The 112,936-nt window shown below is 47.7% G+C and carries 121 protein-coding genes, 1 pseudogene, 2 riboswitches and 1 other annotated feature (2 of these 125 cut by a window edge); of the genes and pseudogenes, 45 read left to right on the top strand and 77 right to left on the bottom strand.

Annotation, left to right across the window (positions count from 1 at the left end):
• On the bottom strand, positions 1-386 hold the 5' portion of the coding sequence (gene bla, locus BR62_RS0113665; protein WP_032871210.1) for a subclass B1 metallo-beta-lactamase. Its footprint begins 364 nt before the window's first position; the window shows 386 of its 750 coding nt (coding positions 1-386); the start codon lies at positions 384-386; the stop codon falls past the left edge of the window.
• 68 nt (positions 387-454) lie between these two features.
• Positions 455-709 carry a hypothetical protein gene (locus BR62_RS0113660; protein WP_007409082.1) on the bottom strand — a complete coding sequence of 85 codons (255 nt, stop codon included), beginning with the start codon at positions 707-709 and terminating at the stop codon, positions 455-457.
• 120 nt (positions 710-829) lie between these two features.
• Here BR62_RS0113660 and BR62_RS0113655 point away from each other — a divergent pair, with 120 nt between their 5' ends.
• Positions 830-3,115: an ATP-dependent helicase gene (locus tag BR62_RS0113655; RefSeq protein ID WP_032871208.1), complete on the top strand. Its 2,286-nt coding sequence runs from the start codon at positions 830-832 to the stop codon at positions 3,113-3,115.
• A 68-nt stretch (positions 3,116-3,183) separates the two neighbouring features.
• Here BR62_RS0113655 and BR62_RS0113650 read toward each other — a convergent pair whose 3' ends face one another.
• From BR62_RS0113650 to BR62_RS0113635, 4 genes are all read right to left on the bottom strand, one after another.
• Positions 3,184-3,438: a sporulation-specific transcription regulator SpoVIF gene (locus BR62_RS0113650; protein WP_003154986.1), complete on the bottom strand. Its 255-nt coding sequence runs from the start codon at positions 3,436-3,438 to the stop codon at positions 3,184-3,186.
• Between the two features lie 166 nt (positions 3,439-3,604).
• Positions 3,605-3,766, bottom strand: a complete 162-nt coding sequence (locus BR62_RS0113645; protein WP_007610678.1) for a YjcZ family sporulation protein — start codon at positions 3,764-3,766, stop codon at positions 3,605-3,607.
• Positions 3,767-3,857: 91 nt separating this feature from the next.
• Positions 3,858-4,055, bottom strand: a complete 198-nt coding sequence (locus tag BR62_RS0113640) for a hypothetical protein (RefSeq protein ID WP_032871206.1) — start codon at positions 4,053-4,055, stop codon at positions 3,858-3,860.
• A gap of 286 nt (positions 4,056-4,341) precedes the next feature.
• Positions 4,342-4,698 carry a DUF1360 domain-containing protein gene (locus BR62_RS0113635; RefSeq protein ID WP_023356825.1) on the bottom strand — a complete coding sequence of 119 codons (357 nt, stop codon included), beginning with the start codon at positions 4,696-4,698 and terminating at the stop codon, positions 4,342-4,344.
• Between the two features lie 170 nt (positions 4,699-4,868).
• Between BR62_RS0113635 and BR62_RS0113630 the strand changes: the two genes are divergently transcribed.
• The 5 genes from BR62_RS0113630 to cotZ all read left to right on the top strand — a co-directional run bounded on the left by BR62_RS0113630 (position 4,869) and on the right by cotZ (position 7,423).
• Complete coding sequence (locus BR62_RS0113630) at positions 4,869-5,255, top strand: spore coat protein (RefSeq protein ID WP_007409087.1); 387 nt, start codon at positions 4,869-4,871, stop codon at positions 5,253-5,255.
• 39 nt (positions 5,256-5,294) lie between these two features.
• On the top strand, positions 5,295-5,606 hold the full coding sequence (locus BR62_RS0113625) for a hypothetical protein (RefSeq protein WP_007409088.1): 312 nt from the start codon (positions 5,295-5,297) through the stop codon (positions 5,604-5,606).
• A 91-nt stretch (positions 5,607-5,697) separates the two neighbouring features.
• Positions 5,698-6,198: a spore coat protein CotX gene (gene cotX, locus BR62_RS0113620; protein ID WP_007409089.1), complete on the top strand. Its 501-nt coding sequence runs from the start codon at positions 5,698-5,700 to the stop codon at positions 6,196-6,198.
• A 150-nt stretch (positions 6,199-6,348) separates the two neighbouring features.
• A complete protein-coding gene (gene cotY, locus BR62_RS0113615; RefSeq protein WP_007409090.1) occupies positions 6,349-6,831 on the top strand; it encodes a spore coat protein CotY in 483 nt (160 codons plus the stop codon).
• Between the two features lie 148 nt (positions 6,832-6,979).
• Positions 6,980-7,423, top strand: coding sequence for a spore coat protein CotZ (gene cotZ, locus BR62_RS0113610; protein WP_007409091.1), 444 nt, complete (start codon positions 6,980-6,982; stop codon positions 7,421-7,423).
• Positions 7,424-7,481: 58 nt separating this feature from the next.
• Here cotZ and BR62_RS0113605 read toward each other — a convergent pair whose 3' ends face one another.
• From BR62_RS0113605 to BR62_RS0113560, 10 genes are all read right to left on the bottom strand, one after another.
• The gene (locus BR62_RS0113605; protein ID WP_032871204.1) at positions 7,482-8,111 is read right to left on the bottom strand and encodes a CotO family spore coat protein; all 630 of its coding nucleotides are present in this window, start codon (positions 8,109-8,111) and stop codon (positions 7,482-7,484) included.
• Positions 8,112-8,208: 97 nt separating this feature from the next.
• Positions 8,209-8,985, bottom strand: coding sequence for an enoyl-ACP reductase FabI (fabI, locus tag BR62_RS0113600; protein ID WP_003155001.1), 777 nt, complete (start codon positions 8,983-8,985; stop codon positions 8,209-8,211).
• A 130-nt stretch (positions 8,986-9,115) separates the two neighbouring features.
• Entirely contained in the window at positions 9,116-9,928 is an 813-nt protein-coding gene (gene thiD, locus BR62_RS0113595; RefSeq protein ID WP_020955643.1) for a bifunctional hydroxymethylpyrimidine kinase/phosphomethylpyrimidine kinase, read from the bottom strand.
• 22 nt (positions 9,929-9,950) lie between these two features.
• Positions 9,951-10,961 carry a thiazole biosynthesis adenylyltransferase ThiF gene (gene thiF, locus BR62_RS0113590; RefSeq protein ID WP_032871202.1) on the bottom strand — a complete coding sequence of 337 codons (1,011 nt, stop codon included), beginning with the start codon at positions 10,959-10,961 and terminating at the stop codon, positions 9,951-9,953.
• Positions 10,958-11,728, bottom strand: coding sequence for a thiazole synthase (thiG, locus tag BR62_RS0113585; protein ID WP_156097786.1), 771 nt, complete (start codon positions 11,726-11,728; stop codon positions 10,958-10,960). The genes thiF and thiG overlap by 4 nt, the downstream gene beginning before the upstream one ends.
• A complete protein-coding gene (gene thiS / locus BR62_RS0113580; protein WP_007409096.1) occupies positions 11,725-11,928 on the bottom strand; it encodes a sulfur carrier protein ThiS in 204 nt (67 codons plus the stop codon). Before thiS ends, thiG begins: the two co-directional genes overlap by 4 nt.
• Complete coding sequence (thiO, locus tag BR62_RS0113575; protein WP_015239577.1) at positions 11,925-13,034, bottom strand: glycine oxidase ThiO; 1,110 nt, start codon at positions 13,032-13,034, stop codon at positions 11,925-11,927. Before thiO ends, thiS begins: the two co-directional genes overlap by 4 nt.
• A complete protein-coding gene (gene tenI, locus BR62_RS0113570) occupies positions 13,018-13,635 on the bottom strand; it encodes a thiazole tautomerase TenI (protein ID WP_015239576.1) in 618 nt (205 codons plus the stop codon). The genes thiO and tenI overlap by 17 nt, the downstream gene beginning before the upstream one ends.
• The gene (tenA, locus tag BR62_RS0113565) at positions 13,613-14,320 is read right to left on the bottom strand and encodes a thiaminase II (RefSeq protein ID WP_007409099.1); all 708 of its coding nucleotides are present in this window, start codon (positions 14,318-14,320) and stop codon (positions 13,613-13,615) included. The genes tenI and tenA overlap by 23 nt, the downstream gene beginning before the upstream one ends.
• A gap of 87 nt (positions 14,321-14,407) precedes the next feature.
• Positions 14,408-14,516, bottom strand: a riboswitch (TPP riboswitch).
• Between the two features lie 53 nt (positions 14,517-14,569).
• Positions 14,570-16,414: a monovalent cation:proton antiporter family protein gene (locus tag BR62_RS0113560; protein WP_032871197.1), complete on the bottom strand. Its 1,845-nt coding sequence runs from the start codon at positions 16,412-16,414 to the stop codon at positions 14,570-14,572.
• A 227-nt stretch (positions 16,415-16,641) separates the two neighbouring features.
• Here BR62_RS0113560 and prpE point away from each other — a divergent pair, with 227 nt between their 5' ends.
• Positions 16,642-17,391, top strand: coding sequence for a bis(5'-nucleosyl)-tetraphosphatase PrpE (prpE, locus tag BR62_RS0113555; RefSeq protein WP_032871194.1), 750 nt, complete (start codon positions 16,642-16,644; stop codon positions 17,389-17,391).
• Between the two features lie 33 nt (positions 17,392-17,424).
• Here prpE and BR62_RS0113550 read toward each other — a convergent pair whose 3' ends face one another.
• The 4 genes from BR62_RS0113550 to BR62_RS0113535 are packed head-to-tail and all read right to left on the bottom strand — an operon-like array spanning position 17,425 to position 20,179.
• Positions 17,425-18,318, bottom strand: coding sequence for an RluA family pseudouridine synthase (locus tag BR62_RS0113550; RefSeq protein WP_032871192.1), 894 nt, complete (start codon positions 18,316-18,318; stop codon positions 17,425-17,427).
• 14 nt (positions 18,319-18,332) lie between these two features.
• A complete protein-coding gene (locus tag BR62_RS0113545) occupies positions 18,333-19,133 on the bottom strand; it encodes an NAD kinase (protein ID WP_003155018.1) in 801 nt (266 codons plus the stop codon).
• 17 nt (positions 19,134-19,150) lie between these two features.
• Complete coding sequence (gene yjbM / locus BR62_RS0113540; protein WP_007610625.1) at positions 19,151-19,786, bottom strand: GTP diphosphokinase; 636 nt, start codon at positions 19,784-19,786, stop codon at positions 19,151-19,153.
• Positions 19,787-19,813: 27 nt separating this feature from the next.
• Positions 19,814-20,179, bottom strand: a complete 366-nt coding sequence (locus BR62_RS0113535; RefSeq protein ID WP_003155020.1) for a UPF0738 family protein — start codon at positions 20,177-20,179, stop codon at positions 19,814-19,816.
• Between the two features lie 124 nt (positions 20,180-20,303).
• On the opposite strand from BR62_RS0113535, the gene BR62_RS0113530 reads away from it, so the two are divergent.
• The 5 genes from BR62_RS0113530 to BR62_RS19730 all read left to right on the top strand — a co-directional run bounded on the left by BR62_RS0113530 (position 20,304) and on the right by BR62_RS19730 (position 23,546).
• Positions 20,304-20,876: a CYTH domain-containing protein gene (locus BR62_RS0113530; protein ID WP_014417426.1), complete on the top strand. Its 573-nt coding sequence runs from the start codon at positions 20,304-20,306 to the stop codon at positions 20,874-20,876.
• Between the two features lie 4 nt (positions 20,877-20,880).
• Positions 20,881-21,567, top strand: coding sequence for a lytic transglycosylase domain-containing protein (locus BR62_RS0113525; protein ID WP_032871189.1), 687 nt, complete (start codon positions 20,881-20,883; stop codon positions 21,565-21,567).
• A gap of 228 nt (positions 21,568-21,795) precedes the next feature.
• Entirely contained in the window at positions 21,796-22,194 is a 399-nt protein-coding gene (locus tag BR62_RS0113520; RefSeq protein WP_003155023.1) for a globin domain-containing protein, read from the top strand.
• Positions 22,191-23,093: a protease adaptor protein SpxH gene (spxH, locus tag BR62_RS0113515; RefSeq protein WP_032871187.1), complete on the top strand. Its 903-nt coding sequence runs from the start codon at positions 22,191-22,193 to the stop codon at positions 23,091-23,093. The genes BR62_RS0113520 and spxH overlap by 4 nt, the downstream gene beginning before the upstream one ends.
• A 285-nt stretch (positions 23,094-23,378) precedes the next feature.
• Entirely contained in the window at positions 23,379-23,546 is a 168-nt protein-coding gene (locus BR62_RS19730; protein ID WP_003155026.1) for a hypothetical protein, read from the top strand.
• Between the two features lie 37 nt (positions 23,547-23,583).
• Here the strand turns inward: BR62_RS19730 and pepF are convergent, their stop codons facing one another.
• From pepF to mecA, 3 genes are all read right to left on the bottom strand, one after another.
• Positions 23,584-25,413, bottom strand: a complete 1,830-nt coding sequence (gene pepF, locus BR62_RS0113505; RefSeq protein WP_094031915.1) for an oligoendopeptidase F — start codon at positions 25,411-25,413, stop codon at positions 23,584-23,586.
• Positions 25,414-25,640: 227 nt separating this feature from the next.
• Positions 25,641-26,801, bottom strand: coding sequence for a competence protein CoiA family protein (locus BR62_RS0113500; RefSeq protein WP_032871184.1), 1,161 nt, complete (start codon positions 26,799-26,801; stop codon positions 25,641-25,643).
• A 150-nt stretch (positions 26,802-26,951) separates the two neighbouring features.
• A complete protein-coding gene (gene mecA / locus BR62_RS0113495) occupies positions 26,952-27,608 on the bottom strand; it encodes an adaptor protein MecA (RefSeq protein ID WP_003155032.1) in 657 nt (218 codons plus the stop codon).
• A gap of 275 nt (positions 27,609-27,883) precedes the next feature.
• Between mecA and BR62_RS0113490 the strand changes: the two genes are divergently transcribed.
• Positions 27,884-28,540, top strand: a complete 657-nt coding sequence (locus BR62_RS0113490; protein ID WP_007409109.1) for a TerC family protein — start codon at positions 27,884-27,886, stop codon at positions 28,538-28,540.
• Positions 28,541-28,597: 57 nt separating this feature from the next.
• Here the strand turns inward: BR62_RS0113490 and spx are convergent, their stop codons facing one another.
• The 8 genes from spx to BR62_RS0113450 all read right to left on the bottom strand — a co-directional run bounded on the left by spx (position 28,598) and on the right by BR62_RS0113450 (position 36,758).
• Positions 28,598-28,993 carry a transcriptional regulator Spx gene (gene spx, locus BR62_RS0113485; RefSeq protein WP_003155034.1) on the bottom strand — a complete coding sequence of 132 codons (396 nt, stop codon included), beginning with the start codon at positions 28,991-28,993 and terminating at the stop codon, positions 28,598-28,600.
• Between the two features lie 178 nt (positions 28,994-29,171).
• Positions 29,172-29,750 (bottom strand): GNAT family N-acetyltransferase, encoded by a 579-nt coding sequence (locus BR62_RS0113480; protein ID WP_007409110.1) that lies wholly within the window; start codon positions 29,748-29,750, stop codon positions 29,172-29,174.
• A 117-nt stretch (positions 29,751-29,867) separates the two neighbouring features.
• Complete coding sequence (locus BR62_RS0113475) at positions 29,868-31,055, bottom strand: putative glycoside hydrolase (RefSeq protein WP_015239569.1); 1,188 nt, start codon at positions 31,053-31,055, stop codon at positions 29,868-29,870.
• A gap of 106 nt (positions 31,056-31,161) precedes the next feature.
• Complete coding sequence (gene oppF, locus BR62_RS0113470) at positions 31,162-32,079, bottom strand: oligopeptide ABC transporter ATP-binding protein OppF (RefSeq protein WP_015239568.1); 918 nt, start codon at positions 32,077-32,079, stop codon at positions 31,162-31,164.
• Positions 32,072-33,148, bottom strand: a complete 1,077-nt coding sequence (locus BR62_RS0113465) for an ABC transporter ATP-binding protein (protein ID WP_003155039.1) — start codon at positions 33,146-33,148, stop codon at positions 32,072-32,074. Before BR62_RS0113465 ends, oppF begins: the two co-directional genes overlap by 8 nt.
• 12 nt (positions 33,149-33,160) lie before the next feature.
• Positions 33,161-34,078 (bottom strand): oligopeptide ABC transporter permease OppC, encoded by a 918-nt coding sequence (oppC, locus tag BR62_RS0113460; RefSeq protein ID WP_007409113.1) that lies wholly within the window; start codon positions 34,076-34,078, stop codon positions 33,161-33,163.
• A 3-nt stretch (positions 34,079-34,081) separates the two neighbouring features.
• Positions 34,082-35,017, bottom strand: coding sequence for an ABC transporter permease (locus tag BR62_RS0113455; RefSeq protein WP_015239567.1), 936 nt, complete (start codon positions 35,015-35,017; stop codon positions 34,082-34,084).
• Positions 35,018-35,123: 106 nt separating this feature from the next.
• A complete protein-coding gene (locus BR62_RS0113450; protein ID WP_012117282.1) occupies positions 35,124-36,758 on the bottom strand; it encodes a peptide ABC transporter substrate-binding protein in 1,635 nt (544 codons plus the stop codon).
• A gap of 476 nt (positions 36,759-37,234) precedes the next feature.
• Positions 37,235-37,446 (top strand) — a binding site (T-box leader).
• Between the two features lie 55 nt (positions 37,447-37,501).
• Between BR62_RS0113450 and trpS the strand changes: the two genes are divergently transcribed.
• A complete protein-coding gene (gene trpS, locus BR62_RS0113445) occupies positions 37,502-38,494 on the top strand; it encodes a tryptophan--tRNA ligase (RefSeq protein WP_014304785.1) in 993 nt (330 codons plus the stop codon).
• Positions 38,495-38,526: 32 nt separating this feature from the next.
• Here the strand turns inward: trpS and BR62_RS0113440 are convergent, their stop codons facing one another.
• From BR62_RS0113440 to BR62_RS0113400, 9 genes are all read right to left on the bottom strand, one after another.
• Positions 38,527-39,279: a YjbA family protein gene (locus tag BR62_RS0113440; protein WP_014304784.1), complete on the bottom strand. Its 753-nt coding sequence runs from the start codon at positions 39,277-39,279 to the stop codon at positions 38,527-38,529.
• Between the two features lie 147 nt (positions 39,280-39,426).
• Positions 39,427-40,341: an oligopeptide ABC transporter permease gene (gene opp4C / locus BR62_RS0113435; protein ID WP_007409117.1), complete on the bottom strand. Its 915-nt coding sequence runs from the start codon at positions 40,339-40,341 to the stop codon at positions 39,427-39,429.
• Between the two features lie 21 nt (positions 40,342-40,362).
• Positions 40,363-41,313 carry an ABC transporter permease gene (locus BR62_RS0113430; RefSeq protein WP_003155051.1) on the bottom strand — a complete coding sequence of 317 codons (951 nt, stop codon included), beginning with the start codon at positions 41,311-41,313 and terminating at the stop codon, positions 40,363-40,365.
• Between the two features lie 66 nt (positions 41,314-41,379).
• Positions 41,380-43,008, bottom strand: coding sequence for a peptide-binding protein (locus BR62_RS0113425; RefSeq protein ID WP_012117280.1), 1,629 nt, complete (start codon positions 43,006-43,008; stop codon positions 41,380-41,382).
• Between the two features lie 77 nt (positions 43,009-43,085).
• A complete protein-coding gene (locus BR62_RS0113420) occupies positions 43,086-44,075 on the bottom strand; it encodes an ABC transporter ATP-binding protein (RefSeq protein WP_003155053.1) in 990 nt (329 codons plus the stop codon).
• Positions 44,072-45,058 carry an ABC transporter ATP-binding protein gene (locus BR62_RS0113415; protein ID WP_012117279.1) on the bottom strand — a complete coding sequence of 329 codons (987 nt, stop codon included), beginning with the start codon at positions 45,056-45,058 and terminating at the stop codon, positions 44,072-44,074. Before BR62_RS0113415 ends, BR62_RS0113420 begins: the two co-directional genes overlap by 4 nt.
• 173 nt (positions 45,059-45,231) lie before the next feature.
• Complete coding sequence (locus BR62_RS0113410; protein ID WP_012117278.1) at positions 45,232-46,017, bottom strand: DUF2268 domain-containing putative Zn-dependent protease; 786 nt, start codon at positions 46,015-46,017, stop codon at positions 45,232-45,234.
• A gap of 83 nt (positions 46,018-46,100) precedes the next feature.
• Positions 46,101-47,339 carry a beta-ketoacyl-ACP synthase II gene (gene fabF / locus BR62_RS0113405; RefSeq protein ID WP_003155056.1) on the bottom strand — a complete coding sequence of 413 codons (1,239 nt, stop codon included), beginning with the start codon at positions 47,337-47,339 and terminating at the stop codon, positions 46,101-46,103.
• Between the two features lie 22 nt (positions 47,340-47,361).
• A complete protein-coding gene (locus BR62_RS0113400; RefSeq protein WP_007409122.1) occupies positions 47,362-48,300 on the bottom strand; it encodes a beta-ketoacyl-ACP synthase III in 939 nt (312 codons plus the stop codon).
• A 166-nt stretch (positions 48,301-48,466) separates the two neighbouring features.
• Between BR62_RS0113400 and BR62_RS0113395 the strand changes: the two genes are divergently transcribed.
• Positions 48,467-48,685: a hypothetical protein gene (locus BR62_RS0113395; protein ID WP_007409123.1), complete on the top strand. Its 219-nt coding sequence runs from the start codon at positions 48,467-48,469 to the stop codon at positions 48,683-48,685.
• A 28-nt stretch (positions 48,686-48,713) separates the two neighbouring features.
• On the opposite strand, the gene BR62_RS0113390 is transcribed toward BR62_RS0113395, so the two are convergent.
• From BR62_RS0113390 to BR62_RS0113375, 4 genes are all read right to left on the bottom strand, one after another.
• Complete coding sequence (locus tag BR62_RS0113390; protein WP_003155061.1) at positions 48,714-48,905, bottom strand: ComZ family protein; 192 nt, start codon at positions 48,903-48,905, stop codon at positions 48,714-48,716.
• Between the two features lie 12 nt (positions 48,906-48,917).
• Complete coding sequence (locus BR62_RS0113385; RefSeq protein WP_007409125.1) at positions 48,918-49,871, bottom strand: BMP family ABC transporter substrate-binding protein; 954 nt, start codon at positions 49,869-49,871, stop codon at positions 48,918-48,920.
• An 89-nt stretch (positions 49,872-49,960) separates the two neighbouring features.
• A complete protein-coding gene (locus BR62_RS0113380) occupies positions 49,961-50,527 on the bottom strand; it encodes a Rossmann-fold NAD(P)-binding domain-containing protein (protein WP_007409126.1) in 567 nt (188 codons plus the stop codon).
• 82 nt (positions 50,528-50,609) lie between these two features.
• Entirely contained in the window at positions 50,610-51,344 is a 735-nt protein-coding gene (locus BR62_RS0113375; protein ID WP_007409127.1) for a hypothetical protein, read from the bottom strand.
• 260 nt (positions 51,345-51,604) lie between these two features.
• Between BR62_RS0113375 and BR62_RS0113365 the strand changes: the two genes are divergently transcribed.
• Complete coding sequence (locus tag BR62_RS0113365) at positions 51,605-51,790, top strand: YjzD family protein (protein WP_007409129.1); 186 nt, start codon at positions 51,605-51,607, stop codon at positions 51,788-51,790.
• A gap of 36 nt (positions 51,791-51,826) precedes the next feature.
• Here the strand turns inward: BR62_RS0113365 and BR62_RS0113360 are convergent, their stop codons facing one another.
• From BR62_RS0113360 to BR62_RS0113315, 10 genes are all read right to left on the bottom strand, one after another.
• The gene (locus BR62_RS0113360) at positions 51,827-52,006 is read right to left on the bottom strand and encodes a YjzC family protein (RefSeq protein WP_003155070.1); all 180 of its coding nucleotides are present in this window, start codon (positions 52,004-52,006) and stop codon (positions 51,827-51,829) included.
• 75 nt (positions 52,007-52,081) lie between these two features.
• Positions 52,082-53,053, bottom strand: coding sequence for an ornithine carbamoyltransferase (gene argF, locus BR62_RS0113355; protein WP_032871181.1), 972 nt, complete (start codon positions 53,051-53,053; stop codon positions 52,082-52,084).
• Complete coding sequence (locus BR62_RS0113350; RefSeq protein WP_032871180.1) at positions 53,041-56,136, bottom strand: carbamoyl phosphate synthase large subunit; 3,096 nt, start codon at positions 56,134-56,136, stop codon at positions 53,041-53,043. Before BR62_RS0113350 ends, argF begins: the two co-directional genes overlap by 13 nt.
• The gene (locus BR62_RS0113345) at positions 56,129-57,187 is read right to left on the bottom strand and encodes a carbamoyl phosphate synthase small subunit (protein WP_032871179.1); all 1,059 of its coding nucleotides are present in this window, start codon (positions 57,185-57,187) and stop codon (positions 56,129-56,131) included. Before BR62_RS0113345 ends, BR62_RS0113350 begins: the two co-directional genes overlap by 8 nt.
• Positions 57,188-57,256: 69 nt before the next feature.
• Positions 57,257-58,414, bottom strand: coding sequence for an acetylornithine transaminase (locus tag BR62_RS0113340; RefSeq protein ID WP_025284550.1), 1,158 nt, complete (start codon positions 58,412-58,414; stop codon positions 57,257-57,259).
• Entirely contained in the window at positions 58,411-59,187 is a 777-nt protein-coding gene (gene argB, locus BR62_RS0113335; protein WP_032871177.1) for an acetylglutamate kinase, read from the bottom strand. The genes BR62_RS0113340 and argB overlap by 4 nt, the downstream gene beginning before the upstream one ends.
• A gap of 14 nt (positions 59,188-59,201) precedes the next feature.
• A complete protein-coding gene (gene argJ, locus BR62_RS0113330) occupies positions 59,202-60,419 on the bottom strand; it encodes a bifunctional ornithine acetyltransferase/N-acetylglutamate synthase (protein WP_032871174.1) in 1,218 nt (405 codons plus the stop codon).
• A gap of 22 nt (positions 60,420-60,441) precedes the next feature.
• Positions 60,442-61,479 carry an N-acetyl-gamma-glutamyl-phosphate reductase gene (argC, locus tag BR62_RS0113325; RefSeq protein WP_032871172.1) on the bottom strand — a complete coding sequence of 346 codons (1,038 nt, stop codon included), beginning with the start codon at positions 61,477-61,479 and terminating at the stop codon, positions 60,442-60,444.
• A gap of 165 nt (positions 61,480-61,644) precedes the next feature.
• Complete coding sequence (locus BR62_RS0113320; RefSeq protein ID WP_012117271.1) at positions 61,645-62,187, bottom strand: MFS transporter; 543 nt, start codon at positions 62,185-62,187, stop codon at positions 61,645-61,647.
• Positions 62,184-63,620, bottom strand: a complete 1,437-nt coding sequence (locus BR62_RS0113315) for an FAD-binding oxidoreductase (RefSeq protein WP_012117270.1) — start codon at positions 63,618-63,620, stop codon at positions 62,184-62,186. The genes BR62_RS0113320 and BR62_RS0113315 overlap by 4 nt, the downstream gene beginning before the upstream one ends.
• A 321-nt stretch (positions 63,621-63,941) precedes the next feature.
• On the opposite strand from BR62_RS0113315, the pseudogene fosB reads away from it, so the two are divergent.
• Positions 63,942-64,387 (top strand): annotated as a pseudogene (gene fosB / locus BR62_RS0113310) (metallothiol transferase FosB).
• Positions 64,388-64,518: 131 nt separating this feature from the next.
• On the opposite strand, the gene BR62_RS0113305 reads toward fosB, so the two are convergent.
• Both BR62_RS0113305 and BR62_RS0113300 read right to left on the bottom strand, forming a co-directional pair.
• Entirely contained in the window at positions 64,519-64,827 is a 309-nt protein-coding gene (locus tag BR62_RS0113305) for a metal-sulfur cluster assembly factor (protein WP_003155088.1), read from the bottom strand.
• Positions 64,828-64,889: 62 nt separating this feature from the next.
• On the bottom strand, positions 64,890-65,657 hold the full coding sequence (locus BR62_RS0113300; protein WP_007409140.1) for a prolyl oligopeptidase family serine peptidase: 768 nt from the start codon (positions 65,655-65,657) through the stop codon (positions 64,890-64,892).
• Positions 65,658-65,777: 120 nt separating this feature from the next.
• On the opposite strand from BR62_RS0113300, the gene BR62_RS0113295 reads away from it, so the two are divergent.
• The 3 genes from BR62_RS0113295 to BR62_RS0113290 all read left to right on the top strand — a co-directional run bounded on the left by BR62_RS0113295 (position 65,778) and on the right by BR62_RS0113290 (position 67,022).
• On the top strand, positions 65,778-66,590 hold the full coding sequence (locus tag BR62_RS0113295; RefSeq protein ID WP_007409141.1) for a Cof-type HAD-IIB family hydrolase: 813 nt from the start codon (positions 65,778-65,780) through the stop codon (positions 66,588-66,590).
• 85 nt (positions 66,591-66,675) lie between these two features.
• The gene (locus BR62_RS19720; RefSeq protein WP_003155094.1) at positions 66,676-66,825 is read left to right on the top strand and encodes a hypothetical protein; all 150 of its coding nucleotides are present in this window, start codon (positions 66,676-66,678) and stop codon (positions 66,823-66,825) included.
• Positions 66,825-67,022 carry a DUF3813 domain-containing protein gene (locus BR62_RS0113290; RefSeq protein ID WP_003155097.1) on the top strand — a complete coding sequence of 66 codons (198 nt, stop codon included), beginning with the start codon at positions 66,825-66,827 and terminating at the stop codon, positions 67,020-67,022. The genes BR62_RS19720 and BR62_RS0113290 overlap by 1 nt, the downstream gene beginning before the upstream one ends.
• 36 nt (positions 67,023-67,058) lie before the next feature.
• Here BR62_RS0113290 and BR62_RS0113285 read toward each other — a convergent pair whose 3' ends face one another.
• Both BR62_RS0113285 and BR62_RS0113280 read right to left on the bottom strand, forming a co-directional pair.
• Complete coding sequence (locus BR62_RS0113285) at positions 67,059-67,520, bottom strand: BsuPI-related putative proteinase inhibitor (RefSeq protein WP_032871168.1); 462 nt, start codon at positions 67,518-67,520, stop codon at positions 67,059-67,061.
• Between the two features lie 14 nt (positions 67,521-67,534).
• Complete coding sequence (locus tag BR62_RS0113280; protein WP_007409143.1) at positions 67,535-68,377, bottom strand: YitT family protein; 843 nt, start codon at positions 68,375-68,377, stop codon at positions 67,535-67,537.
• A gap of 125 nt (positions 68,378-68,502) precedes the next feature.
• On the opposite strand from BR62_RS0113280, the gene BR62_RS0113275 reads away from it, so the two are divergent.
• A complete protein-coding gene (locus tag BR62_RS0113275; protein WP_032871166.1) occupies positions 68,503-69,354 on the top strand; it encodes a DegV family protein in 852 nt (283 codons plus the stop codon).
• Positions 69,355-69,402: 48 nt separating this feature from the next.
• On the top strand, positions 69,403-69,525 hold the full coding sequence (locus tag BR62_RS19590; protein ID WP_139024026.1) for a DUF3941 domain-containing protein: 123 nt from the start codon (positions 69,403-69,405) through the stop codon (positions 69,523-69,525).
• A 48-nt stretch (positions 69,526-69,573) separates the two neighbouring features.
• Here BR62_RS19590 and BR62_RS0113270 read toward each other — a convergent pair whose 3' ends face one another.
• The 4 genes from BR62_RS0113270 to BR62_RS0113255 form a co-directional block, all read right to left on the bottom strand.
• Positions 69,574-70,824 (bottom strand): CYP152 family fatty-acid peroxygenase CypC, encoded by a 1,251-nt coding sequence (locus BR62_RS0113270; protein WP_023842861.1) that lies wholly within the window; start codon positions 70,822-70,824, stop codon positions 69,574-69,576.
• Between the two features lie 131 nt (positions 70,825-70,955).
• Positions 70,956-72,605: a methyl-accepting chemotaxis protein gene (locus BR62_RS0113265; RefSeq protein ID WP_032871164.1), complete on the bottom strand. Its 1,650-nt coding sequence runs from the start codon at positions 72,603-72,605 to the stop codon at positions 70,956-70,958.
• Positions 72,602-73,579, bottom strand: a complete 978-nt coding sequence (locus BR62_RS0113260; protein WP_032871161.1) for a BMP family lipoprotein — start codon at positions 73,577-73,579, stop codon at positions 72,602-72,604. The genes BR62_RS0113265 and BR62_RS0113260 overlap by 4 nt, the downstream gene beginning before the upstream one ends.
• Positions 73,580-73,749: 170 nt before the next feature.
• Positions 73,750-74,646 carry a CvfB family protein gene (locus BR62_RS0113255; RefSeq protein WP_172615145.1) on the bottom strand — a complete coding sequence of 299 codons (897 nt, stop codon included), beginning with the start codon at positions 74,644-74,646 and terminating at the stop codon, positions 73,750-73,752.
• 99 nt (positions 74,647-74,745) lie between these two features.
• Here BR62_RS0113255 and BR62_RS0113250 point away from each other — a divergent pair, with 99 nt between their 5' ends.
• The 4 genes from BR62_RS0113250 (at position 74,746) to BR62_RS0113235 (ending at position 78,735) form a co-directional block, all read left to right on the top strand.
• A complete protein-coding gene (locus tag BR62_RS0113250; protein ID WP_003155112.1) occupies positions 74,746-75,237 on the top strand; it encodes a YajQ family cyclic di-GMP-binding protein in 492 nt (163 codons plus the stop codon).
• Positions 75,238-75,337: 100 nt separating this feature from the next.
• Positions 75,338-75,459, top strand: a riboswitch (SAM riboswitch).
• Positions 75,460-75,548: 89 nt separating this feature from the next.
• Positions 75,549-77,390 carry a bifunctional homocysteine S-methyltransferase/methylenetetrahydrofolate reductase gene (locus tag BR62_RS0113245; protein ID WP_007409150.1) on the top strand — a complete coding sequence of 614 codons (1,842 nt, stop codon included), beginning with the start codon at positions 75,549-75,551 and terminating at the stop codon, positions 77,388-77,390.
• Positions 77,391-77,472: 82 nt separating this feature from the next.
• Positions 77,473-77,913 carry a GNAT family N-acetyltransferase gene (locus tag BR62_RS0113240; RefSeq protein ID WP_007409151.1) on the top strand — a complete coding sequence of 147 codons (441 nt, stop codon included), beginning with the start codon at positions 77,473-77,475 and terminating at the stop codon, positions 77,911-77,913.
• A 195-nt stretch (positions 77,914-78,108) separates the two neighbouring features.
• Entirely contained in the window at positions 78,109-78,735 is a 627-nt protein-coding gene (locus tag BR62_RS0113235; RefSeq protein WP_032871159.1) for a pentapeptide repeat-containing protein, read from the top strand.
• A gap of 7 nt (positions 78,736-78,742) precedes the next feature.
• Here the strand turns inward: BR62_RS0113235 and pdxR are convergent, their stop codons facing one another.
• Entirely contained in the window at positions 78,743-80,185 is a 1,443-nt protein-coding gene (pdxR, locus tag BR62_RS0113230) for a MocR-like pyridoxine biosynthesis transcription factor PdxR (protein WP_032871156.1), read from the bottom strand.
• Between the two features lie 125 nt (positions 80,186-80,310).
• Here pdxR and BR62_RS0113225 point away from each other — a divergent pair, with 125 nt between their 5' ends.
• Together BR62_RS0113225 and BR62_RS0113220 are read left to right on the top strand one after the other, a co-directional pair.
• On the top strand, positions 80,311-80,919 hold the full coding sequence (locus BR62_RS0113225) for a LysE/ArgO family amino acid transporter (RefSeq protein WP_020955613.1): 609 nt from the start codon (positions 80,311-80,313) through the stop codon (positions 80,917-80,919).
• Positions 80,920-80,972: 53 nt separating this feature from the next.
• Positions 80,973-81,467 (top strand): DinB family protein, encoded by a 495-nt coding sequence (locus tag BR62_RS0113220; protein ID WP_015239546.1) that lies wholly within the window; start codon positions 80,973-80,975, stop codon positions 81,465-81,467.
• Between the two features lie 143 nt (positions 81,468-81,610).
• Here the strand turns inward: BR62_RS0113220 and BR62_RS0113215 are convergent, their stop codons facing one another.
• Positions 81,611-82,474, bottom strand: coding sequence for an AraC family transcriptional regulator (locus BR62_RS0113215; protein ID WP_007409155.1), 864 nt, complete (start codon positions 82,472-82,474; stop codon positions 81,611-81,613).
• Positions 82,475-82,596: 122 nt separating this feature from the next.
• On the opposite strand from BR62_RS0113215, the gene BR62_RS0113210 reads away from it, so the two are divergent.
• A complete protein-coding gene (locus tag BR62_RS0113210; RefSeq protein ID WP_003155121.1) occupies positions 82,597-83,964 on the top strand; it encodes an MATE family efflux transporter in 1,368 nt (455 codons plus the stop codon).
• Positions 83,965-83,999: 35 nt separating this feature from the next.
• Here BR62_RS0113210 and BR62_RS0113205 read toward each other — a convergent pair whose 3' ends face one another.
• Positions 84,000-84,740, bottom strand: coding sequence for a squalene/phytoene synthase family protein (locus tag BR62_RS0113205; RefSeq protein ID WP_032871153.1), 741 nt, complete (start codon positions 84,738-84,740; stop codon positions 84,000-84,002).
• An 85-nt stretch (positions 84,741-84,825) separates the two neighbouring features.
• Entirely contained in the window at positions 84,826-86,667 is a 1,842-nt protein-coding gene (gene asnB, locus BR62_RS0113200; RefSeq protein WP_032871151.1) for an asparagine synthase (glutamine-hydrolyzing), read from the bottom strand.
• 175 nt (positions 86,668-86,842) lie between these two features.
• Here asnB and BR62_RS0113195 point away from each other — a divergent pair, with 175 nt between their 5' ends.
• Entirely contained in the window at positions 86,843-87,385 is a 543-nt protein-coding gene (locus BR62_RS0113195) for a DUF2777 family protein (protein ID WP_032871620.1), read from the top strand.
• A 264-nt stretch (positions 87,386-87,649) separates the two neighbouring features.
• Here BR62_RS0113195 and BR62_RS0113185 read toward each other — a convergent pair whose 3' ends face one another.
• The gene (locus BR62_RS0113185; protein WP_007409161.1) at positions 87,650-88,006 is read right to left on the bottom strand and encodes a YisL family protein; all 357 of its coding nucleotides are present in this window, start codon (positions 88,004-88,006) and stop codon (positions 87,650-87,652) included.
• Positions 88,007-88,099: 93 nt separating this feature from the next.
• A complete protein-coding gene (locus BR62_RS0113180; RefSeq protein WP_007409162.1) occupies positions 88,100-89,005 on the bottom strand; it encodes a fumarylacetoacetate hydrolase family protein in 906 nt (301 codons plus the stop codon).
• A gap of 217 nt (positions 89,006-89,222) precedes the next feature.
• Between BR62_RS0113180 and BR62_RS0113175 the strand changes: the two genes are divergently transcribed.
• The 7 genes from BR62_RS0113175 (at position 89,223) to BR62_RS0113145 (ending at position 91,577) form a co-directional block, all read left to right on the top strand.
• Positions 89,223-89,438, top strand: a complete 216-nt coding sequence (locus BR62_RS0113175) for an aspartyl-phosphate phosphatase Spo0E family protein (protein ID WP_007409163.1) — start codon at positions 89,223-89,225, stop codon at positions 89,436-89,438.
• A 189-nt stretch (positions 89,439-89,627) separates the two neighbouring features.
• Positions 89,628-89,849, top strand: a complete 222-nt coding sequence (locus BR62_RS0113170; protein WP_003155135.1) for a spore germination protein — start codon at positions 89,628-89,630, stop codon at positions 89,847-89,849.
• Between the two features lie 12 nt (positions 89,850-89,861).
• Complete coding sequence (locus BR62_RS0113165) at positions 89,862-90,098, top strand: spore germination protein GerPB (RefSeq protein WP_007409164.1); 237 nt, start codon at positions 89,862-89,864, stop codon at positions 90,096-90,098.
• Between the two features lie 35 nt (positions 90,099-90,133).
• Positions 90,134-90,751, top strand: coding sequence for a spore germination protein GerPC (locus BR62_RS0113160; RefSeq protein WP_007409165.1), 618 nt, complete (start codon positions 90,134-90,136; stop codon positions 90,749-90,751).
• Positions 90,748-90,924 carry a hypothetical protein gene (locus BR62_RS0113155; RefSeq protein ID WP_003155141.1) on the top strand — a complete coding sequence of 59 codons (177 nt, stop codon included), beginning with the start codon at positions 90,748-90,750 and terminating at the stop codon, positions 90,922-90,924. Before BR62_RS0113160 ends, BR62_RS0113155 begins: the two co-directional genes overlap by 4 nt.
• Positions 90,924-91,319 carry a spore germination protein GerPE gene (locus BR62_RS0113150; RefSeq protein ID WP_007409166.1) on the top strand — a complete coding sequence of 132 codons (396 nt, stop codon included), beginning with the start codon at positions 90,924-90,926 and terminating at the stop codon, positions 91,317-91,319. The genes BR62_RS0113155 and BR62_RS0113150 overlap by 1 nt, the downstream gene beginning before the upstream one ends.
• Positions 91,320-91,358: 39 nt before the next feature.
• Positions 91,359-91,577 carry a spore germination protein gene (locus tag BR62_RS0113145; RefSeq protein ID WP_003155143.1) on the top strand — a complete coding sequence of 73 codons (219 nt, stop codon included), beginning with the start codon at positions 91,359-91,361 and terminating at the stop codon, positions 91,575-91,577.
• A gap of 43 nt (positions 91,578-91,620) precedes the next feature.
• Here BR62_RS0113145 and BR62_RS0113140 read toward each other — a convergent pair whose 3' ends face one another.
• From BR62_RS0113140 to addB, 5 genes are all read right to left on the bottom strand, one after another.
• Entirely contained in the window at positions 91,621-91,914 is a 294-nt protein-coding gene (locus BR62_RS0113140; RefSeq protein WP_032871148.1) for a hypothetical protein, read from the bottom strand.
• 15 nt (positions 91,915-91,929) lie between these two features.
• Entirely contained in the window at positions 91,930-95,322 is a 3,393-nt protein-coding gene (gene sbcC, locus BR62_RS0113135; protein ID WP_032871146.1) for an exonuclease subunit SbcC, read from the bottom strand.
• Complete coding sequence (gene sbcD / locus BR62_RS0113130; protein WP_032871144.1) at positions 95,319-96,491, bottom strand: exonuclease subunit SbcD; 1,173 nt, start codon at positions 96,489-96,491, stop codon at positions 95,319-95,321. The genes sbcC and sbcD overlap by 4 nt, the downstream gene beginning before the upstream one ends.
• A gap of 64 nt (positions 96,492-96,555) precedes the next feature.
• Positions 96,556-100,260 (bottom strand): helicase-exonuclease AddAB subunit AddA, encoded by a 3,705-nt coding sequence (gene addA, locus BR62_RS0113125; protein ID WP_020955607.1) that lies wholly within the window; start codon positions 100,258-100,260, stop codon positions 96,556-96,558.
• Complete coding sequence (gene addB / locus BR62_RS0113120) at positions 100,247-103,747, bottom strand: helicase-exonuclease AddAB subunit AddB (protein ID WP_032871142.1); 3,501 nt, start codon at positions 103,745-103,747, stop codon at positions 100,247-100,249. The genes addA and addB overlap by 14 nt, the downstream gene beginning before the upstream one ends.
• Before the next feature lie 140 nt (positions 103,748-103,887).
• Between addB and BR62_RS0113115 the strand changes: the two genes are divergently transcribed.
• The 5 genes from BR62_RS0113115 to BR62_RS0113095 all read left to right on the top strand — a co-directional run bounded on the left by BR62_RS0113115 (position 103,888) and on the right by BR62_RS0113095 (position 108,587).
• The gene (locus tag BR62_RS0113115; protein WP_020955605.1) at positions 103,888-104,601 is read left to right on the top strand and encodes a DUF421 domain-containing protein; all 714 of its coding nucleotides are present in this window, start codon (positions 103,888-103,890) and stop codon (positions 104,599-104,601) included.
• Positions 104,602-104,669: 68 nt separating this feature from the next.
• Positions 104,670-105,179 carry a ferritin-like domain-containing protein gene (locus BR62_RS0113110; protein ID WP_025284528.1) on the top strand — a complete coding sequence of 170 codons (510 nt, stop codon included), beginning with the start codon at positions 104,670-104,672 and terminating at the stop codon, positions 105,177-105,179.
• A 250-nt stretch (positions 105,180-105,429) separates the two neighbouring features.
• Positions 105,430-106,050 (top strand): TetR/AcrR family transcriptional regulator, encoded by a 621-nt coding sequence (locus BR62_RS0113105; protein WP_012117247.1) that lies wholly within the window; start codon positions 105,430-105,432, stop codon positions 106,048-106,050.
• Between the two features lie 15 nt (positions 106,051-106,065).
• Entirely contained in the window at positions 106,066-107,262 is a 1,197-nt protein-coding gene (locus BR62_RS0113100; RefSeq protein WP_007409175.1) for an MFS transporter, read from the top strand.
• A gap of 167 nt (positions 107,263-107,429) precedes the next feature.
• The gene (locus BR62_RS0113095; protein WP_032871136.1) at positions 107,430-108,587 is read left to right on the top strand and encodes an AbrB family transcriptional regulator; all 1,158 of its coding nucleotides are present in this window, start codon (positions 107,430-107,432) and stop codon (positions 108,585-108,587) included.
• A 36-nt stretch (positions 108,588-108,623) separates the two neighbouring features.
• Here BR62_RS0113095 and BR62_RS0113090 read toward each other — a convergent pair whose 3' ends face one another.
• The 4 genes from BR62_RS0113090 to BR62_RS0113075 form a co-directional block, all read right to left on the bottom strand.
• Positions 108,624-109,145 carry a MarR family transcriptional regulator gene (locus tag BR62_RS0113090; RefSeq protein ID WP_012117244.1) on the bottom strand — a complete coding sequence of 174 codons (522 nt, stop codon included), beginning with the start codon at positions 109,143-109,145 and terminating at the stop codon, positions 108,624-108,626.
• A gap of 88 nt (positions 109,146-109,233) precedes the next feature.
• Positions 109,234-110,712, bottom strand: a complete 1,479-nt coding sequence (locus tag BR62_RS0113085; protein WP_032871134.1) for a monooxygenase — start codon at positions 110,710-110,712, stop codon at positions 109,234-109,236.
• A 146-nt stretch (positions 110,713-110,858) separates the two neighbouring features.
• Positions 110,859-111,374 carry a signal peptidase I gene (gene lepB, locus BR62_RS0113080; RefSeq protein WP_003155158.1) on the bottom strand — a complete coding sequence of 172 codons (516 nt, stop codon included), beginning with the start codon at positions 111,372-111,374 and terminating at the stop codon, positions 110,859-110,861.
• The gene (locus BR62_RS0113075) at positions 111,371-111,997 is read right to left on the bottom strand and encodes a TVP38/TMEM64 family protein (RefSeq protein ID WP_007409179.1); all 627 of its coding nucleotides are present in this window, start codon (positions 111,995-111,997) and stop codon (positions 111,371-111,373) included. Before BR62_RS0113075 ends, lepB begins: the two co-directional genes overlap by 4 nt.
• Before the next feature lie 152 nt (positions 111,998-112,149).
• Here BR62_RS0113075 and BR62_RS0113070 point away from each other — a divergent pair, with 152 nt between their 5' ends.
• The 3 genes from BR62_RS0113070 to BR62_RS0113060 all read left to right on the top strand — a co-directional run.
• The gene (locus BR62_RS0113070; RefSeq protein WP_012117241.1) at positions 112,150-112,509 is read left to right on the top strand and encodes a YhjD family protein; all 360 of its coding nucleotides are present in this window, start codon (positions 112,150-112,152) and stop codon (positions 112,507-112,509) included.
• A 120-nt stretch (positions 112,510-112,629) separates the two neighbouring features.
• Positions 112,630-112,830: a DUF3311 domain-containing protein gene (locus BR62_RS0113065; protein ID WP_007409181.1), complete on the top strand. Its 201-nt coding sequence runs from the start codon at positions 112,630-112,632 to the stop codon at positions 112,828-112,830.
• A protein-coding gene (locus tag BR62_RS0113060) for a sodium:solute symporter family protein (RefSeq protein WP_015239531.1) crosses the window boundary here: on the top strand, positions 112,827-112,936 show its beginning. Its footprint extends 1,360 nt past the window's final position; the window shows 110 of its 1,470 coding nt (coding positions 1-110); the start codon lies at positions 112,827-112,829; the stop codon falls past the right edge of the window. Before BR62_RS0113065 ends, BR62_RS0113060 begins: the two co-directional genes overlap by 4 nt.

The following is a 112,936-nucleotide window of genomic DNA, read 5'->3' as shown; positions in this document are numbered from 1 at the left end:
TTCGTGCTGTGCACCTTTACCCCGTATTTGTACAGGGTGTTCAGACCGCCGATACGATCATCATGGGCGTGTGTCACAATGGCATCGGTCATCCTTTTGCCGGGAAACCGCTTTTTTATTTGTGTCATTAATTGCTCTGTGAGACTGTCATTCCACGGAGTATCAATCAGTACGATTCCTTTGGAAGTCTCAAGAAGCAATCCGTTCGCAGGGACGGGATTTCCGTCTGCCGTACCGGTGCTTGTATGCATCCAAACATGCGGCGCCAGCTGTGTGAGAGTGACATCTTTTGCTGCGGAGCCCTCCGCCGCGTGTGCCGGTTTCATTCCGGCAGTAAAGAGGCCGAATAGAAATAACCCCGCAATTAATAATGAAAGCTTTCTCAAATTGAATCATTCCTTTCCGCCTCTTTCATATATACGACTCAAAAAAACCCGGATATTTCCGGGCTTTTTCACACGTATTGATTTATCAACCGGCCTTTTCCCATGATTTGCGGCAGACGGGAAAGAGAGCGCTTACGTTTTTCCTCATGTACTTTCTTTTCTGCGGCTGCGGTGTTTTCCTGGCGGCGCTCCACCTCTCTGTACACCCTGTCATTGGCAAGGGCGGCCGCTTTCGTGATGCCGGCATAATCAGACTTATAACCCGCTGCCCGGTTTGCGTATTGAGAATACTGCTGGTTTTGAATCCGTCCTGCATAAATCATATGTACCCCTCCCCTTCGCTTTTCATTTCCCTTAATCTTACTTTTTGAAACGCTGTTCTTTTGTTATGATATTCTTTGTCTATCAAATGGATGAACACCTTTTAATGGGAGGACCCCTTTTTGAATTGCGCCCGACTGAATAACCGAACGATACATTTACATACATATTCTAGAGAACATTACCAATTCCTTTTTGAAGAAGCTCAGAAAGGAAATATTTTTTGCGCACATTGTGAGCAGCCCGTCTTGATGCGGCTTTCGATTTTAGAGCAGCCGGCATTTTATCACCGGCAAAAGGGAGACTTCACCGCCTGTGAAAAAGCATGCGCGGCCGAGGAACCACAAGCGGAGAAAGAAAAAGAAGAGTATAAGGAAGCCGGCATGTTCCGCCTGCCGAAAGGAAAAGCGATTTCAGAGAATCCGAAACCGATCGTCTCAGAATGGAAAAGCCCGAAAAAAGTGCCTGCGGCCGAACCGTTTTCACCAACATCCGAGGCGGCTGATACATCTTTGTTCCCCGGCATCGGCCTGAACCGCGAACAGATGAAGGCAGTTACTGAAACGGACGGGCCTTTATTAGTGCTTGCCGGAGCGGGAAGCGGAAAAACAAGGGTGCTGACAGCACGCGCCGCCCATATGATTGAACACCTCGGCATTTCACCTGAGAATATGCTGCTTGTGACCTTTACGACAAAAGCCGTCGCCGAAATGAAAGAGCGGATGGCAAATGAGTACGGTCTGGCAGCCGGAAAAGTCTCCCGTCTCGTGACCGGAACATTCCACAGTTTTTTCTATAAAATACTCTGTCATTATGATTCTTCAAAATGGAACGGCAGCCAGCTTTTAAAAATGGAGTGGCAAAAAGAGCAATATGTGAAAAAGGCGCTCTATGAAGAAAACTTGGATGAAAAAGAGTTTCCCGTCGACCAGGCGCTTCAGCTTATCGGCTGCTGGAAAAACACGTATCTCCCCCATGAGACCATTCCGCTTGCGGACGACTGGGAGAAAAAAGTGTACAGGCTCTACGAACATTACGAACGGCAGAAGCAGGAAAAACGGCAATTTGATTTTGATGACATGGCCCAAGGCTGTTATGAACTGTTTCAAAGCCGGCCTGATATTCTCGCGCAGTACCAAAACAGATTTTCTCATATTTTGATTGATGAATTTCAAGATATCAATCCTGTCCAGTACAACATTATGCAAATGATCGCAAGCCCAGAGAATAACCTGTGCTGCGTGGGTGATGACGACCAATCCATTTATGCGTTCCGCGGCAGCAGCCCGTCTTTCATTTTAGATTTTCAGAAAGATTATCCGGCAGCAAAGACCATTTACTTAACGGCAAATTACCGATCGCCGCATCCGATCGTCTCAAGCGCTCATGCCGTCGTAAAGAAAAATAAAAAACGGTATGAAAAAACACTTTCTGCCGTCAAAGACGGCGTTCACAATCCCGTGATGTTTTATCCTTACGATGAAGAAGAAGAAGCGACCATGATTGTTTCGGATATGAAAGAGAAGATTCAAAACGGGGCGAGTCCTGACGATTTTGCCGTACTTTACCGGACAAACAGCGCCGGACGGGCCATTTATGAAAGACTGCATCAATCATCGATTCCTTACCATGCCGACAGGGGCGTTCAGACGTTCTACAGCCGCAGAATCGTACGCCAGATCCTCGCCTACTTATATGCGAGTCAGAATGAAGATGATCCGGATGCGGTGAAAGACCTGCTGCCCGCCTTATTTTTAAAGCAATCCGCCCTGCAAACGTTAAAGGCGCTGTCAATTACTGAAGATTGCACGATGATTAAGGCACTGACGAAACTGCCTGACCTGAAGCCTTTTCAAATAGGGAAGATCAAGCAGATCGTTCCGTTTTTCGCAAGCATCCGGACAATGAAGCCGATTGAAGCCATCACCTTTGCAGAAAGCAAAATGGGTTTTTCCGAGTATTTAAAAAAACGGGGCAATGAGGGAAACAAACTGGAAAAAGGCTCTGATGATCTCAGGGATGTCAAAGTGGCCGCCAAAAAATTCAAAACCATTCCCGATTTTCTTGCGCATGTCGATCATATGCGCGCCGCTGAGAATCTGAAAACCGATGAAAACGGCGTCGAACTGCTGACCATTCACCGCTCTAAAGGTCTTGAATTCAATACGGTCTATATTTTAGGCGCGGCTGACGGCTCGATCCCCCATGACTTCGCACTTGAGACGGCGAGACAGGGCGATCCCGCTCCGCTCGAAGAAGAAAGACGGCTTCTGTATGTCGCAATGACAAGGGCCATGCAGCATTTATATGTATCTTGTCCCGCGTACAGGCGGGGAAAAACAGCGCGCAGCTCAAGATTTCTCGAGCCCCTTCTTCGGACGGACAGACGGAGCGCACTCAGGATATAAAGAACCCGGCAGATCACTGCCGGGTTCTTCTCACATAAAAAGGCCTTTTTAGCAAGGCCGGCTGACGCCTATTTATTGTTCAGCATTTTAGAAATGGTGCCAAAATCAAGTTTCTCTTTACCGCTTGTAATAGATTGAACGATTTTGTCTTCCAATTCTTTCGGAACACGCTTGTTAGCCAGCTGGGACACCTTCTGAATGACGCCTCTCACCGTGTTTTCATCTTTGAAATTGGCATTTTGCAATGATCCTGCAAGGTTCATGACATCCTTCATGCTGACGCCTGTTTTCTTCTCAATATTTTTGAAAAATTGATTATCCATGGTGTGCCTCCTTTTGTGGAGTAATACGATATTGTATGAATAAAGAGCGGAACATGTGCCCGTAAGACAAGGAAAAAATTCCGAGTGCCCCGTCTCTATACTCCTTTATACATCAGGGAAGCACGGGACTGAACGGTCCCGCGCTTATCCAAGGTCTTGCTAAGGTTTAGCCAAAAAAGGATGCACCGACAATGATCAGAAGGATGAACAATACGACAACAAGAACAAATGTTGAGCCGTATCCGCCTCCGACATAGCCGCCTCCGTATCCGCCGCAGCCGCCATAACCGCCGTAGCCGCCGCCGAATCCGCCATATCCGAATCCCATATCTAAGCACCTCCTTTACTCTCTATACTCTATGTGAGCCGACTTGTTTGGCTTGGATAAATGCATAGGGCCGGTGCGGATTTCATTCATTTTAGTGAGAATGCTCATTTTTCTTCAGTTTTGCTTCTGTTTCGGCGGCAAACACATCTATCCATTCCTCAAAGCGCGATCCCGCTTCATCAAACTCAGACAGCTGCTTTTCAATAGCTAAGATATATTTGTCATGCTCCCGCTGGTTTTGATTGTGCCGGCGGTATTTACCGTTTATGAATGATTCAAATATATTCATAACATCCCCTCCTCCTATGATCTATGCCGAACAGAGGCCGGCGTTCGGCAAAAAACAAAAAAACCGGAAGCTCCGGTTTTTTAGAAAACGGCTATTTCGGTTTTTTCTTTTGGCCGCAGCCGCAGCCTTTTTTCTTAATTTTTTTTTCGTAAGGCTGATGCACAGTTGATTTGTATGGAGAATGTTGGGAAGGTTTGCTTGATTGATTCATGGTGATCCTTCCTTTCCTTATGTCATATATGCCAGTTTATGCCGAAGGTGACGGTAAGTTGCTGGTGGAACCGCCTTATTCCTGCAGAAGACGAGAAACCGCAGCTTCAATGATCCCGGCTGCGCCGGCTATGGCTAACAGTAAAATCAGCCATTGCGCGGTCTCGGGTATCACAATCTGCGCGGCAATTAAAAAGGCGGCGCACCATACGCCCGTACACCAGTAGCAGCTGAGAAGTTCACCGATAAATGCCCTGATCCCTTTGCCTTTTATGACAATGTAGGTTTCTGTCGTGCCGTCGGGTGCGGTTTCTGTTTTTTCCTCGTGAAAAAGGCTCCGAAGCGGCGCCATAATGGTGTCAAATACGAAAAGCCTGGCCAGCCGGAAAACGGCAAACGATAACAGAATAAATGAAAGCCAATTGATAACCACCTGTTCACTCCTTTTCAAAACTTGACCTCTTTATACATATGCGAAAACCCTGATCTTCATGAATCGCACCTTGTCCGGTAAAAAAATAGGTGCGGTTTAGTTGTTTTTCTTATTCCGCTCGGCGTTTCATTTGCATTATATAGAGTATGAATGAGAAAGGAGTGAAGGTTATGTCGTTTGAAGAAAAAGTCGAAACACTGCAACCGCAAATATTCGAACAATTATCCAACGAATTCGAGCAGAAGATCGAAGTGATTGATTGCGAAAATGTCACAATAGATACAACACATATAACGGCTGCTCTTTCTATACAAGCTTCAGTTACTGCGGCGATTATCCTCGCGACACAGCTCGTGATCGCAGATGAAGACACAGCCGATCAAATGGCAACCGAACTGCTGATCCTCGAGGATTGCCAAATAAAAAAGCGAACCCTCATTCAAGTCATTAACAGCCGCAATATTAAAATCACACTGACAGCAGACGATATCATGGCCTTTGTACAAACTTTGTTTCAGCTATTAAATATACTTTTTGCTGAACTAGACATCCTTTAACTCTTTCTTTTCAAATTTTTAAAATAGAGGTGAGAACAAATGGCAGATAACGAAAAATTCAAAGAAGAACTCGCAAATCTACCAGAAGTGGATCCGCTTTTAAAAGTGCTTGTCAGCAATGTCTTCAAAAAACACGGCGTGACAAAAGATAAAATGCGGGAAATACCTGATGAAGAAAAAGAAATGCTGATCGCATTAGTGAAAGACATGCAGGCGAAATCAGAAGCTTTTCTTGAAAGCCAGAAACAGAAAAAAGAGCAGAAAGCGCAAGAACAGCAGACAAAGCAGCAAACCCGCAGAGAACAATTAATCGAACAGCTCCGGCAAAGACGCCAAAATCCCGGTCAATAACTAAAAATAGTGATTTTTATCAGGATAGATGCCTGAGTCAAAGTAAGGGGCCGGCTCATTTAATATTAGTAAAAGAAAAGGAGGAATAGATATGGAAAGCAGACCATACTCTTGGGTTGCACTTGATCCTGAATGCGAACATCCGCGAGAAGAAAAAGAAGAAAAAGAAGGCAGAAGATGTAATGTTTGCTGTAACGGACACGGGTTCGGCGAAGATAATGCCTTCATCGACCAAGACCTGGCACAGGCGAATCTCAACAAACAAGTTTCTGAAGAAGCGATTATTATCAGAGATTCTTGTGATATTAACGTGACATCGACAGATATTCAGGCAGTCACTTCAGTCATGACAGCGATTAATGCAGCAGTCGTAACGGCCACTCTCACTTCAATCGCTGACGGAGTCATCGCTGAATTGGTCGCACAAGACTTATTGCAGCTAACAGCTAACAAACAAATCAACCGTCAAAAACTGCTCATCGAAAACTCCCGCGGCGTAAACGTGACAACAGTAGATGCCGATATCGCAACATTGATCTCAACAGCAACAAATACACTGATTGCCATCTTAGTCATCACCCTCGTCCTCTAAAAAGAAAAAGCAGAGCTAAAAATGCTCTGCTTTTTCTTATTTTCTCCGCATATGATGAATATATAGACGTTCACCCACACCAAGTGAGGCTCGCGTACATATGTTGTTAAAGACAAAAGTCAAATACCCTAAAAGAAGGAGCTGAAATCCATGAGCTGCGGAAAACACCATGGCCGAGATGAAAGTTGTGTATGCGATGCAGTCGAGAAGATTTTAGCAGAACAAGAGGCTGTTGAAGAACAATGCCCGACTGGATGCTATACGAATCTTTTGAGCCCGACGATTGCAGGTAAAGACACCATTCCGTTTCTCGTATTTGATAAAAAAGGCGGATTGTTCTCCACATTCGGGAACGTCGGAGGATTTGCGGATGACAGCCAGTGCTTTGAGTCCATTTTCTTTCGTGTAGAAAGACTATGCGATTGCTGCGCGACGCTTTCAGTATTGCGCCCCGTAGATGTGCACGGCGACACCCTCAGCGTCTGCCATCCTTGTGATCCTGATTTTTTCGGTTTAGAAAAAACAGAATTTTGCATTGAAGTTGATCTGAGCTGCTTCAGCGCCATTCAGTGCCTTTCACCCGAGCTTGTTAACCGGCCTGCGCCGCACAAAGAGAAAAAGCATCACGGATAGTCATTGATTCGCATCTTTCCTAAAGAAGAATCCCCTTCCAACCTTCTATTACAGATGCAATCATCAGCCCGCCCGGACTTCCGGGCGGCTGACTCTCCGCTATCGTTTAAACCGGTACCATTTAAAACGTGAAGTCAGGAGGGATATTATGAGCAAGCATACAACATACTGTGTGCGTGAAGCGGTAGAAAATATTGAAGACCTGCAAAATGCGGTTGAAGAAGATTGCCCGACAGGCTGTTATTCTAACCTTTTATCTCCGGCTTATACATTAGGCGATACAGTGCCGTTCGCCATCTTCACCTCAAAATCGAAACCGTTCACCGCATTCGGAAACGTCGGCGAGCTGGATAACGGTCCGTGCTTTAATACCGTTTTTTTCAGAGTTGAAAGGGTCTGTGACGGCTGTGCCACATTAAGCCTGCTTATTGCTTTTGACGAGCATAAGCACATTCTTGATTTTACAGATAAAGACTCTCTCTGCGATGTATTCCGTTTAGAAAAAACGAACTATTGCGTTGAAGTCGATCTCCATAGCTTCTGCGCCATCAATTGCCTGAACCCGAGACTGATCAACCGCACACATTCTTAAATCAAAAAGCATAAAAATAAGCTGCCGGATGAAAGAATTCAGGCAGCTTTTTGTATGGTTAAAATCCAAGCGGATGCAGCGAGGTAATATCGTCTATTGCGAGTTCTGCCGGCGCTCCGTTGCTTGTCGTCCGCAGGAAGATCGCATTATTTTTTCTGCCGACGATTACGCCTCTGTAGGTTTTCCCGTTGGCTTCTATCAGACAAAGGGTCCGCGGCATATTATGCGGCAGCTTCGTTAAGAAATCAATTTTTTCAAGAATGGACATTCTGCTCATCGGCTTTTTCACGCGCTTTGGCGGAACCTTTTCCTCTGGGGCGGCATTGTGAACCGCTTCAGGCTCTTTTTCAGCGGCATCAGGCTCTTTTTTAGCGGCGTCAGGCTCTTTTTTAGCGGCGTCAGGCTTGGCAGTGTCCTGCTCCGCTTGCGCCGGAACTTCTTGAACGGCTTCTTCTGCGCGGCTGTGCTGTTCAGGTACTTGCTTTTCTGGCTCGACAGCCACTGCTCCTTCAGGCTGAGTTTGACATTCTTCCTCCCGCTTTCCATGCATCGGCTCTTCTTCCGGCGGCTGAGGCGCTTTCCTTTTTTTGATTAATATGTCCTGCATTGATGATTGCGTGTCTGAATAATCCGCCTGAACAATATACATGAGCGGTTTTTTTTCCGCGTTTCTGTTTTGTTTTGACATCTTCATCCCTCCGATTCTGTCATGTTTTATTTATATGACGGAATGATTAAAATCAGAAGAAAGAAAAAAGCAATCCCTGAAAGGGACTGCTTGTTATTTAACGTGCGGTAATATGGAATCCTGAATCAACGTGAAGATTTTCGCCCGTGATGCCTCTTGACAGGTCACTGAACAAGAATGCAGCCGTGTCGCCCACTTCTTCAGGTGTTGTCGTGCGGCGCAGCGGCGCGCGCTCTTCAATTTCTTTCAGGATAGAGTTGAAATCACTGATTCCTTTTGCAGACAGCGTACGGATCGGTCCTGCTGAAATGCTGTTGACGCGGATGTTTTCTTTTCCTAAGTCAGCGGCTAAATATCTGACGCTCGCATCAAGAGACGCTTTTGCCACACCCATTACGTTATAGTTTGAAACGACGCGCTCTCCGCCGAGGTAAGTGAGTGTAACGATGCTTCCGCCTTCAGTCATAATCGGACGCGCCGCTTTTGCGACCGCTGTCAGAGAGTAAGAACTGATGTTATGCGCAAGCAGGAATCCTTCGCGGTTCGTATTTAAATATTCGCCGACAAGCTCTTCTTTGTTTGCGAACGCGATGCAGTGCGCGATGCCGTGAATCACGCCGACCTGCTCTTTAATGCTCGCAAAGCAAGTTTCGATCTCAGCGTCATTTGTCACATCACACGGAAGGATGATGGAATCATTTCTTTCTAATGTAGCCGCAAGGTCATGAACTGATTTTTCCAAGCGCTCTCCCGCGTAAGTGAAAATGAGGCGCGCTCCGGCTTCATGCAGCGAACGGGCGATTCCCCATGCGATACTGCGTTTATTGGCAACGCCCATCACAACGATGTTGCGGCCTTCAAGTGAGAAATTCATATGTATAAAGCCTCCTGTAATCGTCTTAAAGACATAGTTTTAGTACCTGATCTTAATTTTTATCATATCATAACCTTGTCCAGATTGAAAGCATGGGAAAAAGACCGCGGATGTTGAAGCGGTCTCTTTTTTATCTCGTCTGCAGACTGTTCCTTTTAAAGGCAAAATGATTGGTCGGGCCGTGTCCCTCTCCAATGCCAAGCGTATGTTCCACGGCTTCCCGCACAAAATTGACGGCTGTCTCAAACGCGGTCTGAATGGTTTTCCCCTTTGCCGTTTCCGCCGTCAGCGCGGCTGCGAACGTGCAGCCTGTTCCGTGGGTGTGTTTGGTGTCAATATAAGCGTGGCTGATTTGGGTAAAAGACGAACCGTCAAATAATAAATCAACGATCCTCCCCTGTTCAGGCTGGTGTCCGCCTTTTATGATGACATGCTTTGCACCAAGCTTGCAAAGGCGTTCGGCCGCTTTTTTCCGGTCCTCAAACGTGCGGATTTCCATTCCCGTCAATACCTCAGCTTCCGGAACATTCGGCGTCACCGCATAGCTGCGCGGAATTAACAGCTCTTTTAACGCGGCCTGAGATTCCTCACGCAGCAGGGAAGCGCCTCCTTTGGCAATCATGACGGGGTCGGTGATGACATGATCAAGCCCGTACTGATCCGTTTTTTCCGCAATTTCCGCAATCATTTCCGCGCTCCACAGCATTCCCGTTTTTACAGCGTCAGGCCGCAAATCTTCCGCCACCGCGTCAATCTGGCTGCCCAGCGCTTCCCGGGTGAGCGGATAAATGCCGTGAACGCCCAAAGTGTTCTGGGCGGTTACCGCTGTAATGGCTGACATCCCGAAAACGCCGAGCTCCTGAAAGGTTTTGAGATCCGCCTGTATACCGGCGCCGCCTCCTGAATCTGATCCGGCAATCGTCAATGCTTTGCATATGCTCATGATGTTTTTCTCTCCTTTCGCATTATCCGATCCATTTATGATAAAAGGATTTCGCTCTGCTGATATCACTTGTGCCGTGTATGAATGCTCTGCCGTCACGAAACAGGACCATCTTGAAATTGTCTTTGCAAAACGAAATTAAATACGGGTTGGCTGAAACATCAAGCCCTGTCCGTCTGAGCTGTCCCGCAAGTTTTTGCAGATCAAACTGTTCAGAGATCCCCGCTCTGATCTGCACCGTGTTCCGCCCGCACAGAACCGCCGCTTTTGTCTGATTTTCATAGGATAAAAACGGATAATCGTTCGTGCCGCAGCTTGGGCAATCAGCCGACTTAAGACGGGTGACGTTTATTTCTGACCGTTCATTTTTCCATAAATCAAAAGAACGGAGAACATGCTCGATAGATCCGCCCGTTAACAGCTTCAGCGCATCTGCTGCCTGAAAAACGGCCGTCTGCAATACAGCCGGGCTGATGATTCCCGCCGTATCGCATGTCATACCGCCTAAAGGCAATGTCTCAAGCAGACAGTGAAGGCACGGCGTGACACCGGGAATGACGGTAAAAGAGAGCCCGTAGCTGCCGACACAGGCGCCGTACAGAAAGGGAATCCCTTTCTGTACAGCCGCATCATTCACAATCAGCCTCGTTTCAAAGTTGTCGGCGGCATCCACGATGAGGGAGGCGTCACGAATCAATCCGGGTGCGTTTTCCGCAGTGACATCCATGACAAATCCCTCGACCTCTACATCACTATTTATGGATCGAAGCCGTTTTTCAGCCGCCGCGGCTTTCGGCATTTCCTCTCTGACATCGTCTTCGGTATAGAGCTGCTGGCGCTGGAGATTACTCCACTCCACATAATCTCTGTCAGCGATCGTTACCTTCCCGACCCCTGCTCTGACAAGCATCTCCGCACTTGCCGTCCCAAGCGCACCCGCGCCGATAATCACGGCATGAGACGACCGGAGCTTCTCTTGGCCGGAGGGACCGATCGGCTGAAACAGCTCCTGTCTGGAATATCTGACCGTCATACCGGAAGACCGTCTCGCGGACTGCTTGCAGTTCCGTAATCTTTCACCGGAATTCTCCCCGCTTCATAAGAAAGGCGGCCCGCTTCTACGGCAAGCTTCATCGCCCTGGCCATCTTGACCGGATCAACAGCGCCTGACACAGCGGTATTTAACAGCACGCCGTCAGCCCCGAGCTCCATCGCGTAGGCGGCGTCTTTTGAAGATCCGACGCCGGCATCGACAATGACCGGCACCTTCGCCTGTTCAATGATAAAGGATAGATTCAGCGGATTTAAAATTCCCTGACCGGAACCGATCGGCGAAGCGCCCGGCATAATGGCATGCACCCCGAGCTCCTCAAGGCGTCTTGCGAGCACGACATCATCTGACGTATACGGAAGCACGATAAACCCCTCTTTGAGCAGCTGTTCTGATGCTTTCAGCGTTTCAACCGGATCAGGCAAAAGTGACCGGCTGCATCCGATGACTTCTACTTTTATCATGTCACAAAGCCCTGAAGCTTTGGCAAGCCTTGCGATTCGGACCGCCTCTTCAGCCGTTGCGGCGCCGGCCGTATTCGGCAGAAGCGTATACTTAGACAAATCAAGCTGTTCAAGAAAGTTAGGCTGAGACTCTTCAAAGATGTTCATCCGCCTTACCGCAAAGGTTAAAATATCTGATTCCGAGACAGCCACCGCCTCTTTCTGAATCTCAAAACTCGGATATTTTCCCGTTCCTAACAGCAATCTTGACTGAAACTGTTTTCCGCCTATTGTTAACATCCTCATCCGCCTCCTACAAAATGGACAATTTCTATGACATCGCGGTCACACAAACTCGTATTTTCATAATTCTTTTTTTCAATGATTTCTTTATTTCTCTCCACAACTACGATTCTTTGATCAAGCTGGTACGATTCAAGCAAATCCTGAACCGTCCCCTCATTTCGATTCCAATCAATTTGTTTTCCGTTCAGCTGAAGGATCATATATGAACAGCCTCCTTGCGATCAATTCGAAACGCTTCTTCCCATTCCTGCTTAATCTGTCTTTCCAGGATCATATCCCGCACCATTTCAGCCGTTGCCGGCGCCAACAGGATGCCGTTCCGAAAATGGCCGGCGGCGAAGATGATCCCGCTGTCTTCAGGATGCCGCCCGATAAACGGCTTTCCGTCTTTTGTTCCCGGCCTGAGTCCCGCCCAAAACCGGTCTATTTTCATATGTTCGATGGCGGGAAGCATGGTTTTCGCTTTTGCAATGACGGCCTCAATTCCTCCGATGTCAGGCGTATCGCTCCAGTCGCCCTGTTTCATCGTGGCGCCGATGACAAGCCGGCCGCTTTTTCTCGGGACGACATAACAATGATCATGGTAAAGGGTTTTGGTCAGCGGGATATCGTCATTCCACACGGAAAGGCATTCTCCTTTCACAGGAAAAAAAGGCTGTCCCAAGCCGAGCTGGCTGAAAAACCGGCCGCTCCATACACCGCTTGCAACTGCGACTTTGTCAGCATAAACATCCCCGCCGGATGTTGTGATGCAATATTCTCCGTTCACCCGTTTTACGGAGGTGACTTGTTTATGCTCATATATGTCAGCGCCATAGCGCCGCGCCCCTTTTGCATACGCTTTGCAGACATAATACGGTTCGACATGGACATCGTCTTTTATAAAACTTGCGCCGAGAATGTCTTTTGAAGCGTAAGGCTCTTTTTCAAGGGCATCTTCCGCTGAAAGCCAGGTGACGGAAGGCAGATCATCCATCTTCCGTAGACGGGCGATATCTTCTTCGGTATACGCCAGTTTAAGCATTCCGCCGTTATGGCGCCTGATGTCAATGCCGCAAGCTTCCTCAAGCTCTTGCCCCGCCGCTTCATACAGCCTTTGACTGTACATGGCAAAATCAAAAAACGCATCCCGGTTTTCACATTCCGCATGAGCGCCCAGCATTCCCGCGGCAGCGCTTGTCGTTTTTCGGCCGACTTCTCCGGCTTCAAGCAAGACAATGTTCTGCTGCGTCTTCGCCAGCTCATAAGAAATGGCGCACCCGATAATTCCGCCGCCGATCACCGCCGTATCATAGTGCTTCTTCATAATCGGCCTCCCTTACCGCGCGTGCATACCGCTTTGCCGCCTCCTCAGGATTTTCAGCTGAGAAAATACCTGACATGACGGCAATTCCGTCCGGTTTCGCCTGCTTTGTGTGTCCGATCGTCTGCAGTGTCATTCCGCCGATTGCGATGACGGGGATGGAAAGCGTGCGTTTGATCTCTGAAAGCAGGCTGATGCCTCTTGCTTCAAGTCCTTGTTTACATTCGGTTTCAAATACATGGCCGAACACCACATAATCCGCATCTTCCTTTTCAGCTTGGATGGCTTCTTTCAGCGAATGAACCGAACGTCCGATATGAAGATGGGGAAATCTGCTTCGCACCTGCTTTACGGAAAAGCTGCGGGACGGAAGCTGAACACGGTGTATATTGGCAAAAAGCGCGATATCCGCCCTGTCATTGATGATCAATTTGTCCTTATCCGCACCGCCCTTTTTCAAAAGGGTCAAAAGCTGCATGATTTCTCCCGCTGTTTTATCCCGCTCACGGATATGGATAAAGCTTACTTCGCGCTGAATCGAAAGAATATCTTCGGCCAGCTCGGCAACGGATTTGCGATTATCAGTTACCGCGTGCAGCTCCAAAAGATTCCACCTCTTTTCCGCCCTTCTCGGACCAGCCTTCTTTTTGATAAGCCATTCCCCAAAATTGATATTCATAATAGCTTGAAATCACAAAATTCTCTTTCATTTTCGCACGGATGTCTTCTGTGCTGTTTTCAGCAATCTCGTCAAAACGGCTGATCTGTTCTTCGACTTGCTGTCTGAACCAGTCTCCGCCGTATGTACCGATCCATTTTTCATAAATCGGATGCTCCGGTTTGCACTCCTTTAAGTGTTCGCCGACTTCATAATAAAGCCAATAACAGGGCAGAAGCGCAGCTAATATTTCTCCAAAATTGCCGCTCATCACCGATCTGTACATATGAGACGTATAAGAATAGGCGGTCGGTGCCGGTTTAAATGCCGCACGCTCTTCTTCCGTAATCCCTAAAAGCTCCGTAAACTCGCGGTGCAGCGCCATTTCCGCTTCATATGTCCCTTGAGCGTGGCCCGCCATCCTGCCCGTCGTAAACAAGTCTTCGGCATATGCGGCGCCGAACGCCTGAACTTTTGCAAAATGCGTCAAATAGTAGGAATCTTGCAGCACGTAATAGCTGAAACGGTCTATCGGCAGGCTTCCGTCACCGATTCCCGTTACAAACGGATGAACAAAACTTCCGTCCCACCATTCGGCAGCCGCCAGTCTGCATTCTTCAGAAAATGTCATCATGTCTTCCCCCCTGATAAAATAAAAAAACCACTTTCCCGCATCGGAAAAGTGGTTTGGAATTTAAATGGATAAAAGGAACCCCAAAAAAATACCGCTCCACTTCCCTACGCAGGTCTGAACCTGTTCAAGTTATGAGGGTCTAAAAGTCTCACTTTTATCTCAGCCCTTATGAAGGACACCCCTAGTGGTCATACGATTAATGATTTATTTGTTATGCCTTCTATATTATCACGAATTGCAATTTGGTCAAGCTTCAAGGATTTTTCTCAGTTCCGACACGTAGTTGCGCGAGCCCGTGACGATGAGACGGTCTCCTGTTTTCAGCCGCGTGTCTCCGTGCGGAACGATGCTGTCCACACCTCTGAAAATCCGGACGAAAATCACATCGCCCATCAGCGGAAATTCCCGCAGAATGATGCCGTTATACGCCGGGTTTTCCAGATTGATCTGATATAACGAAGACTCCTCATTCGTCAGGAGGCTCATCACGCCCGGCGCCTCAATTAATGCGCGCAAGAGCGTCTTTGTAGACAGAAGGATAGAAAAAATACTGATGCCCTCTTCTTTCAGTTTTGTTTCATGCTCAACCGAGCCGACGCTTGCGATGATACGCTCAGTCCCTTTCTCTTTCGCTATTAAGGCGATTTCGGCGTTCACATCTTCATTTCCCGTCGCCACGACAAGAATATCCGTTTTGAAAATACCGTGCGACTCAAGCGTGCCGGGCTCGTAATCAGAAATCGTGTCAACCGAAAAAACGGATTCCGCAAGCGTTTCCCCGGCATTTTCCTGATACACATGGACGACCCGTACTTCATATTCCTCATCGGGCAATTCCAGCGTAACCGGAAGTGTCATTTGGTTGGCGCCGATAAATGTAATGCGCTTTTTTTCCTGCGGCGCACTTTGCCGTTTGTATAATTTCTTAAAGCCGATCGGCGTGATGATGCTGGCAATAACTGCAACTAAAGTCAGCGCGCCGGACATATTGGCGCTGATAATGTGGAGCCTTTCTCCGATCGTAGCCGCCGCGATAACAAGCGACAGCGTGGACGTCAGCAAAAAGCCCGAAGCAAACACGGTTCTTTTGTCATACCATTTCTTTAAGTAAAACACCGGGAACATTTTGCTGATAAACAGCGCAATCAGAAGCAGCGGAATCATCGTTAATGTTTTCGGATCTTGGAAGAGCGTCCAAATGTCCAATTTCACCCCGACCATGACGAAAAAGATCGGAATTAAAAACCCGTAGCCGAAGGAATCCAGCTGTTCCACCATTTCTTTATTCGGAGACAGAAGCGATACCAGAACGCCTGCCAAAAACGCGCCGAGAATATTTTCCGCCCCGAGAGATTCCGATAAAGCGACAAGCACGATAATCAGTGTGAAAATGGCTCTCGTGCCGATCTGCACGGTGCCTTTGGACATCGACTGCACAAATGAACGGTGTTTAAAGATCCTGCCGAAGAAATACAGCACGACCCCCGCGGCAAAGAGAATCAACAGAAGCCACATATTTCCGCTGTCTTCTCCGTAAAGAGAAGAGAAGAAAGCGAGCAGAATCATCGTAGCCAAGTCCGCGATAACGGCGACAAGCAGGATGATCTGGCCGATATTGGAGTTCATGATCCGTTCTTCCTTTAAAGTCGGGACCACCACACCCAGTGATATCGTCGAAATAATAAGCGTCATTAAAAATGCGTTTTGAATAAAACCGGCTAATACAAAGGCATAGGACAGCAGCAATGATAAAATAAAGATGCCGAAAAAGATAATCAGTGCGGCAGAAAACGTGTTGGGCGCTTCCTTGCCATTCGGAAGGAATTGTTTTTTCTTCCCTTTCTCAAATGAAGAAAAATCAATTTCCAAGCCGCTTAAAAACATTAAAAAGATAAAGCCGAGAACAGACAGCGTCTCCAGCCACGTGTCTCCCTGAACGACAAGATTCAGGCCGCTTTTTCCGATAATAAGCCCCATGATGATCTCCGCGACGACGACGGGGATGCTGAGCTTAAACCGATGTAAAAGGAGCGGCGTCAAAAAAGCGACGATCAGAACGACGACTAAAGATGCGACTGATGTGTGTTCCATTCGTAAATACCTCCTTAAAACAAGGGTTATAAAAGCCCGCTTAAAGCGGGCGAAACCTTACTTTTTTTAAAAACATAACGCATATTCTAACAAGGCTGAACGCGAAAAAAAAGTGATAAGGCTTTATTTCTTTAATTCTTTTTTTAATTTGTACAAAAACAGCGTAATTAGGTATAGGAATTAGCCCCATAATAAATAAAAAACCGTTAATAAGGAGGCTGACACGAATGGCTTATGACATCATCAGCGATATACACGGATGTTATGACGAAATGATCGCGTTAATGCAAAAGCTCGGATATGAAGTCAAAGACGGAACGCCCGTTCACTCTGAAGGCAGGACGCTTGTCTTTGCGGGGGATTTAACGGACAGAGGCCCAAAATCCGTAGAAGTGATGCGTTTTGTGGCAAAAGCATATGAAAAAGGAGCCGTCCGTTATGTCCCGGGAAATCATTGCAACAAACTGTACCGTTACTTAAAAGGAAACCCCGTAAAAGTGATGCACGGACTGGAAACGACGGCAGCCGAACTGAAAGAGCTGTCTCCCGCCGTCAGAACTGAAGTCTCCAGACAATTTATCCGATTATATGAGTCAGCGCCGCTTTATGACATTTTACATAATGGCGATCTCGTTGTCGCCCACGCCGGCATAAAAGCTGACGATATCGGTAAATACTCGCGTAAGGTAAAAGAATTTGTTCTGTACGGCGATATCACGGGTGAAACGTATCCCGACGGCAGACCCGTCAGAAGAGACTGGGCCGCCGCTTATGAAGGCAAGGCATGGATTGTTTACGGCCATACCCCGGTAAAACGTCCCCGGATCGTCAACCGTACAATCAACATTGATACAGGATGCGTCTTCGGTAATCAACTGACAGGCTTTCGCTTTCCGGAGCATGAAACCGTCTCTGTGGAAAGCTCAATGCCCTATGATGCTTCACGATTTCGCGAGGATCACGGAAGGCAGACATGAAAAAAAGCCCGAAACCGGCAAACGGTTCGGGCTTTACATGTGTTCAATTAATGTTTTCATATCGTCAGGCACCGGAGCGTGAAAAACGAGCGTTTTTCCGGTCATGGGGTGTACGAATGAAAGCCGCTCACTGTGAAGAGCCTGCCGCGCAATTCCCTCATTTTTTCCGCCGTACAGTGTATCACCGACTAACGGATGGCCGAGGTAGCTCATGTGCACTCGGATTTGATGCGTCCGCCCCGTTTCCAACCGCAGGGCTGCAAGCGTAAACGCATGTCCCGCTTTTTCCGTTTGAAAATGCGTCACCGCTCGTTGTCCCTCCGGCGTTACCATCCGCTCAATAATACTGTCGTGTTTTCTTCCGATGGGCGCGTCCACCGTTCCTTCCTTCTGCCGCATGATCCCGTGTACGACAGCGAGATACCGCCTGCTGACAAGCCCCTTTTTCTGCGCTGCCGACAAAAGAGAATGGGAAAGCCGATGTTTGGCGATGAGCATCGCCCCCGATGTATCCCTGTCAAGGCGGGTGACAAGATGAACCGTTGATTGCACACCGCTTTTTCGGTAGTGGCTGATCACTCCGTTAGCGATGCTCTCCGACGGGTGTTCTCTTGATGGAATTGAGGAGACATACGGCTGTTTATTGACCACAAGCACATGGTCATCTTCATAAAGAATATCAAGAGGAACCGGCTCAGGCAAAAGCGTTTCACTCACATGCTCCTTCGGAAATTCAATCTTAAGCACGTCTCCTTCCGCTAACACGGCGCGGACGGTTACATGCTCTCCGTTCACAAGCAGGTCTCCCCCGCCGAATTTAATGTCAGCGAGAAGCCGCTTTGAAATGCCGAGCTGCGCCGTATATTCTTTTACCGTCATGCCGGCTTCCCGGGCAGTCATGTTCTTTTGGATAAAAAAGTTGTCCAATCCGTTTCCTCTTTCTATTCGCCTTTTCCGATAAAGGAATCCTGCACCCTTTTCCAAAACGGAAAAGGACGGAATCTTGCAAATCTGACTTTTTCATTTGCCACACGGCATAGAATGGACTTGACATCCTTATGCAGCAAGGTTAAATGATCAATTGTGACTTGAAAGTCGACGTCGTTTCTCGGTTTGATGACACAGTTATGATGATCGGGAAGCAAAAGCGGCGAGCCGACAGTCCTGAACACTCTGTTGTTGATGGATGCCATTTCTGCAAGCTGAATCGCTCTGATGGAAGGGTGGATGATCGCGCCGCCTAACGCCTTATTATAAGCCGTGCTTCCGGAAGGCGTGGACAGACATAAACCGTCCCCCCTGAACGTTTCAAACAGCTGGCCTTTAATTTCCACGTCAGCGACGAGACTGCCTTCTATACTTTTGATCGTACATTCGTTCAAAGCCAGATACCGCTCCTCACGCTCTTCATCATGATAAGTGACAATCACCTCAAGAAGGGGATACTCCACGGTATGATACGGCGTTTTGGCAATGGCCAGAACGAGCTTTTCTATCTCCTGCGGAACCCAATCGGCATAAAAACCCAAATGCCCCGTGTGAACTCCGACAAACGCCGTTTTATCGAGACGGTCGCTGTACCTGTGAAATGCGTAAAGAAGCGTTCCGTCACCGCCGACGGAAATAACGATTTCCGGCTCTTTTTCATCCAAGGTCATATCAAAATCGAGTAAATACGCCTGTATTTTGCTTTTCAGTGTATCTGAAACCTCGTCTCCTTTTGAAGAAACGGCAAATTTCATGCCATTCCCCTCCTTTCCTACTGGTGGTCTCCCGCTTTTTTCTTTCGCGAGAACGCGGCTTGGGCTTCCTGGATTTCTCCGCGGATTTCTGACATTTCTTCATCGAGCCGGGATGCGGCTTCTGAGGCCCGCTGCAGCCTCAGCTTTACTTTTTCGGGAATGTTCCCGCTGTATTTGTAATTCAGTGAATGCTCAATGGTTGCCCAAAAGTTCATGGCAAGCGTCCGAATCTGTATTTCCACAAGAACGTGCTTTTCTCCGGACGTTGTTTGTAAAGGATATAAAACGACAAGGTGGTAAGACCGATATCCGCTTTCCTTATGCTCTGCTATGTAATCCCGCTTATCGACAACGGTAAAATCTTTTCTGGCAAACAGCATATTTTTGACGATCTGGATATCATCGACGAATTGGCACATAATACGCAGCCCCGCGATATCCTGCATCGTTTCAATCTGATGAAGCGGTATGCTTTTTCGTCTCGCTTTTTCAAGTATGCTCGCCACCGGCTTCACGCGGCCTGTCACAAACTCAATCGGTGAGTGGTCATCTTCATACTCATAAAGGGTTCTGACGCCTTTCAGCTTCACCTTTAATTCTTCAACAGCCTGGCGGTATGGCGCTAAAAATTGCTCCCATTGTTTGTCATCCATCGTACATCCCCCAATTCCGAACCTGTTCTAAAGAAATACGCTTTTCACTTTTTCTTCCATATCTCCGTAGTTTGCATTATCTTTAATATTTTCAAGAAGATAATCGAGTTCTTCATGCAGCCCTGAAAGTTCAACCGTTTTTCCGCCGGCCTCAAGGACCGCCGGTTTTCTTTGGTCTAAGGCTTCTTTCAGATCCGGCCAGATATGTTCTTTTATAATGACATATTCAAAAGAGTCAGCTGATTCAAGTATGTATACAAAAGCAAAGTGATCGGAATCAACAAGCATTTGACCTGAGGCTTTGCGTTCCGCTCCGCTTAAGTCCTCTCCGCACTTCAAGCGGAGCGCGTCTTCTGTTAATGATGCATTTTGGATTTCAATTCTCTTTTGCATAATGTTCTCCTTTTTTAACAAAGTACAGCATTTATTTTATCATATCAAGGTCGATATTGATAAACGTAACCTCTAAAGAGATAATGGGAATTATACAATTTTTCGTCCTGAAAGGAAGACTGTCATGACCCAAGAAATAGAAATTGAATTCAAAAACCTGCTGACAAAATCAGAATTTCTGAAGCTGAGTGAAGCACTCTGCATGAAAGAACATGATTTTAAACAGCAGGTCAATCATTATTTCGACACGAAAGATTTTTCCCTGAAACAAAAAAAATCAGCACTCCGCATCCGAGAAAAAGACGGCGCGTTCGTTCTGACGTTAAAAGAGCCTGCCGCGGTCGGTCTGCTGGAAACCCACCAAGAGCTTGCGGCACCTGATCTTGACGTCTTCAAGATTCCGGATGGCCCCGTCAAACGTCAGCTGGAAGGTCTCGGAATCAACTCAGAACACATTTGCTATTTCGGGACGCTGTCGACCGCACGCGCGGAAAAAGAATCAGAAAAAGGCTTAATCATTTTAGATCACAGCCGATATTTAGAGAAAGAAGACTTTGAATTGGAATTCGAAGCTGCTGACTGGGATGAAGGAAAACGGGCGTTTGAACAATTGCTCAAGCAATTCGGCATCCCAGAGCGGATCACGAAAAATAAAATCCAGCGTTTTTATGAACAGAAACAAAAAAAGGTGGAATGACACAGTGAATATCACGAATTGGGCGGCCCTTCTCCAGCTGCAATCAATGGCGCTGCAATCAATCTCTCATACAAGCACGGCTTCAGGCGGACAATCATCAGAAAGCCCGCTTGCAAATTTCAGCGCGCTGCTCAGCCAGTATACGGACACAGCCGTCCGGCAGCAGCCGGAATCGGGAATTTTAAACGGTGTGCGGACCGCTCACGCTTCATATTCACCGAGAATTCCCGTTTCATCCGGCTCCGCGGCTGCTTCACAGACCGCTTCCCCGGGCATAAAGTCTCCGGATGCGGCTTCTGATATCAGCACCGGAAACTTTTCAATAGACAGCGCCATTCAGAAAGCGGCCGAAAAATACGGAGTGGACGAAAAGCTGATCCGCGCGGTTATTAAACAGGAATCAGGCTTTAATCCGAAAGCGGTCAGCGGTGCGGGGGCAATGGGACTGATGCAGCTCATGCCTTCCACGGCAGAATTACTCGGGGTGTCAAACCCGCTTGATCCCGTCCAGAACGCTGAGGGCGGCACAAAGTACCTAAAGCAGATGCTCACGAAATACGACGGAAATGTATCTCTGGCGTTAGCCGCCTACAACGCAGGCCCCGGCAACGTAGATCGGTACGGAGGCATTCCGCCGTTTAAGGAAACACAGCAATATGTCAAAAACATAACCAAACAGTATTACGCGTAAACCAGAGAGGCTTCCTTCGCCCTCTGGTTTTTTTGCGGAGTGAAATCTTACACATGAATGAAGGCGATGTGATATGATATGAAATACAAGCGCCTGACAGAAAGGCACTTTGTTTGTAGAAATAAAATGTTATTGCTAAAATATACAGTAACTGAAGATAGTAAAACTGAAAGATAAATTCGCAATGGGAATTATGATTCCTATTAGCCATATAAAGGAGTAGTCAACATGGGACAATCGTTTAACGCACCATATGAAGCGATTGGAGAGGAACTTCTATCGCAACTTGTTGATACTTTTTATGAGCGTGTCTCGTCTCATCCCTTGCTGAAGCCGATATTTCCAAGTGATTTGACTGAAACGGCCAGAAAACAAAAGCAATTTTTAACCCAGTATTTGGGCGGACCTCCTCTTTATACTGAAGAGCACGGACATCCCATGCTCAGGGCAAGGCATCTCCCCTTTCCGATTACGGACGAGAGGGCTGATGCGTGGCTAAGCTGTATGAGCAAAGCGATGGATCAGGTCGGGCTGGAGGGCGATATTCGTGAATTTCTGTACGGGCGTCTGGAACTGACGGCCAGGCATATGGTAAACCAGTCAGAAGCGGAGGATCGATCATATTGACGAATTATCAGCATGAGCAATACTTCGCCCATTGCCACGGACATCCAAAAAAACCGCTCGAAATTTACATGTTTGTCGACCCTTTATGTCCTGAATGCTGGTCGCTGGAGCCCGCCATAAAAAAATTAAAAATCAAATACGGACGTTTTTTTACGCTGCGGATCATTGTTTCCGCGAGCATTACATCGCTGAATAAGCAAAAGCGGAAAAAACACCTCCTTGCCGAAGCTTGGGAAAAAATTGCGAACCGTTCCGGGATGCCCTGTGACGGAAGCCTTTGGCTTGAGCAGGATCAGCCTCTTTCATCGCCCTACCTTGCCGCACTCGCTTTAAAAGCGGCCGAACTGCAGGGAAGAAAAGCGGGCATTCTGTTTCTCCGCAGCATGCAGGAAAGCCTGTTTGTTTCCAAGCAGAATATTACGGATGAAGACGTTCTTTTAGAGATTGCCGAAAAGACGAAATTGGATGTTGAAGAATTCAAGCGCGACCTCCATTCGCAAAGCGCGGTAAAAGCGCTTCAGTGCGATATGAAAATCGCGGCGGAAATGGACGTCACCGTCAACCCGACATTGACGTTCTTTAACAGCCTGCATGAAGATGAAGGGCTGAAGGTTCCCGGCAACTATTCTTATGACGTATACGAAGAGATCTTATTCGAAATGCTCGGGGATGAACCGAAGCCTTCTGAAACGCCGCCTTTGGAATGTTTCATTGAATATTTCCGGTTTGTCGCATCGAAAGAAATCGCACTCGTTTATGATTTGAGTCTAGAAGAAGTTGAAAAAGAAATGAAAAAACTGGCATTCGCCAAAAAGGTCGCCAGAGTGGAAGCAAAGCACGGTCTGTTTTGGAAATCTCTGGCCGGCACCCAGGAGGATGTCACCTGTTGTGATCATTAAAAAAAGCTGATTCCTTACGGAGCCGGCTTTTTTTGTGCAAATAAAGAAACCGCGCCGGGATAAGCGCGGTTTCATATGTCTTAACGACAACAAAGGGGATGGGAGAAATTTTTCACGGTCAAACAAAGGGGTAATGTTTGTTTGTGATCAATTTCACATCCTTATCATATCAAATCTTGTCGAGTTTTGACAAGCCATAAGATTAATGTTCATATTTTTGTCACAAAACATAACTGACTGCTTGTTTTCATAGAATATATCAATGAAAAACAAGGAGGGAAATCAATGCTCCGCACCGTATTGATCATCGGAATGATTGTGTTTTTCTTCTTTTTAAACCTGCTGGCCATGATGCACATGCTGCCGATTTACATTACATCTCCCCTGCTGTTTCTGTCCATATTGTTTGCCCTGTATCGGCTGAATCACAGAAAAACGTTTAAAGGGTTTTAGAAAAAGCCTGCGCATCTTATGCACAGGCTTTTTTGAATTACGAAGGGTTCACTTTCGAAAGAAGCTCTTCCATTTCGTTCAGTTTCTCTTCAAACATTTTGCAGGCTGCCTCGATCGGTTCAGGCGATGTCATATCGACTCCCGCTTTTTTCAGTATGTCGATCGGATATTCCGAGCTTCCCGCTTTTAAGAATTCGGTATAGCGCTCCACCGCAGGCTTGCCTTCTTTTAAGATCTGGCTGCTCAGCGCTTGGGCCGCACTGTAGCCTGTCGCATATTGATACACATAATAATTGTAATAAAAATGCGGAATTCTTGACCATTCCAGACTGATTTCTTTATCAATCACCATGTTGTCACCGAAATACTTTTTATTCAGATCATAATAAAGTTCGTTCAGCAGTTCAGGCGTTAGCGGCTCGCCTTCCTGCGCTTTCGTATGAATCAGATGCTCAAATTCAGCGAACATCGTCTGTCTGAACACTGTGCCTCTGAATCCTTCAAGCATATGGTTGAGCAGGTACAGACGCTGTTTTTCATCCTTTAAGCTGTTCAGCATATATTCACCGAGCAGCGCTTCATTGGTCGTTGAAGCGACTTCAGCGACAAAAATGCTGTAGTTACCGTACGGATACGGCTGATATTTTCTCGTATAGTAGCTGTGCACGGAATGGCCGAACTCGTGAACGAGCGTAAACAGATTATTGACATTGTCATGCCAGTTCATCAAGATGTACGGATTCGTGCCGTATGTACCGGACGAATAAGCACCGCTGCGTTTTCCTTTATTTTCGTATATATCGACCCAGCGGTTTTCAAGTCCTTCTTTTAAAATAGACGCGTATTCCTCGCCCAGCGGAGCAAGTCCTTTGAGCATATACTCTTTCGCTTCCTCATATGTGACCTTCATTCCCGAATCTTTTACAAGCGGTGTGTAAAGGTCATAAATATGGACTTCATCAAGGCCGAGAACCTTTTTCCGCAGGTCAATGTAACGGTGTAATAACGGAAGATGTTTATTGATCGTTTTAATAAGGTTATCGTAAACTTCTTCAGGGATGCTGTTATTGGATAAAGCCGCTTCCCGTGCTGATTTATACTTTTTCACACGGGCGTAAAAATTATCTTTTTTCACAGTGCCGCTGAGTGTAGTCGCCATCGTGTTTTTATACTGTCCGTATGTTTTATATACGGCTTCAAATGCGTTTTTGCGGACTTCACGATTGCTGCTTTCCAGGAAATTAATAAAGTTGCCGTGTGTGATTTGAGTTTCCTTGCCGTTTTCATCTTTAATCGACGGAAACGTAATATCGGCGTTATTTAAAACACTGAATGTATTGGAAGGCGACGACAGCGCTTCTGAGGCTTCCGCAAGCAGGGCCTCTTCTTGTTCGCTCAGCACGTGCGGACGCTGTTTTGTAATTTCTTCAATTGCATGGGAGTAAAGTTTAAGCTCCTCTTTTTCCAGAATAAACTGGTGCAGCTTGTCCTCCTGAATCGCCAGAATTTCCGGTTCAATGTAAGCAGTCGCGCTGGCAGCCTGGGAATACAGGCTTGCGGCTTTGTCGTTCAGCCCTTGGTAGAAAGAATTTCCCGTATCCTGGTCTGAGCGCATATGCGCGTATGCATAAAGTTTCCCAAGGCGGTTCGTCACTTCATCCTGTGCCGTAAGCGCCGCGTATAAATTATCAGCCGAATGAGCAAGCGTGCCTTTAAAAGAAGATAAATTCGGGATTAATTCTTTAACTGCTTGAAATTCTTTATTCCAGGCCTCATCACTAGGAAAAATATCCTCTAGTCTCCATGTATGCTCTGCCTTTACTTCACTTCTGTCAGGCAGCTGTGCTGCTTTATTTTCCTCAGTCATGGTGATCCCCCTCGTTTTCTTTACTTCAAGCCAATTGAAAAAACGATTGTTTCTCCAAAAACTTGTGTTGTGATTATCTTCCGGCTTTTCACTGCCTTTTGTCAAATCATATGCGGCATATAAGACCGAGCATACCAATAATACAGTGAAAAAACGAAAACAAACTGCTTGTACGCCCCTCACATTCGCCACCACCTTGACGTTAGGGTGAACGAAATGAAGCATTCTCATTCCCCAAAAAAGAGCAGATCCCGCCGGCGCAGCTCTTCTGCCGTTTGAGGGAGCTTCCGTTGAGATGAGGGCATATATACTTCATTCTCAATTTCCCTTAAAAAATCCTGCAAGCATAAGAAATCAGCATATTGTTTTACCGCCATTCTGATAAGGCTATCTTGTGAACCATACCGCATCCGGATCTCCTTACGCCTGATTTTTTGCCGCAAATCATGAACCATGCCGGATAATCGGATCGGCGCGCCTTTTTTAGAAAGTTCCGCAAGCCGCAAGTATAAATGGCTCTGCCACACAAAAACGGGACTTGCAAACACAAAGCCCGCTGAAACGGGAATAAACACTTCAGAGGGGAGAAATGGAAATGCGACCTGATGTCTTTCGTAAAAAAGACGCCGGATAAGACCGGCATCTTCAGATAAAAACCGCCCGCTTTTGTTTCGGAAGCCGGCTACGGCACGTCCCCACAAGGGAAGTCTGACGCTGTGCCGCCCTTCCGGATGACATATGTCTTTCAGGTTTGCTTTGTGAAGAGGGATTGTAATTAAGCCGGCATAAGAATAGCCGGTGTAAAACGGAGTGATGGAATGCAGCCTGTAAAAGGAGCGGGCGTCGGGGCAGTAAAACAGTAAGGAGGAAAATGAATGGACTTCAAAGAACTGCCAGTGAAAAGCAGAAAGCCGGAAAAATTGCGCGGCCATCCGTTTTAACCGTTTTGCCCCGATGATCCAGACTGGCCGGTACCCGGCGTTTTTCAGGCCTGCCGTCCGGCTCTTTAAAGAGTCCGCCGAAAGGTTCGCACATTGAAATTCAAAAGCCAGCCTCTCTTCTCCGCTTTCCGCCGTCAAGTCAGGCCGCTGTCCAGCGGAAGTCAGATACGGTTCCAGGCTGACGCGGCACCCTTGTGTCTTTAGCCAGAGAAAAAGCTGCCTTTTTCCTTCCAGATGGTATTCGCTTTCAGGTTCGGATTCCCCCGGACACAGCCTGCTTTTTTTATGAGCGAAGTGCGGCAGTTTCTCCCGTCCCAGTTTGATATCAAGCTCACTTTCGCAAACGGGGCAGAACCAGCGTTTCTTTCTCAGCTCCGCCGCTTTTTCCTTTGAATAGCTTCCGGCCAGCTGAATGAGCCGTCCGTCGGCAGTCACAGCACTGAACATGTTGCATCTTCTCCTTTCCTGAATCTTGTTGTATTCAGCAGGAAGAAGATATAATCCTGTTTGCGGATGAGAGCCGTTATACGGTTTTCAGCCGTTCATCCTGTCATTCAGAACAAAAAAAACCGATTTCTGCTGAGAGAAATCGGTTTGTTATGATGCAAAGTGTTTTTTTATTGTATATAACGCATGATCAGCGATCACCAATTTGCCGTATTCTTCAAGACGGTGAATGCTGACTGATGATTCGTGCGCGTACTCCAACAGGATGCTTAGCTGATTTTCAACCTCTTCATCAGTTTGCTCATAAAAATCTGCATATAAATAATATCGGTCTTCAAACGAATACAGGGTCGTTTTGATTCCGTTAAGATTCAATTTTGATAGCGAGATGAGATCCTCAAAATCATCGAACCGCAAAGTGAACTGAAGCTTTTGCTCCTTATCTTCCCGGCTCTCGGCCTGCTCTTCTTTCTGGAAATCATCAAGTAAAGCATCGAGATTTTCATCTGCCGGCTCTTGTTTTTTATCTTCCGGGATCGGCAGTTCGAGTTTTTGTCCGTCCTTGGAAAGCTGGGCTTTTGTTACGATTATTTCCAGTCCTTTGTCCAATGCCTGAACCTGAATCCAAAGAGGACCCTCGACAGCGAATTCCTCTTCATCATGCACTTCATCCATGACTTCCCAGAACAGTTCTTCACTGCGCTCGCGATTGTACCAGATTTCTTCTCTGTCAAAACCGCGATCTTCAATATCACCATAAGACATATAAAATTTTACAGTATGCTCATTAATTCTTTCTATTTCCATTTTGCCAACCTTCCCTTCTTTATAAGATGTTGAAGGGACATCTAAGCTCCCGATGAATAGTACTTTACTACACTTTACCCATTCCGTCCACATCTTAACCTTATAGAAGACAGCGCAAATTCTTTATATTTCTATTTTATGATAAAACAGTTATAAAAGAAATAAAAAAGCATTTTCACACCGAAAAACAGGCTTTCTCCCGGTTCCCATCATAAATAGCGCACTTCTTCATATATTAGCTGTACAAGCAATCGATCTATAAGCGAGGTGTTACCATGCCGCACGATTACCTGCTGTCCCTTCTGCTCATTATCGGAATTGACCTTATTCTCGGCGGTGACAATGCCGTCGTCATCGCGATGGCCAGCCGGAATCTGGCCCATAAACAAAGACAGCAAGCGATCATCTTCGGAACGTTTATCGCAGTCGTCTTGAGAATCGTTCTGACGAGCGCTGCGGTCTATTTATTGAATGTTCCTTTTTTGCAATGCGCAGGCGGGGTATTTTTATTGTATCTCGGCTATCAGCTTCTGATTGAGAAGAAAGATGCGCAGCATGTGAAAAGCAGTTCTTCTCTTTGGAAAGCCATCCGCACAATCGTTATGGCTGATATCTTTATGTCGCTTGACAATGTCATCGCAGTAGCCGGCGCTTCTCACGGTGAGCTGACACTTGTAGTGATCGGTCTCTTCATCTCGGTGCCGATTATCATTTGGGGCAGCAAGCTCGTTCATGCCGCCATGGACAAAATGCCTTTATTGATGTACGCCGGAAGCGGTCTTCTCGCATTTACCGGCGGTGAAATGATTGCCGGAGACAGCAAGCTGTCATTTTTCATGGCAGAACACGGCATTATACAAATGACGCTGCCGATTTTGACCGTCGTATTTGTTATCCTCGCCAGTATGATTTACCAACAGACTGAAAAATAACAAAAAGCCCAAACCGCGATGGTTTTGGGCTTTTTCCATGCTTATCGTAAGCTTATATCAGTTGGCAAGACGCTGTGCTTCTCTTAATTGGAAAGAACGCACTTTTCTTGGCAGGAATCGTCTGATTTCATCTTCGTTATAGCCGACTTGCAGACGTTTTTCATCAATGATAATCGGACGGCGGAGCAGTCCCGGATGCTCATTGATCAAAGTATATAAGTCTTGAAGCGGCATAGATTCAACATTTACGTTCAGTTTCTGGAATACTTTAGAACGGGTAGAGATAATTTCATCCGTACCGTCTTCAGTCATACGCAGAATCTGCTTGATCTCATCAATTGATAACGGCTCGGAGAAAATGTTTCTCTCTACAAACGGAATCTCGTGCTCTTCAAGCCAAGCTCTTGCTTTTCTGCATGACGTACAGCTAGGTGATGTGTATAATGTAACCATTAATCTTCACTCCTCTAATTAGTAGGATGAACATGTTTGTATTCTCAAATTGAAATGACTTTAAAAAAGGAATCTTTATAGGTATTATACTATAAAAAAGTAAGTGTGAACAGTCTCCTGAGAAAAAAATGTGTCAATCCGGCAAATTTACGGCTGGCGGATGTTTCCCCATTCTCAATTAGCTCAGCTGATCGAAAATGTTTTTTCGTTTTTTCTCATCAATGACTTTGAGAACTTCATCCGTTTTTTCGTATGATTCTCCGTACCATTTTTCATCTTTATAAGTGTGAATGTTTTCATATGTCTGTTTCATTGCTTCAAACATTTCTTCTTCTGATTCCGTCTTAGGTGACCAGTACAGAATCTCCATTTTGTTCACTTCATTCGTAGCCAATGACCGGCGCCGATACCCGATTGACTGCGCGTGCTTGAAATGCTCTCTTTGATAAAAACGCAAGCGTTTCTGTGTATCCGTGTCATCCTCGTCAACAGGCTCCACCTCAAGCAGAATCGGCTTGTTTTTCTTTTTCAGCCTGCCGATCAGCTTGCTTCCGAGGCCTTGTCCTCTGGATTTCTTTGACACAAACAGGTAATCAATAAAGATGAAAGAGTCAAATTCCGCATACATCAGCACGTGGTACTGCCCCTCTTCTTTATGATAAACATCGCTTTGCTCCTTTAACAGAGCTTCCATATGCGCTTTTGATTTCATTTCTTCAATCGGAAAATATTCACTCAGCTTTTCGTACCAGTTCATTCATTTGCTCCTTATGGGTTCGTTGTCTTCACACTTTTAGATATACCCCATTTCCGATTGTTTAAACAATCTTACATCTATTAAGACGTGTGATCCTTTAACATGGTTTCAATTTTTTTAAAATGGTGTGTAATCGACGTTTTTGGTATAGCGGTTTGCCGCGTCCCACAATAAAAATTCGTCAATTCCTTCATCATGCAGCGCTTTAACCTGGTCTTCCACCTGGCGTTTTCCGTACTTTTGATAATTTCCGCTGCCGAGATATGATGCCGTGAAGTCCTGAAGCCACGGACGCGATACAGGCGGGTGTTTCAGCTTAGACAGTTTTTTATGTTCCACCTTCGCGTATTCTTTGACGACTTTGTAAGGCTCAAGATCCGGTTTATCAATGCCGAAATAGCTTGTCCAATGGCTCGGATAAATCATGGATGAAATGACATCGACCTGTTCTGAAATTTTGCTGAAATTCTGGCCGATACCAGGCGCTTCCGGCAGCGTGGCTGAATAGCCGAAAATATCAACCGACACATCCGCGCCGTACGGCTTGAGTTTTTTCTTCGCATAACCGACAAAATCGGTGACGGCGTGAACGCGTTTTTGCACATTGCTATCTGCTGTTTTTCCGTAATCGCCGTGACCGTATGTCAGTTCGTCATCACGTTTTTCAAATCCTTCAGGAAAACGGACATAATCAAATTGAATTTCTTGAAAACCCATCTTTACGGCTTGTTTTGCAATCTTTACATTGTAATCCCATACTTCTTTCATAAACGGATTGACGAACGATTCGCCGCGGCCGTTTTTCCAGACACTTCCGTTTTTTTCTTTAAAGGACCACTCCGGCTTTTTGTTCGCGAGTTCGCTGTCTTTAAATACGACAATACGCGCGATCGGATAGATCTTTTTTTCCTCCAGCTTTTTCATCATCTTTTTTGGGTCTTTGATGTACGGCTTGGCGATTTTGGCATACTCAGAATGGCCGTCCGGCTTAAAGGTGAGGTTTCCGTTGTCGTCCTTGACATCAATCACCATTGTATTGAGCTCCGTTTTGTCCACAAAGTCTGTCAGCTCTCCGAATTTGCTTCCTCCCGCTGAATGCCCTGTGACGTAAATGCCCCGCACCTTATCAGGATGTGAAAAATGCAGCCCTGACGGATAAGCGAACCGTGCATTTGATTTCGGCAGTTCTTTTTCGGCCAGCGCTATTTTTACAAGCGGCTGCTCCTCTTTCGCAGCGGCGTGGGCCGGGTAAGCGGCTGCACTGATAAACAGTCCCGCACAAATGGCGCACAAAATGGTTTTCATACTGATCTCCCCCTTTTTTTCCATTATAGAAAAACGGGAGCAGGCTTAATAAACTTGAATGTGCGCAAAAAAATCCTCCAAGACTGAGTCTTGGAGGATGATACGTTTATAGATAGGTTTTAAATTCAGCTTCAGTGCACATGACAAAATGTCCCGGTTTCACTTCTCTGAATTCCATCTTTTCTCCGTCTTGCAGCTGATGAATGGACGGATCGTATTTCTTTCGCGTGCGATTTCTTTCATAGTCCGGATCAGGGAGCGGGATAGCGGACAGCAATGATTTCGTGTATGGGTGAAGCGGGTTTTCGTAAAGCTCATCCGCCGGCGCAAGCTCCACCAATTTTCCGAAATACATGACGCCGATGCGGTCGCTGATGTATTTGACCATTGATAAATCATGGGCGATAAACAGGTAAGTGAGCCCTTTTTCTTTCTGCAATTCTTTCATTAAATTGACGACTTGCGCCTGAATGGAGACATCAAGCGCCGAAATCGGTTCGTCCGCGATGATAAACTCCGGATCAACCGCCAGCGCTCTGGCGATTCCGATACGCTGGCGCTGTCCGCCCGAAAATTCATGCGGGTAGCGGTTGGCGTGCTCTTTATTTAAACCGACCGTTTCCAGCAGTTCGTGAACCCGCTGCATCCGCTCTTTTTTCGTTTTTGCCAGGCGGTGAATATCTATTCCCTCGGCAATAATGTCGGCGACTGTCATTCTCGGATTTAAAGATGCGTACGGATCCTGGAAAATCATCTGCATTTTCCGGTTAAACTCCAGCAGCTTCTTGCGGGATTTTTTCCCGTGGACATTTTCCCCGTTAAAGAGAACTTCCCCGCCGGTTGCCTCATACAGCCGGATAATGCTGCGGCCCGTCGTTGATTTACCGCAGCCTGATTCTCCGACAAGGCCGAGCGTTTCGCCTTTATAAATATCAAATGACAAATCATCTACGGCTTTTACCGTTCCTTTCTGCGTGAAAAAATGCTGTTTTAAGTGTTTGATTTCGAGAAGTTTCTCAGTCATTTTTTTCACCTTCCTTCATTAAAACAGGATGCTGATACGTATTCGGAAGCTGACGGATTTTAGCCTTCACCGCTTCAGGCGGCTCGACCTTAGGCGCATCAGGATGCAGAAGCCACGATTTCACAAAATGCGTATCAGACACTTTATACATCGGCGGCTCCTGTTCAAAGTCAATTTTCATCGCATATGAGCTGCGGAGCGCAAATGCATCCCCTTTCGGAGGATTCGTCAGATCAGGCGGTGTGCCCGGGATGGCCGTCAGTTTTTCCTGATCGGTGCTGTCCAGGCTAGGCATTGAGGCAAGCAGTCCCCACGTATACGGATGGCGCGGATCATAAAAGATTTCATCCACCGTGCCGGATTCGACGACCTGACCCGCGTACATGACAGCGACCCGGTCGGCGACATTGGCGACAACGCCGAGATCATGCGTGATAAAAATGATAGACGTATCAATTTTCTTTTGCAGATCTTTCATCAGCTCAAGGATCTGTGCCTGAATCGTCACATCAAGAGCTGTTGTCGGTTCATCGGCAATTAACAGTTTCGGATTTGCCGCAAGCGCCATCGCGATGACGACACGCTGTCTCATCCCGCCTGAAAATTCATGGGGGAATTGGCCGATCCTTTTTTCGGGCATCGGAATTCCGACGAGATCAAGCAGCTCTATGGCGCGCTTTTTCGCGGCTTCACTTGAGATTTTTTCATGTTTGAAAAGCACTTCCGTAATTTGTTTGCCGACTCTCATCGTCGGGTTCAGAGAGGTCATCGGATCTTGGAAAATCATTCCGATGTCCTTTCCCCTGATGGCCTGCATTTCTTTTTCAGACATCGGCACGATATCGCGTCCGTCAAAAAGAATCTGTCCTCTTTTAAAGTAGCCCGGCGGCATCGGGATCAGCTTCATAATCGCTTGGGAGGTCACACTTTTTCCGGAACCTGACTCCCCCACGATCGCAAGCGTCTCTCCTTTATTCAAATGGAAATTCACGCCGCGGATTGCCTGTACCTCTCCGCCGTATGTTTTAAATGAAATGGCTAAGTCTTTTACTTCTAGCAAACGTGTCACTCATATCACTCCTTATTTGCGTAACTTAGGATCCAGCGCGTCTCTTAACCCGTCGCCGACAACGTTAAAGCCGAACATCGCCAGGCAGATAAAGCCGGCAGGGAAGAACAGACGCCAAGGGTAATAGGTTAATGCAGGCAATCCGTCTGAGGCCATCGTTCCCCAGCTCGCAAGCGGCGCAGGTACGCCGAGGCCCAAATAACTTAAAAACGCTTCTGTAAAAATCGCCGTCGGAACCGTCAGTGTCATCGTTACGAGGATAGAGCCCATCGCGTTCGGGACGATATGCTTAAACAAAAGCCGGCCGGTTTTGGCGCCGAGTGTCTGTGAAGCAAGCACATACTCCTGATTCTTTAATTGCAGCACCTGTCCGCGGACGATCCTCGCCATATTGATCCAGCCCGTGATCGTCATGGCGACGATAATGGTCAGCAATCCTTTCGGCAGGACAACCATCAGCAAAATAACCATTAATAATGAAGGAACAGCCCACAGAATGTCGGCGATGCGCATCATCACTTCATCTGTGCGTCCGCCGCGGAATCCGGAAATGCTGCCCCAGATTACGCCGATTAATAAATCAAGCACGGCAGCTGCAACACCGATAAAGATAGAAATCCGCGCGCCCACCCATGTCCGGACGAATATATCCCTTCCAAGGTCATCCGTGCCGAACCAATGATCTTTCGACGGCGCTTTATCCGCATTTAATAGATTGGTAGTGGCATAATCATACCTTGAAAAGACAGGCGCAAAAATCGCCATCAGAATAATAAGAACGATCAGTACGAACCCGACCATCGCAAGCTTATTGCTGCGGAAGCGGAGCATGGCGTCTTTCCAGAGGGAAAGGCTTTTTTTATTTATTTTTTCGGCATCGCCGGCATTAGCTGAAGCTGGTTCAAACATATTTTTAGGAATGTTCTGCATGGTCTAGGCTCCTTTCTTTGCTTTGGAAAGCTTGATTCTCGGATCGATTAATCCGTACAGCACGTCTACAATTAATACGCATAAAAGCAGAAGCACGCTGAAGAACACGGTAACTCCCATAATGACCGTATAATCACGGTTTGTAATGCTGTTTACAAAATGCGCGCCTAAACCGGGAATTCCGAAAATGGATTCAATGATGAAACTTCCCGTTAAAATGGATGCCGCCATCGGCCCCATATATGTCACGACCGGCAAAAGCGCGTTTCGAAGCGCATGGCGCACGGTGACTGACGGACGGGAAAGTCCTTTAGCTGTTGCAGTCCGTATGTAATCGCTGTTTAACACTTCAATCATGCTTGAACGGGAGAGTCTGGCAATGAACGCCATCGGCATGGAAGCGAGCGCAATAGAGGGCAGAAAGGTGTATGCCCAGGATTCCCACCCTGCGACCGGGAACAGTTCTAATTTAATTGAGAAAATATATTGCAAAATCGTCGCCAATATAAAGCTCGGAACTGAGATCCCAAAGATCGTTAAAATCGCAATGGTATAATCCTGCCATTTATTATGGTACAGGGCAGCAAGCACCCCGAAAAGCACACCGAACGCTAAAGCGAGGAGAATAGCTTCTGCACCGAGAGTGAATGAGACGGGGAAGCCTGAATTGATTAAATCATTAACACTTTGGCCTTTATATTTAAAAGAAGGTCCGAAGTCCCACATCGCTACAGATTTTAAGTAGCTGACATATTGAACGAAAAGAGGCTTGTCCAGGCCATAGTGTTCGTTTAAGTTTGCCTCAATTTCAGGCGGCAGCTTTCTTTCGCCGGAAAATGGTCCGCCCGGCGCTGCCTGCATTAAGAAGAATGTGGCGGTCACAATCACAAACAGCGTGATGATCATGTAAATGAATCGTTTACCGATATATTTCAGCAAGGTGAACACCTCCATGTTTTTTACAATTTTATACTTAATCAGTAAGAAAGGTATATGGGGACATCCTCCCCATATACCTTGGGTCTTTTGTTTTCAGAACCGTCTTTTATTCAAAAGAAGCATTTCTGAAGTAAACTTCGCCTGTTCCTGTCAAGATCACATTTTTGAGGTTTTTATCCTGCACCCAAGGATCCGTATAGAAATAAACTGGCGCGACCGGCATTGCGTCAATAAAGATCTTTTCTGCTTTTTTCAGCTCTTCGATACGTTTATCCGGATCCGTTTCAAGCTGAGATTGGTTCAGCAGCTTTTTAAACTCAGGATCTTCCCATCCGGTATCATTGTTTCCGCCTTCTTTATCACGGAACAATTCTAGGAAGTTGATCGGATCGTTGAAATCGCCGAGCCAGCCCATACGCCCGATTTGGTAGTTCTGGCTGTGCAGCTTGTCGATGTAAACATTCCATTCGGAGTTATCAAGCTCAACTTTGACGCCCAAGTTCTTTTTCCACATTTCCTGTACGGCCTGCGCGATTTTCGCATGCGCGTCATCCGTATTGTAGGACAGTTTGATCGCCGGAAGGTCAGAGGCATTCTTGACGCCTAATTCCTTCAGTCCTTTATTTAAGAATTCTTTAGCTGATTTGACGTCATTGTCTTTGAAATAACCTTTTGTGTTATCCTTGAATCCCTTCATTGACGGCGGCACCGCAGCCATGGCCGGGATCTGTTCGCCCTGCGTTACATTTTTTACGATGGACGAGCGGTCGATCGCATAAGCAAGGGCTTTACGGATGTTAACATTGTTCAGCGGTTTCGCTTCTGTGTTGAATTTGTACCAATACACGCCTGCGATCGGTTCAACGTGAAGAGATCCGTCTTTTTTCAAGGTCGGCAGAGATTCAGTCGGAAGCTGGCCGAGCGGCATTCCTGCCCAGTCAAGCTCACCGGCCTGGAATTTTTTCAGTTCGGTGTTGTTATTGTTAATCATCACCATGTTGATTTTCTTCAATTTCACAGCGTCTTTATCCCAATATTGATCGTTCTTTTCGAGCGTGATGGAACCGCTGTGTTTCCAGGCCGTCATTTTGAACGGGCCGTTTGACACATAATTTTCGCCCGCGTTTGTGTTCCAGTTTTTATGTTTTTCCGCGATTTTCTTGTTGATCGGCATATACGTATAGAATGAAGTTAATTGCGTGAAATAAGGTGTCGGGTTATTCAGTTCAACCTTTAATGTTTTGTCATTTACGGCTTTTACGCCTACATCATCAATCTTGCCTTTTCCTGTATTGGCAGCTTCAGCGCCTTTGATGTAGTAGAGCTGATAAGCGTATTGTGATTCGTTGTTCGGGTCAAGCGCCCATTTCCACGCATATTCAAAATCCTGCGCCGTCACAGGGTCGCCGTTAGACCATTTCGCACCGTCACGAATCGTAAATGTATAGGTCTTTCCGTCTTTGCTTGTTTCAATTTTAGATGCCATTCCTTCTTCAGGCTCACCTTTGGAGTTTACGCGTGTCAATCCTTCAAAAGTCTGGCGGATTACGCCACCTGAAACGGAATCATTCGCTAAACCCGGATGCAGTGAGAACGGCTCGGTTTTAATATTGATATTAAGTGAAGTCTGTCCTTTGGTGTCTTTTTTACCGCCGCCTGATCCGCCGCTGAATCCGCCGCACGCACTTAATACAAGCGAGAAGATAAGCATCAAACCTACAATAGACCAACGCTTTTTCATGCACTAACCCCCTAATCAAATTTTTCAGCCTTTACTACTAAATACTCAGAAATATCAGACAAAATAACTTAATATTTTTCTAAACTTTAATTGTGTTCCGTCTTTTCTGATTATTTTATGTAAAGAAGCTGTAACAATAGAGTGAACAAGTTCATTATAATGAAATGAATAATTTATTGCAATACTATTTTCTCAATTTAAAATATTTAAATTTGGTCAGTTTTTCTGTCAAAAAGGTGATACACTTCTATAGTTTAAAGCATGACCTAACTAAATTTTTTTATTGCAATTTCCAGTTCATATTGCTTTTTACATATAATATTCGTTATACGAAATGTTGATATACGTTATCATTTAAGCATTTTCAGTTCTTTTTGAGGATTTCCAGCCCTTAAGCAAACTGGAAATAAGCTTGTATTCCTCTGATGACATTTGGCTATAATTGATTTATAATAGATCAATCAAATACATTTGTTGTGATTGCGATGATGAAGAGTAGTACACATTTTCATCCGTTTGAAGAGAGTCTGCGGTGCTGGGAGCAGGTAACGGGCGATGTGGAATGGACTTCTGAGCAGCTGACCGAACGTTAGTAGGCCCAGCCGGAGCAGCCTCCGTTACCAACGTCTCGAGCGATTCCATTGTAATGGAATAATCAGGGTGGCACCACGGTTCATTCGTCCCTTTTTTCTACGGGAAGAATGAGCTTTTTTTATTATGTTTTAAGAAATGAGGTAAGAAATATGAAGAAAACGATTTTTTCAGGCATTCAGCCGAGCGGTTCCGTTACCCTCGGCAACTACATCGGCGCAATGAAGCAATTTGTCGATTTGCAGCATGACTACAACGGCTACTTCTGCATTGTCGATCAGCATGCGATTACGGTTCCGCAGGATCGGCTTGAGCTGCGGAAGAACATCCGCAATCTCGCGGCTCTTTACCTGGCCGTCGGACTTGATCCCGAGAAAGCGACCCTCTTTATCCAGTCGGAGGTTCCCGCTCATGCCCAGGCGGGGTGGATGCTCCAATGCGTCGCATATATCGGCGAGCTTGAGCGGATGACGCAATTTAAGGATAAGTCAAAGGGCAAAGAAGCCGTCGTGTCCGGACTGTTAACCTATCCGCCGCTGATGGCCGGCGATATTTTACTGTACGGAACGGACCTTGTTCCGGTCGGGGAAGACCAAAAACAGCATCTTGAACTGACCCGCAACCTGGCGGAACGCTTTAATAAAAAATACAATGACATCTTCACGATTCCTGAGGTGAAAATTCCTGAATCAGGCGCGCGCATCATGTCACTGGCTGATCCGCTCAAAAAAATGAGCAAATCAGATCCGAACCAAAAGGCATTCATCACGCTGCTTGATGAACCGAAGCAGCTCGAGAAGAAAATCAAGAGCGCCGTGACTGATTCTGAAGGCATTGTAAAGTATGATAAAGAAAACAAACCGGGCGTTTCTAATCTTTTGACGATCTATTCTATTTTAGGAAACACATCAATTGAAGAATTAGAAGCTAAATATGAAGGCAAAGGGTACGGTGAATTCAAAAGCGATTTAGCCGAAGTCGTTATCGGCGCATTGACACCGATCCAAGAGCGCTACCGTGAATTAATTGAGAGCGACGAACTTGACCGCATTCTCGACGAAGGAGCGGCGCGCGCAAACAAAACGGCCGGCAAAATGGTGAAGAAAATGGAAAACGCCATGGGTCTCGGACGGAAAAGAAGATAAAGAAAAGAGGCGGGAGAATCTCCGCCTCTTTTTTAGTTCACTTTTGATTCCTGCTCCATTTCCCAAAGCTTTTCGAAAAACGGCTGCCCTTTAATCAAATTTTCACAGAACGCAAGATGTTTATCTGACCAGCCTTCAATTGTTTCATTGTAAAGCATGTCCCAAATCTCTTCAAAGCTCATCCGTTTGATCTGCTCATACATATGCGGATTCCATTCCGTGTACCAATACACAATTTCCGCACGGTTTTTCAGCCCTTTCAGCTGGTCGAGCGCCATAAACATCAGCTGCTTGATCTGCCGCTCTTTTCTCGTCAGCCCTCTGACGTGCTCCGGCGCCAATGACAAAATGTGATATTCCTTTGAAGACTCCAATTGCGACGGCTCAAATTGAAACGATTCCGGTTCTACATCCTTTACCATTTCATAAACAAGCTGCTCCTGTCTCGGAATCAGGCGGCTCTTTCTGACCGGAATCGTATACCCGATCGTATCCACGGCAATGATGCCGATCCCGTCTGTCACGACAAAACAATACTCCAGCTTTGTCCGCTCATGATTTTTTCGAACGTATGACTTTTGGTGGACTTGGTCAAGCAGCTCTTTCGGAAGCTCTGATAAGTCGTTTTCTATGTAATGAAATAATACCGACGGCACTCTGAGCAGCGGCGTCTGATCCAAAAGCTCAACCGTGTCTTCCTTCCGCCATTCGTGAAAATGGCATACATTGTAGCCGTTTTCTTCCCCTTCAAACCAATTGACCCATACATCATGAAGAAATAACATATTCGACCCCTCACTTTATAAAAACTGTTGTCCACAGTATAGGCAAGGGATAGATAAATTATTCCATTTCAATATGAGATTTCCGCATTACGGAGCTGGATTTCCGACTGCATCGCAACAAAAAAATCTCCCGTTCCGTCCGGGAGATCATTTCACATTTTTCGGATCAAGCGCATCACGCAGCCCGTCTCCGACAAAGTTAAAGCACAATACGGTAAGAAGAATCAACAACCCTGGGAATAACGGGTACCACCAAGCCTGAATCATAAGCGTAAAGTTCTGTGCATCCTGAAGCATATTGCCCCAGCTTGCGATCGGCGGCTGAATCCCGAAACCGAGATAACTTAATGTAGATTCCGCCAAAATAACCGTTCCCACCTTTAATGTGGCTGAGACAATAATCGGTCCGAGCGCATTCGGCAATATATGAGAAAAGATGATGTGATGATTTTTTGTACCGATCGTCTTTGCAGCTAATACAAACTCTCTGGAACGAAGCGATAAAAACTCCCCTCGGACAAGACGTGCCGTTGTTGTCCAGCCTGTAAGGGAGAAAATTAAAATTAATTTATCCATTCCGGGCTGGAAAATCGTAACAAGTGTAATAAGCAAAAATATATCAGGTATGGATAATACGATATCAACGGTTCTCATGAGAACGGCATCGACAATCCCTTTAAAATATCCGGCAACGGCTCCGACAACTGTCCCGATTGTAATCGCGCCGATCACAGAAGCGAATCCGACAAGCAAGGAGACGCGCGCCCCGTACAGAACCCTCGTAAAGATGTCTCTTCCGAATTTATCAGTTCCCATTAGATGTTTTAAGCTCGGCGGCTTCAAACGATTGATAAGAGATTGACTCTCCGGAGAGTAAGGAGCGATTACCGAAGCGAATAAGGCTGACAAGATGATGATGGTTAATATAACGGCTCCGATTACAGCTAGTTTATTTTGAAAGAACTTTTCGAAAAAAATCTTCGTCATTGTTTCCGGTTTGGATTGAATATTTTCCTTTAATTTTACTTCGCTGGGGGGTGTGCCGGTATTTGGCTGTAACATTTGACCTCTCACCTCTCTTTGTTAATATTCAATGCGGGGATCAACCAGCGCATATAAGATGTCCGCAATTAAATTCCCCACCACAACCAAAACAGCTGAAATGACCGTCATGGCCATGATAACCGGATAATCCCGCGAAAAGGCTGAATCAATAAACAATTTACCGAGACCCGGCCAAGTAAAAATCTGTTCTACCACTACCGCTCCCCCGATAAATGACGGTATCATCAGACCAAAAATAGTGATGACAGGAAGAAGTCCGTTTCTCAAACCGTGTTTAAAAATCACTTTATTATCTCGGAATCCTTTCGCACGCGCCGTTCGTATATAATCCTGTTTTAACACATCAAGCATACTGGATCTTGTGTATCTCGTTATCCCTGCCATGTCTGCCGTGGCGAGCACAAAAGCAGGCAGAATCAAGTGATGCAATCGGTCAAATATGTTAAAGTCAGCATTCAAAGTGCTTACTCCGCCAGTGGGAAACCACCCCAGATTTACAGATAAAACCATGATTAAAATCAAACCGAACCAAAAATTCGGAATGGCAAGCCCTAAAAATGAAGTAACAGTTATCCCGTAATCCAATTTTGAATAAGGACGTTTCGCTGACAGAACACCAAATGGAATAGAAATAAGAAGAGCGACAAGGGTTGAGAAAAGCATAAGCACAATCGTATTCGGTAAGCGGGATAAGATAAGTTCAGAAACTGGAGTGCCTTTCTTGACGATAGAAGTCCCGAAATCCCCTTGCAGCATATTCCCCAGCCATTTCACATATTGAACAGGTTCCGGATCATTCAACCCGTATTTTTCAATGAATTTTGCCCTGTCCGCTTGACTGATTGTAGGGTCCATCATAAGTGACATCGGGTCTCCCGGCGCTGCTTTCATGATGGCAAACGACAAAATTGTAATGCCTAAGAGAATCGGCAAGGACATTAATGTTCGCCGTAAAATATATGTAACCATGTTCTTGTCCCCTTTTTAAATAGGATAAGAGAGGAAAGGAACCTCCTTCCCTCTCCAGGGCTTTTGCTATTTTTGATCCAGCCACCATTTTTCAATATTGTACAAGTCATTTTTAGGGTGGAATACATAGCCTTGTAAATTATTCGGCATCGCTCTGTGGTAATTGTAATAGAATAAGAAGCTGTACGGCTGATCTTCAGCAATCAATTTGTATATCTCTTCATACTTCTTTTGGTATTCTTTTCTGTCTGTAATTGTCTTCGCTTCTTCAAGCAGCTTATCGACTTTCGGGTTTTTATACCAGATATTATTCAGCCCGTTTTTCGATTGGCTTGAATGGAAGATAGAGAATTGATCCGGGAACGTTGCAAGACTCCATCCGAGAAGAAGAGCGTCATAATCCCAATTAGGGGCACTTGTCTGTTCGATTAACGCACTGAATTCAACAATTCGCGGTTTAGCCTCGATTCCAACTTCTTTTAATTGCTGCTGAACGACAACAGCTAAATCTTCACGAATTTTATTGCCTTGATTCGTTTTAATTTCAAATGAGAATTTTTTTCCGTCTTTATCAAGGTAGCCGTCACCGTCATGGTCTTCCCATCCGGCTTCTTTTAGCAGCTGCTTTGCTTTTTTCGGATTATAATCAAATGTCGGCACTTTAGACTTCGGATAATTCCATGACAGCGGACTCTCAGGAACATCCGCTACCTTACCGTCTCCGTTCAGCACTTGATCCACCATTGCCTGCCTGTCAAGAGCGTAAGTCAATGCCTGACGCACTTTTTTGTCTTTAAAGATCTCTTTTTTCTCATTCCAGCCGATATAGCTGTAGTTTAAACCAAGGTCAGATTTGACCTTCACATTTCCAAACGTTTTAACCGTATCAAAATCTGTGCCCGGCACAACGAAGAAATCAATATCCCCCGCTTTTAACTGGGCCACGGCCGCGTTAGAATCAGGTATTGTTTTGACTGTCACTGAATCAAGGTAAGGTCTGCCGCCAAAGTAATCATCATTTGCTTCCAGTTTGACATACTCGCCCTTTTTCCACTCAACAAACTTAAACGGACCGGAGCCGATTGGATTTTTACGGTTAAATTCATTCTCTCCCAGATCAGCAACCGGGACCTTACCCAATATATGTTTAGGCAAAATGCCGTAACTGTCGAGAACGACATTATAGAAATAGGCATCTTTTTTCTTCATTTTAAACTGAATTTCATATTTTCCTTTTTTCGTTACGGATTTAAGGGACTCAAAACCCGAGCCACGCTCACCGTTGTAATCTTTGTTAAGAGGGATGCTGTAGGTGAAAACAACATCATCGGCCGTCAGCTCTTTTCCATCATGGAATTTTACGCCTTTTTTCAGTTTTACATCATACGTTAATCCCCCGTCAGCTTCTGTTACTTTTTCAGCCAGCGACGGCTTGACGTTTAATTTCTCATCAGTTTCCAATAATGTGCTGTAAAGCATTCCTTCAATATCAGAACTTGCAACATCAGTAGAATAAAGTGGATTAAAAAGTGTGGGTTCCCCGGTTGACCCGACAACCAAATCTCCGCCTTTTTGCGGTTTTCCTGCCGGTTTGGATTCGGTGCTTGTGGATTTTGAGCCGGAGCAGGCTGACAGGAAGATGGCAAACGCCATAAAAACACTTAGCATCATCAGTGCGCTTTTACGTAATTTCATATCAATTCCCCCTTTGTGATATATATGCAGCAAACTGGTTATGTAATCCGGCATACCCCCTCTCGATGCTTGTCATTTCAGGCATATAAATGGCAGGCGACGTAATGGCCGGGAGCGGCTTCTTCAAATGCCGGGATTTGTTCCTTGCAGATCGGTTTGGCCATCGGGCACCGCGTGTGGAACACGCAGCCTTTCGGCGGGTTTGCCGGACTTGGCAGTTCTCCTTTCAGGATGATTCGTTCCCGCTTGACGGCGTCTTTTTTTCTCGTGACGGGCACTGAAGACAAAAGCGCTTGCGTATAAGGGTGAAGCGGATTGCCGTACAGCTCGTGTTTATCGGTCAGCTCCATCATTTTTCCAAGATACATGACGCCGACTCTGTCGCTGATATGGCGGACAACACTCAAATCATGAGAAATAAACAAATAGGTCAGGTTGAATTCATCCTGCAGTTCTTCCATCAGATTGATGACCTGGGCCTGAATGGAGACATCGAGTGCGGAAACGGGTTCATCCGCAATAATCAGCTCGGGATTCAACGTCAGAGCTCGCGCAATCCCGATCCGCTGGCGCTGCCCCCCGGAAAATTCGTGCGGATAGCGGTTTGCAAAGCTCGGATGAAGGCCGACTTTCGCCAGCAGCTCCTCCACCCGCTCGTTCCGCTCGCTCATGCTGTACATATGGTGAGTCTGGAACGGTTCTTTAATAATGGAACGCAGCGTTTTCCTCGGGTTAAGGGATGCGAAGGGATCTTGGAAGACCATCTGGATGTTTTTGCGGACGCTTTTTCTCAGCTTTTCTTCAGATAAGCCGGAGATATCCTGACCCTTAAATAGAATCCGGCCGTCTGTCGGCTTGTATAAACGGATCATCGTCCTTCCCGCCGTTGATTTGCCGCATCCTGATTCACCGACGATGCCGAGCGTCTCCCCGCGCTTCAGTGAAAAAGAAACACCGTCAACAGCCTTTATATCACCGACTTTCCTTTGAAAAAAACCGGAGCGGATCGGGAAATATTTTTTTACGTCTTTCAGCTCTAAAATCGTTTCTTGGCCTGCAGCTGTCATTTTGATTGGGCACCCTCTTCCTCATATAAAAAACATCTTACAGAACGGCCGCTTTCATGCGTTATCAGCTCCGGCTGCCCTGTTTTACATTTGTCCATCGCTTTTGAACACCTCGGGGCGAATCGGCAGCCTTCCGGAAGATTATCCGGTGTCGGGACACTGCCTTTGATCGCTTTTAATGTATCAATCTCTCCATCTATCACCGGTATGGAGTTTAACAGCCCTTCGGTATACGGATGAAGAGGGTTTAAAAATAAGTCCTCCACACTCGCGCTCTCTACGACTTGTCCGCAGTACATCACGATCACCCTGTCGGCGGCTTCGGAAACCACACCTAAATCGTGAGTGATCAGCAGAATGGAAGTATCGAATTTTTTGCAGAGGTCTTTCATCAGCTCCAATACTTGGGCTTGTATCGTCACATCAAGCGCCGTCGTCGGCTCATCAGCGATCAGAAGCTTCGGATTGCAGCTGAGCGCAATGGCGATCATCACCCTCTGTCTCATCCCTCCGGAAAGACGGTGCGGATATTCTTTCATTACTTGTTCCGCTCTGGAGAATCCGACGAGTTCCAGAAGCTCAACGGCTTTTTTGGACGCTTCTCTTTTATTCATTTTTTTATGGTATTCAAGCACTTCGGTAATTTGTTCGCCGATGGTCAGCACCGGATTCAGGGAAGTCATGGGCTCCTGAAAGATCATAGAGACGTCATTTCCGCGGATTTTGCAATATTCGTTTTCGGTGAAGGAGGCCAGGTCCCTGCCTTCAAGCTTAATCGAGCCGTCCATAATTTTTCCGCCCGAGCTTTGGACAAGTCCCATAATAGAAAGCGAGGTGATGCTTTTGCCCGAGCCGGATTCTCCTACAAGAGCGACGGTTTCGCCTTTGTTAATGTGAAAATCAACCCCGTCGACTGCGGGGATCGGCTGTTTCTTTCTGAAAAAATAGGTCTTTAAATTATTCACTTCTAATAGTGTGCTCATGATACGCCCCTTTCTCATTCCGCTGAAGCAGAGGGAAACATACGTTTCGCTATCACAAAATATAGAATAGTCGAAAAATTTTATAGTTGTATATTATTACATCATTATTACAAAAGCAAGAATTTTTTAGGATAAATGTAATATCCTTAAATAATTTCCATTCTTTTAATCTATTAAAGCGTTGCCTCCAGAAAGGTTTTTGAAGGGATGGCCAATGCTTCTTTTACTGTTTTTTGATGGTCGGTTAAATATTTTTTTACTATATTGAATCCGACGGCATAGCCGAGCATTGAGGGGAAGTATCCTTTTCCGTATAGCAGCTGGGAAAACATTCTGCTGTCTCTCGTTAAGCGGAGGTTCGGCTTGACTCTTTTTTCAAACAGAAAATCAAGCTGCTCAGGCGTATAGTAGGACGTCCATTCCGCCGTAAGACTTGAGCCGAACCGCTCATATACAGCATATTCTGCCAGCCCCTCCATCATGATTGTATCAAGAAATGTCTCGTCTTTTTCGTCCTTTGTCACATGTTCTAACCGGCAGACGTGATTATATTCATGTGTCATAAGAGCGGATACAGCTGAATTGGAACTATCCGACGATAGAAAGAGGAACATTTTGTCCCGAAAGGCCAGACCGGATTTTGATCCGAATTCCTGACGGATTTTCCGGTTTCGTTCATCGACGGGCAAAACTACGATCGGCACGTCCGGCCCGTTCCACTTCTCCTTTAAATAGGCTTCCTCCTTTTGAATATGGCTGTAGCATCCTTTTTCTTTCAGCCGTTTACTGGTCCTAACGCCATCCTTCAAATGGCGGAACATGCCGTGGTTTTGCAGCATGCCGAGTATCGGCTTCCACTCTTTCTTATCGGCCCCTGAAAAAAGCGGCAAAAGATGCGGGGCCAGATCATTTACGGATGCCGCCTTTTCCATCCATTGATATGTCTGCTTGACGCTCATACCGGTTCGCCTCCTCTTGTTGTTATCATATGCACGCACAAAAAAACCGGCCACCTTTTTCAGGCAGCCGGTCAGAAACTGTATTATTGATATTTTTTAAAGATCAAAGTGGCATTATGTCCGCCGAAGCCGAGCGAGTTGCTGAGAACGATGTTGACATCCTGCTCGCGCGCTTTGTCCGGTACATAATCTAAATCACACTCTTCATCAGGTGTTTCGATGTTAATCGTCGGCGGGATAATGCCGTCTTTAATGGCCATGACGGAGAAGATTGCTTCAATTCCTCCGGCAGCGCCTAACAAATGACCCGTCATTGATTTTGTCGAACTGACGGCAAGCTTGTACGCATGATCACCGAAAACGGTCTTAATGGCTTTTGTCTCATATTTATCATTGTAGTACGTGCTTGTGCCGTGAGCGTTGATGTAATCAATTTCTTCAGGCTTGATGCCCGCATCTTTAATTGCTTCCTGCATCGCTCTCGCACCGCCTTCCCCGTCTTGGGCAGGCGCGGTAATGTGGTAGGCGTCACCCGTTGAGCCGTAGCCGACAATTTCCCCGTAGATTTTCGCACCGCGGGCAAGGGCATGCTCAAGCTCTTCAAGCACGACGATCCCCGCGCCTTCTCCCATGACAAAGCCGTCACGGTTTTTATCAAACGGGCGGCTTGCCGTTTTCGGATCAGGATTTGTAGAAAGGGCTTTGTTTGCGCTGAAGCCCGCAAATGACATTCTTGTCAGCGGCGCTTCTGTTCCGCCCGTAATCATCGCATCGGCATCGCCGCGCTGAATGACTTTAAACGCGTCACCGATAGAGTTTGTTCCCGTCGCACATGCCGTCACCGTACAGGAGTTGACTCCTTTTGCTCCGAGAGCGATTGAGATTTGGCCTGTCGCCATATCCGGAATCATCATCGGAACAAAGAACGGGCTGACCCGTCTCGGCCCTTTTGTCAGGAAGATTTCGAATTGGGATTCAAGCGTTTCAAGACCGCCGATTCCGGACCCTACCCAAACGCCGACTCTCGGCGCGATCTCGTCTGTGATGTTCAGACCGGCATCTTGAACAGCCATTTTCGCGGCTACGACAGCATATTGCGTGAAGCGGTCCATTTTTCGCGCTTCTTTTTTATCCATGTGATTTTCAATATTGAAATCTTTCAGTTCAGCAGCTACTTTCGCCGGATACTCGTCCGATTCCACACGTGTGATCGGTCCGATTCCGGATACGCCGCCGATTGCATTTTTCCAGCTTGTTTCGGCGTCGTTTCCAAGCGGAGACAGGGCTCCAAGCCCTGTAACGACTACTCTTTTTTTACTCATCTTGTGTGCACCTCACCTTTTTTTATCGTCCCCAGCGTATTGCTATGGCGCCCCATGTCAATCCTCCGCCGAAACCGACCATGACGATGACGTCGCCGTCTTTAATTTTGCCTGCTTCCAGTTCCTCTACTAATGAAATCGGAATGGATGCTGCGGATGTGTTTCCATATTTATGGACTGTTTTAGACATCTTTTCAACCGGAAGCTCCAAACGTTCCCGTGCCGCTTCCATGATGCGGATGTTTGCCTGATGCGGAATCAAAAAGTCTACGTCCTCTTTGGAGAGGCCGGCTTTTTCAATGACATTTACACTCGATTCACCCATTTGCCGGACGGCGAATTTGAATACTTCTCTTCCATGCATGATTGTATGCCCTTTTTCATCTAAGTACAAGTGCTGACCGCCTGTACCGTCTGCTCCGAGCTCAAATGACAGTATGCCTCTGTCGTCGCTGACCGGTCCGATGACCGCCGCTCCGGCTCCGTCTCCGAACAGCACAGCCGTATTGCGGTCGTCCCAGTCGGTAATGCTTGAGAGCTTTTCCACGCCGACCACGAGGACATGTTTGTATGTTTGCGATTCAATGAATTGTTTGGCGGTTACGATACCGTACATAAAACCCGCACATGCGGCGCTGATATCCATCGCGCACGCTTTTTTGGCCCCGAGCTTCTCTTGTATCATACAGGAAACGGTAGGGAAAGACTGGTCAGGAGTAACCGTCGCCACGAGGATCATATCAAGCTCCTCAGCGGAAATGCCGGCCTGATCAAGCGCTTTTTGCGCAGCCTCAGCGGCCATGCCGGATGAATACATATCTTCCGCGGCGATTCTTCTTTCTTCTATACCTGTTCTCGTACGAATCCACTCGTCCGATGTATCTACCATTTGTTCAAGATCATGATTTGTCAGCACTTTTTCCGGGATGTAACGGCCGACGCCAAGAATTCCAGCTTTCATTGGAAAGACTCCTTTTTTATAATGAATTTAAAACTAATTAGTTATGATCAATTATTAGTATCAGGTACTAATTCTACCCTATTTTTTTTCTGTTGGCAATATATTCGTCTAAACTATCGGACGCTGCTCCTCATAGAATAAAAGGAAGACGAAAGGAGGCTTCACTATGGATATTTTCTCCAAAATGATGTTCGGCGATTCCAGAGACCGGGATAAAGAACCGGAAGAAAACCCGGAGCAGCCTCAGGCTGAAAACGAAGAAGAGATCGATTACAACCACGTGATGAATCAGCTGGGGTCCATCATGAACTCTCTGGATCAATTAAAGCCCGTATTTAAAGACTTTGCGCCGATGGTGTCCGCTATAAAGAAAAAAATCATGTGAAAAGCCACTTCATGAAAAGTGGCTCTCTTTATTTATTCAGCTCCCCGGCATCAGATCTGCCAAGCTCATACGCTTCCGCCATGACCGATGTAAACAGGTCCATAAACGGCTGAATCATTTCCATAGACAGATCTATGCCGGATTTCTCAAGCTCCGCCTTTGCTTCCGGCAGGTATTTCATCGCGATCTGCATAAATTCAAGAGACTTTTCATGCTGCATGTGTATCCACCTCTATTCATTTGACGGCAGTTCATTTGTTCGGTTATACGTTTTTACAAGGTCTGAGATTTTGTCTTGAAATGCTTTGTCCACCAGAGGGCTGAACGTCCCCATTTCAACGACTCCTTCCCTGAAATCAAAGTTGTGATCTCCGCTCTTGAGCGTACCTTTATTATATTGCTCGGCAATTAATGTATAGGCTTTATCTACGTTTTGCACCGTGCTTGTCAGCACCGTGTTTTTGCCGAGATTCGATTGTTCGGCGACATAGCCGATGGCGTAAAGCCCGTCTTTTTTGATTTGCTGAATGACAGGAACATTATACCCGTCTCCGGCTGGATATACAACATCCGTGCCTTCCGCTTTTAACTTCTCGTAAAGATGCAGCGCTTCATTGCCGTTATCCCAGTGGTCCGTAAATTCAGTGTTGACGGTGATATCAGGCTTTTCATATTTCGCCCCTTTGATAAAGCCGTCTACTTCAGGCTGCCACAAAAAGGAGGCGATGACGCCGACCTCATTGGTTTTTGACATATGGGCGGCTGTCATTCCCCCGAAAAAACCCATTGCTTCTCCCATAAGATGAACGCTTGTGACATTATCGCTTTTCGCCGTTCCGTTTGCGACGACGAATTCCATGTCGGGATAATCCTTGCTGATCATATTGAAGATTTCCTCGTATTCATTTCCGTGCCCGTATAAAAGATTGACTCCTTTTTTATGAAAATCATCTATCGCTTTTAAAATATCTTCATCGGATCTGATATTTTCTTTATAATAAACGTCAACGTTAAATTCAGATTGTATCGCTAATAAACCTTTGTAACCTTTTGTGCCCCATACCAAGTCACTGATAGTATCGGGAAAAAGCATTCCGACCTTCTCAATTTTTCCTTTAAACGGAGTTTGTGCGCATCCGCTCAATAAAAGGAGGACAGAAAAGATCATGACAAGCCTGGTGATCAAGCCATGTTCAACCCCTTTTCAAACTCATAACATGTATAATTGATATACGTTTATTGTAGCGGTAATGCACATAACATGGAAGGTATTTCTTAAAAAATGTCGAATATTGATGAAAATTGTCTTTTCCATTCTTTAATTTTTTCTTCCGCTTCCGTTTTTTGCGTTTTTTCTTTTATTTCCAGGGTAATAATCTGATTTTCGTCTTCTGTGCCGTATGCCTCAAGCTGATTCATCAGCCCGCAGACTGCGTCTTCTAAAAAGATCCTGCTTTCGCCATCTTCTTTTGCTTCTGTCCACGGACCGTAAAGGGGAGGAAGGATAATCGCTTTTGCCGTATCCCGCTGACCGTTTTTTTCCCAGTCTCCGTGATCCTCACTGTAAACAATCCAATATAAAGGCTCAGCCCTTTCTTCAGGCAGACACCCGCTCCCGTATTGAACGCAGATACGATCGTATTCCTTTTCACCGATTTCATCTATTATTTGAAAAAGCCCGTTTCTCGCGAGCCACATTAAACGTTCTTCTAAATACAGCTGCCTCGTTTTGTCCTCCGGTTCTGCCAAAATGACATCAACATGCACACCCTCATCCATCAACCGTTCGCACAATGAAAGGCCGAGAAATTCATCTGCTCCAATGATCAGCGCTGTCTTCATCACATCTGCCGCCTTTCCGGTTTTTCATTCGCACACAAGCCAAACAGCCCTCTGAAAAGAGATGGCTGTTGTATTCTATTCATTACAGGTCTTTTTCATGACTGCGGAAAAACCGGCAGATGGCTCTGTACATACGCGCAGGGTTCTCAAGCAGGTGATACGTGATATCAGTCTTGCTTCCGGTCTTTTCCCGGGCTTCTTTATACGCATTCGCATGCAGGGTGTACGGGTACGGCGCTCCGGTCGTTCTTTGCCATATATGTACCGGCACGCGGGTGCGGCAGCCGGTAATGGTCTGATAGCTCAGTGAGCTTGCCTCTTTTTCAGAAACACCGAAGCTCTGTGCCGTTTCCCTCAGAAACTGCTTATAAAAAAACTTATTTTCTTTCTCTGATTCAAAATGGGCTTGAAGGTCAAGACAAGGATCTAACATTGCGGCTGAACGGATATGCTCCGCTGAAGACTGCAGCAATTGATCGGCGATAAGGGCGCCCATGCCTTCTGCGAGCAAGTGTATTTTCGGATTGAGGATTTCTTGTTTCAGCACATAATGAATCAGCTGTCTGGCGTAAAGGACGGCTTTTTCCGAACCCCAATGCCGTCCGTATAAATTGCTGTTAAAAATGGTGTATCCTCTGTCAAGCATCGTATTTAACAGCTGGTTTCTCCCTTCATGTTCGAGCCAAAAGCTTGAGTCCCGGCTGACAAAGTGGGTTCTGTCCCCCAGAATAAAGATACAGAAGCCATTCGGCCGATACGGCAGATGGATGACGTTCAGCTCAGATCCGAATTGGAAAAATCTTTCCGTAATCCCCATGCCTGCCCGCCTCCTTTTACTCCTAATCTCTCTATTGGCTATCATATGTAAGAAGAATGAAAACGGATCGGATAAACTCCTATTTGCTGCTATGTTTTGGCTATTATCCCGAGCACAGGAACCGAATTTTCCATCAGACGGCCGGACAGGCGGGCAAATGTCAGTTTCAGGCGCGCTTTTTGATGAGAAAATGACCTTCCGCCCGCGCTTTATGTATGGTATGATACAACGTAGAATAAAATGAAGGACGAGGTGGAAACGTGCGGTTTATTATCGGTTTTATTTGGACGTTCCTTTTAACACATATGGCCTGTTATTTGGTCGCCTCCATGAACAGCGCGGCGTACAATTTCAAGCAATCATCCGTTATTGCCGTGGTTATTGCGGTGCTAGTCTTTGTTCTTGCGGAGATCATGCCTGTCAAACAGGATGCAAGCCAGCATTAAATAAAAAAACCTGCTATTCAGCAGGTTTTTTTGTGTTCACGGTTTTCGTTGATACGTCCACAATCTGTTGTGGTTTGAAGTTTCAGGGAACATTTCCCCCACCGTAAGCTTGATTTTTTGCGGGTTTTTGACCATGCTTCCCGTTTCGCCGATTTCAACGTACACACCGTTATTCGGCGCTTTTTGTCCCGGGCGGAATTGATGCTGCTGTCCCACGTCATTTCCTCCTTTTTCTTTTTTATGTAGTATGCGCTTGTATGCGGAGAAATATCAAAAACCGCTGAATGAGATTCAGCGGTTTTTTTGTTCATCCTGTTTGTAAAGAAGAGCTTTCAGGAGCGCTTTTTGCGCGTGAAGCCGGTTTTCCGCCTGCTGAAATACCGCAGAGTTCGGACCGTCGATAATCTCGGACGTGACCTCTTCTTCCCGATGCGCGGGCAGGCAATGCAAAAATGTATAGTCGGGTTTTGCGAGACTGACGAGTGAGGCGTTGACTTGATACGGGGCAAACACATTCAGCCGCTGCTGCGTCTCTTCCTCCTGCCCCATGCTCGTGAAGACGTCGGAGTAAATCACATCTGCATCCCGCACCGCTTCCTGCGGATTTTCGGTAAGGGTGATTTTCGCTCCGGAAACAGCCGCCGCTTCTTTCGCGGCATTCACCGCCTCTTCCTCTACTTCATAGCCTTTCGGCGAAGCAATCGCAATGTCACAGCCCATTTTTGCGCAGCCGATCATAAGTGAATGCGCCACATTATTTCCGTCACCGATATAGGCGGCTTTTACTCCTTTCAGTTTTCCTTTTATTTCTTGTATCGTTAACAGATCCGCGAGTGCCTGACACGGGTGATACCGGTCGGTCAGCCCGTTTATGACGGGAATGTCTGCATGCTCGGCAAGCTCTTCGACTGTTTCATGCTCAAAGGTGCGGATCATAATGGCATCAACGAAGCCGGACAGCACCTTCGCCGTATCCGCGACCGTCTCCCCCCGCCCAAGCTGCAGGTCGCTGCTTGAAAGAAATAGTCCCGTTCCCCCGAGCTGGGCCATTCCCGCTTCAAAAGACACACGTGTGCGGGTTGAAGATTTTTCAAAAATCATCGCCAATGTTTTCCCTTGGAAAATCGGCTGTATCGGATGTTGTTTTAATAATGAAGCTTCTGTCAGAAGCGCTTTGATGTCTGACGGGCTGACATCTTTTAAGGAAAGAAAATCTTTGCCGTACAAATGGGTTAATGTGTGTTCCGCTTTTATTGTGTGCATGATGCCACTTCCTTTTGATAAAGATCTTTGAGCGATACAGGCTTAGGTTTGCCGGAGCCGCTTGCTAAAAATGCCTTTACGGTTTCCGGTTCAGTAAAGACCGTCACACCGTGCGTCATGGCTTCAATCCGTTGTTTACGCGCTTCTTCAGAGTGATTGAAATTGATATGGACCGCTTTATCCTTTCGCTCTGCCCATGCCGGGAACGCATCTTTGCATACGGTAAATCCCGCCTCTTGAGCCTGACGTTCCAATTCCGCATCACAGCCTTCCAGATAGATGCTGCCTTTTTTCTCCCAGACGTGCGCGTAGATTTTTTTCAGGGCGCTTTCTGCGTCAAACGCGACACACATGCCTTCTCCGGTCGACTTCATTTCCGGCCCGGGCTTTACGTCCACATCCTGAATGGCGTGCGAAGAAAAAACCGGGAATTTCACTGCCGTTCCGTGCTGATTTTGAACCTCGGGCTTGATGTCTTTAAGGGAAGCGCCGGCCAGCAATCTGGCGGCAAGCGGGATCATCGGCACCCCCATCACCTTAGACACGACAGGAACCGTGCGGCTTGCCCGCGGATTCACTTCAAGAACGAGAATATCCCCTTTGTCATCAATGACAAACTGAATGTTCATGATGCCTTTAAAAGCCAGTTTTACCGCGATTTTTTCGGCGGCCTCTCTTATATTCCGCTGCATATCAGGTGTGACAGACGGACCCGGAAGAATCGCAAAACTGTCGCCCGAATGGACGCCGGCGCGTTCAATGTGCTCTGTGTAAGTCGGCACGAATACTTCATGTCCGTCGGAAATCAGATCGATCTCCAATTCTTTTCCTGTAATGTACTGATCGATCAAAATCGGATACGGCATGCCCGCTTCATTTTCCAGCAGTTCTGACATTTGCGCTTCTGAATCAACGATGATCATGCCCATCCCACCGATGACATAAGACGGACGGATCAGCACGGGGTAGCCGATTCGGCTTGCTTTTTCCGTTGCTTCTTCTTTTGAATAAGCGGTTTCGCCTTTGGCATGTTTCAGGTCAAGGTCATCAAGCAGCTGATAAAACAGATCCCGATCCTCCAGCGCATCAAGGGTTTCAAAGGATGTTCCGAGCAGCGGAATGCCCGCTTTTTCCAGCGGTTCAGCGGCATTGATCGCGGTCTGCCCCCCAAACTGGACGATGGCAAAATCAATGTTTTCATGTTCCGCCACGTTCAAAATATGTTCTGTCGTCAGCGGTTCAAAATAAAGCCGGTCAGCGATTTCATAATCCGTGCTTACTGTTTCCGGATTGTTATTGATCATAATCGTTTCATACCCCAGCTTTTGCAGGGTCAGAACGCCGTGGACGGCACTGTAATCAAATTCCACTCCCTGACCGATGCGGATCGGGCCGGAGCCGATGATGAGGGCGCGTTTTTTCTCTTTTCGGCTGATATCTCCGTCGCTTTCCCCGAGGTAGGTGGAGTAGAAATAATTCGTCTTGGCATCAAATTCAGCGGCGCATGTATCTACGATTTTAAACGACGGGACGATGCCTGATTTCTTTCTGAGAGCACGGATGTCTTCTTCCGTTTTTCCCGTGAGAGATGCGATCATGACATCCGTGAAGCCCTTTACCTTCGCCTGCTTTAAAAGCGGGAAAGACAGATGATCCCCTTCTTCCATCAGCTTGTTTTCCAATGTGATGATATTTCGGAATACATGGAGAAAAAACGGGTCAATTTTCGTTTTGGCATGGATGTCTTCTATCGTTTCACCGCGGCTTAACAGCTCCATGACGACGAAAAATCTCCGGTCATCCGGTGTTACCGCTAATTCCCACAGCTGATTGATCGTACAGCCGCCGAGTTCAGGCAGGCGGGTGCCGATCGTTTTCAGCTCAAGGGAGGCCGCCGCTTTTTGAATGGCCGCTTCCATATTTCTTTCAATCGCCATGACCTCTCCCGTCGCTTTCATCTTCGTTCCGAGCGTGCGGTCGGCATGTTTAAATTTATCAAACGGCCAGCGCGGGAATTTGACGATGACATAATCAAGCGCCGGTTCAAAGCTTGCATAAGTAGAGCCCGTCAGCGGATTTTTCAGTTCATCAAGCGTATAGCCGACGGCAAGTTTTGCCGCCATTTTGGCAATCGGATAGCCGGTCGCTTTTGACGCGAGAGCTGAAGAGCGGCTGACACGCGGGTTCACTTCAATGACATAGTACTGTTTGCTGAACGGATCCAGCGCAAATTGAATGTTGCAGCCTCCGACCACATCCAGCGCCGAAATAATCGCCAGGCTTGCTGAACGCAGCATCTGATATTCTTCATCCGTTAACGTCTGGGACGGTGCGACGACGATGGAGTCCCCTGTATGCACGCCGACGGGATCGATGTTTTCCATATTGCAGACGGTGATGCATGTATGATTGCTGTCGCGCATGACCTCATATTCGATTTCTTTAAATCCGGCGATGCTTTTTTCGACGAGGCATTGGCTGATCGGGCTTGCTAACAGCGCCTGTTTAATAAGCGTCTGAAACGCTTCTTTCGTTTTCGCGATTCCGCCTCCCTTTCCGCCTAACGTGTACGCCGGTCTCAGAATGACCGGAAATCCGATAGACTCAGCGAAACGGAGGGCGTCTTCTTCGTTGTCGACGATTTCGCTTTCCGGAACGGGCTGATCAAGCTCTTTCATCAGGGCGCGGAACTGCTCCCGGTCTTCGCCTTTTTGAATGGTTTCCACCGATGTTCCCAAAAGCTTGACGTGATGCTTCTTCAGCACGCCTGCTTCTTCAAGCTTAACGGCTAAATTCAATGCCGTCTGGCCGCCCAAATTGGCAAGCAGACCGTCCGGTTTTTCTTTTTCAATAATGGCCTCGATGCTGTCGGTTGTGAGCGGTTCAAAATATATTTCATCGGCAAACGCCTCATCCGTCATAATCGTTGCCGGGTTGTTGTTGACTAGAATAACGCGGTATCCTTCTTCTTTCAGAGCCATGCAGCCCTGCGTTCCTGAATAATCAAATTCTGCCGCCTGGCCGATGATGATGGGGCCGGAGCCGATGACTAATATGCTGGAAATGGTTGTATCTTTAGGCATGAGCGATTTCTCTCCTTGCTGGTATCACTTTCTCTAGAAATTCATCAAATATCCACTCGCTCTCAGCCGGTCCGGGATGAGCTTCAGGGTGGAACTGGACGCTTAATACGGGAAGGCGCTTATGAATGAGCCCTTCTACCGATGTATCATTGACATGATGAAATCTGATGGACAGCTCGTTTTCGTCAATTGATGCTTCATCAACGACATAGCTGTGGTTCTGGCTTGTCATAAACACCCGTTTCGTTTTCCGGTCAATGACAGGATGGTTGGCACCCCTGTGGCCAAACGGCAGCTTATACGTATTTCCTCCGAAAGCCAGGGCAATCAGCTGATGCCCGAGGCAAATGCCGAGTGCGGGGAAATCACTGAGTAATGATGTAATCCGGTTCATGTACGGCGCAATCGCTTTCGGGTCGCCCGGGCCGTTTGAGAGCACGATTCCGTCAGGCTGAATGTCGTAAACAGCGTTCATCTGATGATACGGAATGACCGTTACTTTACAGCCGCGCTTTACAAGTGACGAGGCGATTGATTTTTTATAACCGAAATCAATCAGCGCAATATGCCGGTCTCCATTCCCCATTGACGTGATGTCTTCAGACTGCGCCAGCTCCGCCGGGTTTTCTGTTCCGGATGCTGCCGGAATTTCTCCTGTTGTTGACACGGCAGCGTTCATCGTGCCGCCGGAGCGGATGGTTTTGACGACGGCCCGTGTGTCCACTTCGGTTAAGAGCGGGATGTTCCATTTATTTAAATACTCTCTCAAGCTTGAGACTGCTTCATGGTGAGAAAAATGTTCACACGCTTCATAGACGGCAACAGCCTTGACTTGAGGAATCTTACTTTCAAGGTCTTTTTCATTAATTCCGTAGTTTCCGATCAGCGGATACGTAAAGACGACGATCTGACCCTTATATGACGGGTCTGTAAGCACTTCCTGATAGCCCGTCATTCCGGTGAAAAAAACCGCTTCGCCAACACAGCGGGCTTCTTTTTCAAGTTCACCGCCGAATGATGTTCCGTCTTCCAATACTAAATAGCCTTTCATCTAAAGCCCACCTCTTGATGAATAATTAATTAAAAATATGAATTTTTATACTTTTATATCGAAAAAAAATTACCGTTTCACTGCCGAATGCGCTTCGATCGCTGCCTTAAGCATACTGACGGCCGACAGCATTTCTTCTTCAGAAACCGTAAGCGGCGGGAGCAGCCTGATGACATTCGGGCCGGCCGGAAGCACGAGAAGCCCGCGTCCCTGCAGATCTCCGATGATGCCGGACACGGGACCTGCGCATTCAATGCCGATTAATAACCCTTTTCCGCGGATTTCTTTTACAAAAGGCCCTGTCAGTTCACGGTTCAGCTGCGCTTTTAAAAATGATCCTTTGTCTGCCGCCGCCTGGAGAAAGTCCGGCTGAAACACAATATCCAAGGTTGCTTTCACAGCTGCCATGGCAAGCTTATTGCCGCCGAAAGTCGTACCATGCGTACCCGGCGTAAAGGCGTCTCCAAGCTTCTTTTTGCCGATCACGGCTCCGACGGGAAAACCGTTTCCAAGCCCTTTCGCAGCAGTGATGATGTCCGGAGAGATGCCGAAATGCTCATAGCCGAATGCCTTGCCCGTCCGGCCGATTCCGGTTTGAATCTCGTCTGCGATAAGCAGCGCCTGTTTGTCTTTGCAAAATGTCTGTAAGGCTTCGATGAATTCCGGATCGGCGGGATTGACTCCCCCTTCTCCCTGCACCGTCTCAAGCATGACGGCGGCGATATCATCCTCTTTTGAAAGCGTGCTGAATGCCGACGGATCATTGAACGGAAGATAGTGAAAGCCTTGAAGCATCGGTCCGAAACCGGTCTTGATTTTGTCTTGTCCGGTGGCGGCCATCCCCGCATAGGTCCGTCCGTGAAACGATTGATGAAATGTTACAATTTTTGTCTTTCCCGTTGCTTTACGGGCAAGCTTAATGGCGCCTTCATTCGCTTCGGCCCCGCTGTTGCAGAAGAAAACGAGATCTCCCGCGCTATGTTCGGCAAGCTTTGCCGCGGCTTTTTCCTGAAGATCATTTTCAAACAGATTGGAAACGTGCCATACGCTGTCAAGCTGTTCTTTCACTGCTTCTGTGACCTCATCATGACAATGGCCGAGATTGGAAACGGCGATGCCCTGAATAAAATCGAGATACGTTTTTCCGTTTTCATCCTCTGCAATTGTCCCTTTCGCTTTTTTGATATCGATGGGCCAGCGGCTGTAGGTTTGAAATAGACTGCTCATGACACGCTCTCCTTTTCTTTGACGATTTTTGTTCCTTGGAAGGCTTGATCGGTGAAAAACGCTCCTTTTCCGTTTACGATCATCACTTCCTCGACGTCTTCACTCAGTGCCGATAATGCCGAGTTTACCTTCGGAATCATCCCTCCTGAAATCACGCCGTCATCTATGAGGGCCTGAATCTCTTGCGGCGTCAAAGTATCCAGCCTGTTCTCTCCGTCCATAATTCCTTCGACATCCGTGACAAATAAAAGTTTATCGGCGTGTAAGGCTGAAGCGACGGCCGATGCCGCTGCGTCTGCGTTGACGTTCAGCGTTTCGAAATCACTTGTCATGGAAAGCGGAGCGATAACGGGAATGATGCCTTCTTTCATTAATGCGTGAATGATTGACGGATCGGTTTTTTGTATTTCGCCGACTTCTCCGTATTTGTCTTGATTAAGGTAAGATGCTTGAAGGAGACCGCCGTCCTTTCCTGATATTCCCGCGGCTTTCAGCCCGTTTTTCGCGAGTTCGGTTACGAAAAATTTATTGATCGTCCCTGACAAGACCATTTCCGCTGTTTCCAGCACCGGTTTGGTCGTTTTCCGCTGTCCATCGACAAATTCCGTTTCAATCTGCAATGTTTTCAGCATTTTTGAAATGTCCGGGCCGCCTCCATGGACGACGGCAATGTTCCAGCCCGATTGCATAAGCTCTTTTACATTTTGAAAAAAATCGGCGGATAACTCGCGGATTACGCTTCCGCCGCACTTAAAAACGATCGTTTTCTTCATGCCGCTCCCCTTTGTTATGTGCGATAGCTCGCATTGATTTTAATATAATCATAGGTTAAGTCACAGCCCCATGCCCGGCCGCTGCCGGAGCCTTCCTGCAGGCGGACTGCAATCGTAATTTCATCACCTGATAAGTACTCCTTGGCATCAGTTTCCGAAAACGGCTGAGGTTCGTTGTGTTTAAACAGACACTGGCCGCCGAGGAAAACTTCCACTTGTTCGGCCGTTACGCTTGCCGCACTGTGCCCGATTGCGCCGATGATGCGCCCCCAGTTGGCGTCTGTGCCGTAAACGGCGGTCTTCACAAGGCTTGAGCCGACGATTTTTTTGGCAATAATATTCGCCTCAAGGTTATTTTTCGCGCCTTCGACTCTGGCTTCAATTAATTTCGTCGCTCCTTCACCGTCTCTGGCTATATCTTTGGCAAGGTCTTCGCATACAAGCTTTAATCCCTTTTTAAAAGCCGGCCAGTCAGGGTGCTGCTCCGTCAGGCAATCATTCCCCGCGCAGCCGTTTGCCATCACAAGCACCATGTCATTCGTCGATGTTTCTCCGTCAACGGTGATTTGGTTAAATGAAACATCCGTAATCTCTCTGAGCGCGTTTTTGAGCGCCTGTTCTTCCACGGCCGCGTCCGTTGTGACAAAGCCGAGCATTGTCGCCATGTTGGGGTGGATCATGCCGGAGCCTTTCGCCGCTCCGCCGATCGTGATGATGTCTCCGCCGATCACCAGTTCATAACACGTCTGTTTCGTCACTGTATCCGTCGTCAAAATGGCTTCTTCAAATGCTCCGGACACGGACGGCGCTTGACCGAGCTGTTCAATGCCCGCTTGAATTTTTTTCATATCTAAAAGCTCGCCGATCACCCCGGTTGACGAAACCGCAACAAGCTCCGGCTCAATGCCGAGCTGGCTCGCGAAGCCGTCCCGCATTTCATAGGCGTCCTTTAATCCTTGGTCTCCCGTACAGGCGTTGGCAATCGCGCTGTTGACGATAACCGCCTGAAGCATACCCTCTTTTTTCAGGCTGGCTTGCGTCACTTTCAGCGGTGCTGCCTGAAAATGGCTCTGCGTATATACCGCTGCACTGACTGCAGGCGCTTCGCTGATAATCGCTCCGAGATCTTTTTTTGAATAGCGCAGACCGCAATGCACGCCCTTTGCCTCAAACCCTTTCGGCGAGGATACGCCGCCTTTTATTTTCGTGATTTCCTCACTCAGCTGAATCATATTTTTGAATCCCTCTTTCGTTCTATGGATAGACTGGCGTCATCGTAAGTCCCGTTTCTTCCTGCCAGCCATTCATGATATTTAAATTTTGAACCGCCTGCCCTGCGGCGCCTTTCATCAGATTATCTATGACAGAAACGATGGTGGCACGGTTTGTTCTTTCATCCACGGTGACACTGATATCACAAAAATTGCTGCCGTATACCTCTTTCGTCGCCGGAAATTCACCTTCCGGCCTGATTCTGACAAAATATGAATCTTTGTAGAATTCGGAATACAATTCTCTTACCTGTGCAGCAGACATACCCGGAGGAGCCACCGTATACATCGTCGCCATAATGCCCCTTGTCATCGGCGCCAAATGTGCGGAAAACGTGATCGGGCCTGTGCCGGGCTGCCAAGCCGCTAATTGCTGTTCAATTTCCGGAGTATGCTGATGCTCATTAACCTTATAAATTTTGAAATTATCATTCAGCTCAGAATAATGAGTGCCCATGGATGCTTTTCGGCCGGCGCCGGATACGCCCGTTTTCGCATCAACAATCAGAAATGAATCTTGTAAAAGCTTATTCTTCGCCAGCGGGGCGAGCCCGAGCAGCACAGCCGTCGGAAAACATCCCGGATTGGCAATCAGCTTTGCAGTCTGAATCTCTTCTTTTTGCAGTTCAGCTAAACCGTAAACCGCGCTTTGAATCGTTCCTTTCGGAGCGGCCTTCCGCTTATACCACTTTTCATACACGGCCGGGTTTTGAATCCGCAGATCGCCGGATAGATCAATGACCGGGATACCCGCCTCCGCCAGCTTGGGCGACCACTCTCCGGAAACGCCGGGCGGCGCGGCTATGAAAATGACATCAATTTCGTTTCGGATCGTTTCTATATGAAGCGGCCGAAGTGATTGTGACGCTATATTCCTCAAATGCGGATATGAAGCGGCATATTCTTTTCCTTCGTCGCTCGATGAATATAATATACAATCTTCTGCATAAGGGTGATGGTTAAGAATCCTGACAAGTTCGGCGCCTCCATAACCAGTCGCGCCTATAATACCTATTTTCAACGGGTTCACCTTCTTGGTTTTTGTGAAATTATTTAACATTATAACATGAATAAAAATTAATTCAATTGTATATTTAATATTTTTTCATTCATTTTCCATCTGTTTTCGCTGACAAAAAACCCCCTCTCGATCGAGGGGGGGCATAAGAAAAACAGGCTGATCGGATCAGCCTGTTTTTTTCAGCATCATCAGCCCGCTTATAAAAAACAGCACGGAGCTGGCGTAAAAGATAATATAAACCGTAAAGAAATCAGCGAGAAACCCGCCGAGAATAATGGCGGCAGCTGAAAATACGGCCGTCCAGAAATGATAGCTGCCGACTTTTTTTCCCCGCTCCCCGCCGTCGGTGTAATCGGCGATCATGATTTTCTCGCCGTGTTTTTGCATCGCGCCGAACAGGCCCAAAAGCACCTGCACAACATAAACCTGGTGTACGCCGGTAATGTGCGGGAGCGTCAGAAGAAGCACCGCCATCCCCCACGAATTTGCCATAAGGAACCAGCGGGAATCCAGTCTTGCCGACAGCCGGCCGAGCAGCGGATGAATCAATGCGCCGCTCAGGCCGAACAAGCCGTATGAGAGACCGAATTGCGTGTAGCTGGAACCGATGTTTTTAATAAATAAAATATAAAACGGAAAGATCAGGCTGCCGGCAAAAAAGACACTGCTCTGTGACAGGATCAGCCATTTTAAATGGTTGTGTTTCATGATTTGTACCTCTGATAAAAATAATTCATAAACAAGTCATCCGGATCATATTTGTGTTTTTTCTGAAAGAACATATCACTTTTCGGATATGCCTCACGCATCTGCTCTTTCGTTTGATACAGCATATACGGGAGATAATAACTGCCGCGGTGGCGCAATGCCGTATCCGTCATTTTTCTGACAATCCGCGCAGCACTTGCCTGGCTGTCTTTTGAAAACCCTTCATTGATTAAAAGAACGAGTGAAAACATGTCTTCCTTTGCGTATGACAGATCGGCTTTTTCATTTTTTTGCACGTAGCGGATCGTAATATTTACGAGATTGAGATCTTCATGTGACAGCGTCTTGCGTAAATCATGAATGTACGGCGCAAATTCGCCGACTGGCACGAAGTATTCTTGCAGCACATCGGTGTTGTCCGTGTTTTCATATTCCAAAAATTTCGATTCTGACCGCATGACATTGTTCCTGGAGACTTTCACGCCGTTTTGGCTGAGAAAATAAGACTGCTGGGTTGACCAGAACCAATTTCTGCCCCAGTCATACCGGCGGGAGAGGCCGAGCGCGAATTTCGTCAGCGCCGGATGCTCATCTTCTTTCAGTTCATTGTGCCGCTTTAATTCTTTCTGGTTGTCTGAGAGTGTGTAATCAGTCACATACATATCGTGCAAAAAGCCTTTATCCCCTGTTGCGATCCGCGCGAGATGCATGCGCACGGCGGGGTTGCGCCGAACATGCTGCGTAAAATATTGACTATATGTATCAGCGTTCATGCGTTTCGTTTTCATTTCATAAAGCTCATCATCCGTCAGCTCAATATCCGCGTCAAGGATGACGCCGAACAGGCCGTAGCCGCCGATGACGGCTGAAAACAGGTCATCTTTCGGAGTAACGGTGATGACTTTGCCGTCCGCCTTTAAAAGATGAAACGATTTGACCGTATCAATCAGCGAACCGTACCGGATATCCCGGCCGTGGGCGTTGGCGCTCAGTGAGCCGCCGATCGTAAAAATGTTTTGCGATTGCATGACTTTTACCGCGAGCCCGTACGGATTGACATAGCGCTGAATATCATTCCACGTCGCTCCCGCCTGCACCCTGATGATTTTTTTCTTTCGGTCGAGACCGAGTATTTTGTTGTAGCCCGTCATGTCGAGAACGATACCGTCTTCATAATACGTCTGGCCGCCCATTGAGTGCTGGGCGCCTGCGATTGAGATCTTCAGATGCTTTCTCTTTGCTTCCTTAATGGTTTCGACCAATGTTTCTTTCTCTTTTCCTTTGACCGTCTGCTTAATTTTCACGGGCATGAGACGGCTGACATCCGTCATTGTCCCTGCCTGCTGCACCGGCTCTTTGTGAAAAGCGGAAACAGCGAACAGCGCCGTATAAACAAGAATGCTAAGGATAATGAGAAGTAATTTTTTCTTCATGGATTCCTCCCTCGCATGCAGCCGGTCTATTATATCATGCCTCACGTCCGTTTTTTTCCTTTTTAACCCGATACCGCAAAAAACCCTAAATGGTGGGAAACTCGGGTTTTTTTAGTGACTTGCCCTTCTTTCCGAACGCCGGTCTGCAGCGGCAAAGCAGACAGAACGGCGCCCGACAGAATCATGTTTAGTACAGCTCGAAACGGTCAGCCGGAAAACACCGGGCATAAAAATCCACAGAAATCCTTAAAATGATTTTTTAGTCAGTATATAATCGATATATATGCAGATGTATTACCAGAGGGATTGTTTCAAACAAACATGTTAAATGAGGTGGGGAAAATAAACATAAAAGGAATCAATCATCTTCTTTTTTCTGTTTCAAATTTGGAAAAATCTATAGAATTTTATGAAAAAGTATTTCATGCACAACTCCTGGTTAAAGGACAAAAGACAGCATATTTTGATCTGAACGGGCTTTGGCTTGCACTTAACTTAGAGGCGGATATACCAAGAAATGAAATACATAAATCTTATACGCATATGGCCTTTACAATTGACCCAAAAGATTTTGATGCAATACATCAAAGGCTAAAAAATCTCTAAATGTAAGTATATTAAATGGGCGTCCTAGGGATAAGCAAGATCAAAAGTCAATTTATTTTACAGATCCCGATGGACATAAATTTGAATTCCACACAGGTACACTCCAAGACAGACTGTCCTATTACAAAAAAGATAAATCTCATATGAAATTTTATATTTAAAGATTTGTTTGCGATCCAAAACAAACCCTCACTGTCGCTTATCCGCGTTGATTTTTTCCTTGTAAATGCAGACAAAAGAAAAGCACCTCCAAACTTTAGGATGTACCTAAAATCCGAGGTGCATTTTCTTATTACTGAATCCCTAATGCGATTTTTGCGTAGCGTGACATTTTGTCTCTTGTCCAAGGCGGATTCCAGACGATGTGGACCTCCGTCTCTTTTACATCCGGAATGTCGGCGAGCGCTTTTTTCACCTCGTCGACGATGATCGGAGCGAGCGGGCACCCCATTGATGTCAGTGTCATCGTAACGTGCGTCAGGCCGTCGTCATCCATATCAACGTCGTATACAAGGCCGAGATTGACGATATCGACGCCGAGCTCAGGGTCAACAACCTGCTCCAAGGCGCCCATGATGTTTTCTTTTAATGCTTCTTCCACGTTCCATCACTCCTTTTTCCTCAGTATAACGTAAAAGCGGCTTTTGTTAACACCATTGTGCTTTATAAATGCTTATCGAACCAGGCGACGGTTTCTAAAACGGCGTATCTCGGGACTTTATGATCAGCCCGTTCGTCTTTCAGAAACTGAAGATGGTCAGGCCGGCTGCTGTAATGAGGTTTAATCGTTTCATAAAAGCCGCGGGTCGGTGCATACGGAACGACTTTGTCTTGAACGCCGTGCCAGAACAGCAGCGGGCGGCTGCGGAGTTTTTCCGGTTCCAGACTGAGATCGAACGGTTTGAGCCGCGCAAACAGTTCATCGACCTGTTCTTTTGTGACGTCAATGTCAATGTCCTGCTTTTGAATGTGGTCAATCTGCTGCTGAAAAAATGCCGTATAGTTCGGGCTTCCCATCAGACTGACGCCGGCTTTGACCCAATCATACGCGGCCATCGCGCCGAATGTCGTAATTCCGCCCATTGACGTGCCCGCAAGACCGATCCGCCCGTCTTCAATCAGACCGCGCGCTTCAAAATCCTTTTTCAGCACGTCAAGCTCCTCAATTTCATTTAATACAATGTCCCAAAAATGGACGGCGAGCTCTTCTGCTGACAGCTGTTCAGCGCGTTCACCGTGGTAAAGAGCTTCCGGCAGCACCGCCCTGAAGCCCTTTTCAGCAAGCAGGTAAGCGAAATGAAGATTATGCTCCTTCGCGCTTGTAAAACCGTGAATAAAGAAAACAAGGGGAGCGGGACGGTCCCGATTTTCTTCTTTTACAATATGTAAAAACGGAATGCCTGATACGGTTTGATGATCAATAAGAATCACGTTGACTCCCTCCTTAGGATAACCATAATCATAAGTGTAACATGTAGACAATAAAGATGGTAAAAAGCTACACTGTACATAAGTGAAAAACAGCAAATTATATGACAAAAGGAGTTATTTATGGAGACAAAACCTTATCTCATCGCCTTAGATCTGGATGGAACTTTATTAAAAGACGATAAAACCATTTCCCCTGAAACGGCACGGACGATTCAGAAGCTGAAAGAAGCGGGCCATCATGTCTGCATCTCAACCGGGCGCCCTTTCCGTTCCAGTTCGATGTATTATGACGAGCTTGGGCTGACAACGCCGATTGTCAATTTTAACGGGGCATTTGTCCACCACCCGAAAGACGAATCATGGGGACGCTACCACACGTCTTTATCGGTCGATGTGGTCAGACAGCTTGCCGAACTTACAGAGACCTATCAAATACATAATGTGCTCGCTGAGGTCATTGACGATGTGTACTTCCATTATCATGATGAGCATTTAATTGAGGCGTTTCATATGAATACGGCGAATGTCACATTCGGCGATCTGCGTGAAACGGTCAAGGAGGATGTAACGTCCGTATTGATTCACGCGAAGGAAGAGGACGTCGCGGATATACGAGCACATTTATCCGATGTGCATGCCGAGGTCATTGACCACAGAAGATGGGCGGCTCCGTGGCATGTGATTGAAATCATTAAACACGGGATGAATAAAGCGGTCGGCCTGAAGAAAATCAGCGACTATTACCAAGTGCCGAGAGAACGGATCATCGCGTTCGGCGACGAAGACAACGATCTTGAAATGCTCCGGTTTGCCGGTTGCGGCGTAGCGATGGGAAACGGCACGGATGAAGTCAAACAGGCCGCCGACCGCGTCACGGGATCAAATGAAGCGGACGGAATCGCCGAATTTTTAAAATCCTATTTCTCCCTGTGAGGTTTTGCCGCTCATAACACAAAGCCTTCCGCCCATACTAAAACAGACGACTCATCTCGTCTAAATATGGAAGGGGGACATTGCAATGGGTAAACGAAACAAATCAAAACGGTTTATTCAGCAAGGCAAGGACTCTGTCAGTCTTCATGACGCAAGATTTCCATATCGGTCTACATTAGAGGAAGCACAGCATGATGCAGCAAAAGATTCGGCTGAAAGGCAGGTTGACTTTTAATGAGAAACGAACTGTTTTCTCAAGCCAAGTCATTTGTCCAGCAGGCCGTCATGATTGCTAACGGTTTCGAGGACGGCGATCAGGAAAAAGCTGTCTCACGCGCCAAAAACGCCGTGTCTTCCGCGTACGCCAATTCGACGGATGCAGAACGTCAGCAGCTGCACCAATTTCAGGATCAGCTGGAGAAATTGCAATAAAAAAAGGCGCCCCGTTTAGACGAGGGCGCCGCTTTTTTATTTCACTTCAAATGTTTTTACCGTTTTCAGTCTTTTTCCGATCTGATGGGACTTCCCTAAAAACGTCACCGTCACCGTGTATGTTCCCGGACCGGGCACGTTCTTCCACACATCTGAAAAGTCATACGTTTCATTCGGCATTAAGGTCACAGTCTGAAACGCCTGAGTAAACATTTTGTCTTTTGAATAGCGGTACAGTTCTTTGTGATGTTGGTCATGTACGGTCAATTCGAATTTCTGCCCTGAGCTGAATGTGAAATCGATCGGGCTGCCGCTCTTGTTTTTTAAAGACATTTGAAATTCGATCTGCTGATCCGTCTGCACAGGGTTTACGGCTAATTCCGCTTGCTGTTCATTCATCTCTCCGGATACCTCCTCAGCGGGCTCCTTCTGCCCGGATTGACTGCTGCATCCGATCAGTAAAATGACCGGTAATAACAGGCCAAACAGCCACTTCATTCTATCCGCTCCTATCAGTCTTTTCTGAAGAAACCAAAGATCCCCGTCGTTTGCACGATGTTTGTGAAGGCTTTCGGGTCGACTTCTTTCACGATTTTCTCAAGGTCATACAATTCGTACCGCGTAATGACGATGATCATCATTTCTTTCTGTTCGTTTGTGTAAGCGCCTTTTGCCGGCACCGTCGTAATGCCGCGGACCATTTTCCCGTAAATCGCTTCTTTGATTTCATCGGCTTTTTTTGTAACGATCATGGCGGTCAGTTTCATGTGGCGGGTGTGAATGGCGTCAATCACCCTTGTTGTGACATACAGAGCGACAAGGGTATATAATGCTTTCTCCCATCCTTGCAATAATCCTGCCGTCAAAATGATAATCCCGTTCAAAATGAAGAAATATGTGCCGACCGGCTTATCCTTCCATTTGGCCAGCACCATCGACACGATATCAAGACCGCCTGTCGAAGCGCCGAATTTCAGCGTTAAACCGATGCCGATAGCTGAGATGACTCCTCCGAATACGGTATTCAGAAGAATATCGTGCGACAGTCTCATTTCCGGGAGAATTCCCATAAAGACGGACGTCAGCGCTACGCTTAATATGCTGTATACAGTGAATGATCTGCCGACTTTCAGCCACCCTAACACACCGATGGGAATGTTTAAGAGGAACATGAGAACTCCTGTCGAAATATAAAAGGGGGCGTATTGATCAACGACGCTTGACAGCAGCTGGGCGACACCGGTAAAACCGCTGGCATATACATTCGCCGGTATCAGGAATAAATTCAGTCCCGCTGCATACAGAAACGCGCCGATGACGACGATTGCTAATTTTTTTGCTTGTTCTAGTACCATGGCTTGCTCCTCCGCTCATTTTCATTATTAGCTTTTCCCTTAAAATAAAGTTTTGAACACTATTTTGCCACATTTATATGATATAGTTGGCATCACTCTCACCAATCGGAAAGAAGGGAATTATGATGACAGTTCACCTTATTGCTGACAGCGCCTCTGACCTGCCGAATTCTTATATTGAAGAAAACCGGATCGGGTTCATTCCGCTGCACGTAACACTTGACGGAAACGAATATGAGGACACGGTCACCATTCAGGCGGATCATATATTTCAAGCGATGCGGGACGGGAAAGTTCCGAAAACATCCCAGGCATCACCGGATACGATAAAAAAAGTATTTTTACAATACGCGGAACTCGGAGAACCGGCGATATACATCGCCTTTTCCTCAGGTCTTTCCGGCACCTATCAGACGGCCGTAATGATCGCCAATGAAGTAAAAGAGGAATTTCCCGATTTTGATTTACGGATTGTAGATTCCAAATGCGCTTCATTGGGCTGCGGCCTTGCTGTGATGCACGCGCAAACACTCTGTGTTAACGGGAATACAATACAAGAAATCGAAACGTCTGTAAAGAGCTTTTGCGCACGGATGAAACATATATTTACGGTCGATGATGTCGCTTATCTCGCGCGGGGCGGCAGAATTTCAAAAACGTCCGCTTTTGTCGGGGGGCTTTTGAACATTAAACCGATTCTGCATGTGGATGACGGCAGGCTCGTGCCGCTCGAAAAATTGCGCGGACAGAAGAAACTGTTTAAACGGATTATAGACATGATGAAGGAAGAAGGCGGCGATTGGGCGGATCAAACCGTGGGGATCAGCTATGCAGATAACGAGGAGACGGCGCTTCGGATGAAGGAAATGATTGAAGAAGCGTTCCATCCGAAAGAGATCATTCTTCATTCAATCGGCTCTGCGATCGGCGCGCACTCCGGGCCGGGCACGCTCGCGATTTTTTTCCTGAAGCCATAATTTCAATGCGGGCGGGCATCCTAACGGACAGAAGGGAGGCTTTGCCGCATGAAAGATAATGACAAAAAACCGTTGGACAATAACGCCGTAAATCAGAAAAAGAACCGGCTTGCCGAAAAAAACCGGCAGGCGGGAAAAAACCAGAATTCCAAAAAACCGGACCATCTGTAAAAGCAAAACAGCCCTCTTGTGGATGAAGATAGAGGGCTGTTTTTTGTTCTATATGCGTCTAACATCACTTATCACGAATCCGCTTTCAGGCAATGCCGGCATTCTGGACAGGCTGAAGCTCAAATCTTGGGACGGAACATCGTACTCTATTTCATTGGCAAGAAACGCAAGGGAAGTTTTCATGACTTCCACGGTCATTCCCTCACCCGGACAGCGGTGGCCGTTAGCCGGATCACCTCCGCCCTGGGGAATGAAATCAAATTTATTTTCCTCCCGCCCCTGAAAACGTTCCGGGCGAAATTCATTCGGATTCTCCCAAAGCCGGGAATCATGGTTTGTCCCATATAGGTCAAGCATGACGGATGCACCCTTTTTAAACTCACAGTTCTTCCATACGAAATCTTTTTTCACAACGGCTCCTAAAAACGGGGCAAACGGGTAATACCGCCGAACTTCATGTGCAAATCTTTCAGCCTCCTGATCATCTCTCGATCCCAGTTTGCCCCGATATTCAGGGTAATCATGCAATGCAAGAGCTGAAAACGTAATGAAGTAAGAAATGGCGGCAATCGGGCGCAGAACATTAATCAGCTCAACAGCAGCCATGTGAGAATCAAGTCTGTTCCCGTCAAGTTCTGTATGAAAAGCCATTTCATACAAGGCTGAGCACTCCGGCGTTTGCAGCTTGCCGGACCGCACATCCTCAATGACCTCCTCTATCCATTTCTCCGTTTTCAGCCTCGCCCTTCTGCCTTTCCAATGACGCGGTCCGACAGCGCCGAATGCGTCTACCATATCGGTGAAATCCTCCGCCCGCTCTTTCACTTCTGAGTCTTTCAGCGGGACGCCGGCCCACTCACAGGCAGCCCGGCACAGCACTTTCTTCGCTTCATCAAAAAGGACAATTCGGTTTGAACCCTCCCACTTTTCCGCAGATGCTTTCCACTGTTTTGCCACCGCTTCCGCAAGCCGTTTTTGCCGGGGCGGCGTCATCAGCGACATAAATAGAAGCTTCCTGTGCTTATGCCGTTCACCGTCCATTGACTGGATTGCCCCTGTTCCGAATAACGTTTTCTGCACCCGTTTGGGGAGGGCATGCTCCCGCTGAAATCGTTCTGTGTCATAAAAAAGCTTTGCGGCTTCCGCTCCGCTCATACAAATGAATGTCTTCCCTAATAAACGGGCGCGAAACACATCCGAGCGATAATTCTCCGCTCTGTTTTTCACAAATACATATCCATCGCGTAATAAAGCCAGACTATTATCAAGACCCTTATCATGCGGAATTTGTTCATTCATCCCGATTCCTCCCATCTTTTTTCACCTTTCACGAAAAAGAATAAATATAAACACAAGTATATTCAGTATTTGTGTTTCATTCAGAAGTTACTCATGTCAGGCTGCAAAAATCAGGGGCGGGCATAAGCCCGTTACAAAGTAAACCGGCGGACCTGATCGTTTAACCGCTCTGTCAGGCTCACCAGATTATCGACGCTTTCCGCCATTTTATGAAAAGAAGACAGCTGCTCAAGCGCGGAGGCAGAAATCTCTTCGCTTCCCGCAGCCGTTTCCTGAATAACGGCGCTGATGCTTTCGGCATGATGCAGCACTTGCTCACCAAGCTGTTTCGATTCGATGATCCGTCCGTCCAATTGAGTAAGCTCCGCTTTAATATGGGCGGCTTTTTGTTCAATATGGACGAATGATTCTGACGTTTTCTCCATCAGCTCCTGCTGTCTGCCCGCTAAAGCGACGCCGGTCGTGACAGCTCCGGTAATAGACGTGATGCCGTCTTCAATTTGCTTTACCATATCGAAAATCTGCGCGGTCGCTTTGGCTGATCCGTCTGCGAGCTTCCGTATCTCCTCGGCAACGACGGCAAATCCTTTTCCGGCCTCGCCTGCTCTGGCCGCCTCGATTGCGGCGTTTAATGACAGCAGATTGGTCTGGCCCGCAATGTCAGAAACGGTCTGCGCCATCATACTGATGCCTGCCGCATGCTCTATGAAGAGATCGGCGGCTTCGGAAATCTCTTTTGATGTCTCATTGCTTTTATCAATGGCTTGCTTGGTCTCGGCTAAAGCACCGCGCCCCGCAGCCACCGCCGCAATCGTCTCTTCGCTGCTTCTCGTCGTTTGTTTTGAACGTTCGGCGTTCGCCTTTGAATGTTCATCCATTTGTTCAATGAATTGCACCGTATGCTGCAGATCTTCTGAAATGGTTTGGGAGCCTTTCGCCATTTCTTCCGTCGACACGGACACCTGCTCGGTCATGTCCTTCAGCGTCTGGTTTTCCTTCGTCAAACCTTCCGCGAAAGTCTCGACTTCACGGCCGACCTCTCCGATCGCCTGAATTAAGGTGCGGAGCTGTTCAGCCATCATTCCGAATGAGTCATTCAGCTCTTTCAGTTCGTCCTTCCCTTTATAATCAAGCATTTCAACAGCAAGGTTCCCTCCTGCAATACGACGGGCATTTTCAGCCATGCGGCGGATCGGCCCTGCAATTCTCTTCGTCAGCCTGATGGAAGATATGACGGTGACGGCAAGTATCACGATGGTCAGCACGGCTGCGCTGTAAACGATAAACTGAATCTGGTCAGCCGTCTGCTTCTGCATGTCTTCATAGTGATCCCGGCTTTTCAGATTCAGCATATAAATATCATTCAGAAGACCGTTGATGCGGGCCGCCGTCCTTGTCGCTTCAGCCGGGCTTTTCGAATCAAGAGCAGCGTCCGCCTCCGCCTGCCATGATTCGTATTTTTTGGCGAGTTTGTCATAAGCGGCTTTGTCTGCACCGTCCGTCATCGTTTTTTTGAGCGCCGCCAGTTTGTCTGAGCTGCTTTTCATATAGCTTCGCACATCTTCTTTCTGGGCGTCTGCGAGCGTATAGGAATAGCCGGTGATGCTTTCTTTTAACGTATTAAGGTCAGCTTTTGCTTCCTGAACGTTTAACAGCGCGTCCACTTCATCTTCATTTGAAGCCTGAATCTTCATCATGTTTACGATGGTAAAGCCGATGACGGCGGCGAAGCAAATCATCGTAACGGCTGCGTTAACGAGCAGCCTTGTCCGTAATGTCACTTCAGATCGCCTCCTTTTTCAATCAGACTGTTTTTCATATCCGTGATCTTTTTCGTCAGCCCGCCTGCGTTTTTGACAACTCTGATCTTAGCTAAGTCCATGCCGTTTTTCTTCAGTCCGTAAACGATCTCTCCGCTTTTGATCTCCTTGTTGTCTTTTAAATCTTTCGCCAATTCATAGATGACATGGTCGACGTTTTTCACTAAAGAAGAGATAACGGCGTGCTCGGCGGTGTAATATTGATCGCTGTCAACACCGATGGCGTATACTTTTTGCGCCTCCGCTTCTTTCAGTGCGCCGACACCCGTGAAGCCGGCCGCCGTAAACAGGACATCGGCTTTTTTTCGGATCATGTTTTGGGCGATGCCCTTCCCGAGCTTATCATCATCAAACGTACCGCTGATGTCCGACAGCACGCGGATTCTCGGTTTGACTGATTCCGCGCCTTTCAGATAGCCTTTTTTAAACCGTTTAATGACGTCGGCATCTGAACCGCCGATAAATCCGATTGTGCCGGTTTTGCTCGTCATGGCCGCCAGCGCTCCGGCTAAGAAGCTTCCTTCATCCTCTTTAAACGTGACGGAGGTGACATTATCCAGGTCTGATACGGAATCAATCAGCACAAACCGCTGCTTTGGATATTTTTTAGCGACCTTTTCTAAATCCGCCTGCATGCTGTAACCGAGCCCCACAACAAGGTCATTGCCTTCCCGGACAAGCTGGGTCAGTCCTTTTTCGTATGTACCGGTGTCTTTTATTTCCCTATAGTCAAATGTGATGCCGAGCTCGTCTCTCGCTTTCATCAAACCTTGAAAGCCTGAATCATTAAATGATTGGTCGCCGAGGCCGTTGTCTGTCAGCATGATGCCGATTGTTTTCGTTTTTTCGGCCGCCGTTTCCTCAGATTTGCCGGCACATCCCGCCGTGCTGAGCGCAAGCAGCAGTACAGCCGCAAATATCGCCATTTTTCTCATTAAAACTCTCCTTTTGTTTTTTTCTACAGTTATATATCGGTTCGGATGTCAGAATATTTTATTTCAATAAAATATGTATGTTCGGCAGGATGTTAAACAAATGAGGGTATAGGAGCTTTTGAGAAAATAAAAAACATCGGTTTTGGTTCACCGATGTTTTTGCAGAAAATTTATTGTTTTTCGTATGTCCAGCCGTCTTCCTGATAGACCTTGCCGTTTTTCATCAGATGCCCGAGCGCCCGCTTAAAGGCGGCTTTGCTTAAATGAAACCGTTCGCGGATATCGTCAGGATGGCTTTTGTCTCCGTAAGGCATCGCGCCGTTTCTTGATCTCAGATAGGTCAGAATCTCTTCCGCGTCAACCGAAAGCGCATCCTGCTTTCTCGGCAGCAGTGACATGTTGACGGAGCCGTCTTCCTTCACCTCGATGACACGCCCTGTCACGCGGCTGCCGAGTCTCGGCTCTTCTTTTCTTTCTGAAGGGTGAATAAACGCGCGGATGCCTTCATCGGTAATCAGAAAAGAGCCTGATGCAATCAGTCTGTACACCGTGCCCGTCAGGTCTTTATTCATGACGTCTTCCCCTGCATCCGTAAATAATTCACTGATGATATCCTCAGGCGCCGGCTTGGCAAACATGCGCCCGCGGCTTGTCACCTTCAGCATGCAATACAGTCTGTCTCCTTTTTGCGGCCAGACGGATTTGTACGGAGGCAGGTGCTCCGTTGCGACGAGCGCGTCTTTTGACAGACCGACGTCGACGAATACGCCCATATCTTCCACAGCGTCCGTCACTTCCACCCATCCGTAGTCATAAAAGCTGATGAGCGGCTTTTTCATCGTCGCCGCGAGTCTTTCCTGATGATCGACGTAAATAAATACGTCCACTTCATCTCTGTCTTCGATATCCTCTGTGATTTCACTGTTATGTAAAAGAACCGTATCCTCGCCGTCGGTTAAAAAATAACCGAAATCGGTTTGGTGATCTATACTAAGCGTGAGCTGCTGCCCTGGTCTCATGTTATCGTCCTTCCTGATTCGCCCGTATGAGGCTGATGTTTTTCTCATTTTTTCCAATATGCATAAATTCATGCTTTATGCTGTTGGACATTTCTCTTTATTCTACTATAATCAACTCATAAGTGAAATGTTATAGGAGGTTTTCTCATGGCAAAAGAAAGTTCTTTTGATATTGTATCCAAAGTTGAATTTCCCGAAGTGCAGAATGCGATTCAGATGACGCTGAAAGAAATCGGCACGCGCTATGACTTTAAAGGATCGAAAAGCGATGTAACTTTAGAAAAGGAAGAACTTGTCCTGATTTCTGATGACGAGTTTAAACTGAATCAGCTCAAAGATGTGCTGAGCGGCAAGCTGATCAAACGGGACGTGCCGACGAAAAACATTGAATACGGCAAAATCGAAAATGCATCGGGAGGCACGGTGCGCCAGCGCGCGAAGCTTGTACAGGGCATTGATAAAGACAGCGCCAAAAAAATCAACGCGGTGATTAAAAACTCCGGCTTGAAGGTCAAGTCGCAGATTCAGGACGACCAAGTGCGCGTCACCGGAAAAAATAAAGATGATCTGCAGCAGATTATTGCAGCCGTCCGCGGAGCAGACCTGCCGATTGACGTTCAATTTATTAATTTTAGATAAATTATGTGATTCCTATTGATTATTGTCTCTATTTTCGGTAAATTTGGAGAAAGGGATTTTCACAGTTAAGTTTTGGAAACCCATGACAATTACATGAACGTTCTTATCAAGAGAAGCCGAGGGACTGGCCCGACGACGCTTCAGCAACCGGTGTAGTGGTTTACCCAAACCATGACCAAGGTGCTAAATCCAGCAAGCTAAAAACAGCTTGGAAGATAAGAAGAGAGACAAATGATTACAAAGTCTTCTTCTTAAGAAGACTTTTTTTATTTCTCTTTTTTCCTTGCTGAATGTGACGAAGGAGGCAAACAATGGGACTATTACAAGACTTAAAAGAACGGATTTTAATCGGAGACGGCGCGATGGGCACTCTCCTCTATTCCTACGGCATTGACAGATGTTTTGAGGAACTGAACGTATCAAAGCCCGAAGAGATCAAGCGGATACATAAGGCTTACGTGGAAGCCGGGGCAGACATCATCCAGACAAATACGTACGGCGCGAATTTTATTAAGCTCTCAAGATACGGACTTGAGGACGAAACGAAAAAAATCAATCAGGAGGCGGTCAGAATCGCGCGCGCTTCCTCAGACGGCGCTTATGTATTGGGAACGATGGGCGGCATCCGCACCTTTAACAAAAACGCCTACAGCCTGGAGGAGATTAAACGCAGCTTTCGGGAGCAGCTTTATTTATTGCTGCACGAAGAGCCGGACGGTCTGCTTCTGGAAACATACTATGATTTAGAAGAGGCGCGTGAAGTGCTGAAGATCGCGAGAAAAGAAACGGAACTTCCGATTATGCTGAACGTATCCATGCACGAACAGGGCGTGCTGCAGGACGGAACGCCGCTTCGGGAAGCCCTCAGGTCCATTGCCGATCTCGGCGCTGACATAACGGGAATCAATTGCCGGCTCGGCCCGTACCACATGATTGAAGCGCTCACCGAAGTGCCGATTTTCCGTGACGCTTATTTATCGGTCTATCCGAACAGCAGCCTTCCGTCTTTAGAAGAAGGCCGGCTTGTTTATGATACGGACGATGCCTATTTCCGGGAGAGCGCCGTACAGTTCCGCACTCAGGGCGCGCGCATTATCGGCGGCTGCTGCGGTACGACGCCAAACCATATCAGAGCCATGGCTGAAGCGGTCCAAGGACTTTCTCCCGTCACTGATAAAGAAGTGAAAATCAGACGGGAAGAAGAAGTCATCTCAGTCCGCAACGAACGGACCGAGCCGGGTTTAAACGAAATCGCCGCTCAAAAACGGTCAATTATCGTAGAGCTTGATCCGCCGAAAAAATTGAATTTTGACAAATTTCTGCAAGCGGCGGCTGAATTAAAAGAAACCGGCATAGAAGCGCTGACGCTCGCCGACAATTCATTGGCGACACCGCGGATCAGCAATGCCGCCTGCGGTTCATTGCTGAAAGAGCGCCTTGATATCCGTTCTCTCGTTCACATTACATGCAGAGACCGCAACATCATCGGCCTTCAGTCACATTTAATGGGGCTGGATACGCTCGGGCTCACCGACATTTTAGCCATCACGGGTGATCCTTCAAAAATCGGCGACTTTCCGGGGGCTACCTCCGTCTATGATTTAACGTCCTTTGACTTGATCAGGCTGATTAAACAATTCAACGAGGGCATTTCTTTATCAGGGAAACCGCTCGGCAAGAAAACGAACTTTTCCGTAGCCGGAGCATTTAATCCGAATGTCCGCCATCTCGATAAAGCAGTAAAACGGCTGGAGAAAAAAATCGAGTGCGGAGCTGACTACTTCGTGTCCCAGCCTGTCTACTCGGAGCAGCAGCTCATTGACATTCATCATGAAACGAAGCATCTCAAAACACCGGTGTATATCGGAATCATGCCGTTAACGAGCAGCCGCAACGCAGAGTTCATCCATCATGAAATCCCGGGCATTAAGCTGTCAGACAGCATCCGCGAAAAAATGGCGCTCGCCGGCGAAGACAAGCGGAAGCAGAAAGCCGAAGGCCTCGCCATCGCCAAGTCGCTTCTCGACACGGCGTGCGAACTGTTTAACGGAATTTATTTAATCACCCCGTTTCTCCGTTCTGATTTGACGTCAGAGCTTGCAGCTTATATTAAGCAAAAGGATGAAAAGCGGGCTGATGTATATTTGCATTGACGCGGAAGAGGCCGCCTGATATGACAGGCGGCTTTTTCATGGTACGATACAGAAAAAGAATCAAGCAAAGGAGGATTTTTTCATGGTTGAAGTAAAACCCATCACCGCAGAAGACACATACGCGATCAGACACAGCGTGCTGCGCCCCCATCAGACGATTGAGGATTGTAAATATGATCAGGACAGCGTCAAAGGAGCCTTTCATCTCGGAGGTTTTTACGACGGGACATTGATCAGCATCGCTTCTTTCTACCCGCAGAACCAGCAGGCTTTACAGGCAGCGCCCGCCTATCAGCTGCGCGGCATGGCGACGCTTGAGGAATACCGGACGCAAAAAGCGGGAAGCACGTTAATCGCCTATGCAGAACGAAAACTGGCAGATATGGGGGCGGCGCTTGTCTGGTGCAACGCCAGATGTCACGTAAAGGGATATTACGAAAAGCTCGGCTGGAAAAGCACGGGCAGCCCCTTTGACATACCCGGCATCGGCCCGCATGTGATCATGTATAAAGAACTCGCCTGAAACAGACAAATGCCCTTGGGGACATGTCTCTAAGGGCATTACCTTGAATGTCACGCCTGCTTTTATATACGGTACTATTGACGCCCTCCCGCTTTTTTAATACCCTTTGTACATTACACAACAGCAAGGATGGCAGGCAGAACGATATCTGTCAATTGCCGTTTTCAGCTATTAATTCAGAAAAGGAAGTATGAGATGAATACGATCCAAAAACCGAAAATCCCGAAAGAATTGCCGGTGCTTTCTTTCACAGAAGCGCTTCAGGACGACCTCATAAAAGAAGTCGTCATAGAAAACGCCGTGGTAAACAGCAAACTGGACGGCCTGCGCGCCGAAAAAGTCATTTTCAGAAACACCGTTTTTACGGATGTCTCTTTCAGACATATGGAATGTACGGATGTCCTGTTTGACAAATGTGATGTCTCAAACGCTGATTTCAGCGGAAGCATCATCCATAGAACGGCGTTTCAGCATTCAAAACTTCTCGGCTTGAATCTGGCGGATTCCGCCATGCGTCATGTACGGTTTGAAGACTGCCTCGCAAATTACAGCTCCTTCAGCTATTCCAATATGAAGCATGTCCGGTTTGACACGTGCGCTCTTACAGAAAGCGAGTGGAATGATGCCGTTCTTGAATACACAGATCTTGACGCCTGTGATTTGAACGGCGCAAACTTCATCGGCACGTCTCTTTTTAATATGGATATCAGCACGTGCACATTTGATCATCTGCACGTCTCACTTGAGAAGCTGAAAGGATGCCGCATCTCTCCGGCGCATGCCGTTACATTCGCAGAAGCGCTCGGAGCCATTGTGACGTGATCTTTTATTAAACGAAACGGCGGGCGATGTCCGCTATCGTTTGAATGCCTTTTTCCAAGTCCGGTAAGGATGCGTATGAATAGGAAAGACGCAGGCTTTGCCGGTCTTCGGGAAGATAGAGAGCTCCCGGATTGATCAGCACGCCGGCCTCCAAGGCACGGGTGAAAAGCGTCTGAACGGCGATTGCTTGATGAAAAGTGACCCAAATATAAAAGCCCCCCTCCGGCACACGCCACTCCGCAATATCTCCCGCGTATCTTTCAAGAGAACGCAATGCCGCATCTCTTCTGATTTTGAGTTCCTTTCTGAGACGCAAAAGGCGCGCTTCATAGCGGCCGCTTGACAGCCATTGACATGCCGCCCATTGAGATAAAGCACTGGAGCCGTAATCCGTCTGCATTTTAATATCGGCGAGCCTGTCTGCAACCGGCTCAGGGGCGACGACCCATCCGATGCGCAGACCCGGGCTTACGGTTTTTGACAGCGTGCCGATATACAGCACATTCCCCTCACCGTCCATGGATTTTAACGGAGGCGGCGGTTCTTTATCGATCCATAAATCACCGTATGCGTCATCTTCAATGACAGGCAGGCGGTGATTTCTTGCGAGGACGATGAGTTCCTTCCTCCGCTTGAGTGACATCACCGTTCCTGTCGGATTATGGAATGACGGAATGGTGTACAGCAGCCCTGCTTCGTATTGCCGCCGGTAAGCAGGAAGATGATCCGTTTTGATTCCGCTCCCATCCATTGGCACTCCCTTAAGCCTGACGCCCGCTGATTGAAACACACGCAGGGAATGGAGATACGACGGGTTTTCAGTCAGCATGACAGAGTTTGGTTTTAGCAGCCCGATTGAAATGAGCTGAAGCGCCTGCAGCGCGCCTGAGACGATTACGATGGATGCCGGGGACGCGTGAATTCCCTTTGTTTTCAAATGTTCCGCGACGCTTTGCCGAAGCTGAAGGCTGCCCTTCGGTTCTTCATAGCCGAGCGCAAAAATGTTAGTTCCCGCTTCACGGAACAGTTCGGCCATCTCCTGCTCAGGCAGCAGCTCTTGACTCAGTTCACCCGTCCCCAGCCTGATCAGATCCGGACGCGGCTCGTTTTGATTAATGGCCTGAACCAAGGCTGAATTCGGCTGATGACTTCCCGATGTAACGTATGTGCTCCAATCAAGGGGCTTAGCCGCTGCCATGATGCTCCACGTATTGTTGACGACCTTTGTGCCTCCCCCTCTTTTTCCTTCCAGAAGACCTTGGGCGATTAACTCATCAACTGCTGCCGTCACTGTGCTTCGGTTGACCTGAAGCTCCTCGGCGAGCTTTCTTTGTGAGGGAATTTTCGTGCCGATGGTCCATTCGCCATGAAGTATTTTTTCTTTTATATGCTGTTCGATCTGGAGATAAAGCGGTATGTGCGACTCCCGATCCGGACGCCAGCTGTTCATACGTCATCCCTCCTTCTTTATTTATTATACATTTGGCTGGTTTAAGTACCAGCCAAATGGCCGGAGACATCAGCACACAGTGCGGCTACAATGAGATTTAGTTGACGATTGGAGGGTTTTACGATATGAATGCCATTCTTCACGGAGTGATGCTCGCTTTCGGCCTTATTTTGCCATTGGGCGCGCAAAACGTGTTTATTTTTCAGCAGGGAGCCTGGCAAAAACATGTGTGGCAGGCGTTTCCCGCAGTGATTGCCGCCGCGGTATGCGATACGATTCTCATCAGCGCGGCCGTCGCAGGCGTGTCAATGATTATTGCAGAGATTCCCGTTTTTCAGACCGTCATGCTTATAGGCGGCTTTTTGTTTCTCAGTTTTTTAGGCTGGCAGACTTGGAGAAGCAAACCGCAGGCCGAACAGGCGAAAAAAACGGTTTTCTCGGCAAAAAAACAGGCGGTCACGGCCGCCATGGTATCCCTTTTGAACCCGCATGCGATTTTGGATACCGTCAGTGTCATCGGCACAAGCTCCGCCGCCTATCCGGGAATTGATAAATGGCTGTTTGCCGGTGCTTGTATCGCGGTTTCCTGGGTATGGTTCGCCGGACTGGCGTTCGCGGGACGGCTCGTTCAAACGGCGGATACAGGAGGCCGGCTCCTCGGCATCCTGAATAAATGCTCGGCATTGGTGATGTGGGGTGCTGCTTTTTATTTTGCGGCGCTTTTGTTTCGATAAAAGGAATTCGGCCAGGCCATGTTGAATGTACCGGAAGAAGAGGGGGAATTGGAATGTCAGACATTTTAAAGCTGTATCACTACCACAGATGGGCAAATGAGCAAGTTATTCAGCATCTGAAGACGCTGCCCGCGGTCAGCTTACAGCAGAAACTGAAAAGTGTTTTTCCGACTGTGAACGCCGTGCTTGTGCATATATACCGGGCTGATTACATTTGGCTTCACGTGCTTTACGGAGAAACTTTCGAACAAATCGTCTCGCAGTTTGATCAATTTGAAAAGCTTGACGGAGATTTTGAGGCGATTGAACATAGAATGACTGAACTGGACAAAGAATTCAGCGAATTTTTAAAAGAAATGGAGAACCCGGAAGGTCCGATCTCTATTTCTCATCCGCGCCTGGGGACGCTTCAGACGACATATGCCGATGTGATCCGGCATGTTGTGAATCACGGCACATACCATCGCGGCAATATCACCGCGATGCTTCACCAAATGGGCTATAAAGGCGTGCCGACTGACTACATTTTTTTCTCATACGAATCATAAAAAAGCAAAGGCCTCCCGGGCCTTTGCTTTTTCACTTCGAATCTATCATAATCCGGCATAGCCGGAGACGCCCGCTTTTTCGGCCACATCGTAAATTGTCATTTTCATGCTTACTGATCCCTCTTTTGTTCTCTGGTATTAGGTCAGTCCGTTTTCCGGCTTACGAATTTGCGGTATTCAAGCGGCGAAATGCCTTCAATCTGTTTAAACAGTTTGGAAAAATAGGTCGGGTCCTCCATACCGATGGCGTCCGCGATTGCCCCCATTTTGTCATTGGTTGCGGACAAAAGACGTTTCGCCTCCGTCATTCTGACTTTGTTCGTATACTGGCCGGGCGTGACGCCGAGCACCTGCTGCATACAGCGGGTCACGTAGTCTTGGTTGTAATGAAGAGCCGAAGAGAGCGCTTTGATGGTTGTTTTCTCCTGATAGTGCTCCTGCAGGTACCGGGCGGCCTCCCATGCGACTCTTTCCTTTGCGGACGGGATTTGGAACGCTTCTTTCTGAAGATGGAGCAGCAGCTCTTCAAACAGAATCTGCTTTCTGAGCGGCAGATCGGAGTTCTCGGCGCTGTCATCGGTCAGCACACTGAATTGCCCGGCCATAAACTGCGGGCGTCTCACCTTCCCTTTTTGCGGCAGGGACAGGCGGTAGCGGGACGGTTCTTCAAAGCTCCCTTTTTTTCGCCTCAGCTCCGACCAATTGTTCCCGGTTGTTTCCGTCACCTCATAAGCCGCTCCCTCAAAATGAAGCCACGAATAGGATGTCGTTTCTTCACTGCCTTTTGTCCCGTAATGTTCAAGGCCGGGAGAAAGCAGAATATATTCTCCCGCTTCAACGGAAAAGGCGTTTTCGTCTTCTGTAATGTAGAGGACGCCTTCTTTCACATACAGCAGATCAAACACCGGGAAGACCCGTCTCACATGGGTTTCGCCTTTTTTGAATACTCCTTCTCCCGCAGCGATAAAGACCGGGAACGGAGGAACTGTGAACTCGAGAAAGGACATATTTTCGGCCCTCCTTTTTAAGTCGGATTTTTGCAAGAAGTTTCGTTTCTCTCCCTTTTTATTATAAGAAAATGGAGGTACACTTTTAAACGTTGATTTTGTCAGGAAAGGGGTTAAAAGAAATGAAACAAGCGATTTTAAAACGGGCTGCGTTCAAACAATCCTCTGATCACAAACTCTCATTATACGCGCTGACTTGGCCGATATTTATTGAGGTTTCATTATATATGTTTATGGGAAACGCCGACACTCTTATGCTTAGCCAATACTCTGACAACAGTGTGGCGGCCGTGGGTGTCAGCAATCAGATTTTAAATTTAATTATCGTGATGTTCAGCTTTATCGCAACGGGTACGACAATTGTGATTTCACAGTTTTTAGGATCTAAACAGAAAAAAGAGGCGCAGGAAGTGGCTTATGTATCAATAGGAGCGAACTTTGTCATCAGTCTCGCCATCAGCGCCGCCATATTTTTTGCGGCCGTTCCGCTGCTTCATGTGATGGGTCTTTCCAATGAATTGATGCCGGATGCCAAAGTCTTTTTGCAGGTGGTCGGCGGGCTGTCCTTCATTCAGGCTTTGATTATGACGTTCAGCGCCATTTTAAAAAGCTACGGTCATACGAAGGATACGATGTTCGTTACGATCGGGATGAATATTTTAAATATTGCCGGAAACTTTCTTGTCATTTTCGGGCCGCTCGGCCTTCCGGTGTTAGGCGTCGCCGGTGTTGCGATGTCAACGTCCTTCGCGCGGATCATCGGGCTGATCGCGATGATTGTGATCGTCAAAAAACGCATCGGACTCGGTCTGACATGGCAAAAGATTTTTCACGTCCATAAAGAGCACTTGCGGAAACTCCTGAAAATCGGGATTCCGTCTGCCGGCGAACAGCTGTCTTACAACATTTCGCAAATGGTTGTCACTTATTTTATCGCCATTATGGGCGCTCAGGCACTTACAACAAAGGTTTATACACAAAACATCACCATGTTTATCCTGCTGTTCGGAACGGCGATCAGCCAGGGCACACAGATTTTGATCGGCAGATATATCGGCGCCAAACGGTTTGACGACGCTTATGACCGCTGCATGAAAAGTCTGTACTGGGCGCTTGGCATTGCCGCTTTGACATCCGTGATCATGACCTTGTTTTCAAAGCAGCTGATCGGAATTTTCACAAGCAGCCCTGACATAATTGCGACGGCGAGCATGCTGATCGCCATGACGATCATTCTTGAGCCCGGCCGTTCATTTAATGTCATTATCATCAACTCGCTGCGGGCTGCCGGAGATGCAAAATTTCCCGTCTACATGGCGATGATTTCCATGTGGGGTATCGGTCTGCCGCTCGCTTATCTGTTCGGCATCCATTTCGGATTAGGGCTTATGGGCATCTGGATTTCATTTATCGCGGATGAATGGGTCAGAGGCATTCTTATGTACAGAAGATGGCGGTCGCGGATTTGGATTCAAAAAGGGATTGCATAAACGCCCGAAGCTTCGTTATGAAGCTGGGCGTTTTTTTATGCTTGTGAAAGCCGTTGTCTCATGTCACCGAGCTCTGATCGGTAATGTGCCGCTAAACCGGTAACGGCGGGCCTTGAGTATAACGGAAACAGCTCCAGCTCTTCAGACGCCTCCTCGAAATACGCCTCGGCCTCGAATGCGATGTACTCCCATACATTCATAAAAGCTTTGTTGACGGTATGGCTCTCCAGCTCTTCTTCCGTATAGCCGAATTGCTTCATCACCTGGCGCGGGAGACGCTTTTTCGCCCGCTCGTCCGTATGGACCTCCAGAAGCACCCGGGTCAGCTGAATGGCTGCTCCTAATGAAACGGCTGCATGGCGGAGTTTCTCTTGGTTCCGGCGCGCACAAACCGGCAGCAGCAGCAGGCCGAGGGCTCCGCCTGTTTGGCCCGCATACATCAGCAGGTCATCAAACTCTTGATACGTTACTTTTTCTCTGTCAGAGATTTGGCCGGCGATAAACTCACGTAACGGCTCTTCTTCAAGCGCAAATTGCTGCCGCACATCGGTGAGCGCCTCCCACAAAAAGCCGTCGGCGCGGGACCCGTTCAGAAAGTCTTGTGCCGCCTGTTCAAATCCTCCAAGTTCCTGCACATCAAGCCGGTCAGCTTCGTGAAACAAAGCAAGCACCGCCCATGCGGCCCGCCTGTTTTTTGGCGGCAGGGATGAGAAAGTCCGTTTATATAAAGGAAAGTGCGCCTCGGCAAGCTGGGCGCATGTTTCGTATTCGGTCATGGTATCACTCCTCTGTTTTTTAGTGTACCATATGTTTCACAATAAAAAGACCGATATCCTTCAGCGGAAACCGGTCGCGGCACTGTTATTCTTCTATATCGATACGGTACGCCTCAAACCATGTATGGATCTGGGCAAGATGGGCGATCAGCTGCGGGCCTTTCATCAGCTGGCCGAACCACGGAACCTGAAAAGATGAACCTTCTGTCTCCAGCAGCATTTCCAGCTTCTTTCTGTCAAGCAGGGTGTGAAGCACGGAATCTTTCTGTTGTAAAATCGTTTTCAGCCATTCTGTGACCCCCTGCGTGTATTTCGGGTGATGCGTTTTCGGATAAGGACTTTTTTTGCGGTACAAAATATCTTCAGGAAGCAGTCCTTCAAGCGCTTTCCGCAAGATACCTTTTTCCCGGTTGCCATGCATTTTCATTTCCCAAGGAATATTCCAAACGTATTCCACAAGTCTGTGGTCGGCGAACGGCACCCGTACTTCAAGACTTGCGCCCATGCTCATGCGATCTTTGCGGTCGAGCAGATTTGTCATAAACCAAAGCATATTTAAGTAGAACAGCTGCCGTCTCGCTTTATCTGTTCCCGTCTCACCATCTAACAGCGGCGTTTCCGCAATGGTTTCTTCATATCTCGCATTCACGTATTCTCTAAGATTCAGCCGTTTTTTCCACTTTTCATCCAAGAGCGTGACCCTCTCCTCAGTCGACCTCATCCAAGGAAATCCCTCTTCTTCTGCCGCTGTGTGAAACCACGGATATCCGCCGAAAATTTCGTCCGCACATTCTCCGGAAAGGCTCACGACAAAATCTTTTTTAATTTCCCGGCAGAACCATAATAGCGATGAATCAACATCAGCCATGCCCGGCAGGTCTCTGACGAGAACGGATTCCTCCAGATGTTCAATCAGCTGATCCTGCGTAATCACGCACTTATGATGCTGTGTGCCGAATGCATTTGTCATTTTATCGATCCACGGGCCGTCATCATTCGGCTGAAAGGCGCTCGCTTTAAAAAATTTGCTGTTCTCCTCATAATCAATTGAATAAGTATGAAGGGGATCTCTGCCTTGTTTCTCAAAATGAGCGGCGGCTATCGCGGTTATCGCGCTCGAATCAAGCCCCCCTGATAAAAACGTGCAAATCGGCACGTCAGATACGAGCTGGCGTGTCACTGCATCCTGAAATAAGTACCGAATGTGAGCCGCGGTTTCATCGAAGCTGTCTGTATGCTTTTCGCTCTTTACATTCCAATAACGCCATATGGACAAACCGTCCTTTGAGAAAGTGAACGCATGGGCGGGACGCACCTCGTGAATTCCTTTAAACACCCCGCAGCCCGGAGTTCTGGACGGTCCGAGTCCGAATACTTCCGCAAGTCCGCCGCTGTCTGTGCGGGCTTTCACATCAGGATGAGCAAGGATGGCTTTCATTTCCGACCCAAACAGAAAGGAAGAGCCGTGTTCTTTATAAAAAAACGGTTTGACGCCGAGCCGGTCTCTTGCCCCGAACAGCCGCTTGCGCTTTTCATCCCAGATGGCAAAAGCGAAAATACCGTTCAAGCGGTCCACGCACTCCTCCCGCCACTCAATATAGCTGTGCAGCAGCACTTCTGTATCAGAGGTCCTCTCAAAACGGTGGCCCCTCGCCTGAAGCTCCTTCCGCAATTCCTCCGTGTTATACAGCTCGCCATTATAAATGATGGTGTACGTTTCCTCTTGATGCGTGCAGGCCATCGGCTGGCGGCCGCCTTCAATGTCAACGACCGAAAGTCTTTTATGTCCGAATAAAACATGGGGCTCTCCCCAGACGTTTGAATCATCAGGCCCTCGTTTTGAAAGAGTGTCTATCATATTGTTCATAATATGTTTCTCTTGGACGAGCTGCTTTTGAAAATCGACCCAACCCGCAATTCCACACATGTGATATCAGCTCCAATCCCGTTTCTGTCGGTATCAAATTCGTTTCTATCAGCACTTTACCCAGTTTATGCAAAGAAACGCAGATAGTTGATTTGTCCCACTAAGAGTTGTATGAGACAAGCCCGATTTGGAAAGAACGGAAGAGAAGAAACAAACAAAGGAGACCGGCACGGTTATGAAACGAAAACAGCTTTTCTCAGAAAAAAACAAATGGGGGCGCGGCACCCTGATGATAGAGGACGGCATCTGCCTCATCGAAAACGATGAAGGCGATATCCTGCTTGCAGACAGTCTAGCAAACGCAGACGTATTGATGAAACGCGACGGCAGATGGCAGCCGGCACGGATTTGCGGCGGTGCGGCCGAAATCGGTGCAGACACCATCCCCCTGCTCGGCGGGGAAGAAATCCGTTATGAAAAGGCGGTCAAACGGCCGCTGTTAACCTTGCTCGATTCGCTGGACGATGAAACGTTCCTGCTGTTTCTCAGCCATCTGCACGGGTTCGGCCTGTCTGTATATGATTGCGTATTTTCCTACAATCAGGCGCTGTTTTCCGGTGAAGGCGTTTCGTTTTATCACTTCTCGGCGGATGACGCACAATGCGCCCTGCAGCATCACCGCGGCAGCTCGGGTAAACACGACAGATTTGAATGGACGGCATCTGACGGGCGGCGCTCCATTATGTATTCTGCGGCAAAACAAGACGGCACCGCGTAACAAACAGGCGGCACCTTTTAAATAGGTGCCGCCTGATGTATTCAGCTTTGTTTTTCACGCTGATTGATGCCCGGCGTTTGCTTTTACCCTTCACAGCCGTAGCTTTTGCGGCAACAAGAGTGATTGACGCTTTTGGCATCCTGCACATCTCCTTCGCCTCATCAACATCCCCTGTCACGGCATTTCTCATTCAGCGGCACAGTTGCGCAGAATGTATGCGCAACTAAAAAAACCCGGATGCATCCGGGTTTTTTTAGCGATTGATTAAAATACGTGAAAGCCGATCGGCAAGTGAAGGCCGAGCAGCACTGTCAGGACGAGCACGATAATAAAACCGATCCACAGTCCGCCGGTTGATTTGCCTTTTTTCTTGCGGATGACGAGCATTTCCATCAGTCCGATGGTAATGATGCCGAGCAGCATTTTTCCGGCGTACTCTCCGTTCCAATTCGCAAAACGGACAAAAAGCTCAGCTCCGGTCAGAATAATAATAATGTAGAATAAGCGCAGAATCATATGCGTAATTTTTGCGCCCTTCGCTTTTCCGGAACCGTACAGCCCGTAGCTGACAAATACCAGGATAAGCGCAACGACCCATGAAGTAATATGCCAATGTGTCATTATGTTCAATTCCCCCTATCAGATCAATCTGCCTCACTTATGGTACCACAACAAGCCGATCGGAGCATTATCAATCGTGCGAAAGACACACAATTATCCGATTTGGTTCGACAGCGTGCCGATCGGTTCAATTGTAATGTCAATGCGGTCCCCCGGCTTTAAAAATTTCGGCGGCTTAAACCCTTTTCCGACACCGGACGGCGTCCCCGTCGCTATAATGTCACCGGCTTCAAGCGTCATCCCTTTTGACAGCGTTTCGATTAATTCAGCTATCGGAAAAATCATGTCACCCGTTGATCCTGATTGGCGCAGTTCTCCGTTCACCCGCGTTTCAACTTTCAGGCTTTGCGGATCACTGACGGCCGACTTATGTACAATGACCGGGCCCATCGGGCATGTCGTATCGAGGCTTTTGCCGATAAAAAACTGTTTATGTTTCTTCTGCAGATCGCGCGCTGTTATATCATTTACAATTGTATAGCCGAATATATGATCAAGCGCATGTTCTTTGGAGATGTGCGATCCGCTTTTAGATATGATTACCGCAAGCTCCCCTTCATAATCAAGCTGCTCCGTTACGTCCAAGTGGCTGTTCACTGTTTCTCCGTGACCTGTAACGGCAGCGGGGGCTTTCGTAAAAACCATGGGATGCTCCGGTATATCCGCCTCACTCCCCATTTCAACAGCATGATCACGATAATTTTTCCCGATGCAGATCACGTTCTTTGAAGGTCTCGGAATAGGCGCGCAAAGCTTTACGTCAGACAGCGCATACATAAATGAACCAGACTCATCATTCGGTTTTTTCGCCCATTCCGCAAGCTGTCCGGCATGCGCGACAAACTTATCTCCTTTTTGAATGCACTCGATCAGCGAACCCGGAATCGTCTCAAGTTCAAACAATTTTTTTTCAGCCTTTTGCAGATCTAAGATTTTGTCATCATCAATGATCAGACCGACAAATGTTCGGCTGTTCAGTTCCCCTGTCGCAAATTTCATGTTAATCCCCCATCATTTTTAAATCTGGCATTCCTTTATGTATTCTTCCTCCGGGCGGGAAATTCCTCTTTTAAACAGGCTGAAAATAAGTGTAAAAGAGTATCAAAAATTGTCACTTTTTTAGTCATATTGACGAAATAAAACCTTCTTGGCCAAAATGGGTTATACTATTATCATCCTATGTTTTCCAAAATAATCGAGAATTGGAGATCACACGATGAACAAAATTGAAGAAAAAAGATTAACTTTATTCGAGACAGCGCAAAAATTCGGAATCAATGCGACGGAGACCATCAGGTGCAGCCAGGAGCTGGACAGCCTTTTAAACGGGTGCCGGGGCGGGCTCATCCAACAAACGAAAGACAGCGGGCTGAACCCGGCCGCACAGATTGAGCACGGCCGCACCGCAGGAAAAAAAGAGGCTTTCTCATAAACGTGATATGTATATAAATCTGTATCATTTATGTATAAGACCCGGCATGCGTAAAGCGCCGGTGTTTTTACGTCTAAAGTTTTTTCCGCTCACAAAAATGTGCATTTGTCATAAGCTATTTTAGGCAGGCAGCCCAGATAAGCTCCTGGAGTGCAGTCATGAAAATCTTCACGAAAAGGATGTGCTCGTATGCCCGCAATTGTCGGAGCGTTTAAAATTAATGCCGTCGGTACGAGCGGAGTCGTTCATATAGGCGACTGCATCACCATTTCTCCAAAAGCAGAGGTTAAGACATTTGCCGGAGCGGGCAGCTTCAATACCGGAGACAATCTCACACTGACGAATTACAGGAATTCAACGAATGTGTACGATAATGATGTAATCGATCAGCCGATGGCAGGAAACGCATAAAGGAGGCGCCGTATGAATTTTTACGTCAATCAGTCGATCCATATCAATTACATGCGTGTAGAATCTGTCAGCAATTCCTCCATACTGCAAATCGGAAGCGCCGGTTCAATTAAATCTCTTTCCAATCTGTACAACACAGGGAGTTATGTTGAGCCGGCGCCGCCTGTCACCGCGGGGCAGCAGACTGTAACAACAGGGGGGGGTCCCGGCACCTCATCATTTGTACCGCTCCAGCCGCCAAGCCGGTAGTTTTAATGAAGGAAACGAGACGCGAGGTGAATGTCATGTATGATCAATCCGTTTCATCCTACCTGCAGAATTTAAATTCTTTCGTCCAGCAGCAGGCGCAGCAGATTCAGGAGCTCGAACGGCAGATGAAAGAATTCCAAAATGAAATTTCAACGCTGAAGCAGCAGCCTTCTACAAGAATCGATCGGCTCGAGTATAAATTTGATCAGCTGAAAATTGAACGGCTGGAAGGAACGCTGAATATCGGATTGAATCCGACTGATCCGAATGCCGTGCAAAACTTCGAAGTCGGCCAGACATCTCCGCAGGTCGGAATGATGCAGCAGGAACAGGCGGGCCAGCAAATGCAGCAAATCCGTCAAAACGTCGATATGTACCTGAATGAAGAAATCCCCGCGCTTTTAGAGCAGCTCGAAACTCAGTATGAGAGCAGGCTGGACGAAGCGAACAAATATCATATTATTGAAGATATCAGAAAGCAGATGGACAGCCGGATTCAGTATTATCTGTCCCATGTCCCGAAAGAAGAAAATACGGCGCCCGCGCAATATGCCGAGCAGATTGCCGAACATGTGAAGCGTGATATTGTCAGGGCCGTCGAGCACTTTATTAAGCACATACCTGGTGAAATGAAAGGTGATGATCCGTCATGATTTTTACAGTGATTAACCGGAATATTGAAGTCGGCGACATCCGGTCTACCGGTGTATCCAGTTCTTCCTTATTATTAATCGGCGACACCGATTCCGTCTATCTGTCTTCCATCTTTGACACGCCTCCGGAATCTCTTATTATCGGGCCTTATGTGCCGCTGGCGCCGGAATAATGTTAAAGCGCATTTCACGCCTCCGGAACGCCAAAATCAATTCAGTCGGGATTGCGAGTGTCTTTCAAGCAGGCGATACAAATGAAATCAATATGCGGATCAAAGTATTGGCCGATCAGCGTAGTCTTGCTGTATACAGAGATGATGAAGGCTCATTTAACAAAAAAGAATACCAGATTTTTCGGCAGCCGGCCGTCATGCCGTTACCGGAAACGGGAGTCCAAAGCGCATTCTGCCATGAAAACCCTTCAATTCGGGTAAGGAATGTGAAAGTTCAAGGGGTATCGTCAGCATCCGTGGTTCAAATCGGATCGACGTCGATCGTTCTGGGAGATTCGCGGCTGAAACATATTAGGCAGATCTTCACGCCAAGCTCACAATCACAGCAGCCCTGACATATAATGACGATGAGACTTCTATAAAGGGTGTCGTTTATGCCAGCAATTACCGGACCTATAGCTATCAATTCCATATCGGGCGGAGTCGTAAACTTTGGTGATTCCTTTTACCTTTCTCCAAAAAGCTCTTCTAAATCTGCGCTCGGTTCGGGAGCAGGCAATACCGGAGATTTCCTGTTATTAAACAACGTTGTCAATGCGACAAACTATATAGACCCCGATGTCAGCGATCAAAATGTGGTCGGAAACGCCTAAAAAGCAGCCGCTCTTTCAGAAGAGGGCTGCTTTTGGTTCAGCGTTATTTTCGTTCATTTGCTTTTTTTGTTTTTACAATCTTTTCCGGCGGCTGTTTTCTGATCCATTTCACAAACCGCGCGAGTTTCGGGTCACGCCGCAGCTCTTCTATTCCCGTGAGCCTTGCCGCAAGCTCCTGATTCGTATAGAGCGCGTGAACCTGTTTATGACAAGGGATGCAGAGCATTGCGGTCGGAAGGAATGTCCCGCCTTCTTCCTTAGGCGTTAAGTGGTGCTCCGTCAGCCGCACATGATGGCGGCCGCATAATTCACATGTGCCCTCGGCAGAATCGGCCATGATTCCTTCTCCTTTCTACATGATCTCCAAGGTGACCCGGGTGCCTTTCCCGCCCGGTTCGGACGGATGAACGATTAATTTTTTCGGCAGACGCGCTCTCAGCTCCTGCACATGGCTGATCACTCCGACGGATAAGTTGTCCGATTGCAGCTTTTCGAGCGCTGTGACAACGGTGTCTAAGAGCCCTTGGTCAAGAGTCCCAAATCCTTCATCTAAGAAAAAGAATTGCAGCGGGTATTGCCCCCGCAGCTGAATCTGGGCGGACAAGGCAAGCGCAAGCGACAGCGATGTCAGAAACGTCTCTCCGCCGGAAAGGCTTGATACGGGCCGTTTGACGCCTCCGTTCGCGTCATCACGCATGACGAAACCGCCTTCTGAATCGACTAATATGGCATACCGCTGCCTTGTCAAAGCTCCGAGACGGGCAGAGGCGTCTCGAGCCACGCTTTCCAGCTGTTCTTCCGCTAAAAATTCGACGAATGTATTGCCTTTACATACAGACTGGAGCTTATCAAGCCTGTCAATCTGTGTCTGCCAGCTTTTCAGTTCGGCTTCAATCTCTTTAAAGCGCTTATGCTGTTTTTGCATAACCGCGAAGGCTTTTGCCTGTGCTCCTTTTTCCTCCATGGCGGCGCCTGACTCAGCCTCTGCCTGCTTCAGCAGAGAAACGGATGCTGTCCATTCTTCCTCCGATATCCGGCGCTCGGCTAATTTATCAGTAACACGGCTGATATTTGCCGATAGCTGTTTTGAGGTGTCCAAGAACTCATCTATTTCTTTTTTCATTTCCTCTGCACGCCCTTGCGGAAGCAGACTTTTTTTGACTTGGTCCGGGTCGGCAAACCCGGTGTCTTTTGACCTCACGCGCCAGTCGTTTTGCGCTTTCTCAAGGGAGGTCTCAGCATCCCTGAGTGACATGAGACTCCCGGATTCCCGGCCTTTTGCGTCATTCAGTGATTGCTGTGCCTGCTTCAGCGCGTCGAATAGGGACTGTTCTTTGGATTTTAACAGCTGTAATTCCTGCCGCACCGCTTCAAGCTTTGCGGAAATTGATGTTTCTTCGGCTGCTGTTCCGAGCTCTTGTTCATATCCGTCAATCACCTGCTGCAGGCGCTCAGACGCATAGTGAAGCTCGAGCCGTTCCCGTTCAAGCCGATGCTTCATCTCCTGCAGGCGTTCTTTCTCCTCTTCATGTTCCTTGAGGAATGCGATGCTTGTTTCAATGCGCTTCTCACATTCTTCTGCCTGCCTGTCCTTCTCATCTATCGAAGCCTGCCAGGCGTCAATCCGGTTTGGCGGAATATCACCGCAGACTTCATTGTACTGATTCAATCGGCTTTCTGACAGCGATTCAAGCTCTTCTAATGAATGTCTGAGACGGTCGGCTTCTTTTTCCTCGTAGCGGATTCGTTCGGCAAGCTGCTCAGCTTGTTTCACCGTCTGCTGATGCGCGCTGATCAGTCTTGTGACCTTCTCTTTTACCGACAGCATATCCTGTTTCATTTGTTTCCATTCCAAGCGGACGGCGCTGAACGCTTCATCAAGCGGGCGTCCGCTGATGGAGGAAGCGGCTTCCAGCTCCGGAACCCGGACGCTTTGCAGAAACGGACATTCTTCGGTAAAACGCCCCGACTGTTCTTCTAATGCAACCTTGGCTGTCAGCACTTCCTGAGAAAGAGCCGCCGCCTCAGAAAGCAGCGCTTCAACCTGCTGCAGCTGTTCCTGTACAGCCGTATCAGGCGAGAATGTTTCATGAGCGGAACGCGGGCGGTCATGCTGCGTCGAGCCGCATACAGGACAAGGCTTTCCTTCGATTAGTTTTTCCGATAATTCTTTTGTTAATGCAGCCGTTCTCGCTTCCTCTGAGCGCCTGCGGAGATCGGCTTGCGTTTTGTCAGCCCGTTCGGCTGCGGCTTTCAGTGAACGTTCCGTTTCACAGACCATATGGTAAACGGTTTGAAGCGTTTGATAAGCGTGCGTAATGTCTTCCTCTTCCGTTTTCGCTTTCGCTGTGAGCGACTCGCTTTCTCCGTTCAGCTTCTCCACGTTTTTCAGCTGCGTTGTCAGATTGGCCCGCTCTTTCGTGATTTGTTCCTGTGTCTGCTGAAAGCCTGCCGCCAGCTGTGCTGCAGTCTGGCATTTTTTCCGTTCATCGGCGGTCACTTGAACTGCTTTCAGCTCTTCTTTCAGCTCATTCTGCCTGTTTTGGCCGCGGGTCAGGCGGTCTTTCACTCCGGCCAGCTGTTTCGAGGCGGCTTCGTATTCTTCCTCTTTTTTGCTGTGTTCCGCATTTGTTTTTTCAGCTTCTTTTTTCGCTTCAAGCAGTTTTTGTTCAATGGCTGAAAGTCTTTGATACAGCTCTTCTTCCTTGACAAGCTTCGGCTCCTGTTCGGCCTTATGGGCCCGCCATGCTTCATAGGCTTCATTTTGCCGGGTAAATGAAACGGTTTCCGCCTCTGATTTCCGTTTGGCCAGTTCGTGTTCCTGTTCGGCGCGCTGCTTCCGGCGGACGGCTTCTGTGTAACGGTCTGCGTACGGCTCAAGGGCGAGAGCTGTTTCCGCCTCTTTAAGACGCTCAGTCAAATCCGTGATGTACGGGCGTCTTTCCTCAAGCTTTTTCTCCCGGCGCTCATATTCATCTCTTTCTGTCTGCAGGTTCCAAATTTCCTGGTGATTCTCAAAGCGCTCTTTTGCCCGGACCCGTTTCTTCTCAGCTTCTTCAAGCCGTTCGTTCGCTTCGTGAAACTGCTGTTCAGCCTGCTTCAGCGCATCTTCTCCTGCGTCTCCGAGGCCGGATTGTTCGGCCAGCATTTCATTTTTTTTCGCAGCCGCTTCCTGCGCCCGCCGCCGCAATTTTTTGACAAGCCTGTCCCCGTACTGTTCCAGATTAAACAGGCGCTGGAGCATATGTCTTCTTTCCGCGCCTTTAAGCGACAGAAACTCGGCAAACTTTCCTTGCGGCAGCACGACGGCTCTTGTAAAGTCGTCAATGGTCAGGCCAAGAAGCTCCTCTACCTTTTTGTTCACTTCATTCGCTTTATCGGCCAGCACCGTTTGTTCGTCTTTGATTTCAATCAGGCGGCAGAGGGCGGTTTTTACTTTCGTTTCATCCGTTCTCTTAAAAACGCGCTCGACCTTGTAGGAAACCCGGTGGCCGGATTGAAGCGCGAATGTAAATGAGACGGCGAGCTGCTCTTCGGCATGATTCAGGATGCCGTGCGTATTATTTGCGGCGCGCTCCACTTTTCCGTATAAAGCGAGTGTCATGGCATCAAGGATCGACGATTTTCCGCTTCCGGTCGGCCCGAAAATCCCGAACACCCCGGCTCCTGACAGTCCGGCAAAATCAATGGTCTGTTCCTCCCTGAAGCTGTGGAGCCCTTTTATCGTTAACAGAATCGGCTTCATGTCGCATCCTCCTCATCATCTGCTGACGCAAGCTCTAAAAACAGCTTGACCATCTCCTCATCCGGCACGCCGCCGCCCGTTTGTTTTTCATAAAACTTCTTAAATCGATCCTCAATTGATGTGTGTTTCACTTCAATCCGGTCATTGTCGGTCTCTTTTTCTTCAAAAACCGGCCTGATATGGATAAAGCCGGGATGCGCCTTTCTCAGCCGATGAATTTCCTCGAGAGAAAGCTGATCCGTCAAATGGATATCAAGATCGATCCAGGCATTCCGGTCACGCCCTTCATCGAGCCAGCCGTGAACCTCGCTCAGCCCCTGCGCTTTCCATTTGACGAGCGGTTTACCGGAAGACAGGAAAATCTCTTCCCACTTCGCTTCTCCGCCGGGCTTCGCTTCTACCACCGTCACCGATTTGGCATAACCGGCTTCTGAAAAGCTGTATGCCAGCGGAGAGCCTGAATAACGGGCAGCCGTCTTGGCGCGCTTGATCGTTTGCGGACGGTGGAGATGGCCGAGAGCCACGTAAGCCGCATCAGCCGGCAGGCTGTCAGCGGCAACTGTGTAAGCGCCCCCGACTTCAATCGGACGCTCTGAATCGGTCTGATTTCCCCCCGCGACATAAATGTGGCTCGCCGCGATTTTCACGGCATCGTTCCGGCACAGTCCGCACATGTGAGCAAACGCCTCTCTGATTTTCACATCGTAATGATCGCGAAGAAGCTTTTCCTCAAACGTATCAGAAAGCACTTCGTTTAATCTCGCCTCTGACGGATATGCCAGCGCGGCTACGGCTAACAGCTCGTCCGCCGACGGTACCTCAATATGGACGGGTTCTGTCCGCGGATAGCCGATTAAATGAATGCCGCGCTCATTTGTTAACGGAGAAGCCGCCGCCAGCCTGTCGGGATTGTCATGGTTTCCGGCAATGACGACAACCGGGCGCTTTCCGCCGTCAGAAAGCGCGGAAAGACTTTCGTAATACAATTGTTCAGCGAGCGCAGGCGGGTTGACCGTATCAAATACATCCCCCGCCATAATGACCGCATCAATATTTTCTTCCTTGACAATGGTATTCAGCTCTTCCAATACCTCGGCCTGCTCGCTCAGCCGGCTTCTGCCTTCCAGCGTTTTGCCGAGGTGCCAGTCAGCTGTATGTAAAATGCGCATACCGCATTCACCTCACTTTTTGATAGAAAAAAAGATCCGCTCCAAAAAGGAGCTTCGGATCTTGTTACAGTGTAAGAACGTGACCTCCATCGAAGAAATAGAGCGCACGCCCTTTCACTTTCGTTTTTGTAATTTGTTCAACCGCTTTTGTATACAATTCGATTTGTGTTTCATACCTTTTTTGCAGAATCGGAGCCGCGCCTTCAAATCCGTTCCGGAATTTCCCCTCTATCCGATCAGTTTTATAGTCCAGCAAATAGAGACCGTCCGCAGTTTCATAGAGGCAGTCAATAATCCCCTGCACGAGCAGCGGTTCACCGGCCGTTTCGGCATCCTTGTACACCTCGCCGGCCGGAAGCGCCATACTGAACGGCACTTCCCGGTCAATCCGCAGCGCCCCGAGAAGGTCTTTCCCGATTTCAGTTCCGAAAAACTGGACAATTTCTTCTATATCAATAGCTTCCTGCTGTTCTTCTGTCAGCAGCTCTTTTTCGTAAAGCATCCGGACCGTCCGCTCCGCTTCTTCGGCAGTCGGAACGTGCGTCAGCGGTATGTGCTGCATCACCGTATGCATCGCCGTCCCTTTTTCGGCGGCTGTCAGCCCTTTTTTCATCATAAAACCGGGACGCCTGTATAAAAGCGTGTCTCCTGACGGTTTGATGAGAGAGCGGCCGCTGTATTCATCCTCGTATTCTTGCTTTCTCTTCAGCTCAGAAACTGACTGCTTCGTTCTGATAGCCGTCAGCTCTCGGTACGGATATTCCCATTCAAGCAGACGGCGCGCCTGATCATCAAATGAAAACGAATCAGGAATCGGCTCGCCCTGCTGAATCGCTTTGAGACGTTTGCTCTTTTCTTCAGCACGTTCTTTTGGATTCTCTTCCAGCAATTCACTTTGCTGCAGCATCCGGATATGAAAACGCGACGGGTCGCGCGCGATATCCTCAGATGAGGAAAGTCCCGGCGTCCTGTGCGCCTCCATGTCACGGTGGCGGATGAGCGCCGGCCCGATAAAGTCCAAATAAGATGACGCCTGATAGCGGTCGAATTCAGAAAGAAGCCAATCGGCCCGGTCTGCTTGCGCCTGCCATTTGGCCAGCTGTTTTTCCCGGTTTTTGCAGGAACCGACGAGAAACAGCTTTTCCTTCGCTCTGGTCAGCGCCACATACAATACGCGCAATTCTTCGGATAAGAGCTCTCTGCGCATCTTTTTCTTCATCGCCACAAGCGGAAGAGTCGGATAGCTGATTCTGAGTTCCGGATGAATATACTTCGTGCCGAAACCGAGCTCTTTATCAAGCAGGTATGATTTGTTGAGATCCATCATATTAAAACTTCTGCCGAGTCCGGCGGTGAAAACGACGGGAAATTCAAGTCCTTTGCTGCTGTGGATCGTCATCAGCCGAACGACATCCTCCTGCTCGCTGAGCGCCCGGGCCGTCCCCAGATCATCGCCGCGCTCCTGCATCCGTTCAATGAACCGCAAAAAGCGGAATAACCCGCGGAACGCCGTCGCTTCGTACGAGCGCGCCCGGTCATACAAGACGCGCAGATTGGCCTGGCGCTGCTTTCCGCCGGGCATGCCGCCTGCATAGTCAAAATATCCGGTATCGCGGTATACTTCCCAAATCAGCTCAGACACCGAATGATTCGTCGAAAATGACCGCCACTTTTGCAGACTGTCATAAAAAGTTCTCAGTTTTTGATACAGTTCATCATGTCTGTCAGCGTTCGCTATATATGCTTTCAGCGCTTCATAAAACGGCGCTTTTTTCTTTTCAAGGCGTATCAGCGCAAGTTCATTTTCGTCACAGCCGACGATGGGCGAGCGCAGCACGGAAGCAAGCGGAATATCCTGATACGGATTATCAATCACCTTCAAGACTGAAAGCGCCGCAGCCACCTCCACGGCTTCAAAGTAACCCGACGTCAAATTGGCGTACACCGGAATGCCCTGGTTTTTCAGCTCTTCCATTAATTGCGGCGCCCACGGCATGGAGCGCAGCAAAATTACGATATCCCGGTACTGGATATTCCGGTGTGTTTTTGTTTTGCCGTCATATACCTTAAACGGAGATGAGACAAGCTTTCGGATCTCCCCGGCTATCGCTTTCGCTTCCCAGTGCACAGTTTCAAAGTCTTCGGCATCCTCGGAGCTGTCTGCGCCATCAGCGCTGTCAATGAGCAGCAGTTCCGTTTTTGCCGCGTCATTCGGCGGATACGATGCGCCGAGCTTCAATGCCGCCTGTTCATCGTAGTCCACTTCGCCGATTTTTCCGCCCATCAGCTGCTTAAACAAGAAATTCGTACTGTCCAAAATATCGGAGCGGCTGCGGAAATTTTGGTTCAGGTCAATTTTCTGCCCCGCGCCTTCCCCGCTTTCTGTAAACCTTTTATATTTCCCGAGAAACAGCAGCGGCTCAGCAAGTCTGAAACGGTAGATCGATTGTTTGACGTCGCCTACCATAAACAGATTTCCCGCCTCTTCATTCCCGCTTTTAACAAGCTGCAGGATAGACTCTTGCACAAGATTCGTATCTTGATATTCATCAACCAGAACTTCATGGAACTGGTCTTGATAATAAACGGCCGCTTCGCTCGGCACCCGCCGGCCTTCTTCATCAACCGCAGTTAAAATCGCCAGGCAGTAATGTTCCAAATCTGAGAAATCAATAATTGATTTTTCTTGTTTCGCCGCTTCAAATCGTTTTCCGTACGATATCACGAGCTGAACGAGCGTTTCGATGACAGGCTTCATATCTGCTAAACTCTTTAAGTGATCTTGCGGACTTCTTGTAAAATAATCGGTCTTTACCTTTTCGATCAGTTTCTTCGCGCCGTTTCGCAAATCGGTCGCTTCGTCCAAAAGCGCTTTGTCAAATTCATCACCCTTTACCGCCTTCGCCCGCTTAAAGGAGACTGCGGGAACCCGTTCATACAGCGCATCGAAGTCATGCCGGCAGCTGATCAGCTCTTCTATCTGCTGAAGGTCATCCAGAAAATTATCAGCGCGCGGGGCCGGCCCGCCGGGCGCTTTTGTCAGTTCAAGCGCCTTCTCAAGCTTTTGTTTTGCCCCGAAGAGCGCCATTTCAGCATCTTCTTTCACATACTGGTAAAACGGAAGCTCTTCCATTTTGCTTTCTTCCGTCACGTCATACAGGCGGACAAAGCTTTGCAGCCATACTTCCGGGTCAGGATGCGACCGGGAATACTCGTACACCCGTTTGACAAGGTCTTGAAGATCCAGATCATGCCTGTCTGTCGTATATCTGTCCGCAAGCTCAAAAAACGCCTGATTCCCTTTTGCGTATTCATCTTCAAACAGCTCATCAAGCACTTCGTCTCCGAGCAATTCGCCTTCCGTCTGGTCAGCCATCCGAAAACCGGGGTCAAGATCAATCATATAATAATATTTTTTAAGCACTTGCAGACAGAAAGAGTGAAGCGTCGAAATGCTCGCCCGATTCAAGAGAGAGAGCTGCCGTCTGATATGCAGAGATCCCGGATTTTTGGCGAGCTCTTTTTCTAATGCTTCCGCGATCCGATGCTTCATCTCCGCTGCTGAGGCGTTTGTAAAGGTCACCACAAGGAGCCTGTCAACATCAACCGGATCTTCTTCCGCGGTTATCTTTCTGATCATCCGTTCCACGAGCACGGCCGTTTTACCTGATCCGGCTGCGGCAGCGACCAGAATATCGCGGCCGGAAGAAACGATGGCGCTCCATTGGTCATCCGTCCATATGCTGTCTTTCGGTTTAGGAATTTGCATCATCATCCGCCTCCTTCTTCAGCCAATCCAGTATGGTGCCGTCTTTTTCCGCTTTCAGGCTGCGGTATTCATTTTCCTTAAGCGACTCATCAAACTGGCACACCGATTGAAACGCACAGTACGTACAAGGCGTCTTATCTTTCAGCTTATACGGGGTAATGGACACAAGCCCGTCCGTTATCGCTTCGCCCGCCTGTTCAAATGTCCGCCGCACATGGTCTGTCAGCAGATGAAAATCCCGTTCGCTGACCGCGGCTGAGTCGGATCTTAAAGAACCGTCCTTTTTCAAACCGGCATTGACGATATTTGAACGCCCTTCCTCCAAAGTCGTGTCCATCAGGCTGATCGCCTCCCGGTCACCGAGGAGAAGGCCTTTCATTTTAAATTTCTTAAAAATTTCCTGCTCGATTTCATCAAGCCCCATCGGCAGACTGGCCTGAATCATCGGATCATGAATATGGAAATACAAAACGCCTGCCGGGGTCGCTTTCATACCGAGCCAATCTTCGGAATGTGTAATCGATAAGTCAAGATATGTGAGCATTTGCAGAGCGAGCCCGTAATACACCTCAGCCAGATCAAGCCCCCTGTCGCTTGATTTATAATCAACGATTCTCAGCAGCAGGCCTTTTGAACTTTCCGCTTTATCCACGCGGTCGATCCGTCCGACGAGTTCCATCGTACAGCCGTTTTTCAGCGTGAAAGTGAGCGGAGGCAGCGGCCCGCTTCCGCCGAAACCGAGTTCAAGACCGACCGGGACGAAACCGCTCGCCTTCGCATGCTCGCTTAATATGCCTGAAACACGCGTGACGATCTTCTGCAGTTTTTCCTTCACATAAAAGTGTCTGTTTGAGCTGAGCAGAATCTCTTTTTGCAGCTTTGGCGCAAGCCGTTCCACCGCTTCATAGGAGAAATTCCGGCACTGATCTTTCGTCAGATCGCGCCATTCCAGCTTCTGCTCACGAAGCCGGTCTGAAATCAGCTTCAGGCTGGAGTGAAACAGCTGGCCGATATCAGGCGCGTCCAGCTTGAAAAACTGCCGCTCTTTTAATTGAAGCCCGTGAGATGCAAAATGAGAAAACTGGCAGGCATTAAACGCCTCCATCCGGGAGACGCTTCCTTTAATATGCTCGCCGTAAAGCTGGCGCGAAACAGACCGTTCAAGACGCTTCGCCTCATTGCGGAAAAACAGGCTTGAAAACAGCTTTTTCGCACGCTGGTGATCAGGCTCTTTCATCAGCACATTGTATGCGCTCCACCATACGTCACTGATCTCGTACTCTCTTGTCCACAGCCTGAGCTGGCTTGCCGTATATGTCTGAGCCACCTGTTTATTGACGAGATACTGAAGCTGCTCTTCTTCGCTTACCTGCTCGGGATCAGCCGCTGACAGCTTTTCCTGATGATCGGGAAACAGCTCGCCAAGCCTGTTTACAACGATTGACGGCAGGAGCGTTTTTCCTTCCGCATCGGCAATCGGGTATGATACATAAAGACGGTCAGACGGACTCGACAGCGCCATATAGATGAGAAAATGCTCATCAAGCAGCCGCTCACGCCCCGCGGAAGACAGCTCCACTCCGACCGCTTTCAGCCACTCCCGGTCATCATCAGACAGCACGCCGTTTTCATCCGGGCGCGCCGGAAGAACGCCGTCATTGGCCCCGGTGACGAATGTGCAGGACGTGCCGTACATTCTTGAGAGATCCATATTCCCTACAAATACTTGGTCAAGCGCAGGCGGAATTAAAGAAAAATGAAGCGATTCCGTTCCCGTTTCAAGCATTTGCTGGAACAGCGCCAAAGATATTTCATCTTCACCCATCATGCCGGTAAACTCCTCGAGAAGCTGGATAACGGCATCCCACGCCTGGCCGTGCTGCTGCGCTTCGATCATGTTTCCGGCCTCTTCGGCCCGCTGCCTTTTCCGGTCCAGCTTCAGGGGAACATCGGTATCTTCCAAAAAGAGATAAAGAGCCTCCGCCATGCTTTGAACCGTTTTCGCTTTTTTCATCCGGTTTTGAAGCCGGACAAGGGGCGCGGCCATCCACTCTTTCGTCTCATTCAGCATGTTCTCCATCTCTATTTCCTGATCTGTCTGCGCGAAATCCTCATCGAGCGATACGAAGCGCCTGTATACAAACCGCTCGCCGCTCGTCCAGCGCTCCCCTTTAATGCCGTAGGCGATACAGTAATTTTCAAGCTGATCAACCTGCTCCCTTATTTTCTGCTCCGGCTGATCAAGCGGGAATAACAGTTCGGTTTTCGCACAGCGGAACACCGCTTCATATCTCCAGTTCCCCTTCACGACATCCAGGCTTGAACGGATGAATTCAATAAGCGGGTGATGCTGCATAGAAGCTTTTCCGTCAATAAAATAAGGAAGCCCGTAATCGGCAAACACTTCCTTCAGCAAATCTTTATAATCTTCCGGCTGACGGATGAGAATCGCCATATCTTTGTACCGGTATCCTCCATCCCGGACAAGTGATTGAATTTCCCGGGCAATACCTTCAAGCTCAGCTCTTCTGTTTTGCGCCTGCATGACGGTAAAAGCTTCCTGTCCGCCGGTATACGCCGCGGCGGGACGCACATCGTACTGCGACTCTATACAGGCAAGCTCCGGCGCATACTGATGCCGCTTCGTGCCATGCAGTTCCTTGCAGGAAATATCGGCATTCAATTCCTTTGCCGTCTGATAAAGCTTATAGTATGTGCTTCCCGTCATTCTGAACAGATCGAGCTCATCCGGTGCCTGTTCCGCCGAAGGGCTGTCCGCCGTCAGCGAGAATGTGACATGTTCAGCATGCATGATCAGCTGCTCCAGCACCCTTAATTCCTGCGGCGTAAATTGATAGAATCCGTCGACGTAAACACGGGCGCCTTTTACAACGTCCGCCAAAGGAATCTGCTGAGCGAGCAGCGTCAAATAATCCTCTGAATGCAAATAGTGTCCGGCGAGGCTTCTTTCCATCTGCTGATATAAAATGCCTAAATCATGAAGTTTTTCAGACAGCATCCGCTCTCCGCGATATTCTGACGCCGTTCCGCTTTCCGCCATGCGGCGGACGTCTTCAGGCTCAATACAGTACCGCTTAAACTCTGTCAGCATCCGTTCCACCTGCTCAGTGAACCCGGTTTTGTCACTCGCTTTTTGATACACTTTAAACTCGTGCTTATATTCTTCAATCAGTTTCCTTAAAAGCATCTGCACACCCGTCGTCGTCACAAACGGGCGGTTCATGCCCCCGGTATGCTGAAGCACGCGCCACGCCAAACGCGAAAAACTGAACACTTGAGCGCGTATCATGCCGCCGATATCCGGCGTTTTAGCAAGCTCATATTCCATTAAAAACGTCATTTGATCCGGGACTAGAAAAATGATCGGTTTCCCGAACGGCTCCCGGCGCAGTTCATCTTGAATGCTGTCGATAATCAGCCTCGTTTTCCCACTCCCCGATCTGCCTACTAAAAACTCAACACCCAAATTAGAAGACCCCTCTCTTTTTATCTTTCTACATTTTATCGAAAGTTGACGAAAATGACCAATCTCATCTGCTGGTAAAAACGGGATGACTGTTTTAAAAAGTATCGCTTTTGACCAAAATAAAGAAAAAAGGAATAATGATGATGTCAGAATATCCCGAAGTAATTGTACGGACGGCTCTGTCGTTCAGCATTCTGTTTATCGGCGCCCGGATACTCGGTAAACAAACCATTTCACAGATGACGCTTTTTGATTTCATTGCGGCCATCTCGCTCGGCGCCATCACGGCAAATCTGTCGTTTAATACAAAGCTGCCGATTCATTATAATGTCATTGCCTACATTATTTTCGTGGCAATCATTTACCTTGTCGCATATCTTTCTATGAAAAACAGGGCCCTTAGGGGTTTCTTTGCAGGCAAACCGACCATTATCATTCAAAACGGTAAAATACTTGAGCATAATATGAAAACAATGCGCTATACCATTGACTACTTGAACCAGCAGCTGCGTGTAAATGACGTATTTGACATTTCTCAGGTTCAGACTGCCATCATTGAAACAAACGGCAGCATGTCAGTGGAGGTCAAACCGGAATTTGCGCCCGTTACAAGAAAGGATCTCGGCATCTTTGCCGGACATGAAAAGAACTTTGCCGTTGAGCTGATTATGGACGGCCGGCTGGTGATGAAGAATCTGGAAGAAAACCACGTATCGGAAAAATGGCTGAGAGAAGAATTGGACAAGAGAAACCTCAAACCGGAAGACGTCGTATACGCTGTGCGCGGAAGCAACGGCCGGCTTTTTGTCGACACATACGACGACCATATTACATCGCCGCTAGATCAAGAATAAAAATGACATCCGCACATGTCACGGGCTGCCGCCGTATAATACCCTATAAACATCCGGGGGTGAGTCCAATGCACGAGAATTTTTTTCATTATACAGCTATCTGCAGTGACGATTCTGTGCTTATCAAGGATCTGGTAAAATCCATAAACGGTGAATACAGCGCTGTGATTTGCTACTCAATATTAGCCGAAAAAGCGCCGACCGCAGAAATCAGAAGACGAATCGAACATATCAGAGAGGAAGAAGTGCGCCACCTGCACGCTTTCTCTTCACTGTATACGTCAATTACCGGAAAACAGTTGATGCCGAAACAGACGGAGCATTGTCCGCACACATACAGAGAAGGACTGAGGGCGGCGTTTTATGATGAGCAGAAAACGAATGATTTTTATTTGCAGGCATCCGATAGAGCGGTGCATCCGGAAGCGAAGCGGTTATTTGCCCGCACGGCATTTGACGAACAGCGTCATGCCGTCTGGTTTTTATACGATATGGCCCACTCTCCTTCCCACCATACAGGGGGAACGGTATCAAACGCGCCGAACACAAGCTACACCGAGGTGAATACCGGCAAATAACGGTTCAGGCAGATCACGCTCCCCCGCCGGGAGTCTTCAGACCGCTGACAAACCCCGTTCTTTCAACATGAGAGAATGGGGTTTACTTTTCGAGCCGTTTTATACTCCCTCTAAACAATGGATACCTTCTTCATTGTATAATCAGCAAAAACCCTTTATAATAAAATAAACCAACTGGTCGGTTTTAAACGAACCGAGCCCCGCTTTGCCGGGACAACGATATGAATGAGGCGGAAAGGATCTGTGTGAAGTGACAAATACAAAAGGCGGTGCCGGAAAGAGCGAAAAGACGAAGAACAGGCTCGTATCCGCTTCGCGTGACTTATTTGCAAAAAAAGGATATTCAGAAACATCGATTCGGGATATTTTAGAGGCGGCCGAAATCAGTAAAGGCAATCTATATCACCATTTTAAAGGAAAAGAGTTTCTGTTTCTTCATATCATGGAAGAGGATCACCGCGTGATGATCGAGACGTGGAGGGAAATGGAAGCTGATCTGAAAGATGCTGCCGAAAAACTGGCGGGCTTTGCGGAGCTGCTCAGCCGGATGAGCATCAATTACCCGCTTATGAGAGCAAGTGAAGAGTTTTATGCGAGTGCGTTTACGTCAGAGGAGGTCGTAAAGCGGCTCAACAAAATTGATATTGAATATGACGATGTGATGAGAGAGATCTTAGAAGAGGGGAATCAAGACGGCAGCTGGTCCATTCATCATGTCGAATCAAAAGTGAAAATCCTGCTATCCGTCTTCTACGGTTTAGATGTGTTATATAAAAACGATACCATTCAGCAAAGAATCGAATTGCAAAAAGAAGCCATCTCCGTGTTTATTCACGGGTCGATCAGCGCTGATAAACAGAATGACAGCTGACAAAGGAGAAACAACATGCAAAAACCGATCAGAGAACAAAAGGCGGTACTCATCATCTTATTAAGCAATATATTTATTGCGTTTTTAGGCATCGGATTGATCATTCCCGTTATGCCGCTGTTTATGAATGTGATGCACTTGACGGGCAGCACAATGGGATACCTTGTCGCTGCCTTCGCCGTTGCGCAATTAATTGCATCGCCCATTGCGGGGAGATGGGTTGACCGCTTCGGCAGAAAAATCATGATTCTCGCCGGACTGTTTTTGTTCGCATTATCCGAACTGACCTTCGGATTGGGCACACATGTCTCCATTTTATATTTCGCAAGGGTGCTGGGGGGCATCAGTGCCGCTTTTATCATGCCCGCTGTTACAGCGTATGTCGCAGATATTACGACGGTGCAGGAAAGATCGAAGGCGATGGGCTATGTATCTGCCGCCATCAGCACAGGGTTTATCATCGGGCCCGGCATAGGAGGATTTATTGCCGATCACGGCGTTCGTATGCCGTTTTTCTTTGCGGCGGGAATTGCATTTATCGCAGTGATTTCCTCTGTCTTTATGCTGAAAGAGCCGTTAACTAAAGAAGAACGCGCAAAGCAGCTGGAAAGCGTCAAAGAATCAACCTTCTTAAAAGATTTGAAAAAGTCGATTCATCCAAACTACTTGATCGCCTTTATCATCGTTTTTGTTTTGGCATTCGGACTGTCGGCGTACGAAACGGTATTCAGCTTATTTACAAACCATAAATTCGGCTTCACGCCAAAGGATATCGCCATTATTATTACGTTCAGCTCCATTGTGGCGGTCCTCATTCAAGTACTCGCGTTCGGAAGACTTGTCAACTTCCTCGGGGAGAAAAAAGTCATTCAGCTTTGTCTGATCATCGGCGCTGTGCTGGCTTTCGTTTCTACGGTGATGTCAGGATTTTTGCCCGTGCTCGCTGTCACCTGCATCATTTTCCTTGCGTTTGATTTACTGCGCCCGGCACTGACTACTTATTTATCGAAAATCGCAGGAAATCAGCAGGGGTTTGTTGCCGGTATGAACTCAACATACACGAGTTTGGGCACCATTTTCGGCCCGGCTCTGGGCGGTATTTTATTTGATATGAATATTCACTTCCCGTTTCTGTTCGCAGGTGTGGTTTTATTTCTCGGTCTGGGATTGACCTTTGTGTGGAAAGGAAAAGCGGGCGAGGTTTCGGAGTAGGGTGCACTCACCCATCTCCGGAGCTTTTTTTGCGTTTGCGATAAGAAAAATGAATGGATTATGAGAAATAATTTATTATTTATTTATCTCAAAATCTATACTATAGTAATAGTAAGGTTAACGAGCTTAACAATTTAATATGAATGTTTCAGGAAGAAGGGTTTTCATTGAAGAAAGACAAACATCTCCTTACGGATATCTGGTTTATTCTCATCAGTGCGGCAGGGGGGTTTCTTCTTTCGCTTACAGGGATGTCGATCGCCTGGATGCTCGGAACGCTGGCCGCCGGCTGCATCCTCTCCATGACGAGGCCCCGCTGGCTGTTCATGGCGCCTGACAGAAGAGGGATTCACCGCAGATGGCTTGCCGCGGGACAAATGATCCTCGGCATCGAACTCGGCCAGAAACTGAACCTGTCCGTTCTGTCGGTTTTACGGGAGCATTGGCTTCCGGTAGGCTTCATGCTGATTTTCTCTATCGTGATGGCGCTTGTTTCCGGATATGTGCTCTTTCGGTTCAGCCGGACGGACATGATGACAAGCTTTGTAGGCACGGCGCCGGGCGGTTTATCCGCCATGCCCGGTATCGCCCAGGAAGTCGGCGCAAACACCGCGATTGTAAGCCTTATTCAGCTGACGCGCGTCCTTTTGGTCGTCATGACAATACCGTTTCTCGTCATTTTCTTATTTACCAAACAAAACGGTGCGGCTCAGTCATCAGCCGGAGCCGTTTCGGCAGGCGCTTCACATCCGGGCCTTATTCCCGTCTTGTTAACGGCCGGATTTATTTTGGCTGCCTGGCTTGCAAGCAAAGGCGCAAAACGGCTGAAATTTCCCGCCCCTTGGCTGCTCGGCAGCATGATCGGCGTTGCTGCTGCGGAAATCGGCGGGTCCGCCTTGGCGGGCAAAGACATGCTGGCCTGGTGGCCGCCGGAAGCGAACCAGCTGTCACAAATTTTTCTCGGCGCCACAATCGGATCAAAAATGTACAAAAGCATGTTCACCGGTGTGACGAGAGTGCTGACCGTCGGATTTATTTCTTCCGTCGGATTAATCGCCGCCATGATTCTGAGCGCCGTTGCGGTTTCTAAATTAACGGGCATCTCCATGATTACATCTGTTCTCGCCTTTTCTCCCGGCGGGATCGCCGAGATGGCGGCGACTTCGATCACCCTGCACGAAGACTCGACTTTCGTCGTCGCGGTTCAGGTCATCCGGATCGTTCTCGTCATCGCCATGCTTCCGCCCTTCTATCGGCTGCTGCACCACCTTTCTCAGCTGAAACGGGCACACGGCGAGAGAGGCCGGGCAGAAAGAGGAACATGATCCGAATAAAAAAACACGCATCCATATGCGTGTTTTTTATTTGAACAGCTCTCCGCCGCCATTTACAGACCGCCAGTTTGCTGAAAGATCACGGAACAGCCGTTCAGCAAATAACAGTTCTTCATCTGTATAGCGGTCTAAAAACGCCAAGAGCCGCTTTTTTATCAATTCATGATATTCATGATGAAGGGAATGCAGCTCTTTCCCGGCAGGAGTCAGCCGGAAATAGACTTCTTTTTTATTGTCGCTCAGCCGGGTCCTGCGCAGAAAGCCGGCTTCCAAAAACTTCGCGCAGCTTCTCGACACGGTCGGCTTTGTCGTCTTCATTTTTTCCGCTATTGACGTGACATTGATCGGTTCATGATCTCCGATACACGACAAAATGTGAATTTCCGTCAAGGTCAGCTGTAATTTTTTTCCGTTTTCTTCACGGAGTTCGTCCATCCGTCCGGCCAACGACGCCCTGATGTCCTCCTGACACCTCTCCTGCTCGTGAAAAATATCTGTCAGCCCTTCAAGAATCATGTGTTTTGCATGGTCTGGCTGTCTTCTGTCCAACTGCTGAATCACCCTTCCGTATTGATTGTTTCTTTTACTATAACGTTTTGTTACACAAGAAACAATCACACAGGCGCATAAAAGGGTATCAGATGAATCCCCATCTCTCCAAACCGGCCAGAACAGCTTCTTCCGCTTCATGTCCCGAGCCGCCGGCTGCCCATGCCGTGTGGCCGTCCGGCCGGATTAAAACGGTGTGGACGTCATCCCAATCGGCACGTGTTTCAGCAAGCTCCGCCCTGACAGCTGCCACGCTGTCCGTATCAATACCGGCGGGAATGCTCCCTCTTAATGATAAAAGCACAAAGGCGCCCTTATGAAGAAAATCATACAGCCGGGCCAGCCGCCCGTCATGAAGGATCAATTCGATATCCGGCAGGCGTTTTCCGTTCAGGATATGCGGCGGCAGCTCCGCATCCGGTTCATAATGCAGATCAAGCGCGGATACTTTTCCCGCCAATAAACGGTTGGACTCCTGAAAATCCAGCAAAGCGGTCATCGTTTCTCTTAATGCCATCCCCGACTCGGTAAAATCCATGAGCTTTATCTGGGTTTTTATATTGTGCAATACTTCTTTTCCTGTGCTGTGCCTTTCCTGATGATAGCTGTCCAGAAGATGAGGCGCCGCTTTCCCCTTCATTTGCGCCGCCAGCTTCCAGCCGAGGTTGAAGGCATCCTGAAGCCCCGTGTTCAGCCCTTGGCCGCCTGCGGGAAAATGAATGTGCGCCGCATCACCGGCCACAAAAACCCGGCCTGATCGGTATTGTTCGGCCTGACGCTCGGCATTGCCGAACCGCGACATCCATACCGGATCACTCAATCCGAAATCAGTGCCGCATATCCGCCGCAGGTCTTCTTTCAGCTCATTTTCGGTGACCGGCTCTTCCTTCCGCTTTTGCGGAGCGTGCGGAGAAACGATGAGAACGCGGAAAAGTCCGTCCGTAAGAGGGACAATCACAACCGATCCCTCCAGGCGGCACGTTGAAAAAAAGGAAGATTCGGGCGGATGTTTCAAAGCGGCATCACAGAGCGTTCCTGTTAAGTCGGCATCAGTGCCCGAAAAAGCGATGCCCGCCTGTTTCCTGACAATGCTCCCCGCTCCGTCTGTACCCGCGGCATATAAGCTGTGAAGAGTGCGGATACCGCTTTCGTCCCGGAACACCGTCTCCACTCCGTCATCCGTCTGGGTGACAGCCATCGCTTCCGCCCCGCGGATGATGTCTGCGCCGAGACTTGATGCATACTCCTCCAAAATCCGCTCCGTTTCTGCCTGAGGCAGCATTAACGAATAATTCTGCTTCGTATCCAGCCGAGAAAAATCCAGCCGTGTATCCAGCATGGAAAAATGGCCGGAAGACACCTTCGTCCCTTTTTCCAAAAAGCGTTCCAATATGCCTCTCATGGCAAAAAGCTCAAGTGTTCGCGGATGCATAATAAGCGCTTTGGAATATGGCACCGTCTTCTTCAATCGTTCAATAACAGTCGTTTTCACTCCGGCCAGCGCCAGTTCTGATGCAAGCATAAGCCCGACCGGACCTCCCCCGATAATGGCAGCCTGTGTTTTCATCTCATCAGCCCTCTTTCATATTTTTTGTTACACGGGTAACAAAATCACCAAAAAATAAAACGCCTCCTTTTTGTTTCTCGCGTAACAATTTTCATTATAGTCTTCCCTCTGCTTTTTTACAATCATTTCCGAAAAAAAGACGCCGTTTACTTGGCGTCTGATTCACTGATGACTCCGACAATGTCTTTATCCTTAATCGGACCGAAATGACGGCTGTCGAGGCTGTATATGCGGTTGTCGCCAATAACAAAGTATTGTCCCTTCGGTATGCTTTTGCGCCCGGTCGTTTCCTTCAGCGTATAATCACCGGTCACATGGCTCCCGGCGGACAATGATGACTTTAACGGTTTTAAAAACGGTTCCGCCACCCGTTTTCCATTCACATACAGCTGATCCTCCCTGTATGCGATTGACTCGCCGGGGAGCCCGATGACACGTTTGATCAGCACTTTGCGGTGCGGGCCTTTAAACAGGACAATATCGAAACGGCGGATCGTTTTGTAACGATGGGAAAACTTGTTGACCATCAGCTCATTTCCTTGTTTAAAGGTCGGATTCATGCTGATTCCTTCGACTTTATAATCAATAAAAATGGCATTCTTTAATTGTATGGCCAAAACAACGATAAGCACGCCGGCTATAAACCAAAATCGTTTTTTCAAGATTCCTGTCTCCCTCCGTCTTTCTCATGCTGACTGATTCTCATCTGTAAACGCCGTTCGATATGCTTTCCGACATACCACAGCACCGCGATCACCATTATGGCGCCCGCCATCCTGAAAGGCTGTGTCATGAGTGCGTGAAGATCATACCCGATAAAGCTGATCATAAAGATCATGACCATTTTCCCCATAGCGGCTGCTGATATAAACTGCAGCGCCCCCACCCGTGACAGGCCGGCAACGATATGAACCGCAGCGGACGGCGTAAAGGGGAAGCAAAGTAAAATAAACAGCGGACCGAAACCGTGCCGCTCAACCCAGAGCATCATCCGCCTTATGGTCTGATGCCTGCGGATGAAACCGAAAGCTCTTTTCTGTCCGAAACGGCGGACGGCATAAAACATCAGCATCGATCCTGCCGCAGACCCGAGCCATGACAGAAAAAAACCTTCCCACAAACCAAATGCATTCGTATTCGCCACCACAAATACAACGAGCGGCAAAAACGGAAGAAACGCTTCAATAAAAGGCAGTGCAGCCGCAGCCGCCGGGCCGAAAGCTCTATAGCTTTGGAACCATTCCGTCAGCTGTTCCTCAGTCAAATATGATAAAAATTGCTCCAACGTTTATACTCCTTAACGAGTTTGTCTATCCTTATTCTACACATTATCTCCAAAAAACGAAAATGTTTACGAGATTTTCCGACTTGAAATATCGTGTAAGCGAGTATAAAATAAGAACAAACGTTCTCTTTTTTAAGAAAGAAGGAGTATTTATGCCTGACATCCGGAGCGGCACCCGCGATCTCATCGAAAAAGGGCTGTTTCTGCCCATGGCGGCTGCCATCCTGAACCGGGACCTCGAAGCGCTTGATTCGTGCCCGTTCAAATTAAAACAACCCTATAAACAGCTTATCAGCTGCTCTTTAAAATTAGCACAAAAGGATTTGAGTGATGTTCGAAAAGAGTTAAGAAAGCGTAAAATTAAAATATACGAAGCGGAAAGAGACGAAGCATTTACGCTTTATATATGCACCATTAACGGCTATGAAGAAAAACACCGTTATTTCAACCCGAGAATAAGGGAACAGGTAACTGCCTTATTAGAATATTACCTGTCTCTTGCGACCATTTAAAAAGCAGACGGGACTGCTTTTCCTTTTCAGCTGATAAATTTCAGACTATTCACACTATACATTCGACATGATTTTCTTTATAATCGGGACACGCTGTTTTCAATGAAAAGGAGGAATGTTATGAAACTGATTCATGTTCTCGCCGCCCTGCCCTTTTTCGGAATTCTCGCCGGCATTCCATTTGCCAACCGGGTGACGCCTTATGTTTTCGGAATGCCTTTCATTCTCGCGTATGTCGTCATCTGGGCGGTGCTGACTTCCGTTCTGATGGCCGCCGTTTACAAATTGGACAAAGAAAACAAGGCGGGTGAGGCGGAATGAACGCAGCATTTCCCGTAATGGCCGCCGTGCTCCTGTTTTGTGTATATCTCGGAATCCGGGCCCGAAAAGGAAAACATATGGACCTTGAACAATGGACGGTGGGCGG

The sequence above is a fragment of the Bacillus sp. UNC69MF genome, from assembly GCF_000746035.1.
Classification (GTDB): Bacteria; Bacillota; Bacilli; order Bacillales; family Bacillaceae; genus Bacillus; species Bacillus velezensis.
This window is presented reverse-complemented; position numbering and strand designations above follow the sequence as displayed.

What these genes read in the sequence shown, in the direction of transcription:
- BR62_RS0113660 (WP_007409082.1), bottom strand. Translation starts at nt 709, where the DNA reads ATGATTTATGCAGGACGGATTCAAAACCAGCAGTATTCTCAATACGCA.
- BR62_RS0113650 (WP_003154986.1), bottom strand. Translation starts at nt 3,438, where the DNA reads ATGGATAATCAATTTTTCAAAAATATTGAGAAGAAAACAGGCGTCAGC.
- BR62_RS0113645 (WP_007610678.1), bottom strand. Translation starts at nt 3,766, where the DNA reads ATGGGATTCGGATATGGCGGATTCGGCGGCGGCTACGGCGGTTATGGC.
- BR62_RS0113640 (WP_032871206.1), bottom strand. Translation starts at nt 4,055, where the DNA reads ATGAATATATTTGAATCATTCATAAACGGTAAATACCGCCGGCACAAT.
- BR62_RS0113630 (WP_007409087.1), top strand. Translation starts at nt 4,869, where the DNA reads ATGTCGTTTGAAGAAAAAGTCGAAACACTGCAACCGCAAATATTCGAA.
- BR62_RS0113625 (WP_007409088.1), top strand. Translation starts at nt 5,295, where the DNA reads ATGGCAGATAACGAAAAATTCAAAGAAGAACTCGCAAATCTACCAGAA.
- cotX (WP_007409089.1), top strand. Translation starts at nt 5,698, where the DNA reads ATGGAAAGCAGACCATACTCTTGGGTTGCACTTGATCCTGAATGCGAA.
- cotY (WP_007409090.1), top strand. Translation starts at nt 6,349, where the DNA reads ATGAGCTGCGGAAAACACCATGGCCGAGATGAAAGTTGTGTATGCGAT.
- cotZ (WP_007409091.1), top strand. Translation starts at nt 6,980, where the DNA reads ATGAGCAAGCATACAACATACTGTGTGCGTGAAGCGGTAGAAAATATT.
- BR62_RS0113605 (WP_032871204.1), bottom strand. Translation starts at nt 8,111, where the DNA reads ATGTCAAAACAAAACAGAAACGCGGAAAAAAAACCGCTCATGTATATT.
- fabI (WP_003155001.1), bottom strand. Translation starts at nt 8,985, where the DNA reads ATGAATTTCTCACTTGAAGGCCGCAACATCGTTGTGATGGGCGTTGCC.
- thiD (WP_020955643.1), bottom strand. Translation starts at nt 9,928, where the DNA reads ATGAGCATATGCAAAGCATTGACGATTGCCGGATCAGATTCAGGAGGC.
- thiF (WP_032871202.1), bottom strand. Translation starts at nt 10,961, where the DNA reads ATGACGGTCAGATATTCCAGACAGGAGCTGTTTCAGCCGATCGGTCCC.
- thiG (WP_156097786.1), bottom strand. Translation starts at nt 11,728, where the DNA reads ATGAGGATGTTAACAATAGGCGGAAAACAGTTTCAGTCAAGATTGCTG.
- thiS (WP_007409096.1), bottom strand. Translation starts at nt 11,928, where the DNA reads ATGATCCTTCAGCTGAACGGAAAACAAATTGATTGGAATCGAAATGAG.
- thiO (WP_015239577.1), bottom strand. Translation starts at nt 13,034, where the DNA reads ATGAAGAAGCACTATGATACGGCGGTGATCGGCGGCGGAATTATCGGG.
- tenA (WP_007409099.1), bottom strand. Translation starts at nt 14,320, where the DNA reads ATGACATTTTCTGAAGAATGCAGACTGGCGGCTGCCGAATGGTGGGAC.
- BR62_RS0113560 (WP_032871197.1), bottom strand. Translation starts at nt 16,414, where the DNA reads ATGGAACACACATCAGTCGCATCTTTAGTCGTCGTTCTGATCGTCGCT.
- prpE (WP_032871194.1), top strand. Translation starts at nt 16,642, where the DNA reads ATGGCTTATGACATCATCAGCGATATACACGGATGTTATGACGAAATG.
- BR62_RS0113545 (WP_003155018.1), bottom strand. Translation starts at nt 19,133, where the DNA reads ATGAAATTTGCCGTTTCTTCAAAAGGAGACGAGGTTTCAGATACACTG.
- yjbM (WP_007610625.1), bottom strand. Translation starts at nt 19,786, where the DNA reads ATGGATGACAAACAATGGGAGCAATTTTTAGCGCCATACCGCCAGGCT.
- BR62_RS0113535 (WP_003155020.1), bottom strand. Translation starts at nt 20,179, where the DNA reads ATGCAAAAGAGAATTGAAATCCAAAATGCATCATTAACAGAAGACGCG.
- BR62_RS0113530 (WP_014417426.1), top strand. Translation starts at nt 20,304, where the DNA reads ATGACCCAAGAAATAGAAATTGAATTCAAAAACCTGCTGACAAAATCA.
- BR62_RS0113520 (WP_003155023.1), top strand. Translation starts at nt 21,796, where the DNA reads ATGGGACAATCGTTTAACGCACCATATGAAGCGATTGGAGAGGAACTT.
- BR62_RS19730 (WP_003155026.1), top strand. Translation starts at nt 23,379, where the DNA reads ATGCTCCGCACCGTATTGATCATCGGAATGATTGTGTTTTTCTTCTTT.
- pepF (WP_094031915.1), bottom strand. Translation starts at nt 25,413, where the DNA reads ATGACTGAGGAAAATAAAGCAGCACAGCTGCCTGACAGAAGTGAAGTA.
- BR62_RS0113500 (WP_032871184.1), bottom strand. Translation starts at nt 26,801, where the DNA reads ATGTTCAGTGCTGTGACTGCCGACGGACGGCTCATTCAGCTGGCCGGA.
- mecA (WP_003155032.1), bottom strand. Translation starts at nt 27,608, where the DNA reads ATGGAAATAGAAAGAATTAATGAGCATACTGTAAAATTTTATATGTCT.
- BR62_RS0113490 (WP_007409109.1), top strand. Translation starts at nt 27,884, where the DNA reads ATGCCGCACGATTACCTGCTGTCCCTTCTGCTCATTATCGGAATTGAC.
- spx (WP_003155034.1), bottom strand. Translation starts at nt 28,993, where the DNA reads ATGGTTACATTATACACATCACCTAGCTGTACGTCATGCAGAAAAGCA.
- BR62_RS0113480 (WP_007409110.1), bottom strand. Translation starts at nt 29,750, where the DNA reads ATGAACTGGTACGAAAAGCTGAGTGAATATTTTCCGATTGAAGAAATG.
- BR62_RS0113475 (WP_015239569.1), bottom strand. Translation starts at nt 31,055, where the DNA reads ATGAAAACCATTTTGTGCGCCATTTGTGCGGGACTGTTTATCAGTGCA.
- oppF (WP_015239568.1), bottom strand. Translation starts at nt 32,079, where the DNA reads ATGACTGAGAAACTTCTCGAAATCAAACACTTAAAACAGCATTTTTTC.
- oppC (WP_007409113.1), bottom strand. Translation starts at nt 34,078, where the DNA reads ATGCAGAACATTCCTAAAAATATGTTTGAACCAGCTTCAGCTAATGCC.
- BR62_RS0113450 (WP_012117282.1), bottom strand. Translation starts at nt 36,758, where the DNA reads ATGAAAAAGCGTTGGTCTATTGTAGGTTTGATGCTTATCTTCTCGCTT.
- trpS (WP_014304785.1), top strand. Translation starts at nt 37,502, where the DNA reads ATGAAGAAAACGATTTTTTCAGGCATTCAGCCGAGCGGTTCCGTTACC.
- BR62_RS0113440 (WP_014304784.1), bottom strand. Translation starts at nt 39,279, where the DNA reads ATGTTATTTCTTCATGATGTATGGGTCAATTGGTTTGAAGGGGAAGAA.
- opp4C (WP_007409117.1), bottom strand. Translation starts at nt 40,341, where the DNA reads ATGTTACAGCCAAATACCGGCACACCCCCCAGCGAAGTAAAATTAAAG.
- BR62_RS0113430 (WP_003155051.1), bottom strand. Translation starts at nt 41,313, where the DNA reads ATGGTTACATATATTTTACGGCGAACATTAATGTCCTTGCCGATTCTC.
- BR62_RS0113425 (WP_012117280.1), bottom strand. Translation starts at nt 43,008, where the DNA reads ATGAAATTACGTAAAAGCGCACTGATGATGCTAAGTGTTTTTATGGCG.
- BR62_RS0113420 (WP_003155053.1), bottom strand. Translation starts at nt 44,075, where the DNA reads ATGACAGCTGCAGGCCAAGAAACGATTTTAGAGCTGAAAGACGTAAAA.
- BR62_RS0113415 (WP_012117279.1), bottom strand. Translation starts at nt 45,058, where the DNA reads ATGAGCACACTATTAGAAGTGAATAATTTAAAGACCTATTTTTTCAGA.
- BR62_RS0113410 (WP_012117278.1), bottom strand. Translation starts at nt 46,017, where the DNA reads ATGAGCGTCAAGCAGACATATCAATGGATGGAAAAGGCGGCATCCGTA.
- fabF (WP_003155056.1), bottom strand. Translation starts at nt 47,339, where the DNA reads ATGAGTAAAAAAAGAGTAGTCGTTACAGGGCTTGGAGCCCTGTCTCCG.
- BR62_RS0113400 (WP_007409122.1), bottom strand. Translation starts at nt 48,300, where the DNA reads ATGAAAGCTGGAATTCTTGGCGTCGGCCGTTACATCCCGGAAAAAGTG.
- BR62_RS0113395 (WP_007409123.1), top strand. Translation starts at nt 48,467, where the DNA reads ATGGATATTTTCTCCAAAATGATGTTCGGCGATTCCAGAGACCGGGAT.
- BR62_RS0113390 (WP_003155061.1), bottom strand. Translation starts at nt 48,905, where the DNA reads ATGCAGCATGAAAAGTCTCTTGAATTTATGCAGATCGCGATGAAATAC.
- BR62_RS0113380 (WP_007409126.1), bottom strand. Translation starts at nt 50,527, where the DNA reads ATGAAGACAGCGCTGATCATTGGAGCAGATGAATTTCTCGGCCTTTCA.
- BR62_RS0113375 (WP_007409127.1), bottom strand. Translation starts at nt 51,344, where the DNA reads ATGGGGATTACGGAAAGATTTTTCCAATTCGGATCTGAGCTGAACGTC.
- argF (WP_032871181.1), bottom strand. Translation starts at nt 53,053, where the DNA reads ATGCACACAATAAAAGCGGAACACACATTAACCCATTTGTACGGCAAA.
- BR62_RS0113350 (WP_032871180.1), bottom strand. Translation starts at nt 56,136, where the DNA reads ATGCCTAAAGATACAACCATTTCCAGCATATTAGTCATCGGCTCCGGC.
- BR62_RS0113345 (WP_032871179.1), bottom strand. Translation starts at nt 57,187, where the DNA reads ATGAAAGGCTATTTAGTATTGGAAGACGGAACATCATTCGGCGGTGAA.
- BR62_RS0113340 (WP_025284550.1), bottom strand. Translation starts at nt 58,414, where the DNA reads ATGAGCAGTCTATTTCAAACCTACAGCCGCTGGCCCATCGATATCAAA.
- argB (WP_032871177.1), bottom strand. Translation starts at nt 59,187, where the DNA reads ATGAAGAAAACGATCGTTTTTAAGTGCGGCGGAAGCGTAATCCGCGAG.
- argJ (WP_032871174.1), bottom strand. Translation starts at nt 60,419, where the DNA reads ATGATTCAGCTGAGTGAGGAAATCACGAAAATAAAAGGCGGCGTATCC.
- BR62_RS0113320 (WP_012117271.1), bottom strand. Translation starts at nt 62,187, where the DNA reads ATGAAACACAACCATTTAAAATGGCTGATCCTGTCACAGAGCAGTGTC.
- BR62_RS0113315 (WP_012117270.1), bottom strand. Translation starts at nt 63,620, where the DNA reads ATGAAGAAAAAATTACTTCTCATTATCCTTAGCATTCTTGTTTATACG.
- BR62_RS0113295 (WP_007409141.1), top strand. Translation starts at nt 65,778, where the DNA reads ATGGAGACAAAACCTTATCTCATCGCCTTAGATCTGGATGGAACTTTA.
- BR62_RS19720 (WP_003155094.1), top strand. Translation starts at nt 66,676, where the DNA reads ATGGGTAAACGAAACAAATCAAAACGGTTTATTCAGCAAGGCAAGGAC.
- BR62_RS0113290 (WP_003155097.1), top strand. Translation starts at nt 66,825, where the DNA reads ATGAGAAACGAACTGTTTTCTCAAGCCAAGTCATTTGTCCAGCAGGCC.
- BR62_RS0113285 (WP_032871168.1), bottom strand. Translation starts at nt 67,520, where the DNA reads ATGAAGTGGCTGTTTGGCCTGTTATTACCGGTCATTTTACTGATCGGA.
- BR62_RS0113280 (WP_007409143.1), bottom strand. Translation starts at nt 68,377, where the DNA reads ATGGTACTAGAACAAGCAAAAAAATTAGCAATCGTCGTCATCGGCGCG.
- BR62_RS0113275 (WP_032871166.1), top strand. Translation starts at nt 68,503, where the DNA reads ATGACAGTTCACCTTATTGCTGACAGCGCCTCTGACCTGCCGAATTCT.
- BR62_RS19590 (WP_139024026.1), top strand. Translation starts at nt 69,403, where the DNA reads ATGAAAGATAATGACAAAAAACCGTTGGACAATAACGCCGTAAATCAG.
- BR62_RS0113270 (WP_023842861.1), bottom strand. Translation starts at nt 70,824, where the DNA reads ATGAATGAACAAATTCCGCATGATAAGGGTCTTGATAATAGTCTGGCT.
- BR62_RS0113260 (WP_032871161.1), bottom strand. Translation starts at nt 73,579, where the DNA reads ATGAGAAAAATGGCGATATTTGCGGCTGTACTGCTGCTTGCGCTCAGC.
- BR62_RS0113255 (WP_172615145.1), bottom strand. Translation starts at nt 74,646, where the DNA reads ATGAGAAAAACATCAGCCTCATACGGGCGAATCAGGAAGGACGATAAC.
- BR62_RS0113250 (WP_003155112.1), top strand. Translation starts at nt 74,746, where the DNA reads ATGGCAAAAGAAAGTTCTTTTGATATTGTATCCAAAGTTGAATTTCCC.
- BR62_RS0113245 (WP_007409150.1), top strand. Translation starts at nt 75,549, where the DNA reads ATGGGACTATTACAAGACTTAAAAGAACGGATTTTAATCGGAGACGGC.
- BR62_RS0113240 (WP_007409151.1), top strand. Translation starts at nt 77,473, where the DNA reads ATGGTTGAAGTAAAACCCATCACCGCAGAAGACACATACGCGATCAGA.
- BR62_RS0113235 (WP_032871159.1), top strand. Translation starts at nt 78,109, where the DNA reads ATGAATACGATCCAAAAACCGAAAATCCCGAAAGAATTGCCGGTGCTT.
- pdxR (WP_032871156.1), bottom strand. Translation starts at nt 80,185, where the DNA reads ATGAACAGCTGGCGTCCGGATCGGGAGTCGCACATACCGCTTTATCTC.
- BR62_RS0113225 (WP_020955613.1), top strand. Translation starts at nt 80,311, where the DNA reads ATGAATGCCATTCTTCACGGAGTGATGCTCGCTTTCGGCCTTATTTTG.
- BR62_RS0113220 (WP_015239546.1), top strand. Translation starts at nt 80,973, where the DNA reads ATGTCAGACATTTTAAAGCTGTATCACTACCACAGATGGGCAAATGAG.
- BR62_RS0113215 (WP_007409155.1), bottom strand. Translation starts at nt 82,474, where the DNA reads ATGTCCTTTCTCGAGTTCACAGTTCCTCCGTTCCCGGTCTTTATCGCT.
- BR62_RS0113210 (WP_003155121.1), top strand. Translation starts at nt 82,597, where the DNA reads ATGAAACAAGCGATTTTAAAACGGGCTGCGTTCAAACAATCCTCTGAT.
- BR62_RS0113205 (WP_032871153.1), bottom strand. Translation starts at nt 84,740, where the DNA reads ATGACCGAATACGAAACATGCGCCCAGCTTGCCGAGGCGCACTTTCCT.
- asnB (WP_032871151.1), bottom strand. Translation starts at nt 86,667, where the DNA reads ATGTGTGGAATTGCGGGTTGGGTCGATTTTCAAAAGCAGCTCGTCCAA.
- BR62_RS0113195 (WP_032871620.1), top strand. Translation starts at nt 86,843, where the DNA reads ATGAAACGAAAACAGCTTTTCTCAGAAAAAAACAAATGGGGGCGCGGC.
- BR62_RS0113185 (WP_007409161.1), bottom strand. Translation starts at nt 88,006, where the DNA reads ATGACACATTGGCATATTACTTCATGGGTCGTTGCGCTTATCCTGGTA.
- BR62_RS0113180 (WP_007409162.1), bottom strand. Translation starts at nt 89,005, where the DNA reads ATGAAATTTGCGACAGGGGAACTGAACAGCCGAACATTTGTCGGTCTG.
- BR62_RS0113175 (WP_007409163.1), top strand. Translation starts at nt 89,223, where the DNA reads ATGAACAAAATTGAAGAAAAAAGATTAACTTTATTCGAGACAGCGCAA.
- BR62_RS0113170 (WP_003155135.1), top strand. Translation starts at nt 89,628, where the DNA reads ATGCCCGCAATTGTCGGAGCGTTTAAAATTAATGCCGTCGGTACGAGC.
- BR62_RS0113165 (WP_007409164.1), top strand. Translation starts at nt 89,862, where the DNA reads ATGAATTTTTACGTCAATCAGTCGATCCATATCAATTACATGCGTGTA.
- BR62_RS0113160 (WP_007409165.1), top strand. Translation starts at nt 90,134, where the DNA reads ATGTATGATCAATCCGTTTCATCCTACCTGCAGAATTTAAATTCTTTC.
- BR62_RS0113155 (WP_003155141.1), top strand. Translation starts at nt 90,748, where the DNA reads ATGATTTTTACAGTGATTAACCGGAATATTGAAGTCGGCGACATCCGG.
- BR62_RS0113150 (WP_007409166.1), top strand. Translation starts at nt 90,924, where the DNA reads ATGTTAAAGCGCATTTCACGCCTCCGGAACGCCAAAATCAATTCAGTC.
- BR62_RS0113145 (WP_003155143.1), top strand. Translation starts at nt 91,359, where the DNA reads ATGCCAGCAATTACCGGACCTATAGCTATCAATTCCATATCGGGCGGA.
- BR62_RS0113140 (WP_032871148.1), bottom strand. Translation starts at nt 91,914, where the DNA reads ATGGCCGATTCTGCCGAGGGCACATGTGAATTATGCGGCCGCCATCAT.
- sbcC (WP_032871146.1), bottom strand. Translation starts at nt 95,322, where the DNA reads ATGAAGCCGATTCTGTTAACGATAAAAGGGCTCCACAGCTTCAGGGAG.
- sbcD (WP_032871144.1), bottom strand. Translation starts at nt 96,491, where the DNA reads ATGCGCATTTTACATACAGCTGACTGGCACCTCGGCAAAACGCTGGAA.
- addA (WP_020955607.1), bottom strand. Translation starts at nt 100,260, where the DNA reads ATGCAAATTCCTAAACCGAAAGACAGCATATGGACGGATGACCAATGG.
- BR62_RS0113115 (WP_020955605.1), top strand. Translation starts at nt 103,888, where the DNA reads ATGATGTCAGAATATCCCGAAGTAATTGTACGGACGGCTCTGTCGTTC.
- BR62_RS0113110 (WP_025284528.1), top strand. Translation starts at nt 104,670, where the DNA reads ATGCACGAGAATTTTTTTCATTATACAGCTATCTGCAGTGACGATTCT.
- BR62_RS0113100 (WP_007409175.1), top strand. Translation starts at nt 106,066, where the DNA reads ATGCAAAAACCGATCAGAGAACAAAAGGCGGTACTCATCATCTTATTA.
- BR62_RS0113085 (WP_032871134.1), bottom strand. Translation starts at nt 110,712, where the DNA reads ATGAAAACACAGGCTGCCATTATCGGGGGAGGTCCGGTCGGGCTTATG.
- BR62_RS0113070 (WP_012117241.1), top strand. Translation starts at nt 112,150, where the DNA reads ATGCCTGACATCCGGAGCGGCACCCGCGATCTCATCGAAAAAGGGCTG.
- BR62_RS0113065 (WP_007409181.1), top strand. Translation starts at nt 112,630, where the DNA reads ATGAAACTGATTCATGTTCTCGCCGCCCTGCCCTTTTTCGGAATTCTC.